The organism is Kribbella sp. WER1 (assembly GCF_054189145.1).
On sequence record NZ_CM135186.1, the window covers coordinates 8,476,849 to 8,587,279 of the forward strand.

The 110,431-nt window shown below is 69.1% G+C and carries 113 protein-coding genes (2 of these 113 running past the window's edge); 53 read left to right on the forward strand and 60 right to left on the reverse strand.

The features are described 5' to 3' along the window. The 3 genes from ACXJJ3_RS41175 to ACXJJ3_RS41185 form a co-directional block, all read left to right on the forward strand. A protein-coding gene (locus ACXJJ3_RS41175) for an RHS repeat-associated core domain-containing protein (RefSeq protein ID WP_458167495.1) crosses the window boundary here: on the forward strand, window positions 1-2,449 show its 3' portion. 3,779 nt of this gene lie to the left of the window's left edge; the window shows 2,449 of its 6,228 coding nt (coding positions 3,780-6,228); its start codon lies off the left edge, out of view; its stop codon occupies window positions 2,447-2,449. Then, window positions 2,442-6,335 (forward strand): RICIN domain-containing protein, encoded by a 3,894-nt coding sequence (locus tag ACXJJ3_RS41180; RefSeq protein ID WP_458167496.1) that lies wholly within the window; start codon window positions 2,442-2,444, stop codon window positions 6,333-6,335. Before ACXJJ3_RS41175 ends, ACXJJ3_RS41180 begins: the two co-directional genes overlap by 8 nt. Before the next feature lie 109 nt (window positions 6,336-6,444). Then, window positions 6,445-7,938 carry a CehA/McbA family metallohydrolase gene (locus tag ACXJJ3_RS41185; RefSeq protein ID WP_458167498.1) on the forward strand — a complete coding sequence of 498 codons (1,494 nt, stop codon included), beginning with the start codon at window positions 6,445-6,447 and terminating at the stop codon, window positions 7,936-7,938. Window positions 7,939-7,940: 2 nt separating this feature from the next. On the opposite strand, the gene ACXJJ3_RS41190 is transcribed toward ACXJJ3_RS41185, so the two are convergent. After that, the gene (locus ACXJJ3_RS41190; protein ID WP_458167499.1) at window positions 7,941-8,756 is read right to left on the reverse strand and encodes a phytanoyl-CoA dioxygenase family protein; all 816 of its coding nucleotides are present in this window, start codon (window positions 8,754-8,756) and stop codon (window positions 7,941-7,943) included. Window positions 8,757-8,841: 85 nt separating this feature from the next. Between ACXJJ3_RS41190 and ACXJJ3_RS41195 the strand changes: the two genes are divergently transcribed. After that, complete coding sequence (locus ACXJJ3_RS41195) at window positions 8,842-9,696, forward strand: AraC family transcriptional regulator (RefSeq protein ID WP_458167500.1); 855 nt, start codon at window positions 8,842-8,844, stop codon at window positions 9,694-9,696. Beyond that, the gene (locus ACXJJ3_RS41200) at window positions 9,693-11,651 is read left to right on the forward strand and encodes a beta-galactosidase (protein WP_458167502.1); all 1,959 of its coding nucleotides are present in this window, start codon (window positions 9,693-9,695) and stop codon (window positions 11,649-11,651) included. Before ACXJJ3_RS41195 ends, ACXJJ3_RS41200 begins: the two co-directional genes overlap by 4 nt. A 222-nt stretch (window positions 11,652-11,873) precedes the next feature. On the opposite strand, the gene ACXJJ3_RS41205 is transcribed toward ACXJJ3_RS41200, so the two are convergent. Continuing rightward, window positions 11,874-13,754, reverse strand: coding sequence for a CASTOR/POLLUX-related putative ion channel (locus ACXJJ3_RS41205; protein ID WP_458167503.1), 1,881 nt, complete (start codon window positions 13,752-13,754; stop codon window positions 11,874-11,876). A gap of 79 nt (window positions 13,755-13,833) precedes the next feature. Then, a complete protein-coding gene (locus tag ACXJJ3_RS41210) occupies window positions 13,834-14,595 on the reverse strand; it encodes a dihydrofolate reductase family protein (protein ID WP_458167505.1) in 762 nt (253 codons plus the stop codon). A 100-nt stretch (window positions 14,596-14,695) separates the two neighbouring features. Between ACXJJ3_RS41210 and ACXJJ3_RS41215 the strand changes: the two genes are divergently transcribed. Next, window positions 14,696-15,421, forward strand: coding sequence for a VIT1/CCC1 transporter family protein (locus ACXJJ3_RS41215; RefSeq protein ID WP_458167506.1), 726 nt, complete (start codon window positions 14,696-14,698; stop codon window positions 15,419-15,421). A 9-nt stretch (window positions 15,422-15,430) separates the two neighbouring features. Here the strand turns inward: ACXJJ3_RS41215 and ppk2 are convergent, their stop codons facing one another. Genes ppk2 through ACXJJ3_RS41235 form a run of 4 tightly spaced genes read right to left on the reverse strand, consistent with a single transcriptional unit; the run spans window position 15,431 to window position 18,235 of the window. Then, window positions 15,431-16,228 (reverse strand): polyphosphate kinase 2, encoded by a 798-nt coding sequence (ppk2, locus tag ACXJJ3_RS41220; protein ID WP_458167507.1) that lies wholly within the window; start codon window positions 16,226-16,228, stop codon window positions 15,431-15,433. A 39-nt stretch (window positions 16,229-16,267) separates the two neighbouring features. Next, window positions 16,268-16,810 carry a flavodoxin domain-containing protein gene (locus tag ACXJJ3_RS41225; protein WP_458167508.1) on the reverse strand — a complete coding sequence of 181 codons (543 nt, stop codon included), beginning with the start codon at window positions 16,808-16,810 and terminating at the stop codon, window positions 16,268-16,270. After that, window positions 16,810-17,775 carry an Acg family FMN-binding oxidoreductase gene (locus ACXJJ3_RS41230; protein ID WP_458167509.1) on the reverse strand — a complete coding sequence of 322 codons (966 nt, stop codon included), beginning with the start codon at window positions 17,773-17,775 and terminating at the stop codon, window positions 16,810-16,812. Before ACXJJ3_RS41230 ends, ACXJJ3_RS41225 begins: the two co-directional genes overlap by 1 nt. A gap of 19 nt (window positions 17,776-17,794) precedes the next feature. After that, window positions 17,795-18,235, reverse strand: a complete 441-nt coding sequence (locus ACXJJ3_RS41235) for a pyridoxamine 5'-phosphate oxidase family protein (RefSeq protein ID WP_458167511.1) — start codon at window positions 18,233-18,235, stop codon at window positions 17,795-17,797. A 299-nt stretch (window positions 18,236-18,534) separates the two neighbouring features. Between ACXJJ3_RS41235 and ACXJJ3_RS41240 the strand changes: the two genes are divergently transcribed. The 6 genes from ACXJJ3_RS41240 to ACXJJ3_RS41265 are packed head-to-tail and all read left to right on the forward strand — an operon-like array spanning window position 18,535 to window position 25,058. Continuing rightward, window positions 18,535-19,692 (forward strand): extracellular solute-binding protein, encoded by a 1,158-nt coding sequence (locus ACXJJ3_RS41240; RefSeq protein WP_458167512.1) that lies wholly within the window; start codon window positions 18,535-18,537, stop codon window positions 19,690-19,692. Further along, window positions 19,689-20,600, forward strand: a complete 912-nt coding sequence (locus tag ACXJJ3_RS41245; RefSeq protein WP_458167513.1) for an ABC transporter permease — start codon at window positions 19,689-19,691, stop codon at window positions 20,598-20,600. The genes ACXJJ3_RS41240 and ACXJJ3_RS41245 overlap by 4 nt, the downstream gene beginning before the upstream one ends. Then, a complete protein-coding gene (locus tag ACXJJ3_RS41250) occupies window positions 20,600-21,427 on the forward strand; it encodes an ABC transporter permease (RefSeq protein WP_458167515.1) in 828 nt (275 codons plus the stop codon). The genes ACXJJ3_RS41245 and ACXJJ3_RS41250 overlap by 1 nt, the downstream gene beginning before the upstream one ends. A gap of 8 nt (window positions 21,428-21,435) precedes the next feature. Continuing rightward, complete coding sequence (locus tag ACXJJ3_RS41255; RefSeq protein ID WP_458167516.1) at window positions 21,436-22,518, forward strand: ABC transporter ATP-binding protein; 1,083 nt, start codon at window positions 21,436-21,438, stop codon at window positions 22,516-22,518. Continuing rightward, entirely contained in the window at window positions 22,515-24,038 is a 1,524-nt protein-coding gene (locus ACXJJ3_RS41260) for an inositol monophosphatase family protein (RefSeq protein WP_458167517.1), read from the forward strand. The genes ACXJJ3_RS41255 and ACXJJ3_RS41260 overlap by 4 nt, the downstream gene beginning before the upstream one ends. A 48-nt stretch (window positions 24,039-24,086) precedes the next feature. Then, on the forward strand, window positions 24,087-25,058 hold the full coding sequence (locus tag ACXJJ3_RS41265) for a cytochrome c oxidase assembly protein (RefSeq protein WP_458167519.1): 972 nt from the start codon (window positions 24,087-24,089) through the stop codon (window positions 25,056-25,058). Here ACXJJ3_RS41265 and ACXJJ3_RS41270 read toward each other — a convergent pair. Continuing rightward, on the reverse strand, window positions 25,055-26,608 hold the full coding sequence (locus tag ACXJJ3_RS41270; RefSeq protein WP_458167520.1) for a N,N-dimethylformamidase beta subunit family domain-containing protein: 1,554 nt from the start codon (window positions 26,606-26,608) through the stop codon (window positions 25,055-25,057). The two genes, ACXJJ3_RS41265 and ACXJJ3_RS41270, sit on opposite strands and share 4 nt — an antisense overlap. Before the next feature lie 130 nt (window positions 26,609-26,738). Between ACXJJ3_RS41270 and ACXJJ3_RS41275 the strand changes: the two genes are divergently transcribed. From ACXJJ3_RS41275 to ACXJJ3_RS41290, 4 genes are read left to right on the forward strand one after another with little or no spacing between them, the layout of a single operon-like run. Further along, on the forward strand, window positions 26,739-27,419 hold the full coding sequence (locus ACXJJ3_RS41275; protein WP_458167521.1) for a DsbA family protein: 681 nt from the start codon (window positions 26,739-26,741) through the stop codon (window positions 27,417-27,419). Then, window positions 27,419-28,225, forward strand: a complete 807-nt coding sequence (locus tag ACXJJ3_RS41280) for a cytochrome c biogenesis CcdA family protein (RefSeq protein ID WP_458167522.1) — start codon at window positions 27,419-27,421, stop codon at window positions 28,223-28,225. Before ACXJJ3_RS41275 ends, ACXJJ3_RS41280 begins: the two co-directional genes overlap by 1 nt. After that, a complete protein-coding gene (locus ACXJJ3_RS41285; RefSeq protein ID WP_458167523.1) occupies window positions 28,222-28,860 on the forward strand; it encodes a GntR family transcriptional regulator in 639 nt (212 codons plus the stop codon). The genes ACXJJ3_RS41280 and ACXJJ3_RS41285 overlap by 4 nt, the downstream gene beginning before the upstream one ends. Window positions 28,861-28,900: 40 nt before the next feature. Further along, window positions 28,901-29,611 (forward strand): aminotransferase class I/II-fold pyridoxal phosphate-dependent enzyme, encoded by a 711-nt coding sequence (locus tag ACXJJ3_RS41290; protein ID WP_458167524.1) that lies wholly within the window; start codon window positions 28,901-28,903, stop codon window positions 29,609-29,611. On the opposite strand, the gene ACXJJ3_RS41295 is transcribed toward ACXJJ3_RS41290, so the two are convergent. After that, window positions 29,595-30,176, reverse strand: a complete 582-nt coding sequence (locus ACXJJ3_RS41295) for a DUF2249 domain-containing protein (RefSeq protein WP_458167526.1) — start codon at window positions 30,174-30,176, stop codon at window positions 29,595-29,597. The genes ACXJJ3_RS41290 and ACXJJ3_RS41295 overlap by 17 nt on opposite strands. A gap of 53 nt (window positions 30,177-30,229) precedes the next feature. Here ACXJJ3_RS41295 and ACXJJ3_RS41300 point away from each other — a divergent pair, with 53 nt between their 5' ends. The 4 genes from ACXJJ3_RS41300 (at window position 30,230) to ACXJJ3_RS41315 (ending at window position 32,398) form a co-directional block, all read left to right on the forward strand. Further along, on the forward strand, window positions 30,230-30,919 hold the full coding sequence (locus ACXJJ3_RS41300; RefSeq protein WP_458167527.1) for a helix-turn-helix transcriptional regulator: 690 nt from the start codon (window positions 30,230-30,232) through the stop codon (window positions 30,917-30,919). Window positions 30,920-30,948: 29 nt separating this feature from the next. Continuing rightward, window positions 30,949-31,422, forward strand: coding sequence for a carboxymuconolactone decarboxylase family protein (locus tag ACXJJ3_RS41305; protein ID WP_458167529.1), 474 nt, complete (start codon window positions 30,949-30,951; stop codon window positions 31,420-31,422). Beyond that, window positions 31,419-31,760 (forward strand): GNAT family N-acetyltransferase, encoded by a 342-nt coding sequence (locus tag ACXJJ3_RS41310; RefSeq protein ID WP_458167531.1) that lies wholly within the window; start codon window positions 31,419-31,421, stop codon window positions 31,758-31,760. Before ACXJJ3_RS41305 ends, ACXJJ3_RS41310 begins: the two co-directional genes overlap by 4 nt. 140 nt (window positions 31,761-31,900) lie before the next feature. Beyond that, window positions 31,901-32,398 carry an SDR family NAD(P)-dependent oxidoreductase gene (locus ACXJJ3_RS41315; protein ID WP_458172003.1) on the forward strand — a complete coding sequence of 166 codons (498 nt, stop codon included), beginning with the start codon at window positions 31,901-31,903 and terminating at the stop codon, window positions 32,396-32,398. 105 nt (window positions 32,399-32,503) lie between these two features. Here ACXJJ3_RS41315 and ACXJJ3_RS41320 read toward each other — a convergent pair whose 3' ends face one another. Together ACXJJ3_RS41320 and ACXJJ3_RS41325 are read right to left on the reverse strand one after the other, a co-directional pair. Then, window positions 32,504-33,637 carry a glycoside hydrolase 5 family protein gene (locus ACXJJ3_RS41320; RefSeq protein ID WP_458167532.1) on the reverse strand — a complete coding sequence of 378 codons (1,134 nt, stop codon included), beginning with the start codon at window positions 33,635-33,637 and terminating at the stop codon, window positions 32,504-32,506. Between the two features lie 21 nt (window positions 33,638-33,658). Beyond that, a complete protein-coding gene (locus ACXJJ3_RS41325) occupies window positions 33,659-35,170 on the reverse strand; it encodes an FAD-dependent oxidoreductase (protein WP_458167533.1) in 1,512 nt (503 codons plus the stop codon). A 72-nt stretch (window positions 35,171-35,242) separates the two neighbouring features. Between ACXJJ3_RS41325 and ACXJJ3_RS41330 the strand changes: the two genes are divergently transcribed. Beyond that, entirely contained in the window at window positions 35,243-35,968 is a 726-nt protein-coding gene (locus ACXJJ3_RS41330; protein WP_458167534.1) for a helix-turn-helix domain-containing protein, read from the forward strand. Here ACXJJ3_RS41330 and ACXJJ3_RS41335 read toward each other — a convergent pair. After that, complete coding sequence (locus ACXJJ3_RS41335; RefSeq protein WP_458167535.1) at window positions 35,958-36,998, reverse strand: phosphotransferase family protein; 1,041 nt, start codon at window positions 36,996-36,998, stop codon at window positions 35,958-35,960. The two genes, ACXJJ3_RS41330 and ACXJJ3_RS41335, sit on opposite strands and share 11 nt — an antisense overlap. A 225-nt stretch (window positions 36,999-37,223) precedes the next feature. On the opposite strand from ACXJJ3_RS41335, the gene ACXJJ3_RS41340 reads away from it, so the two are divergent. Beyond that, complete coding sequence (locus ACXJJ3_RS41340) at window positions 37,224-37,445, forward strand: hypothetical protein (protein WP_458167536.1); 222 nt, start codon at window positions 37,224-37,226, stop codon at window positions 37,443-37,445. Between the two features lie 129 nt (window positions 37,446-37,574). On the opposite strand, the gene ACXJJ3_RS41345 is transcribed toward ACXJJ3_RS41340, so the two are convergent. The 5 genes from ACXJJ3_RS41345 to ACXJJ3_RS41365 all read right to left on the reverse strand — a co-directional run bounded on the left by ACXJJ3_RS41345 (window position 37,575) and on the right by ACXJJ3_RS41365 (window position 42,793). Beyond that, complete coding sequence (locus tag ACXJJ3_RS41345) at window positions 37,575-38,297, reverse strand: GAF and ANTAR domain-containing protein (RefSeq protein WP_458167537.1); 723 nt, start codon at window positions 38,295-38,297, stop codon at window positions 37,575-37,577. Between the two features lie 15 nt (window positions 38,298-38,312). Then, window positions 38,313-39,233 carry a GAF and ANTAR domain-containing protein gene (locus ACXJJ3_RS41350; protein WP_458167538.1) on the reverse strand — a complete coding sequence of 307 codons (921 nt, stop codon included), beginning with the start codon at window positions 39,231-39,233 and terminating at the stop codon, window positions 38,313-38,315. Window positions 39,234-39,242: 9 nt separating this feature from the next. Further along, entirely contained in the window at window positions 39,243-41,114 is a 1,872-nt protein-coding gene (locus tag ACXJJ3_RS41355; RefSeq protein WP_458167539.1) for a CheR family methyltransferase, read from the reverse strand. After that, window positions 41,114-41,734, reverse strand: coding sequence for a chemotaxis protein CheB (locus ACXJJ3_RS41360; RefSeq protein ID WP_458167540.1), 621 nt, complete (start codon window positions 41,732-41,734; stop codon window positions 41,114-41,116). The genes ACXJJ3_RS41355 and ACXJJ3_RS41360 overlap by 1 nt, the downstream gene beginning before the upstream one ends. Before the next feature lie 282 nt (window positions 41,735-42,016). Continuing rightward, entirely contained in the window at window positions 42,017-42,793 is a 777-nt protein-coding gene (locus ACXJJ3_RS41365; RefSeq protein WP_458167542.1) for a universal stress protein, read from the reverse strand. Window positions 42,794-42,945: 152 nt separating this feature from the next. Between ACXJJ3_RS41365 and ACXJJ3_RS41370 the strand changes: the two genes are divergently transcribed. The 4 genes from ACXJJ3_RS41370 to ACXJJ3_RS41385 all read left to right on the forward strand — a co-directional run bounded on the left by ACXJJ3_RS41370 (window position 42,946) and on the right by ACXJJ3_RS41385 (window position 46,152). Further along, the gene (locus ACXJJ3_RS41370; protein WP_458167544.1) at window positions 42,946-43,530 is read left to right on the forward strand and encodes an Rv1733c family protein; all 585 of its coding nucleotides are present in this window, start codon (window positions 42,946-42,948) and stop codon (window positions 43,528-43,530) included. 25 nt (window positions 43,531-43,555) lie between these two features. Beyond that, a complete protein-coding gene (locus tag ACXJJ3_RS41375; RefSeq protein ID WP_458167545.1) occupies window positions 43,556-44,524 on the forward strand; it encodes a PEP/pyruvate-binding domain-containing protein in 969 nt (322 codons plus the stop codon). 120 nt (window positions 44,525-44,644) lie between these two features. After that, window positions 44,645-45,493 carry a universal stress protein gene (locus ACXJJ3_RS41380; RefSeq protein WP_458167546.1) on the forward strand — a complete coding sequence of 283 codons (849 nt, stop codon included), beginning with the start codon at window positions 44,645-44,647 and terminating at the stop codon, window positions 45,491-45,493. Next, window positions 45,490-46,152, forward strand: coding sequence for a CBS domain-containing protein (locus ACXJJ3_RS41385; RefSeq protein ID WP_458167547.1), 663 nt, complete (start codon window positions 45,490-45,492; stop codon window positions 46,150-46,152). Before ACXJJ3_RS41380 ends, ACXJJ3_RS41385 begins: the two co-directional genes overlap by 4 nt. Here ACXJJ3_RS41385 and ACXJJ3_RS41390 read toward each other — a convergent pair. Continuing rightward, complete coding sequence (locus ACXJJ3_RS41390; protein WP_458167548.1) at window positions 46,149-47,012, reverse strand: universal stress protein; 864 nt, start codon at window positions 47,010-47,012, stop codon at window positions 46,149-46,151. The two genes, ACXJJ3_RS41385 and ACXJJ3_RS41390, sit on opposite strands and share 4 nt — an antisense overlap. 209 nt (window positions 47,013-47,221) lie before the next feature. On the opposite strand from ACXJJ3_RS41390, the gene ACXJJ3_RS41395 reads away from it, so the two are divergent. Genes ACXJJ3_RS41395 through ACXJJ3_RS41405 form a run of 3 tightly spaced genes read left to right on the forward strand, consistent with a single transcriptional unit; the run spans window position 47,222 to window position 48,898 of the window. Beyond that, the gene (locus ACXJJ3_RS41395) at window positions 47,222-47,629 is read left to right on the forward strand and encodes a hypothetical protein (RefSeq protein ID WP_458167549.1); all 408 of its coding nucleotides are present in this window, start codon (window positions 47,222-47,224) and stop codon (window positions 47,627-47,629) included. Between the two features lie 51 nt (window positions 47,630-47,680). Next, complete coding sequence (locus ACXJJ3_RS41400; RefSeq protein ID WP_458167550.1) at window positions 47,681-48,331, forward strand: response regulator; 651 nt, start codon at window positions 47,681-47,683, stop codon at window positions 48,329-48,331. 24 nt (window positions 48,332-48,355) lie between these two features. Continuing rightward, window positions 48,356-48,898, forward strand: a complete 543-nt coding sequence (locus ACXJJ3_RS41405; RefSeq protein ID WP_458167551.1) for a hypothetical protein — start codon at window positions 48,356-48,358, stop codon at window positions 48,896-48,898. A 13-nt stretch (window positions 48,899-48,911) separates the two neighbouring features. Here ACXJJ3_RS41405 and ACXJJ3_RS41410 read toward each other — a convergent pair whose 3' ends face one another. Beyond that, entirely contained in the window at window positions 48,912-50,642 is a 1,731-nt protein-coding gene (locus ACXJJ3_RS41410) for a GAF domain-containing protein (protein WP_458167552.1), read from the reverse strand. Window positions 50,643-50,688: 46 nt separating this feature from the next. After that, a complete protein-coding gene (locus tag ACXJJ3_RS41415) occupies window positions 50,689-51,594 on the reverse strand; it encodes an Acg family FMN-binding oxidoreductase (RefSeq protein WP_458167554.1) in 906 nt (301 codons plus the stop codon). A gap of 279 nt (window positions 51,595-51,873) precedes the next feature. On the opposite strand from ACXJJ3_RS41415, the gene ACXJJ3_RS41420 reads away from it, so the two are divergent. Beyond that, window positions 51,874-53,187: an alpha/beta hydrolase gene (locus ACXJJ3_RS41420; RefSeq protein ID WP_458167556.1), complete on the forward strand. Its 1,314-nt coding sequence runs from the start codon at window positions 51,874-51,876 to the stop codon at window positions 53,185-53,187. 161 nt (window positions 53,188-53,348) lie between these two features. On the opposite strand, the gene ACXJJ3_RS41425 is transcribed toward ACXJJ3_RS41420, so the two are convergent. Together ACXJJ3_RS41425 and ACXJJ3_RS41430 are read right to left on the reverse strand one after the other, a co-directional pair. Beyond that, entirely contained in the window at window positions 53,349-54,830 is a 1,482-nt protein-coding gene (locus ACXJJ3_RS41425; RefSeq protein WP_458167557.1) for an alkaline phosphatase family protein, read from the reverse strand. Window positions 54,831-55,019: 189 nt separating this feature from the next. Continuing rightward, the gene (locus ACXJJ3_RS41430; RefSeq protein WP_458167558.1) at window positions 55,020-55,226 is read right to left on the reverse strand and encodes a hypothetical protein; all 207 of its coding nucleotides are present in this window, start codon (window positions 55,224-55,226) and stop codon (window positions 55,020-55,022) included. Between the two features lie 128 nt (window positions 55,227-55,354). On the opposite strand from ACXJJ3_RS41430, the gene ACXJJ3_RS41435 reads away from it, so the two are divergent. Further along, window positions 55,355-56,131: a phytanoyl-CoA dioxygenase family protein gene (locus tag ACXJJ3_RS41435; protein ID WP_458167560.1), complete on the forward strand. Its 777-nt coding sequence runs from the start codon at window positions 55,355-55,357 to the stop codon at window positions 56,129-56,131. Between the two features lie 42 nt (window positions 56,132-56,173). Here the strand turns inward: ACXJJ3_RS41435 and ACXJJ3_RS41440 are convergent, their stop codons facing one another. Together ACXJJ3_RS41440 and ACXJJ3_RS41445 are read right to left on the reverse strand one after the other, a co-directional pair. Then, entirely contained in the window at window positions 56,174-56,962 is a 789-nt protein-coding gene (locus ACXJJ3_RS41440; protein ID WP_458167561.1) for a methyltransferase domain-containing protein, read from the reverse strand. 48 nt (window positions 56,963-57,010) lie between these two features. Further along, the gene (locus tag ACXJJ3_RS41445) at window positions 57,011-57,790 is read right to left on the reverse strand and encodes a helix-turn-helix domain-containing protein (RefSeq protein WP_458167562.1); all 780 of its coding nucleotides are present in this window, start codon (window positions 57,788-57,790) and stop codon (window positions 57,011-57,013) included. A 91-nt stretch (window positions 57,791-57,881) separates the two neighbouring features. Here ACXJJ3_RS41445 and ACXJJ3_RS41450 point away from each other — a divergent pair, with 91 nt between their 5' ends. Then, window positions 57,882-61,010, forward strand: a complete 3,129-nt coding sequence (locus ACXJJ3_RS41450) for a sugar-binding protein (protein WP_458167563.1) — start codon at window positions 57,882-57,884, stop codon at window positions 61,008-61,010. Here the strand turns inward: ACXJJ3_RS41450 and ACXJJ3_RS41455 are convergent. Further along, the gene (locus ACXJJ3_RS41455; protein ID WP_458167564.1) at window positions 61,000-61,887 is read right to left on the reverse strand and encodes an aminoglycoside phosphotransferase family protein; all 888 of its coding nucleotides are present in this window, start codon (window positions 61,885-61,887) and stop codon (window positions 61,000-61,002) included. The two genes, ACXJJ3_RS41450 and ACXJJ3_RS41455, sit on opposite strands and share 11 nt — an antisense overlap. A 74-nt stretch (window positions 61,888-61,961) precedes the next feature. Beyond that, window positions 61,962-62,933: a saccharopine dehydrogenase gene (locus tag ACXJJ3_RS41460; RefSeq protein ID WP_458167565.1), complete on the reverse strand. Its 972-nt coding sequence runs from the start codon at window positions 62,931-62,933 to the stop codon at window positions 61,962-61,964. Window positions 62,934-63,011: 78 nt separating this feature from the next. On the opposite strand from ACXJJ3_RS41460, the gene ACXJJ3_RS41465 reads away from it, so the two are divergent. Then, complete coding sequence (locus tag ACXJJ3_RS41465) at window positions 63,012-63,572, forward strand: TetR/AcrR family transcriptional regulator (protein ID WP_458167566.1); 561 nt, start codon at window positions 63,012-63,014, stop codon at window positions 63,570-63,572. Here ACXJJ3_RS41465 and ACXJJ3_RS41470 read toward each other — a convergent pair. From ACXJJ3_RS41470 to ACXJJ3_RS41485, 4 genes are all read right to left on the reverse strand, one after another. Further along, window positions 63,556-64,446 carry a DMT family transporter gene (locus ACXJJ3_RS41470; RefSeq protein WP_458167567.1) on the reverse strand — a complete coding sequence of 297 codons (891 nt, stop codon included), beginning with the start codon at window positions 64,444-64,446 and terminating at the stop codon, window positions 63,556-63,558. The two genes, ACXJJ3_RS41465 and ACXJJ3_RS41470, sit on opposite strands and share 17 nt — an antisense overlap. Before the next feature lie 73 nt (window positions 64,447-64,519). After that, window positions 64,520-64,930, reverse strand: a complete 411-nt coding sequence (locus ACXJJ3_RS41475) for a hypothetical protein (RefSeq protein WP_458167568.1) — start codon at window positions 64,928-64,930, stop codon at window positions 64,520-64,522. A gap of 126 nt (window positions 64,931-65,056) precedes the next feature. Beyond that, entirely contained in the window at window positions 65,057-65,848 is a 792-nt protein-coding gene (locus ACXJJ3_RS41480; RefSeq protein ID WP_458167569.1) for an alpha/beta hydrolase, read from the reverse strand. A gap of 15 nt (window positions 65,849-65,863) precedes the next feature. Next, window positions 65,864-66,652, reverse strand: coding sequence for an SDR family NAD(P)-dependent oxidoreductase (locus tag ACXJJ3_RS41485; RefSeq protein ID WP_458167571.1), 789 nt, complete (start codon window positions 66,650-66,652; stop codon window positions 65,864-65,866). 108 nt (window positions 66,653-66,760) lie between these two features. Here ACXJJ3_RS41485 and ACXJJ3_RS41490 point away from each other — a divergent pair, with 108 nt between their 5' ends. Beyond that, a complete protein-coding gene (locus tag ACXJJ3_RS41490) occupies window positions 66,761-67,831 on the forward strand; it encodes a LuxR C-terminal-related transcriptional regulator (protein ID WP_458167573.1) in 1,071 nt (356 codons plus the stop codon). On the opposite strand, the gene ACXJJ3_RS41495 is transcribed toward ACXJJ3_RS41490, so the two are convergent. Beyond that, the gene (locus ACXJJ3_RS41495; protein WP_458167574.1) at window positions 67,828-69,159 is read right to left on the reverse strand and encodes an aminotransferase-like domain-containing protein; all 1,332 of its coding nucleotides are present in this window, start codon (window positions 69,157-69,159) and stop codon (window positions 67,828-67,830) included. The genes ACXJJ3_RS41490 and ACXJJ3_RS41495 overlap by 4 nt on opposite strands. Before the next feature lie 63 nt (window positions 69,160-69,222). On the opposite strand from ACXJJ3_RS41495, the gene ACXJJ3_RS41500 reads away from it, so the two are divergent. Further along, the gene (locus ACXJJ3_RS41500; protein WP_458167575.1) at window positions 69,223-69,879 is read left to right on the forward strand and encodes a DJ-1/PfpI family protein; all 657 of its coding nucleotides are present in this window, start codon (window positions 69,223-69,225) and stop codon (window positions 69,877-69,879) included. On the opposite strand, the gene ACXJJ3_RS41505 is transcribed toward ACXJJ3_RS41500, so the two are convergent. Then, entirely contained in the window at window positions 69,876-70,694 is an 819-nt protein-coding gene (locus tag ACXJJ3_RS41505) for an undecaprenyl-diphosphate phosphatase (protein WP_458167576.1), read from the reverse strand. The two genes, ACXJJ3_RS41500 and ACXJJ3_RS41505, sit on opposite strands and share 4 nt — an antisense overlap. 141 nt (window positions 70,695-70,835) lie before the next feature. Between ACXJJ3_RS41505 and ACXJJ3_RS41510 the strand changes: the two genes are divergently transcribed. The 4 genes from ACXJJ3_RS41510 to erm all read left to right on the forward strand — a co-directional run bounded on the left by ACXJJ3_RS41510 (window position 70,836) and on the right by erm (window position 73,562). Further along, complete coding sequence (locus tag ACXJJ3_RS41510) at window positions 70,836-71,075, forward strand: twin-arginine translocase TatA/TatE family subunit (protein ID WP_458167577.1); 240 nt, start codon at window positions 70,836-70,838, stop codon at window positions 71,073-71,075. 142 nt (window positions 71,076-71,217) lie between these two features. Next, entirely contained in the window at window positions 71,218-71,718 is a 501-nt protein-coding gene (locus tag ACXJJ3_RS41515) for a hypothetical protein (protein ID WP_458167578.1), read from the forward strand. Window positions 71,719-71,729: 11 nt separating this feature from the next. Further along, window positions 71,730-72,608, forward strand: a complete 879-nt coding sequence (locus ACXJJ3_RS41520; protein WP_458167579.1) for an LCP family protein — start codon at window positions 71,730-71,732, stop codon at window positions 72,606-72,608. Window positions 72,609-72,794: 186 nt separating this feature from the next. Further along, a complete protein-coding gene (gene erm / locus ACXJJ3_RS41525; protein WP_458167580.1) occupies window positions 72,795-73,562 on the forward strand; it encodes a 23S ribosomal RNA methyltransferase Erm in 768 nt (255 codons plus the stop codon). On the opposite strand, the gene ACXJJ3_RS41530 is transcribed toward erm, so the two are convergent. Continuing rightward, window positions 73,557-73,754, reverse strand: coding sequence for a hypothetical protein (locus tag ACXJJ3_RS41530; protein ID WP_458167581.1), 198 nt, complete (start codon window positions 73,752-73,754; stop codon window positions 73,557-73,559). The genes erm and ACXJJ3_RS41530 overlap by 6 nt on opposite strands. 80 nt (window positions 73,755-73,834) lie before the next feature. Between ACXJJ3_RS41530 and ACXJJ3_RS41535 the strand changes: the two genes are divergently transcribed. Then, window positions 73,835-74,203 (forward strand): FCD domain-containing protein, encoded by a 369-nt coding sequence (locus ACXJJ3_RS41535; protein ID WP_458167582.1) that lies wholly within the window; start codon window positions 73,835-73,837, stop codon window positions 74,201-74,203. On the opposite strand, the gene ACXJJ3_RS41540 is transcribed toward ACXJJ3_RS41535, so the two are convergent. Together ACXJJ3_RS41540 and ACXJJ3_RS41545 are read right to left on the reverse strand one after the other, a co-directional pair. Next, entirely contained in the window at window positions 74,143-74,598 is a 456-nt protein-coding gene (locus ACXJJ3_RS41540) for a cation diffusion facilitator family transporter (RefSeq protein ID WP_458167583.1), read from the reverse strand. The two genes, ACXJJ3_RS41535 and ACXJJ3_RS41540, sit on opposite strands and share 61 nt — an antisense overlap. Window positions 74,599-74,733: 135 nt before the next feature. Next, the gene (locus ACXJJ3_RS41545) at window positions 74,734-74,859 is read right to left on the reverse strand and encodes a hypothetical protein (RefSeq protein WP_458167584.1); all 126 of its coding nucleotides are present in this window, start codon (window positions 74,857-74,859) and stop codon (window positions 74,734-74,736) included. A gap of 64 nt (window positions 74,860-74,923) precedes the next feature. Between ACXJJ3_RS41545 and ACXJJ3_RS41550 the strand changes: the two genes are divergently transcribed. Further along, window positions 74,924-75,274, forward strand: coding sequence for an ArsR/SmtB family transcription factor (locus ACXJJ3_RS41550; RefSeq protein WP_458167585.1), 351 nt, complete (start codon window positions 74,924-74,926; stop codon window positions 75,272-75,274). Window positions 75,275-75,350: 76 nt separating this feature from the next. Here ACXJJ3_RS41550 and ACXJJ3_RS41555 read toward each other — a convergent pair whose 3' ends face one another. The 3 genes from ACXJJ3_RS41555 to ACXJJ3_RS41565 are packed head-to-tail and all read right to left on the reverse strand — an operon-like array spanning window position 75,351 to window position 78,243. After that, the gene (locus tag ACXJJ3_RS41555) at window positions 75,351-76,322 is read right to left on the reverse strand and encodes a hypothetical protein (RefSeq protein ID WP_458167586.1); all 972 of its coding nucleotides are present in this window, start codon (window positions 76,320-76,322) and stop codon (window positions 75,351-75,353) included. A gap of 13 nt (window positions 76,323-76,335) precedes the next feature. Continuing rightward, complete coding sequence (locus ACXJJ3_RS41560) at window positions 76,336-77,586, reverse strand: amidohydrolase (protein WP_458167587.1); 1,251 nt, start codon at window positions 77,584-77,586, stop codon at window positions 76,336-76,338. A gap of 18 nt (window positions 77,587-77,604) precedes the next feature. Next, window positions 77,605-78,243 (reverse strand): trimeric intracellular cation channel family protein, encoded by a 639-nt coding sequence (locus ACXJJ3_RS41565; RefSeq protein WP_458167588.1) that lies wholly within the window; start codon window positions 78,241-78,243, stop codon window positions 77,605-77,607. A gap of 113 nt (window positions 78,244-78,356) precedes the next feature. On the opposite strand from ACXJJ3_RS41565, the gene ACXJJ3_RS41570 reads away from it, so the two are divergent. Then, the gene (locus tag ACXJJ3_RS41570) at window positions 78,357-79,724 is read left to right on the forward strand and encodes an FAD-dependent oxidoreductase (protein WP_458167589.1); all 1,368 of its coding nucleotides are present in this window, start codon (window positions 78,357-78,359) and stop codon (window positions 79,722-79,724) included. Here the strand turns inward: ACXJJ3_RS41570 and ACXJJ3_RS41575 are convergent. From ACXJJ3_RS41575 to ACXJJ3_RS41590, 4 genes are all read right to left on the reverse strand, one after another. Further along, complete coding sequence (locus ACXJJ3_RS41575; protein ID WP_458167590.1) at window positions 79,721-80,092, reverse strand: ASCH domain-containing protein; 372 nt, start codon at window positions 80,090-80,092, stop codon at window positions 79,721-79,723. The genes ACXJJ3_RS41570 and ACXJJ3_RS41575 overlap by 4 nt on opposite strands. Before the next feature lie 92 nt (window positions 80,093-80,184). Further along, window positions 80,185-80,877 (reverse strand): Ltp family lipoprotein, encoded by a 693-nt coding sequence (locus ACXJJ3_RS41580; RefSeq protein ID WP_458167591.1) that lies wholly within the window; start codon window positions 80,875-80,877, stop codon window positions 80,185-80,187. Between the two features lie 134 nt (window positions 80,878-81,011). After that, complete coding sequence (locus ACXJJ3_RS41585) at window positions 81,012-82,205, reverse strand: Dyp-type peroxidase (protein WP_458167592.1); 1,194 nt, start codon at window positions 82,203-82,205, stop codon at window positions 81,012-81,014. Continuing rightward, window positions 82,198-83,316 (reverse strand): EfeM/EfeO family lipoprotein, encoded by a 1,119-nt coding sequence (locus tag ACXJJ3_RS41590; RefSeq protein WP_458167593.1) that lies wholly within the window; start codon window positions 83,314-83,316, stop codon window positions 82,198-82,200. Before ACXJJ3_RS41590 ends, ACXJJ3_RS41585 begins: the two co-directional genes overlap by 8 nt. Window positions 83,317-83,518: 202 nt before the next feature. Here ACXJJ3_RS41590 and ACXJJ3_RS41595 point away from each other — a divergent pair, with 202 nt between their 5' ends. Next, window positions 83,519-85,666 carry an alkaline phosphatase family protein gene (locus tag ACXJJ3_RS41595; protein ID WP_458167594.1) on the forward strand — a complete coding sequence of 716 codons (2,148 nt, stop codon included), beginning with the start codon at window positions 83,519-83,521 and terminating at the stop codon, window positions 85,664-85,666. A 413-nt stretch (window positions 85,667-86,079) separates the two neighbouring features. Here the strand turns inward: ACXJJ3_RS41595 and ACXJJ3_RS41600 are convergent, their stop codons facing one another. The 11 genes from ACXJJ3_RS41600 to ACXJJ3_RS41650 all read right to left on the reverse strand — a co-directional run bounded on the left by ACXJJ3_RS41600 (window position 86,080) and on the right by ACXJJ3_RS41650 (window position 95,439). Further along, window positions 86,080-86,403, reverse strand: coding sequence for a thioredoxin family protein (locus tag ACXJJ3_RS41600; protein WP_458167596.1), 324 nt, complete (start codon window positions 86,401-86,403; stop codon window positions 86,080-86,082). 149 nt (window positions 86,404-86,552) lie between these two features. Next, window positions 86,553-86,951, reverse strand: a complete 399-nt coding sequence (locus ACXJJ3_RS41605) for a hypothetical protein (protein ID WP_458167598.1) — start codon at window positions 86,949-86,951, stop codon at window positions 86,553-86,555. Next, window positions 86,948-88,327, reverse strand: a complete 1,380-nt coding sequence (locus tag ACXJJ3_RS41610) for a DUF4331 domain-containing protein (protein ID WP_458167599.1) — start codon at window positions 88,325-88,327, stop codon at window positions 86,948-86,950. Before ACXJJ3_RS41610 ends, ACXJJ3_RS41605 begins: the two co-directional genes overlap by 4 nt. Window positions 88,328-88,373: 46 nt before the next feature. Further along, entirely contained in the window at window positions 88,374-88,646 is a 273-nt protein-coding gene (locus tag ACXJJ3_RS41615; RefSeq protein ID WP_458167600.1) for a twin-arginine translocation signal domain-containing protein, read from the reverse strand. 137 nt (window positions 88,647-88,783) lie between these two features. After that, window positions 88,784-89,638 (reverse strand): phosphoenolpyruvate hydrolase family protein, encoded by an 855-nt coding sequence (locus ACXJJ3_RS41620; RefSeq protein WP_458167601.1) that lies wholly within the window; start codon window positions 89,636-89,638, stop codon window positions 88,784-88,786. Continuing rightward, window positions 89,635-90,861: a Tm-1-like ATP-binding domain-containing protein gene (locus ACXJJ3_RS41625; protein ID WP_458167602.1), complete on the reverse strand. Its 1,227-nt coding sequence runs from the start codon at window positions 90,859-90,861 to the stop codon at window positions 89,635-89,637. Before ACXJJ3_RS41625 ends, ACXJJ3_RS41620 begins: the two co-directional genes overlap by 4 nt. After that, window positions 90,861-91,946: a Gfo/Idh/MocA family protein gene (locus tag ACXJJ3_RS41630; RefSeq protein ID WP_458167603.1), complete on the reverse strand. Its 1,086-nt coding sequence runs from the start codon at window positions 91,944-91,946 to the stop codon at window positions 90,861-90,863. The genes ACXJJ3_RS41625 and ACXJJ3_RS41630 overlap by 1 nt, the downstream gene beginning before the upstream one ends. After that, window positions 91,943-92,248, reverse strand: a complete 306-nt coding sequence (locus tag ACXJJ3_RS41635; protein ID WP_458167604.1) for an EthD family reductase — start codon at window positions 92,246-92,248, stop codon at window positions 91,943-91,945. Before ACXJJ3_RS41635 ends, ACXJJ3_RS41630 begins: the two co-directional genes overlap by 4 nt. Window positions 92,249-92,258: 10 nt before the next feature. After that, the gene (locus tag ACXJJ3_RS41640) at window positions 92,259-93,152 is read right to left on the reverse strand and encodes a carbohydrate ABC transporter permease (protein WP_458167605.1); all 894 of its coding nucleotides are present in this window, start codon (window positions 93,150-93,152) and stop codon (window positions 92,259-92,261) included. Continuing rightward, window positions 93,149-94,030, reverse strand: coding sequence for a carbohydrate ABC transporter permease (locus ACXJJ3_RS41645; protein ID WP_458167606.1), 882 nt, complete (start codon window positions 94,028-94,030; stop codon window positions 93,149-93,151). Before ACXJJ3_RS41645 ends, ACXJJ3_RS41640 begins: the two co-directional genes overlap by 4 nt. A gap of 14 nt (window positions 94,031-94,044) precedes the next feature. Continuing rightward, a complete protein-coding gene (locus ACXJJ3_RS41650; RefSeq protein ID WP_458167607.1) occupies window positions 94,045-95,439 on the reverse strand; it encodes an ABC transporter substrate-binding protein in 1,395 nt (464 codons plus the stop codon). Between the two features lie 168 nt (window positions 95,440-95,607). Between ACXJJ3_RS41650 and ACXJJ3_RS41655 the strand changes: the two genes are divergently transcribed. Both ACXJJ3_RS41655 and ACXJJ3_RS41660 read left to right on the forward strand, forming a co-directional pair. Continuing rightward, window positions 95,608-96,792, forward strand: coding sequence for an ROK family protein (locus ACXJJ3_RS41655; RefSeq protein WP_458167608.1), 1,185 nt, complete (start codon window positions 95,608-95,610; stop codon window positions 96,790-96,792). A 110-nt stretch (window positions 96,793-96,902) separates the two neighbouring features. Beyond that, window positions 96,903-98,453, forward strand: a complete 1,551-nt coding sequence (locus ACXJJ3_RS41660) for a molybdopterin-dependent oxidoreductase (protein ID WP_458167609.1) — start codon at window positions 96,903-96,905, stop codon at window positions 98,451-98,453. Window positions 98,454-98,493: 40 nt separating this feature from the next. Here the strand turns inward: ACXJJ3_RS41660 and ACXJJ3_RS41665 are convergent, their stop codons facing one another. The 3 genes from ACXJJ3_RS41665 to sigK form a co-directional block, all read right to left on the reverse strand. Next, on the reverse strand, window positions 98,494-98,976 hold the full coding sequence (locus ACXJJ3_RS41665; RefSeq protein WP_458167610.1) for a hypothetical protein: 483 nt from the start codon (window positions 98,974-98,976) through the stop codon (window positions 98,494-98,496). Window positions 98,977-99,079: 103 nt separating this feature from the next. Next, the gene (locus ACXJJ3_RS41670; RefSeq protein ID WP_458167611.1) at window positions 99,080-99,799 is read right to left on the reverse strand and encodes an anti-sigma factor; all 720 of its coding nucleotides are present in this window, start codon (window positions 99,797-99,799) and stop codon (window positions 99,080-99,082) included. Further along, a complete protein-coding gene (sigK, locus tag ACXJJ3_RS41675) occupies window positions 99,796-100,416 on the reverse strand; it encodes an ECF RNA polymerase sigma factor SigK (RefSeq protein ID WP_458167612.1) in 621 nt (206 codons plus the stop codon). Before sigK ends, ACXJJ3_RS41670 begins: the two co-directional genes overlap by 4 nt. 126 nt (window positions 100,417-100,542) lie before the next feature. On the opposite strand from sigK, the gene ACXJJ3_RS41680 reads away from it, so the two are divergent. The 5 genes from ACXJJ3_RS41680 (at window position 100,543) to ACXJJ3_RS41700 (ending at window position 103,458) form a co-directional block, all read left to right on the forward strand. After that, window positions 100,543-100,812, forward strand: a complete 270-nt coding sequence (locus tag ACXJJ3_RS41680; protein ID WP_458167613.1) for a hypothetical protein — start codon at window positions 100,543-100,545, stop codon at window positions 100,810-100,812. A gap of 18 nt (window positions 100,813-100,830) precedes the next feature. After that, a complete protein-coding gene (locus ACXJJ3_RS41685) occupies window positions 100,831-101,151 on the forward strand; it encodes an alpha/beta hydrolase family protein (protein WP_458167614.1) in 321 nt (106 codons plus the stop codon). Between the two features lie 246 nt (window positions 101,152-101,397). Next, the gene (locus tag ACXJJ3_RS41690; protein ID WP_458167615.1) at window positions 101,398-102,105 is read left to right on the forward strand and encodes a class E sortase; all 708 of its coding nucleotides are present in this window, start codon (window positions 101,398-101,400) and stop codon (window positions 102,103-102,105) included. A gap of 51 nt (window positions 102,106-102,156) precedes the next feature. Continuing rightward, window positions 102,157-102,816, forward strand: coding sequence for a ferritin-like domain-containing protein (locus ACXJJ3_RS41695; RefSeq protein WP_458167616.1), 660 nt, complete (start codon window positions 102,157-102,159; stop codon window positions 102,814-102,816). A gap of 12 nt (window positions 102,817-102,828) precedes the next feature. Further along, entirely contained in the window at window positions 102,829-103,458 is a 630-nt protein-coding gene (locus tag ACXJJ3_RS41700; protein WP_458167617.1) for a ferritin-like domain-containing protein, read from the forward strand. Between the two features lie 103 nt (window positions 103,459-103,561). On the opposite strand, the gene ACXJJ3_RS41705 is transcribed toward ACXJJ3_RS41700, so the two are convergent. Then, a complete protein-coding gene (locus tag ACXJJ3_RS41705; protein WP_458167618.1) occupies window positions 103,562-104,548 on the reverse strand; it encodes a ferritin-like domain-containing protein in 987 nt (328 codons plus the stop codon). 800 nt (window positions 104,549-105,348) lie between these two features. Here ACXJJ3_RS41705 and ACXJJ3_RS41710 point away from each other — a divergent pair. Further along, window positions 105,349-105,495: a hypothetical protein gene (locus ACXJJ3_RS41710; protein WP_458167620.1), complete on the forward strand. Its 147-nt coding sequence runs from the start codon at window positions 105,349-105,351 to the stop codon at window positions 105,493-105,495. After that, window positions 105,492-107,066 carry a cytochrome b N-terminal domain-containing protein gene (locus tag ACXJJ3_RS41715; RefSeq protein ID WP_458167621.1) on the forward strand — a complete coding sequence of 525 codons (1,575 nt, stop codon included), beginning with the start codon at window positions 105,492-105,494 and terminating at the stop codon, window positions 107,064-107,066. Before ACXJJ3_RS41710 ends, ACXJJ3_RS41715 begins: the two co-directional genes overlap by 4 nt. A 408-nt stretch (window positions 107,067-107,474) precedes the next feature. Here ACXJJ3_RS41715 and ACXJJ3_RS41720 read toward each other — a convergent pair whose 3' ends face one another. Genes ACXJJ3_RS41720 through ACXJJ3_RS41730 form a run of 3 tightly spaced genes read right to left on the reverse strand, consistent with a single transcriptional unit; the run spans window position 107,475 to window position 110,139 of the window. After that, window positions 107,475-108,131, reverse strand: coding sequence for a response regulator (locus tag ACXJJ3_RS41720; RefSeq protein ID WP_458167622.1), 657 nt, complete (start codon window positions 108,129-108,131; stop codon window positions 107,475-107,477). Then, complete coding sequence (locus ACXJJ3_RS41725) at window positions 108,128-109,279, reverse strand: sensor histidine kinase (protein WP_458167623.1); 1,152 nt, start codon at window positions 109,277-109,279, stop codon at window positions 108,128-108,130. Before ACXJJ3_RS41725 ends, ACXJJ3_RS41720 begins: the two co-directional genes overlap by 4 nt. After that, window positions 109,276-110,139 (reverse strand): CPBP family intramembrane glutamic endopeptidase, encoded by an 864-nt coding sequence (locus ACXJJ3_RS41730; protein WP_458167624.1) that lies wholly within the window; start codon window positions 110,137-110,139, stop codon window positions 109,276-109,278. Before ACXJJ3_RS41730 ends, ACXJJ3_RS41725 begins: the two co-directional genes overlap by 4 nt. A 152-nt stretch (window positions 110,140-110,291) precedes the next feature. Here ACXJJ3_RS41730 and ACXJJ3_RS41735 point away from each other — a divergent pair, with 152 nt between their 5' ends. After that, on the forward strand, window positions 110,292-110,431 hold the start of the coding sequence (locus ACXJJ3_RS41735; RefSeq protein ID WP_458167625.1) for a glycoside hydrolase family 76 protein. It continues 943 nt past the right edge of the window; the window shows 140 of its 1,083 coding nt (coding positions 1-140); the start codon lies at window positions 110,292-110,294; the stop codon falls past the right edge of the window.

The window sequence follows — 110,431 nt, forward strand, 5'->3', positions numbered from 1 at the left end:
GCCGCTCGGGCAGCTGCAGACGATCACCGATGCCAACGGCAACGTCTCGAGCTTCCAGTACGACGTCCGAGGCCGGCGTACCGCGGAGACCTATCCGGATCGCGGGACGACGAAGTACACCTTCAACGCGCTCGACCAGGTGGAGAGCAGTACCGACGCGCGAGGCGTGACGACCGCGTTCACGTACGACGACCTCGGCCGCCGGACCGCGCAGCGCAGCGGGTCGACGACCGGGCCAGTGCAGGTCAGCTGGACGTACGACACGCTCGCGAAGGGCAAGCCGACGTCCACCACCCGCTACGTGAACGGCAACCCGTACACCACGGCGGTCACCGGCTACGACAACGCCGGCCGACCGACCGGGCAGTCGGTGACGCTGCCGGCTGCGGAGGGTCAGCTGGCCGGTACGTACGTGTCGTCGCAGACCTACACCGAGGACGGCAAGCTGGCGACCCGGTCGCTGCCCGCGGCGGGTGATCTGGCGGGCGAGACGTTGTCGGTGAACTACAACGACCAGAGCATGCCGACGTCGATGAGCAGCGAGCTCGGGACGTACGTACGGAGCAGCACCTACACGCCGTTCGAGGAGACCGACACGCTGACGCTCGGCGACACGTCCGGCCGGTGGGTGCAGCAGCGGTTCGAGTACGAGTACGGCACGCGACGGGTCAGCCGGGTGGTGACCGACCGGGAGACGACACCGCGCCGGATCTCGGACACGCAGTACAACTACGATCCGGCCGGGAACGTCACACAGATCACCGACACCCCGTCCGCGTCCAGCGGCGAAGCGACCGACACGCAGTGCTTCAACTACGACTACCTGCGCCGGCTGACCCAGGCGTGGACGCCGTCGTCGGGCGACTGCAGCGCGACCCCGACCGCGTCCGGTCTCGGCGGACCCGCGCCGTACTGGCAGAGCTGGACGTTCGACAAGCTCGGCAACCGGCTCTCCGAGAAGAAGGTTACGCCGACCGGCGACACCACGACCAGCACCTACACATACGGCGTCGGCTCGCTGCCGAACGCGCTGAAGAGCGTCCGCACCACCGGCCCGGCCGGGACGACGACGAAGACGTTCGGCTACGACGCGACCGGGAACCTCGCGTCCCGGACCCAGAACGGCACCACCGAGGCACTGAACTGGACCGATGACGGCAAACTCGCCGGCACCAGCAAGGGGTCGTCGTACGTGTACGACGGCGAAGGCAACCGGATGCTCCGCAAGGACTCCAGCGGGACGACGCTGTACTTCGGCGAGACGCAGGTCCTGCTCGGCACCGACGGCAAACTGCACGGGACCAGGTACTACATGTTCGGCGACGACGTCGTCGCGGTCCGGACGAACGGGAAGCTCAGCTGGTTGCTGACCGACCTGCAGGGCACCCCGACGACCGCCGTCGACGCCGGCAACCAGACGGTGCAGCGCCGCCGCACCACGCCGTACGGCGAGACCCGCGGGACCGCGCCGGCGGACTGGCCGGGGCAACGCGACTTCCACTCCGGTACGGCGGACCCGGATCTCGGGCTGGTGCATCTCGGGGCCCGCGAGTACGACCCGTCCACCGGGCGGTTCATCTCGGTGGACCCGGAGATCGATCCGGAGGAACCGGCGCAGCTGAACGGGTACCAGTACGCGAACAACAACCCGGTCACCTTCGACGACTCCGACGGCCGGGTCGCCGTGGTCCTGGTGCCGGCGGTGATCACGGTGGTGTTCGTCGCGGTGGTCCTGGTGATCGTCCTCGTGCTGCTGATCGAGATCGTGAAGATCCTGGTCCAGGTGATCGAGTGGGTGGTCGAGAAGGTCTGGAGCTTCCTCAAGTGGCTCTGGGAGAAGATCACCCATCAGGTGACCCGCTGGGTCGAACAGCTCCGGACCGTCTACAAGCTGATCGAGCAACGGATCGTGCAGTTCGTGATCAAGGTGGTCCAGAAGATCAAGTGGATCGTCAAGAAGATCGCCGAAAAGGTCCGGAAACCGATCCGCAAACCCGAGGTCAAGAAGCCGCCGAAACCCAAACCGACCAAACCGTCGCCACCGAAACCGCAGACGCCGAAACCGGGCACCGGCCCGAAGGGCGGCCGGCCCGGCAACAAACCCGAGAAGCCGAACCGCGGCGGCGCCTCCGAACGGGTGCGCGAGCAGAGGAAGCTCGAGCAGGACTGGCAGCGGCAGCAGAAGTACGACCAGGACCGCGCGATGAACGAGCAGGCGAGCCGCCAGACCGGCGGCAACCCGCCGCGCGAGCAGTGGGAGGCCAGGGTCGGTGACCCACTGCAGGATCCGCTCCGTTACCCCGATGGGACGATGAAGATGCGCAGTCCTTACGACGCCAACAACTTCGAGTCGTCCGGGTCGGGGCTCGGATGGAAGATGGTCCTGACCGGCGGGCTGATCGGCGGCCTGGTCGCGGTGGCCAAGTGGTTCGGGAGTCTCGGTGGCTAGCCGGGGCGTGGTGGCGGGGAGCCTGGCCGTGCTCCTCGCCGTCGGAACCCTGATCACGCAACCACCCGAGGCGACCCAGGCGGCCCCGGCGCAGCGCGTCGAGCTGACCGGCCTCCGGACCGAGAGCACGGAGGTGTACGTCGAGCCGTCCGGCGCGCACACGTTGGTGGCGCATCCGGCGCCGGTGCGGGTACGGCGAGGCTCGTCGTGGGTGCCGGTCGACACCGCGTTGCACCGGCAGCCGGACGGGACGCTACGCCCCGGCGCGACCGTCACCGGGCTGGTCCTGTCCGGAGGCGGCGACCGCAACCTCGGCACCCTCGCCGAACCCGGCGGCGGTGGGCGGATCGGGTTGACGTGGCCGCGGGTGTTGCCGGCGCCGGTGGTGGACGGCGCGACCGCGACGTACCCGGAGGTCTCGCCGGGGATGGATCTGCGGATCCGGGCCGAGGCGGACGGGTTCGCGCAGGCGCTGGTCGTCAAGGACCGAGCCGCCGCACAACGGCTGACCACGATGGACTTCGGCCTCAAGACCTCGGGTGTCACGGTGCGGGCGAAGCCGGACGGCTCGACGGTTGCCGTCGACAACAAGAACAGGACGGTCTTCGCCGCCGACACCGCCGTGATGTGGGACAGCGCGTCGCATCACACGACGATGCCGACCAAACACACCGGCGCCGGACTCAGCGTCGTACCTTCCCGTGCCTTCCTCGACGCGCCGGACACGCAGTTCCCGGTGTACGTCGACCCGTCGTGGACGATCGGCAACCAGTTGTGGACGCACGTCAACCAGATGTCGCCGGACCAGTCGTACTGGAACTACGACCGCGCCGAAGGAGCGAAGGTCGGGCTGTCCTGGGACAAGGCCGTGCGGTACCGCTCCTTCTTCCAGTTCGATACGTCGGCGCTGGCCGGCTCGCGGATCATCTCGGCGGCGTTCGACATCGTCCTGGACCACTCGCCGTCGGGTTCGCCGACGCCGGCCGCGTTGTGGCAGACCCGGACGATCGACGGCAACCAGCCGCTGACCTGGAACAACTCGGGCGGCCACTGGATCGGCGAGCTCGCGCAGGTCAGCGGGAACGCCTGGACCGGCGGCGGTCAGCCGGACATGGGCATGCGGTTCACAAGCGATCTGGTCCGCCAGATGATGCAGGGAATCGCGGACGCGCGCGGCACGACCGGCACCTTCGGCCTGCGGGCGCCGGACGAGAACAACCAGTACCAGTGGAAGAAGTTCCACCCGGAGTCCGCCGCGCTCGTGGTCAGCTACAACAACGCACCGCGCGCGCCGGTCAAGGTGAACTTCTCGCGGCCGCAACAGTGCGGTACGGCGTCCGCGCCGGTCGCGGTCAGCGGACTGGTGCCGCCGACGTTCGCGGCGGTGGCGACCGATCCGGACAACGACAACCTCACCACCAAGCTGTCGATCCGCCGCGCCGACAACAACGCGGTCGCCACCGAGATGACGTCGAGTACGACGACCTCGGGCGCGGCCTTCGCCTGGCCACAGCTCGCGGCCGGAGCCCTGGCGGCCGGCGTCCCGTACTACTACGTTGCCTCCAGCAACGACGGCCGCGACTGGGGTCCGGAGAGCACGCGCTGCTACTTCGTCCTGGACGCGCAACCGCCCGCCGTACCGCAGGTGGTGTCGACGGACTACCCGCCGGACGGCGAGCCCGGCGTACCGGCACGGACCACGGGCATCGTCACGCTCCGGCCGGCGGCCGGTGACACCGATGTGGCCGAGTACGTGTACGGCTTCCAGCAGGACAAGGTGCTGTCGCGGATCAAGGCCGCGGCGGACGGGACCGCCCAGCTGCCGGTGACGGTCTGGCCGGATCCGGTGACGGGGATCCCGCAGCGCCGGCTGTACGTGCGGGCCGTCGACCGGGCCGGGAACGCGAGCGCGGTGACCAAGGCGTACGACCTCGTTGCCTCCGACAACCCCGCGGCCGTTCCGAAGGTCCGCGGCGACATCAACGGCGACGGTCGCGCGGACGTCAGCGCGGTTCTCGACCTCGGCTGGGGCCGGACGACGGTGTGGAACGTGTTCGCCAAGTCCGGTGGCGTGCAGACCGGGACGCTGGCGTGGGACTCGGGCGAGAACGGCGGCTTCCAGCTGTACCGGACGCGTCCGGTCCAGGGCGACTTCGACGGTGACGGGCGGGCCGATCTGGTTCTGTTCCGTGAGGAGGCCGGCCGCCGGATCGCGGCGTACCTGCTGAAGTCCGACGGGAACCGGTACGACGTGCAGTCCGCGCCGGTCTGGTACTCCGGTGCCGCGGGCTGGCCGTTGAGCCGGGCGCGGATCGTGTCCGGCGACGTGAACGGCGACGGCAAGGACGACGTCGCCGTCCAGCTCGACAACGGCAACGGGACGTGGCGGGTGCTGCTGTTCCCCGGCGGCAACCTCGGGACGCCGGTGGAGTGGGTCACGGCGACGGGGGACTGGTCGCGGAGCGCGCCGCTGCTCGCGGACATCGACGGCGACGGCCGGGCCGACCTCGTCGACATGACCAACCTGGGCAGCTGCCATACCCAGGTCACGGTCCGGAAGTCCGCCGGTACGTCGTTCGCCGCGACACCGGTCACGCTGTACGACGGCACGTCGTACTGCTGGGAGAAGAGTAAGCCGGTCGTTGCCGACGTCAACGGTGACGGCAAGGACGACCTCGTCGCGATGTACGAGTACGGTCCGTCGGACCTCGCGCTGCGGACCTTCGTCTCCAGCGGTACGTCGCTGACCGAGTCGCAGTGGTACCGCGGCGCGCTCGACCCGGCGAAGGAGGCGCTCAGCGCGGGCGACTACACCGGCGACGGGAAGGACGACGTCGCGCTGGTCGCCGCGCTCGACGGCGGCGGCCGGGACGTGTCGACGCTGACGTCGACCGGTACGTCGTTCGCGGCGCCGGTGTCGGGCTGGCGGGAGACGTCAGTCGGCGCGACGGCAGGTCCGCGGTTCGACATCGACAACCGGGCGTACGAGCTGATCGCGCGGCACAGCAGCAAGTGCCTCGACGTACCGGGAGCCAGCCAGACGGACGCGGCGCCGATCCAGCAGTACGACTGCAACGGGAACATCCAGCAACGGTTCCGGCTCGTGCAGATCGCCGGGACCGAGCAGTTCGAGATCCACACGGTGCACGCGAACGGCGCGAAGCTCGACGGCAAGCCGCGCTGCGTCGACGTCGACTCGATGCGGCTGGACGACGACGTACCGCTGCTGCAATGGCCGTGTGCCGGGACGGGCAACCAGCAGATGACGGTCGAGTACCTGGAAGGGAGCAGCTACGACACGGTCGTGCGGTTGCGGTTCGCGCACAGCGGGAAGTGTGCGGGGGTCCGCGGGAGCTCGCTCGACAACGCGGTCGCGGTCGTGCAGCGGACGTGTACGGCGGAGGCCGACCAGCAGTGGATCCTGCGGCCGGTGTTCACCGGGCAGACGCTGAGCGGCCGGTACCAGCTGGCCTCGGCGAACGGCGGGAAGGTGCTGGACATCAAGGACTGTGGCACGGTCCCGACCAGTACCGAGATCCGGATGTGGGACTGGGTCGCGGGCAGCCCGTGCCAGCGCTGGCAGATCGTCCCGAAGGGAGACGACGTCTACCAGATCTACGACCCGAACTCGCAGAAGAACGTCGACGTCCAGGGCTGTCCCGGCAGCAACGGGTCGCCGGTCCTGCCGATCTCACCGACCGACGCCGGCGAGTGCCAGTCCTGGCGGATCGAGCCGGCCGTGGACGGGTCGTGGAGCATCCTGCAGAACACGTCCGGTCGCTCGATGGACGTCGCGGGCTGCAGCAGCGCGGCCGGGGCCGACGTCATCACCTGGCCGTACTGGAACGGCCCGTGCCAGCGCTGGAAACTGACGCCGATGAACTGAGAGCCCGTTCGGGCTGCGGTCATGTTGCCGTTGCCTGGAAGACGCCGTGGAGTGTTTGGTTTCCGACATGACTGACGCCGCAATTACCGCCATCACCAGGAGGGGTCTGTTGACCGCAGCCGGTGCGGGGACGATCGTCGCGTTGGCGCCGATCAGCTTCGCGGCTGCGGCGACCGGCTCGAAGAGCCAGGTGGTCGAGGGCCACATCGCTCCAGGGCCGACGGACTTCGTGTACCTGCCGGTCAACGTGCCGCGAGGTGTGCAGCAGATCTCGGTGAGCTACAGCTACTCCAAGCCGCCGGTGCCGTCGGGTACGCCGGGGAACTCCTGCGACATCGGGATCTTCGACGCCCGCGGCTTCGACTTCAACGGGCACGGGTTCCGCGGCTGGTCCGGTGGCTTCCGGACCGAGTTCAGCATCAGCCGGACCGAGGCGACCCCGGGCTACCTGGCCGGTGACGTGATGCCGGGCACCTGGCACATCGTGCTCGGCCCGTACCAGGTCGCGCCGCAGGGCCTGGACTACCACGTCGAGGTCACGCTGACGTACGGCGATCCCGGTACGGCGTACGTCCCGGCGTACCCGCCGAACCGTGCGAAGGGCCGGGGCCGCGACTGGTACCGCGGCGACTGCCACCTGCACACCGTGTACTCCGACGGCCGCAACCAGCCCGCGGACGTGGCCGCCGGTGCGCGCGCGGCCGGGCTGGACTTCATCGTGTCGACGGACCACAACACGAGCGCCTCGCACGGCGCGTGGGGTCCGCTCGCGGGGGACGACCTGCTGATCGTCACCGGCGAGGAGGTCACGACGCGCAACGGGCACTGGCTGGCGCTCGGGACCAAGCCGGGGCAATGGGTGGACTGGCGGTTCCGGGCCCGCGACGGCGTGTTCGACCGGATCCAGCAGCAGGTCCACAATGCCGGCGGGCTGTGCGTGTCGGCGCACCTGTACTGCCCGTGGATCGCGAGCGAGTGGAAGTTCGGCTTCGAAGGCCTCGACGCCACCGAGGTGTGGACCGGCCCGTGGGGCTGGGACGACGACGCGGCGGTCTCGACGTGGGCGAACCTGCTGGCCGCCGCGGTCCGCGAGAAGAAGCCGTGGCTGCCCGCGATGGGCAACAGTGACGCCCACAACCCGGGCAACGTCATCGGCCTGCCGCACAACGTGGTGCTCGCCGACGACCTGTCGAAGGACGCGGTACTCGCCGGGCTGAAGGCGGGACGGTCGTGGATCGCCGAGTCCTCGAAGGTGTCGCTCGAGTTCACCGCGACCTCGGCGTACGGCCGGAAGGCGGGGATCGGCGAGCGGCTGGCGGCGCAGCCGAGTGAGCAGATCACCGTGACGGCCAAGGTCGGCGGCGTACCGAACGGCACAGTGCGGATCCTGACCGACGAGGGGCAGATGCTGCAGAGCAGCCTCGACGGTACGGGCGCCGGTACGGTCACCTGGCTGACCACGCCGCTCAGCGCCGCGTTCGTCCGCGCCGAGGTCCGGCACCCGCTCGCCGACGGCACGCCCGGTCACACCTCGATGGACCCGGCGCTGACGTTCGGCCCGATGGCCGCGCTCACCAACCCGATCTTCCTCGGGCGCGGCTGAGCTCAGGCGGTCCCGGCGTACAGGACGGGGTTCAGCGGAGTCCGCGGAACCTGCCCGATCTGTGCGCCGGGCATCCAACTGGCGATGTCGTTGCGCTGGAACTCGTTGGTGGGCTCGGTGATCCGGACGTCGGCGTCGATGTAGATCACGGTCATCACCCGGCGCGGCACGGTGCCGCGGTTCGGGCCGGCGTGGTGGAAGGTCCAGCCGCGGTGGAAGCTGGCGTCACCGAGGGCGAACGGCTCGACGACGTCCTCGAAATCCTGCTCGGCGACAGCCTCCTTGAGCCGTTCCTCGGACTCGTCGGAGATCGCGAGGTCGCGGCCGAAGGCGAAGTTGTGGCTGCCGCGCGCGAACGCGAGGGGCCCCATCTCGAGCGGGGTCTCCTGGAGCGGCAGCCAGATCGTCACGCACCGGTCGGACGAGAGCGGCCAGTAGTACTGGTCGGCGTGCCAGGGCGTGAGACCGCCGCTCGGCTCCTTGTAGAGCGCCTGGTCGTGGTACAGCCGGACCGAGTGCACGCCGAGGAGCTGCGCGGCGATGCCGGCGAGGCGCCGCGAGTACACGAGCTCTTTGACCTTCTCGTTCTCCCGCCACAGGTTCATCACCTGCAGGAAGGCCTTGCCGTAGGTGTCGCGTTCGGCCAGCGGCAGGTGTTGGGTGTTCAGCCGGATCACTTCGCTGGTGATCGTCGGCTCGTACTCGGCGATCGTCTCGGCGCTCAGCACGCCGGAGAGGTGGACGAACCCGTCGCGGGTGAAGTCGGCGGTGGCGGTCGGGGGCAGCTTCTCGTACGGCGTATCCAGCTCGGTCGTCATACCTCAACGATTCCAAGTCCTGGCCGTCGGCGCTACGTCGCTGATGACCAGTTCCGGTACTCGGTTGTCCTTCTAGAATGCGTGCATGAAGCCGCGCTACGAACGGCCGGGGGTGACCGACGGGTCGACGTTCGTCAGCTTCGTGCGCTGCGAGGACTCGTACGACTTCGCCTGGCACTTCCATCGCGAGTACGAGCTGACGCTGATCACGGCCGGGTCCGGGACGAGATATGTGGGTACCACCGTCGAGCGCTACGAGCCGGGGGATTTGGTGCTGCTCGGGCCTGACCTGCCGCACACGTACGCGTCGTCGCAGCCGTCCGAGGCGGCGGTCACGCAGTTCCGGCACGACTTCCTCGGGCCGGACTTCTTCGACCTTCCGCAGTTCGGCGCGATCCGGCAGCTGCTGAGCGGCTCGTCGCGCGGGCTGTACTTCGGGACCGTCGCGGCGGAGTTGCAGTCCGACGTGGCCCGCCTCCCGCAGCTCGTACCGGCCGACCAGACGGTACGGCTGCTCGACGTACTGTCCCGCCTGGCCAACGGGCCGACCCCGACACCTGTCACCGGAGCCGGGTACGCCGCCGCGCCGAGCACGGTCGTCCGCGACCGGGTCGACGTCGTCTGCCGGTACCTGCAGGAGACGCACACCGAGCCGGTGCACCTGGACGAGGTCGCGGCGCTGGTCCATCTCACGCCGACCTCGTTCAGCCGGTTCTTCCGCCGCGCGCTCGGCTGTACGCTCACCGACTACGTGAACCAGTTGCGGGTCGAGACCGCCAGCCGACTCCTCACCACGACCGCACTGCCGGTCACGGATGTCGCCGCCCGTAGCGGATTCCGGAACCTCGCGAACTTCAATCGCCGCTTCCGCGAACTCAAGTCGATGCGCCCGACGCAGTACCGGGCGGCGCACCCGTCGGCTACGCTCAGCCGCCGATGAGCATTCATTTCGGTGGTGACTACAACCCGGAGCAGTGGGACGAGGCGACCTGGGTCGAGGACGTCGACCTGATGCGCGCGGCCGGCGTCACGATGGTCACGGTCGGCGTCTTCTCCTGGGCGAAGCTCGAACCGGTCGAGGGACAGTACGAGTTCGGCTGGCTCGACCGCGTCCTCGAGCTGCTCCACGCCGGCGGGATCAAGGTCTGCCTCGCGACACCGAGCGCGGCGCCGCCCGCCTGGATGGCGCGGCGGTACCCGGAGACGCTGTCGGTCGACCGCAACGGGCAGCGGCGGACGTTCGGCTCGCGCGCGCACTTCTGCCCGTCCTCGCCCGTCTACCGCGAGCGCAGCGCGGCGATCGCCGACGCACTCGCCGAGCGGTACGCCGATCATCCGGCGTTGGCGCTGTGGCACGTCAACAACGAGTACAACGCGGAGTGCTACTGCGACGTGTCGGCCGCCGGCTTCCGGGACTGGCTGCGGCAGCGGTACGGGTCGATCGACGCGCTGAACGAGACCTGGGGCACCGCGGTCTGGGGGCAGACGTACGCCGACTGGGCGGAGCTGGAGCCCCCGCGTCCGTCGATCACGCTGCTGAACCCGGCGCGGCTGCTCGACTGGCGCCGGTTCGTGTCCGACGCGACGCTCGCGTGCTTCGCGAACGAGCGGGACGCCCTCCGCCGGCGTACGCCATCGGTCCCGGTGACGACGAACTTCATGACCATGCACAAGACCATCGACCACTGGACCTGGGCGGCCGCCGAGGACGTCGTTGCCCTCGACGCCTATCCGGACCCACACAGTCCGACCGGGTCGGTCGACGTCGCGCTCGACTACGACCGGATGCGTTCCCTTCGTGGCGGGCAGCCGTGGCTGCTGATGGAGTCGGCGACGTCGGCCGTCGGCTGGCGTTCGGTGAACTCCGCGCGCGACCCGGGGCATCTGCGGCTCGCGTCGCTGCAGGCCGTCGCGCGCGGTGCCGACGCAGTGATGTTCTTCCAGTGGCGCGCGTCCCGGCGCGGCGCCGAGCGGTTCCATTCGGCGATGCTCCCGCACAGCGGACCGGACAGCCGGATCTTCCGCGAGGTCAGTGCCCTCGGCAATGAACTCGACCGGCTGGCCGAGCTGGCCGGTACGACGGTGAACGCCGAGGCCGCCGTGGTCTGGGACTGGACGTCCTGGGCGACCCTCGACGAATCCCCGCGGCACTCCGAACACGTCACGTACGCGGACCAGGTACTGCGTTACTACCGGCAGCTCTGGCACCGCAACATCGGCGTCGACCTCGTCCGCCCCACGGACGACCTGTCGGCGTACCGGCTCGTGCTGCTACCGGCCGCCTTCGCCCTGGACGTGAACCCTGCACTGGTGCAGTACGTCGCCGACGGCGGCCACCTGCTCGCGTCGTACGGCACCGGCACGATCGACACCGCCGCCGCCGTCCACGTCGGGGGAGCGCCCGGCCCGCTCCGCGAGGTGCTCGGGCTCCGGGTGGAGGAGGTCAACCCGCTCCCGGCCGGCGTCGAAGTACGAGTCGACGACGGGTCCGCCGTGCTGTGGCAGGACGTCATCGTCCCCGAAGGCGCGACCGTCCTGTCCCGCTACACCGACGGCCCGTGGGCGGGTACGCCCGTGGTGACGGCGAACACGTACGGCGCCGGCACCGCGACGTACGTCGGCTCGACTCTGTCGGACCAACTCGCCGGCCGGGTCCTCGACCAGGTCTGCCGCCAGGCCGGCGTCGAAGGCCACCCGGCACCGCCGATGGTCGAGGTCGTCGAACGCCACGGCGACCGGCACCGCTACCAGATCGTCCTCAACCACCAGCCCACACCGGTCGACCACGTACTGCCGACCGGCGTCGACCTACTCACCAGGACCCCGTGCTCCGGCCCCACCCAGCTACAGCCCTACGATGCGAAGGTGATCCGCCTTCAGCCGCCCAACTCCTGAACCAAGCGCGGGTCCCCCAGAACCAGTAGCCGGAGGCAACTAGCCCGTCAACTCGCGGGAAATGGTCGTAAAAGCGCACTTTCCCCACAACTCGCCCGCCAAACCCGCACCTCCTGTCCAGTTTCACATCCCCCCGGCACCCCCGGCACGCCCGCTACGGGACCGGCGTATTGCGGAACAAAGTTGCTGCTATTCGGCCAAAAGTTTCCGATGAGCGGGACGCTAGTCCTCGGATACCACGATGACGCTGTCGCCGGTCCCGAGTGTCAAAGGCGCCGAGCGGACCGGGTTGAGGACGACGCCGTACCCCGGCGCGCGGTCGCTGTTCCGTTTGAGTCGGTAGCCGATCGCGATCTCGCCCTGCCGGCGGGCCGCTTCGATGACCGTTGCGAAGTTCGCCTCGGCGCCGGGGACGAGGTAGTCCTGCGCGGGCTTCAGGTAGATCTCGGAGCCCTCGGGGTCGAAGAGGTCCGCGAACACCGCGTGCAGGTGCCGGTTCTCGGCGAGCTGGGTGAGCAGCAGGCTGACGAGTTTGCTGCTCACGATGAAGTCGTCGGCCTTCGTCACCTGAGCGACCCGGCGGTTGTTGTCGTCGTACATCTCGGTGACGATCGAGTACGGGTCGCCGAGCTGGACCTCGATGTCACGCAGATGCAGCAACGTGAGCAGCGTGCGGTTGTCGGCGTGGTCGGGATTGACACCGTCGTCGGCGAGCACCACGACGTGCTGGTAGCTGCCGAGGTCGAGGGCTTCCAGCGCGGACCTGGTCGTCGGTTCGCATTGGCGGTAGCGGACCTTGAGGTTCGTCCGCTTGGTCTTGGTCACGCCCGGCGGCTCGACCGGCGCGGCGATGTCGAGCGACGAGCGCGGTTCGACGAAGCGGTCGAGCAGGTCGATGATCTTGGTCGCGCGGTTGTTCCAGCCGATCAGCAGCGTGCGGTTCGGCTGCGGCTCGTGTTCGGACGGCGTCGCGATCGCCGCGTCGACCACGGCCGGCGGCTTGTCGTCCAGCTTGATCAGCAGGTCGTCCTCGGCCAGCACGATCAGCTGGTCGCCGTTGCCGATCACCGTGTCCATGCCCGGGTTCACCATCACCCGCCCGTCGTTCGTACAGACCCCGATCGGTACGCCGAGCGCGTACCGGTTGAGGGTCTCGCCGTAGGTCGAACCGACGAGCGTCGGCTCCGCCTTCAGGTAGAACTCGCTGCCCGCGAAGTCCAGGAGGTCGGTGCACACCGCGGACAGCCCGGCCTGCCGGTGCGACTGCACGACCAGCCGGACCATGATGTCGTCGGCATCGACCAGCAGCGCGTCGTCACCGGCCGCGAGCCGCGCGGCGGCGACGTTGTCGGAGTCGAGGACGGCCGCCACGACATGCGGACGGGTCGCCGGCCAGGAGCGGTTGTTGAGCAGCAGCAACGTCTTGATCACGTCGATGTCGGCGTCCGCGCCGGTCGGCGGCAGCACCAGGATCGACCGCGCGGTGTCCGGGCTGACCAGCTCCAGGTCGGACGGCTTCAGCGGACTGCCGGACCGGCAGATCACCCGGATCCGCCCGGCCAGCGGGACGACCGCGCGGATCTGCTCCTCCATCTCGACCTTGTCCCGGTCCGCGAGTACGACGACGCACGGTTTGCGCTGCCCGAGGTTCGCGGTCGCGAGCTCGCCGATCACCGTGAACACCTGGTCGGACCAGCCGAGCACGATCGTGTGCCCGGACTCGATCAGCCGCGACCGGCCCTTGCGCAGTTCGCTGATCCGGTTCTCCAGGCCGGTGGTCAGCACACCGATCAGCGAGCTGACGATGAAGATGCCGCCGATCGTGACGGTCAGCATCAGCCCGAGGAAGACCGGCTTTCCGGTGTCGCCGCCCATCGTGCCCGGGTCCAGCGTCCGCAGCAGGCTCATCCACGCCACGCCGCCCCAGCCGCCGCTCGCCTCGGTGTCCTCGTTGGTGAGCAGTACCACGAGAATCGTCACCACCGCGATCAACGCGACCGAGGCCAGCCCGAGCCAGCCGATCAGTGCGGAGGTCCCGCGGTCCATCGTGCCGTCGAACCAGTACCGCAGCCGATTGCGCCACTTGAGCCGCCTCGCGGGCACTACCGCACCTCCGTCTTCACCGCGCCCGGCCAGGCCCACCGCCCACCGAATCACCGGCAGAACGCTAACAGCGCTGCAGTCAGCCGCGAGGCACCGCGTAGTGCAGGTGGACGGTGCCGGCCGTGTCCGTGTGGGTCGAGAGGAGCTTCAGCTGGGTGGCAGGTTGCCCGATCGGGAGCGGTGGTCCGTCGGTGACGGACGGGGTCCCGAGGCCGCCGACCAGCGCCGGGTAGACGGTCAGGTAGAGCTCGTCGATCAGGTCCGCGCGGAGCAACGCGCCGTTCAGGCCGCCGCCTGCCGTCGACAGGAGGTACGTGATGCCCAGCTCGGTGCCCATCGCCTCGATCGCCGCGGGCAGGTCGACCCGCTCGTCACCGGTAACGAGATAGCAGATCCGTTCCCGGCGCAGGTACGCGAGATAGTCGGCCGGCGTCGAGCGGGAGACCAGGACGAGCACGTCCCAGTTCTCGTGCTTCTCGGTCCAGCGCACCCGCCCGCGACTGTCCACCGTGGTGAACCACATGTGCGGCGGCGACACCTGCGCGGTGATCTCCGGCGGCAGGAAGTGCTCGTACAACTCGGCGACGTCCCCGTCGTACGCCGGAAGCTCGCCCGGTGTCTCGTCCTCCGGGATCAGGCTCCCGCTCCCTTCGAGGATCGCGCTGCACCCGAACCGCGTCCGGACCATCTCCAGGATGTCGACCTTCTCCGCCGCCGGCGGCCGCAGCGCCGACCACAACTCCGAACTCGGCCGCCGCATCAGCAACGCATCCCGCGCCAACGCGACCTTCCCGTCCACACTCGCCCCGACACTGACCACCACACGCGGCCGCTGAGTCATCATCGCCTCCCTGATCGTGGGCGTCCACGTCTATCAAGTGGTACCGACACAAACCGGGCGTACTGGACGGAGGGTCGTCGTCCAAGGCACGCTGAAGGACGTGACTGGCTTGGACGAGGTGCCCGCACATCCCGGTGAACCGCACCGCGGAGGGCTGGCCGGACGACTGAACTGGCTGCGCGCCGGCGTGCTGGGCGCCAACGACGGCATCGTGTCGACGGCCGGCCTGGTCGTCGGCGTGGCGGGCGCGACCACCTCGGCGACCGCGATTCTGACCGCCGGCATCGCCGGTCTGGTCGCCGGGGCGGTGTCGATGGCGCTCGGGGAGTACGTCTCGGTGAGCAGCCAGCGCGACACCGAGCGGGCGCTGCTCGCGAAGGAACGCGCCGAGCTGGCCGCCTCGCCCGAGGACGAACTGGCCGAGCTGACCGCGATCTACGTCGCCAAGGGGCTCCGCCCGGAGACGGCGAAGCTGGTCGCGGCCGAGCTCACCGAGCAGGATCCGCTGGTCGCGCACGCCGAGGCGGAGCTCGGGATCAGCCCCGACGAGCTCAGCAACCCGTGGCACGCGGCGGGTGCGTCCGCGCTCGCGTTCACGGTCGGCGCGCTGCTGCCGCTGATCGCGATCCTGCTCCCGGGACCGGGCATCCGGGTGCCGATCACGTTCGTCGTCGTCCTGCTGGCGCTGGCCGGGACCGGAGCCGTGAGCGCACACCTGGGCGACGCCCGCCGGCTGCCCGCCGTGAGCCGGCTGGTCATCGGCGGCGCGCTCGCGATGGCGGTCACCTTCGGCGTCGGCCAGCTCGTCGGCTCGACCGGCTTCTGAGCGCGGACCTCAGCCGCGGAGTTTCGCGGCGTGGTCAGGGATCTGGGTCTGCATGTCCCGGGGCGGCCGCTCGTACCCCTTGGACGGCGGCCGCGGCGGCAGGTCGAGCGGCAGCCGCTGCACCTCGTGGTACGGGATCGTCGACAGCAGGTGCGCGATCATGTTGATCCGGGCGGAGCGCTTGTCCTCGCTCTCCACGACGTACCACGGCGCCTCGGGGATGTCGGTGTGGACGAACATCTCGTCCTTCGCCCGTGAGTAGTCCTCCCAGCGGGAGATCGACTCCAGGTCCATCGGGGACAGCTTCCACCGGCGCATCGGATCCTCCAGCCGGCTGCGGAAACGCTTCTCCTGCTCGCTGTCACTGACCGAGAACCAGTACTTGCGCAGCAGTACGCCGTCCTCGATCAGCAGCCGCTCGAAGATCGGGCACTGGTGCAGGAACCGGGCGTACTCCTGGTTGGTGCAGAACCCCATCACGCGTTCGACACCGGCCCGGTTGTACCAGCTGCGGTCGAACAGCACGATCTCACCGGCGGCCGGCAGGTGCTCGACGTAGCGCTGGAAGTACCACTGGGTGCGCTCGCGCTCGGTCGGCGCCGGGAGCGCGGCGATCCGGGCGACGCGCGGGTTCAGGTACTCCGTGACGCGCTTGATCGTGCTGCCCTTCCCGGCCGCGTCGCGGCCCTCGAACACCACCACGACCCGGGCCTTCTCGGCCCGCACCCACTCCTGCAACTTGACCAGCTCGGCCTGCAGGCGGAGCAGCTCCCGCTCGTAGTCCTTCTTCGGCACCCTCTTCGTCATGTCTGCACGATGCCGCATCCGCGACCCGGATCCCAGCATTCACCCGAGGAAGTGCCCGGCGGGTGGCCGGTGCCAGGTGCTCCGTTCGGTGGCGGTGAGCGCGGCACCGATGTCGGCGGCCCAGGCGCGGACGCGGTCCCAGTCGCGGAAGTCGCCCGCCAGGGTGCCGCTGGCCAGCCGCCGGGACAGGAGGCCGGTCGCGGTCGCCGGGTCGAGGCGGCCGGGGAACGTGACGGCGGCCGTCGCGCCGATCTCGTGCGCGAAGTGCCGGACCGCGGGCGGCATCGCCTGCGCCTGCTCCTTGTCCGGCCCGACCGGCCCGCTGTGGAACAGCCAGACCTGCCGCTGCCGGAGCGCGTCGACGTTGTGCCGCAGGAACCGGATCGCCTCCCGGCGCCAGCGCCGGAGGTAGATCGCACTGCCGAGGACGACGGCGTCGTACGGCGCGAGGTCGTGCACGCCCGCGACGTCGAGGACGTCGACCTGGTGCCCGTGCGCGCGCAGCTCGTCGCCGATCGCCTCGGCGATGCCCGCCGTGGACCCGGTCTTGCTGGCGTAGGCGACCAGCACCTTCTTGGACATCACGGCTCCTCGAGGAAGTCGCCGACCGGCCGGCGGCCCGTGGTGCGGTGGGAGCGGTCGTGGCCGAAGCGGATGATCATGTGGGCGTGACCGGGGCGGCCGGTACGGCGTTGCACCGCGCGGCGCAGGTCGTCGTACTCCAGCGGCTGGTTGAGGAAGGACGCGCTGACGCCGGCGCGGGTCGCGGTGAGCAGCACGCGTTCGAGGGCGGCGCCCGCGGTGACGTGGTCGGCGGGTTCGTCGGAGTCGGTCGACAGTACGGCGAGGTCCGGGTGCTGCTCGAACCGGCGTTCGGCGCGCTGCCGATCGGCCGGGCGGGTCCCGAGGTCGCGGACCGCGGCGGGATAGCCGGCCGAGCGCGGACCGAGCGCCGTGCTGGGTACGCCGTCGACGAGTCGCTCGCCGCCGACCCACCGGGACCGCTCGGCCCGCCGCTGCCAGTCGTGGATCTCGCGCAGATCGGTGTCGACAATCAGGTCGAGGACAATCCGGATGTCGTCGGCCCCCAGCCAGGTCAGCTCCGCCCCCTCGGCATGTGCCGCCTGCATCAACGCGACCCGGACCGCTTCGGCGATCGGGAACGCGTCGGACGGCTCCCGGTCGGTGTGCCGGTACGGGATGTACCGCGCGAGGTCGGTCAGCTCGTCGTCCCGCGCCGCGGCCGGTTCGAGCACGATCCGGGCCAGCAGGTCGGGCTCCTCCGGGTACGGCGCCAGCCCGAACCACGCGCCGTACCCGAGGGTCTCGGCCGCACACCGCAGGTTGAAGGTGGCGGCACCGGCTGCGATCCGCATCGCCCGCCCCGTCGGGTCCTCGGCGGGCAGCGTCCGCGATCCGTCCAGGTACACGTCGACCACGTGACCCTCGACCTGGAACCGCCACGGCTGTGTGTTGTGCATACTCGGCGCGGCGACGGCTGCCGAGAGCAGTACGTCGACGTCGTGCGCCGCAAGCTGATCGGCCACAGCGAACACCTCCTGATTCTCAGCCGAGAAGGACCTTGCCCCACGGCACAAGGCGGCGGCCCTGGACGGACTCGATCCCGAGACGGACCAGCTGCGGCTCGTCCATCGGCATCCAGGAGTGCAGCGCGAGCGTACGGCGCAGCTCGGCCGCCTCGTCCTCGGTGACCACCGACAGGTGACCGATCGCCGTCACGGTCCACCCGACCTGCCGTTCCGGGTCCGTGTCGTCGGCCTCGAACGCGACCACGTCACCCCGTTCGGCGGCCCGGAACTTGTCGCCCTGCCCGGTGCTGAAGACGATCGTGTCGTCGTCGAGCACGAAATTGACCAGCCGGACCGCGGGAAGTCCGGCGTACGTGTAGACGAGCCGGCCGAGCGGGACCGACTCGAGGAGCCGCAGGCACTCCGCCGGGGCGAGAATCTCGAGCCGGGAGCGGTCGGACAGTCGGCGTGTGCTCATCACGGGGTCCTTCGAACGACGTGGACCGAGGCGCCCACTCCTCAAGCCTCGGCACGGCGCCGGATCGCAGCCAGGGCCGAAAGTCCCGGACGGCGGGAGGCACAGTGCTCTGTGGCCCGGCGCCCTGCGAAACTCGCCGGTGGAAAGATCTTCCCCAATGCGTTCCGATTTGTTAAAACAAATTGACGCGCCTGGCAACCTGGTCGGAGGCAGCATTGCCCGGGGCGTCGCTGTGAGGATAGCGTTCGCCGAATTGCCGCTGCGCGGGTTGAGCGCGGCGCTCGATCAGGAGGCTTTGTGTGAAGCTCACGTCTGCCGTCGGGGCCACCGCGGCGATCGCCGCCGCGGCCCTCGGGCTCGCCGGCTGTGCTCAGAAGAGCACCGGTTCCACCGACGCCGGTGGGGAGTCCGGGACGAAGACCGTCCGGGTCTTCCTCAGCGGCGACACGAACGTCCAGACGCTCTGGGAGAAGGACCTCAAGCCCGCTTTCGAGAAGGCGAACCCGGGCTACACGGTCGACGTCACGCTCGACCTGCACGGCGAGCACGACGCCCAGACGATGGCCAAGCTGGCCAGCTCGGTCGCGCAGAAGAAGGACCCCGGGTTCGACATCGTCGACGGCGGCTTCGTCGCCAAGGCCTCGGCCGCGAACCTGCTGCAGCCGGTGGACGCGAGCAAGATCCCGGCACTGTCGGACATCCCCGCCGACGTGGTGAAGGCCGGCGGTACCGGCGGCATCCCGTACCGCGGTTCGTCGGTCCTGCTGGCGTACGACACCAAGACCGTGCCGACGCCGCCGAAGACGCTCGACGACCTGCTCGCCTGGATCAAGGCGCACCCGGGCAAGTTCACGTACAACTCGCCGAAGTCCGGCGGCTCGGGCGGGGCGTTCGTCGCCACGGTGCTCGACAAGTACGTGCCGGCCGACGCCCGCGAGAAGATGACGGTCGGGTACGAGAAGGACCTGGAGTCCAACTGGGACAAGGGATTCGCCGAGCTCAAGGGCCTGAACCCGTACGTGTACCAGAAGGGCGTCTACCCGAACGGCAACCAGCAGACGCTGGACCTGCTCGCGCACGGCCAGATCTCGATGGCCCCGGTCTGGTCCGACCAGTTCACCACCGGCGTCGCGAACGGCTCGATCCCGGCGACCGTGAAGGCCGCGCAGATCTCGGACCCGTCGTTCACCGGCGGTGCCGCGTACCTGGGCATCCCGGCGAACACCCCGAACGGTGACGCCGCGCTGAAGCTGGTGAACTTCGTCCTCGAGCCGGCCCAGCAGGCGTCGATCGTGAAGGACATCTCGGGCTACCCGGCGATCTCGTCGGACAAGCTGCCGGCCGAGGTGACGGCGAAGTTCGCGAACGCCGACACCCGGAACCTGCGCAAGGGGTACTTCGACCAGATGGGCAAGGACCTCAACAAGCTGTGGGACGAGAAGGTACCCGGCAAGTGAGCGGGCCGGGGCGGCGGAGCAAGGGGGGACAGACCCGCGGCCTGTTCATGGCGTTGCCGCCGATCGTGCTGATCGCGCTGTTCATCGGCTTCCCGATCGTGCTCGCGTTCGGCTTCAGCTTCGGGTTCACCGGCGGCCTGAACAAGACGATCGCGCTGATCGGCCAGAACGTGCACCACGCGAACGGCGCCGCGCCGACGTTCGGTGCGTACGCCGACCTGTTCTCGGACCAGCGGTTCCTCGGCGACCTGGTGGTGACGGTCGTCGTCACGCTGGTCAGTACCACCGTGGTGATCTTGCTCGCGACAACGATCGGGCTGTACCTGAAGTGCCGCGGCGGGGTGCTGGGCAAGGTGCTGTCGGCGCTCGCGGTGATCCCGCTGTTCATCCCGGTGGTGATCGCGTCCTGGGCGATCCTCGGGTTCTACTCCGCGGACGGGTTCCTGCGCAGCGTGGCCGCGCAGTTCGGGGTCGAGTTCCCGATCTGGTCGTTCACGATGGTCACGGTGATCATCGGGTCGGTCTGGACCTCGCTGCCGTTCGCGACGCTGCTGGTCTCGTCCGGACTGCAGTCGGTGCCGCAGGCAATGATCGACGCGGCCCGGGACGCTGGCGCCTCGTTCTTCCGGGTGGTGACGTCGGTGCTGGTGCCGATGGCCGGCGTGCCGATCGTGATCGCGACGACGTTCACGGCGATCGGAACGCTCGGCTCGTTCACGGTTCCGTACTTCACCGGGCCGAACTCGCCGAACATGCTCGGCGTCGACATGTCGAACTACTTCTCGGCGTTCAACCAGCCGCAGCAGTCCGTCGTGATGGCGTTCGTGGTGTTCGCGATCGCGTCCGGAATCGCCGCTGTCTACGTGTGGGCGAACTTCCGCTCGGCCAAGGAAAGCGGGGCGGTCTGATGGCCACGGCAACCGCCGCGCGGCGGGCGGTCAGCGGCGCGGTCGCGACGATCTTCGCGCTCGCGCTGGCGATCTTCATCATCGGCCCGCTCGCCTGGCTCGCGGTGCACGCGTTCGCGAAGAGCTGGACGTACCCGAACCTGCTGCCGGACGGCTGGACCCTGCACTGGTGGAGCGTCGTCTCGCAGGACCACGCGCTCGGCGTCGCCGTCCAGAACTCGTTGTTCTTCGCACCGATCACGGTGCTCGCGTCCGCGGTGGTCTGCCTGCCGGCGGCGTACGCGTTCGCGCGGTTCTCGTTCCCGGGACGCCGGTTCTTCCTGATCGGGCTGTTCGCCGCGAACGCGTTCCCGAAGATGGGCCTGTTCGTGTCGCTGGCGGCGCTGTTCTACGCGCTGAACCTGATGAACTCGATCCTCGGCATCCTGATCGTGCACGTGCTCGGCACGGTGGTGTTCATGACCTGGATCCCGGCCGCCGCGTTCGCCGCCGTACCTCGCAGTCTCGAGGAGGCCGCGCGGGACGCCGGGGCGTCGAAGCTGCGGACGTTCTTCAGCGTCACGTTGCCGATGGCCCTGCCGGGCATCCTGGTGGCGGCGATCATGAGCTTCCTGGCGTCCTTCGACGAGGCGCAGGGCACGTACCTCGTCGGCGCGCCGGACTACATGACGATGCCGACCGAGATGTACAGCCTGGTGCTCAACTATCCGACCCAGGTGGCGGCGGTCTTCTCGATCCTGCTCGCCATCCCTTCCGTCGCGCTGCTGCTGGCCGCGCAGAAGCACATCATCGGCGGCCAGCTCGCCGAGGGCTTCCAGATCAAGTAGAGGCGACCGTGACCACCAACTCCACCGTGACCACCGCCACCGAGGCGCCCTCCGAGCGGGCCGCCGCCGGGCTCGAGATCAGCGGTCTGCACAAGGCGCTCGGCGGCCGGACCATCATCGACAGCCTCGACCTGAGCGTCACGTCGGGCGAACTGGTGTCGCTGCTCGGCCCGTCCGGCTGCGGCAAGACGACGACGCTGCGGATGATCGCCGGCTTCCTGACCCCGGACGAGGGCTCGATCAAGGTCGGCGGCCGCGAGGTGGTCCGGCTCGGACCGGAGCAGCGGCCGAGCGCGATGGTGTTCCAGAACTACGCGCTCTGGCCGCACATGACCGTCGCGAAGAACGTCGGCTTCCCGCTCAAGCTGCGCAAGCTCGGCAAGAAGGAGATCGGCGAGCGGGTGGACGCGGCGCTCGCGCTGGTCAACCTGATGCACCACAAGGACTCGCGCCCGGCGCGGATCTCCGGCGGCGAGCAGCAGCGGACGGCGCTCGCCCGCGCGCTCGTCCAGGAGCCGGAGCTGCTGCTGCTCGACGAGCCGCTCAGCAACCTGGACGCGAAGCTGCGGGTCAAGGTCCGCGAGGACATCCGCGAGATCCAGCAGCGGCTCGGCATCACCACGATCGTGGTCACCCACGACCAGGAGGAGGCGATGTCGATGTCGGACCGGATCGCGGTCATGAACGACGGCCGGATCGAGCAGTTCAGTACATCGGTCGACCTGTACAGCGCGCCCGCGACCGAGTTCGTCGCGACGTTCATCGGCAGCCTGAACCGGTTCGAGGGCCGGATCGAGGACGGGCGGATCACGTCCGGCGGCGGCGCGACCGGCGTGGTCGGTGTCCGGCCCGAGGACGTCACGTTCTCCACGGAGGTTGCGGACGGCAACGACGGGTGGGTGCCGGCGACGGTCGAGCGCGTCGTACCGCGGGGGCACTTCGCGGAGCTGTACGTGAAGCGCGAGGACGCCGAGCTGCGGGCGTACGTGACCGGTGCGTTGCCGCCGGTCGGGGTGGCCGGGTACGCGCGGGTGCAGAAGTGGCTGGAATTCGAGGACGGCAAGCTCGTACGACAGGGGTCGGCACGGTGACATCTCTACCGACAGCTCTACTGACCGCGCACCGGGGAGACGTCGAGCGGTACCGGGAGAACACGCTCGCCGCGGTCCGTTCCGCGGTCGAGAACGGCGCCGACCTGGTCGAGATCGACGTCCGCGTCACCCGCGACGGCCGGGTCGTTCTGCTGCACGACGCGACGCTCGAACGGCTCTGGGGAGTCGACCGTTCGGTCGCGGACGTCGACTGGGCGGAGGTAGCGGCGCTCGGTGCCGGCGACGACCGGATTCCGCTGCTCGCCGACGCGCTGGACGTGGTCGCGGGTACGCCGGTGACGCTGCTGATCGACGTGTCCGACCCGGCCTGCGCGGCACCCGCTGCCGCTGTCGTCCGGGAGACGCCGAGCGCGAACGTCGCCTGGTGCGGGGACCTCGACGCGATGCGCACGATCCGCGCGCTCGACGCGGACGCGCGGATCTGGTTGCCGTGGGACCGGCGCGATCTCCCGTCGGCCGAGCTGGTAGCGGAGTTGCGGCCCGACGTCGTGAACTCGGCGTACATCTTCCTCAGCCCGGCGCTGGTCGAGGCGGCGCACGCGGTCGGCGCGCGGATGGCCTGCTGGACCGTCGACGACGAGGACGCGATGCGCTGGGTACTTGCCCAGGGCGCCGATGCCGTGACGACGAACCGGTTGCGGGTCCTGCAGCAGGTCGTTGCCGAAGGCCCGGAATTCTGGAAGGCCGCGCCGGGACCTGTGCTGCTGACGAGCGAGGAGCTCGACGAGGCCGCGGCCGTCGCGCAGGAGCTGGCCCGCTGGGCGGTCGACTACACGAGCAGCGCCGAGCTGGGCGTGATCCGTACCAAGGCCCACGCTGCCGACCACGTCACTGCGGTGGACGTCGCGGTCGAGCAGCACGTCCGCGAGGTCATCGCCGAGCGCCTGCCCGGCCACCTGGTCGTCGGCGAGGAACTCGGCGGCGTGGCCCAGGCCGGTACGCCGTGCTGGTACGTCGACCCGGTCGACGGTACGGCGAACCTCGCGAACGGGATGCCGTGGACGTCGTTCTCGCTCGCGCTGGCGATCGACCGGGAGCCGCTCGTGGCCGTGGTCGGCGACACGTGGCACGGGCAGGTGTTCTCGGCGGTCGCTGGCCGGGGTGCGGCGCGCGACGGCGTACCGCTCGCGCTGCCGGCGGCCGACAGCGCGAGCCTCACCGGGATGATGGTCAGCACCGAGTTGCTCGGGCATCAGGCGTGGCCGGGGATGTACGCGTTCTTCGACGCGTTGCGGGACCGCTTCTGTACGGCGCGGATCATGGGTTCGGGGACGCTGTCGCTGACCGGACCAGCCGCGGGGCGCGGGGCCGGGGCGGTCATCGACCGGTTCAGCCCGATCGATCATCTGGCGGCGGCGCTGATCGTGCACGAGGCCGGCGGCGTACTCCTCGACGATGCCGGGAACGAGACCGTCTGGCCGGTGTCGGGTGGGATCCTCGCGGCGCGTCCGGAGTACGCGGCCGAGTTGTACGCCGTCTGGAGCACCGCCCGCGGGTGACCGATCGCCGTGTGCGATGCTGGCACGAGACGATCTGCGGAGGCTGAGATGGGTGGGATGGAGCCGCTGACCTGGGGCTCGTTCCTCAGCAGCTGGCGGGTCGCGCCGGGCTGGCTCGCGGTGGCCGTGGTGCTGGCCGGCGGGTACTGCTTCCTGCGGGTCCGCGGGCGCGGCCGGTCGACGGTGCATCCGTGGCGCGCGGCGTCGTTCGTCCTCGGCTGCGTGATCCTGTGGGTCTGCATCGCGTCCGGGATCGGCGCGTACTCGATGTCGGTGTTCTGGATGCACATGGTGCTGCACCTGACGCTGATCATGATGGTCCCGATCCTGCTCGTCCTCGGGCATCCGATCACGGTCGCTCTGGAGTCGGCTCCACCCGACCGGCAGTCGCGGGCACGGCGGGTGGTGTCGTCGCGCGCGGTCGGCCTGCTCACGCATCCCGCGGCCGGGCTGGCCGTCTACACGCTGGTCATCGTCGCGACGCACCTCACCGGGTTCATGGACCAGATGGCGATGCACCCGTGGCTGATGACGGCCGAGCAGATCCTGTACGTCGTCGCCGGGTACCTGTTCTTCCTGCCGTTGCTGGGGGAGGAGCCGCTGCACTCGGACCCGGGGTACCTGTTGCGGCTGGTGCTGTTCCTGATCGCGATGCTGCCGGACACTGTCGTCGGCATCGTGCTGCTGCAGACCACCCGGAACCCGTTCCCGATGATGATGGGGATGCATCCGTCGTGGGCGCCGCCGGCGTTGACCGACATCCACGCTGCCGGTGGGTTGATGTGGGCGGCGGGGGACGGGCTGATGATGTTCGCCGCCGTCGGGCTGATGATCGGCGTTGTCACGTCACCGGTGAAGCGCGAGCGGATGACGGGCAGCTGGCTGGATTCGGTACGTCGTACCGTCATCACGAGCGAGGTCGGCGCCGACCAGGAACTGGATCCGGACAGCGACGAGGCGCACGCGGCGTACAACCGGATGCTGCAGCGCCTCGCCGGCGACCAGGACAAGCGCTCCTAGGGTTTCGGCATCGCGACCAGCACTCCGATGCGGCCGCCGGTGCCGGTCGCGGTGGAGGCCGGGTTGTGCAGCGACGCCAGGTTGCCGACGGCCGGGTGCGTCAGCCCGAGCGGCCCGGCGGCGAGGGCCTTGAGCAGGTTGAGCGTCACCTTCCGGGCGAAGTCGACCGACGGCTGGTTCACGTTGTAATCCGGGTCCGGGCCTTCGAGCGCACGGACCCACTCGATCGTCCCGCTCCCGAAGACGCCGGCACCGGACGGTGTCGTGTAGTACGTCGAGTCCGCGACCGTGTGCTTGACGCCGCACGTCGTCGGCGAATGGGCGACGACCTGCAGGTTCGCGGGCGTCCCGGCGATCGGGTACGCGCGGTCCGCCTCGTCGCCGATCAGCCCCTGGTACGCCGTTCCGAGCGTGGCGCCGGCGCCCGCGAACAGGAAGAAGTTCGGATCCAGGATCGTGTACGCGCCCTTGGCCGGCGCGCATTCGTAGAGCGTGCCGGTGAGCGAGTTCTCCGGATCCGGGTGCGGGGCCGCGCGCCAGTGCACGGTGGTGTCCGGGGCGTTGTGCTGCGGATCCAGCGAGGCGTCCTTGTACCCGATCATGATCCGGTTCGACCCGTGCGGGTCCGCGCCGTACCGGACGCGCCAGAACACCGAGTTCGCGCCGAGGAACGCCAGGTTGGTCCCGTGGTCGCGGGCGCGGGTGACGGCCGCCCGCGCCGGCAGCGTCCAGTACTCGTCGTGCCCGCTGAACACGATCGCCCGCGCGCCGGTGAGCAGCCCCGGGTCCGCGAGCAGGTCGACGCTGGTCGCATACGCCAGCCGTACGCCGCTCTGCTCCGCGACCTGGACAAGCGGGTCGAACTCGTTGAGGATCCCGCGGGCGCCGTCGAAGTCGTACGGGCGGTCGAACGTGACCATCAGCGAGCGGACGCCCGCGCGGCGGTGCGGACCGTGGTACAGCGAGTAGCCGCCCCAGGCGTTGTATGCCTCCTCGGTGTTGACCGCGTCGACGAGCAGTACCGCGTCGCGCGCCGTGTCCGACCGGACGATGAACGGGATGTACTTCTCCTTGCCGTTCGCGCCGCGCAGCAGCAGGAGATAACTGCCCGCGGGCCATCCCTTGGTCTGGACGGTCAGCGATGGTGTCCAGTTGATCGCGGTGATCATCCGGGCCGCGGTGTGTTCCGGCTGCGGCTGGTTCTTGCCGGGAAGGCTGGGCGAACTCCAGATCAGCTTCGCGCCGGCACCGCCGTACCAGCCGATGCGGTAGGCGCGGATCGTGTACGCGCCGGCGGACGAGGTGACGAACAGCCGGAACGGTTCGCCGCTCCGGACGCTGGTGTGATCGGCGTACCCCGCGAGCTCCATCGGCCCGGCGACCAGCCGGTTCGGGATCTGCCAGGGCTCGCGCCCCCACCCGATGGCGGCCTCGCTCTGCTCCGGCCCGATGTCGACCTGCCCCTGCCCGGCGCCGCTCGTCTGTCCCTGGCAGCCGCTCACGACGAGCAGCGCAGCGACCACGACAGCGAGCAGTCTCGCACCCCTCAACCAGCACCTCCCGAGTCCGGGAAGCATCGTAGACAGCCCTTGATGAGCAAATGCTGAGAGCTTGTATCCTAGTTGTACTTCAGTTGATCGAGAGCGGGAGGCCATGGAGCGGCGGGCGTTGTATCTACGGGTGGCGCCATTGGCGGCGATTGCGATCGCCGGCGCGGTGCTGATCGGGGTGTCGGTGCAGGGCGGTGGTGACGACAAACCCGCGGCGGCCGCGTCCTCGACCCCAACCGATCCGGCGAAGGCCGACGATCCAGGGCTCGCGCATCGGAAGGCCGGGGACCCGCTGGCGCTGGGCGATCCGGAGGCGCCGGTGGCGATCGTGGAGTACGCCGACTTCCGGTGCCCGTTCTGCGCGCAGTTCACCCGGGAGACGCTGCCGACGCTGGTCAAGCAGTACATCGACAAGGGGCTGGTGCGGTACGAGTTCCGCGACCTGCCGCTGTTCGGCGAGGAGTCGTTGCAGGGCGCGATCGCGGGGCGCGCCGCCGGGCGGCAGGGGAAGTTCTGGGAGTACCTCGAGGCCGTGCACAAGGCCGCGCCGGCGAAGGGCCATCCGCCGCTGCCGCGCGCGAAGCTGATCGCGTTCGCGAAGCAGGCCGGCGTCCCGGACCAGGCTCGCTTCGAGCGGGACCTGGCCGACAAGAGCCTGCGTACGGCGGTCGAGTCGGACGCGTCGCTGGCGCAGCAGTTCGGTCTGAACACGGTGCCGTTCTTTGCCATCGACAACGTTGCGGTCTCGGGCGCGCAGCCCGTGTCGGTCTTCCAGCAGGTCATCGAGCAACGGCTGAAGGCGCATAGCTGATGGACCTCCAGGCAGGGGTGCAGATCGGGCTCGCGGCGGCGCTTCTCGCCGGGCTGTTGAGTCTGCTGAGCCCGTGCTCGGTGATGCTGCTGCCGGCGTTCTTCGCGTACACGTTCGACGATCCGCGCAAGCTGATCGGCCGGACGGCGGTGTTCTACGCCGGTCTGCTCACGACGCTCGTGCCGCTCGGTGTTCTGGCGGGCGGGCTCGGGTCCTTCCTGGTCGAGCATCGCGGGACCTTCAGCCGGGTTGTGGCGTGCGCGCTGATCGCCTTGGGTTGCTATCAGGCGCTCGGGCTGCGGCTGCCCGGTCGGACCAGTGCGCCGGCTCGCAGTACGTCGGCCTTCTCGGTGTATCTGCTCGGGACGGTCTACGGCCTGACCGGTGCGTGCTCGGGTCCGCTGCTCGGGTCGGTGCTGACGTACGCCGCGTTCGGTGCGAGTGCGGCGTACGGCGGGGTCATGATGGCGGTGTTCGCGCTCGGGATGGCGGCTCCGCTGGTGGTGCTCGCACTAGTGTGGCCGCGGGCGCGGGTCGTCGTACGGCCGCGGATGGTGGACGTGGGGCCGGTGCGGACGACGTGGACGCAGATCGTGTCGGGCGTGATCACGGCGGCGGTCGGCGTACTGCTGCTGGTCACCGACGGGTTCTCCGGGCTGACGTCCGTGGATTCGCAGTCCGCGTTGGAGCAGCGGGCCGCGAGTTTCGCGGCGCACATACCCGACACCGCGCTGATCGGGGTCGCGTTGCTGGTTGTCGCCGCGGTCGGCGTACTGCGGCTGCGGCGTTCGAAGGTGTCCGAGTGAGCGCGGCGGATCGGGCGCATGCCTTCGTCCGCGGCGGGATCATGGACGGGACGTATCCGCCCGGGTCGATGCTCAGCGAGAACGAGGTGGCCGCGTCCCTGTCGATGAGCCGTACGCCGGTGCGCGCGGCCCTCGCCCGCCTGCAGGACGAGGGATGGGTACGGATCTACGCGCAACGCGGGGCTCTCGTCCGGGAGTTGACGCCGGCCGAGGTCCGCGAGTCCGCCGAGGTGCGGCACGCGCTGGAGTCGGCCGGGGTACGCCGGGCCGGTGCGCGGGAGCGGGGACGCCTGCGCGAGGCGCTGACCGGGAACCTGGACGAGCAGGAGCGGGCGCTCGACGCGGGCGACTTCCCGGCGTTCACGCAGCTCGCGATGCGGTTCCACCGCGCCTTCGTCGAGCTCGGCGGGAACGGCACGATGCTGGCGATGTACGACCGGCTCCAGGACCGCCAGCAACTGTCGATCATCAACAGCGCGGGCCGGATCACCGACGAGCCGGAGCAGGTGATCGAGGAACACCGCGGGCTGCTCGACGATGCGGAGGCGGGGGACTGGGCCGCGTTCGCGACGCATCTGGACGAGCACCAGGCCCGCAGCCACGCACTGGAAGGCAATCCAGGGAAGGTGACATGAGGGGGTCCTCGACGCGCTCCACGACGCCGTCGACTACGGCGTGTTCGGGTACCCGGACGGCCCGTCCGTGAGCTACCTGGACGCGGTCGTCGGCTGGCAGGCGCGCCGGTTCGGGTGGGAGGTGCCGCGCGAGTGGGTGCTGGTGACGGCGGGGATCATCACCACGCTCAAGACCGTCGTACAGGCGTTCTCGGCGCCAGGTGACTCGGTGCTGATCCAGCCACCGGTGTACGCGCACTTCCTTCATCCTCAGCCATCCGCACAACCCGACCGGGAACGTCTGGTCCGAGGACGAACTGCGCACGATGGGGGAGATCTGCGCGCGGCACGGGGTGCTGGTCGTCGCGGACGAGATCCACCAGGACCTGATCATCAACTCGTCGAAGAAGCACGTCCCGTTCGCCTCGCTGGGGCCGGAGTTCGCACGTACACGCACGGCGAGCCGTGGCTGGAGGAATTGCTGACGTACCTGCGCGGCAACCATCGCCGGTTCGCCGACACGGTGAACTCCGCCACGGACAAGCTACGGGTGCTCTCTGCCGACTCGCTGTACCTGACCTGGATGGACTGTCGCGGTCTCGGACTCGACGCCGAGGCGCTCGACAAGTTCATGCTCACGAAGGCCCGGCTCTGGCTCGACGAGGGCCAGAAGTTCGGGGTGGAAGGGCACGGCTACATGCGCGTGAACCTCGGCTGCCCTCGCAGTACCGTCGACGAAGCCATCACCCGCCTGGTCACTGCGGTGGGCTGAGCAGGAGTGCCTGCCGGCGCTGGTGGACTGTCAGATAGCGGAGGCCGTCCGGTCCGGCGGTGAACTGGCGCTGTGAGCGGCGCGGTAGCCAGACGAGAGCGCCGGGCTCCAGGTCGACGGTCGTGAGTTCGGTGGTCAATTTGCCGCTGCCGGCGAGGATGTGGATGAGTACGTCGAGGTCCGGGCCGTTGTGGGCGTCGATGTGCTGCCCTGGTGCCAGCGCGATGACGTTCGAGTCGAGGTCGCGTTGACGGGCCTCGAGCTTCCAGATCGCGCCGGTCCCGTCGTCGGGGACCGTGCTGGTGTCGACCAGTACGCGGGGGAGCGGCGTAGTGGCGAGCTTGGTGATGCGGATCCGCCAGTCGCGGGGCTCCTGGCTGAGGTACTCCCAGCCGTAGCTGCCGGCGTGATCCGCCTCGAACTCGTCGCGCAGATGCCGCGGGTCGTGGTCGTTGACCAGCACGAACGCCGCACCCACGGGCAGCTCGCCGTACCGCGCGAAGATCGCCGGATGCTTGTCAGGCTTCCGCATCTCCCGCACGTCGAGCTCCGGTACCGCTGTCATCTCGAATCCCTCCCTAGAATTTCTACAAGTCCCGGTTGTGTAAACTCTAGAGCATGACGATGCGAGTCGATCCGGGGCGTCGTGCCGACGTGCTGCGGGTGCTGCGGGACGCGGACCGGCCGATGGACCTCCCGGAAATCGCCGCGCGGCTCGGGATCCACGTCAACACCGCGCGCTTCCACCTGGAGACCCTGGTCGGCAACGGGCAGGTCGAGCGGACGACGGGCGGCCGGGGGCGGCCGGGACGTCCGCCGCTGATGTTCCAGGCAGTACGCCGGATGGACCCGACCGGGCCGCGGCACTACCGCGTCCTCGCCGACATCCTCACCGCAAGCCTCGCCACCGACCCCAACCCCACCACCCGAGCAACCGAAGCCGGCCGCCACTGGTCCCGCACCCAGACCCCACCTCGGGCCGACCCGGCCCCGATGCGGGCCCCGACGCCGACCTCGGCTGCGTCGGAGGCGGCTGACGTGGTTGGGGGGCTGACCGGTCTGCTTGAGGAACTGGGATTCGCTCCGGAGCAGCTTCCGGCCGGCGGGCATCCTCGCATCGGCCTGCGGCACTGCCCGTTTCTCGAGCTCGCCGAGGAACGCTCCGACGTCGTCTGCGCGATCCACCTCGGCCTGATGCAGGGCGCCATCGAATCCTGGAATTCCCCCATCTCCGTCGACAGGTTGCAACCTTTCGCCCAGCCGGACCTCTGCATCGTCCACCTGGCGGACACCTCCTCCGGACAGTGACTACCATTCCAGGACGCGAGAGGAGAGCGATGCGACCGTTCCTGGACAAGGCGATGCCGGAGGCGTGGCAGGCGGCGAAGGTCTACGTGGAGGAGATCCGGACGGCGGCGGTCGCGCGGGGACTTACCGTGCCGGAGATCGAGCTGATCAACGTCCGCTGCTCGCAGCTGAACGGGTGCGCGTCGTGTCTCGACCTGCATTCGCGGAAGGCCCGGCAGGCCGGCGTCCCGGCGCAGAAGCTGGACGTGCTCCCGGCCTGGCGCGAGACCGGTCTCTACACGAGCCGGGAGACCGCCGTACTGGCGATCGCCGAGGCGGGCACGGTGCTCCCGCTGAACGACGACCGGCGCGCCGACCTCGAGGCCGCGCAGGTGGTCCTCGGCGTCGACGGGTTCGTCGCGGCCGAGTGGGTGGTGGTGACGATCAACGCGTTCAACCGCATCTCGATCCTGAGCGAGTACCCGGTCCGGGCTCGCGACGCCGACGGAAAGGTGATCCAGTGAGTGCCGATCAGCGTTTCGTAGTACGGAACCGGCCCGAGGAATCCAGGTATGTCCTGATCGACAACGAGTCCGGTGCGGTGATCGGCGAGGAGGACTACGTCGACGTCGACGAGCAGCGGGTGCTCTTCCACACCGGTGTGTCCGACGACTACAGCGGGCAGGGCCTCGCGTCGCAGCTGGTCCGGGCGGTGGTCGATGACATCATCGCCCAGGGGTACTCGATCGTCCCGGTCTGCCCGTACGTCGCTGCCTGGCTCCCGAAGCATCCGGAGTACGGCGAACACGTCGTCAAACCACGCCCGGAACACCTGCGCGCGGTCGCAGCCCGCGAGAAGTAGGCTCGCCGCCATGGGCGGATGGGCCGACGACGACATCGGCGACCAGACCGGGCGGACGGTCGTGGTGACCGGGGCGAACTCGGGGCTGGGGTTGCGGGCGGCGACGGTGCTAGCGGCGTACGCCGGAGGGGTACGAGTCGATCCTGGCGACCAACTATCTGGGCCATGCCGCGTTGACGTGGCTGTTGATGCCCGCCTTGCGCGCGGCCGAGGACGCGCGGGTCGTGACTGTGTCGAGCATCGCGCATCGTGGCAAGGGGTTCGATGTCGAGGATCTGAACTTCGAGCGCCGGCGGTTCCGGATGGCGTATGCGTACTCGCAGTCCAAGCTGGCCGTGCTGATGTTCGCCCTGGAACTGCAGGAACGGCTCGAGGCGGCGGGCTCTCCGGTGATCAGCGTCGCCGCGCACCCCGGCTTCACCGGCACGGAAATGGGCGGCGCGGGCGCCCGCAACCAAGGCCTCGGTGCGGTAGCGCGACCGCTCAACGCGCTGACGAAAGCCCTCTCCCAACCGGTCCCCGAAGGCACGCTCCCGATCCTGTACGCCGCGACCGCGCCCGCCGTCCAGGGCGGCGACTATTACGGCCCCCGGAAGTACGGCGAGTTCTTCATCGGCGTCACCCCGGACCCCGGATGACGGCCGTCCGGCCGTACGAACGGTTCGGCTTCGTGGTGGATCGGGCGAACGACGACAACAGGATCCGCGGCCAGAACCTGCCCAACTGCGACATGCGCCTCGACATCAGCGGCTGATCCGCGGCGGCCGTCCGTCGGACCAGGCGTTGGCCCACGTGGTCGTGAAGTCGAGGCCGGCGATGTGGTCGTCCGGCAGTACGACGGTTGCCGGGGCGAGCTCGGGCTGCGGGGGAGTCTTGCGAAGGTCGGCGACGACCTCGGCGAACCGCTGGCCGGCGGGCTTGGTGTGGTTGTCGATGTCGAGCAGGCCGAGGCCGTACTCGAGCGGAGCGAACCCGCCGTACTCGGGGCGGATGTCGTGCGAGGCCCACCAGGTCACCGCGGTGACGCCGGGGACCGCGAGCGAGTGGCGGAGGAGCCGCTCGGTGGCGTGCTCGACGGTGACGTCGCTGACCCATTCGGGCGCGACGCCGATCTCCTGGATCCAGATGGGCTTCGGCGTCGTCTGGTGCGCGGCCGCGACCTGCGCGAGGTACGCGCCGATCGACCAGGCCAGGTCGTTCTCCTCGCCGAAGTGGCCGATGAAGCCGCTGAAGAACGGCCAGGCGTGGACCGTGGTGAGATCGGGCTCGTTCGCGAGCAGCGCGGGTGTGAAGCCGGTGTGCGACGTGGTCCACGGCTGGTGGTCCGCCCCGAGGACGACCGGCAGTTCGGGCGCCGCGGTGTGCGCGGCGCCGATCAGCGTGCGCGCCCAGTCGTCCAGGTGCTGCGTGGTGACCTGCTCGTGCTCGAAGCCGACCAGCATGTTCGGCTCGTTGCCGAGGTCGATGCCGGCGCCGGCCGGGTGGGCGGCGACCAGTTCGGCGACCGCGCTGATCAGGGTCTTGGCGCCCGATACCGCGAGCGTGTCGGTGAACAGGTTCGCCTTCGGAACCCACGGCGGCCGGAACACCCAGCCGGACAGGAACCCGTTCAGTACGGTCACCCAGACGTCGAGGCCGACATCGTGCGCGCGATCGAGCAGCACCGACAGCCGGTTCATCGCGGTACCCGAGACGGTCGTCGGGAACGGCTGGAACACGGGCCACAGGCACTGGATCCGGACGTGGTCGCACCCGAGCGCGGCGATCGCGGCCAGGTCGTCGGCGATCGAGCGTTCGTCGAAGTCTTGCCAGGCGTTCCACCACTGCTGCCGCGGCACGTAGTTCACGCCGAAGGCCGGGCGGTTCGAGTTGATCATGGGGCTCAGTCTCTCCGATGTTCAGGGACGCCAGGCGAGGACCTGCCCCCGCTGGACAAGCCGGGTCTGCAGGGCGGGGATGTCGACGGCCTGTACGTCGGTCCGCGCGCGAACGGCCTGCACCGCCGCGACGGCCGCGGACTCGGCCAGTACGCAGAAGACCGGCTCCATCCGGGTCGCCGCGTAGCCGATGTGGGTGGCGGACAGGCAGACCGGGACGAGCAGGTTGCCGCAGTCGGCGGGGATGATCGCGCGGTAGGGGACCGGGTACGGCCGGCCGGTGCCGAGGTGGCCGCCGATGAACATGTCGCCCTCGGTGGCCACGCCGAGCTGCCCGGTGGACGGGTCGCGGTGCGGGATCCGGCGTACCGGATAGACGTCGACGCCGAAGAGCGCCAGGCCGACGCTGTCGTCGGGGTCGGTCAGGTTCGCGACGTCGTCGTGGGTGATCGTGTAGACGCCGTCGAGGCGGCGCGACACCCGGATGTACAGCTGCGGCGGCCAGCCGTCGGTCTCGGGGAACATTCCGGCATCCAGCCCGTACGCCGCGGTCTCGGCCCGGAACTCGGCCGGTACGGCGGGATCCGTCGACAGGAAGTGGTGCAGCCCGCGGAGGTAGTCGATGTGCTGCCGCCAGACCCGCGCCCGGCTGTCCCAGTCGCCGTCCTGGTATTCGCGGCTGAGTCCGAGCGGGGCGTTCGTGATCAGGGACGCGCGCTGGTAGTTGTACTCGCCGGAGTTCAGCCAGCCCGGGAAGATCCCGCGCAGCGCGTCGAGGTCGGCGCTGAGGTGCTGCACGTACCGGCGTACCAACTCGTAGTCGGCGGGGGAGTAGCCGTCGGGCGGCGTGATCGGCGTACGGGCGGCGGGGTCGGTGGTCACGTAGAAGCGGAAGTTGTACGCCTGCGCGTAGTCGTCGGCGTCCCCGAGAGCGCGGCCGTGATCGGCGTCGAGGAGGGGGAGCAGTTCGCCGGGCGTGACGTACGGGTCGATCGGCGTCCAGTTGGTGACCGGTTGGACGCCGGCCAGGTCCTCGCCGTACTCGTCCCGCGACTCGCGGCCGGTGCGGTACGGGACTCCGGCGAGCGCCATCAGGTCGCCCTCGTACGACGCGTCGATGAGGACCTCCGCCCGTACGTCGACGTCCGGGACCGCCGCGCCGGCCGGCAGCGGGACGCCCCAGCGGTCGGGCGTCGACGTCTCGAGGTGGACGGCGGTGATCCGATTCCCGTCGCGGGTGACCGAGCGGACGCGGCGCTCGTAGTACACCTCGATCCCGGCGTCCTCGACCCACCGGCGGAAGTTTCGCTGCACGTCCTGCGGGTGCTCGCCGAAACCGAACACGGCGTCCTTCGTCAGACCGCCGACCGCGGCGGGAAGCGGGCAGTCCTGCCGCGGTTTGATTCCCGCGCCGAGCATCCCGCCCAGCCAGCGGCTCGGCTCGATCAGGACGACCGACGCGCCTTCCTGCCGCGCGGCGATCGCGGCGACACAGCCGGCGGCGTTGCCGCCGTACACACAGACATCGACCATGGCATGCACTCTGCCGCTGCACTGATCTTCCATGACATAGCGGATCTGAGCATCCGCATGTACTTTTTTGTCATGCTCACGCTCGACGGGTACCTGCTCGCCGCGCGCCGGGAGCAGTTCAGCCTGGCCGTCGACACGTACGAGACGTGGTGCCTGCTGCTGCCCAGGAGCGGCGCGTTCGCCTTCGAGGTCAGCGGTGTACCGCGGGGGACGGCGACGTTCGGCGACATCGTGATCTGCCCGCCGGGCGGTGACCTGTGGCGCCGGATGCAGACGCCGGCCGCCTTCTTCCATGCACGGTTCAGCACCGAGCTCGAGCCGCCGATCGGCCGGACCCGGCTCCGCGACCTCGACCGCCTCCGCGCGGACCTGACGATGCTCGAAGCCCGCGACGCCCACACAGATCTGATCGCGACCCATGTCGTCACGGACCTCGTCCTGATGGCGGTGCGTGCACACCGCGACGCTCCCGGCGACGAGCTGGTCCGCGCGGCAACGGCGTACCTCCACGACCACTTCACGTCCCCGGACCTCTCGCTGGGCGACCTCGCCGATCTACTCGGTATCAGTCCCGCCCAGCTGTCCCGTCGCTTCAAGGCGGCCCACGGCCTGACCCCTGCCCACTACCTCCGCCGCCTCCGCCTGGGTACGGCCCGCGACCTCCTCGCCGAAACCGACGAAACCCTGCAAACAATCGCCGAGCGCTGCGGCTTCCGAAGCGCGTTCTACCTGAGCCGCGTCTTCAGCAACCACAACGCCCAGTCGCCCTCCCAGTACCGCCCAACGGTCAGGGTGTGAGCAGTCGGCCGCAGTCCCAGTCCTGGAACGCGCCGGCGAGGCATCGCATCTTCGGCCACCAATAGTCACGCGGCGCGCCGCTGTACGCGTCCTGCACGGGCATGAGCAGCCAGTAGACGAGCCCGAACCGGTAGTCGTCGAGCAGTTCGTCGAAGGAGTATCCGCTGACGCCGTACCCGACCAGCCGGGTATGGAACTCGCTCAGCAGGACCTGTTCGCGGTCGCGGCGTTGATCCGGGCTCCAGAAAGTTGCGATCAGGTTCGCCAGGTCGATCGCCCCGATGTCGAAGGACGCGCTCTGCCAGTCGATCAGGTACGCCGGTCCTGACCGTCCCGGGCGCGGGCAGAGGTAGTTGCAGAAGTACGCGTCGCCGTGGACGAGTGTGATCCGATCGGTCACCCGCGGTCGGAGCCAGTTGCTCCAGTGTGTCGCGAGGCGGTCCAAGGTGTTCTCGTACAGCTCGACCGTGTCGCGCGGGAGCCACGAGCGGTTCTCCGCGAGTACGGCGTCCCATGCGGCGCGGCGTCGCCGGGCGTACTGGTCGAAGCCCTCGGTGGACCAGTAGCCCGGAAACGCCTCCGCCTGCGTTGGTCGCCCCCACCAATAGGCCTGCAACCGGGCCAGCGTGTCGACGACGGCGAGCTGGTCCTCGATCGCGGGCATGGTGCTCGGCCGCTGGATGATCTGGGCCCGCGTGACCGGCTCGCGGTGCGTCGTGGAGAGATCTTCCAGCAGCACGTACGGCGCATCACCGTCCGCCGCCGCCGCGATGCAGTGCGGGACGACCGGCGGATGGTCCGGCAAGGTCGCAACCAGGGTGTAGAACCGTGCCTCGTCGACGGCCGCCGCCCTGCTCCAATCGTTGTCAGCGGGCCGCTTCGCGACGAACTGCGCGTCCGGACTGCTCCGGAACGACACCCGGAGCCGGGCCGTCGACGAGTTGAATGCGCCGGTGTCGCGCACCGCCACCGTCCGGACGTCCCGTACGCCGGCGCGATCCAGCAGCTCGTAAACCCAGTCGGCGTCCATCCGCCCAGCGTCGCGCTGCTGCGGCGGCTCCGCAACAGACTTTCCGGCAAGGAGGATGCCGTCGGAAGCTGCTGTCCGTGGTGGTGGTTGCTGGCAGCAAATAACGGGGCTGCTGTGACAGCAGATCTGTTGTGGTACTGCGCCGAGTGGTAGCGTGAAAGCACTGAATGAGGTCGCCCCGGACCCGGCGCCTGTGAACACCGCGCTGGGGGGTCTGATGACCACATGACGACGTCCGCCTACCTGGATCGTCTGGGCCGCTCGGCCACGTTCGACTCGTGGCTGACGACCGAGCTGTCGGAAGCACTCGCCTCGCTCGACACCGAGCTGACGGAACGCTCGCGGTCGCCCGACGGCGGGCCCCGGGTGATCAATATCCGGCTGCAGATCTATCGGCAGCGGCTGCAGCGCGAGCTGGACCAGCGCGCGGCGCGTCACGGCGAGTGACTGAGCCGCTGATGGACGCCGGGGGACTCGGACGAGTCTCCTCTCGTCGTCCGGGTGTGGAGGGCGCCCGGCGGTGAGCCTCCGCCGGCCGCACGAAAATGGCGTAGGTGCGGCCGGCGGAAGCTCGGCCTACCGCTGCGGCTTCGCGGGAAGCGCGAGACTACCGTTCAGTACCTCGGTGGCGACGTCGACGAGACGCCGCCCGTTCCGCCGGGCGTGCTGCCGCAGGACAGTGAACGACTCCTCGAGGCTGACGCCGAGCCGCTCGGCGAGCAGCCCTTTCGCCTGCTCGATCAGCACTCGACTGTCCAGCGCGATCTGCAGCTGGTCGGCGAGCGTGTGGTACTGCGTGGCGTGGTGCCCCTCGACGCCCAGCGCGGCCGTGTTCGCGAGGGCCTGGCCGGCTTCGAGTACGTCGATCCCCAGCGCGCCCGTGGTACTGCGGAACATCGTCAACGTCCCGACGGCCCGTCCGAGGATCAGCAGCGGGAAGGCGTGGACGGCGCGGAGCTCCCGCTGTGACGCGGCGACGGCGTACTGCGGCCACGTATCGCCGGCACCGGCCAGGTCGAGGCAGTCGATCCGGGTAGCGCTGTCGTAGCTGTCGTGCGCGGGTCCTTCCACGATCTGCTGCTCGAGCTGCTGCAGCCGGTCCGTCGGCTCGGAGGACGCCGCGATGTTGTCGAGGGCGCCGTCGCGGTCGGCCAGCATCAGGCCGGACGCGCTGACGCCGGGCAGTTCGGCGCACCGATCCGTGAGCCATCCCAGCGTGCTGCCGAGGTCCGCCTCGGCGACGAATCTGGCGACCAGACCGGACAGCGTGTCGAACGCCTGGTGCTCACCTACCCCCATCGAACCTTCGCCTCCCTATGCGATGTCCAGCCGTAGACGCTTGTCGACGATCCGCCGCGCCACTTCGGTCATGTGGACGTCCTCCGCGAACGCGCGCGCCCTGACCAGCGTGAACGCGTCCTCGACACTGCAGTCGCACTGGGCGGCGACCATCCCGGCGGCCTGATGGACGACAAGCCACTGCTGGGAGGACTCCAGAAGATCCCCGGGCGCGGCCACAATGCCCTCGTCGCCCTCGTCGTGGAACTGGGCGAGACAGACCTCGGTCAGCAGCATCGTGTGCGTGAGCGCGTCGGCCAGCTCTTCGAGATCCGCGGTCCGCGGCTGCGGCGGCTCCGGCCGCGGCGGGTCGAACACCGCGAGCGCACCGACGCACCGCTCCGCCGATCCCAGCGGAACCACGGCGAGTGACCGTACGCCGAGGGCCCTGACGGCGGGCGAGTAATGCGGCCAGCGCCGGCGCAGTGAGTCCTCGGTCGCGACCACCGGCCGCCGGGTCGCGGCCGACTCGTGGATCGGGCCCTCACCCAGTGTGACCTCGAGGTCCTGGGCAGCCGCGGCGAGTGGATCAGAGGCGATCACCGACGCTTCGAGCTGCCGGGAGCTGAGCAGCGTGATCCCGGCGCTGCGGGCGCCGAGCAGTTCGGCGACGGCCGAGATCAGCCGTGGCCGGTCGCCGCTCAGGTCCGCGGCCGAAAACCAGCGGGTGAGTCGCCGGATGTGGGTGTCGTGCAGCCTGGCGGAGATCCGATGCCGCTCTTCGCTGCGGCGGTGGACGATCCCCAGCCGCTCGTGCACGGCGCGCAACCCGTCCGGACCGGTGAGCGCGAGCTGTTCGTGCCGCCGGGCGATCGCGGCAGCACGCTCCGCCCGGGCGCGCTCAAGGTCGGCATGCTCCCGAGCGGGTCCGATCCAGCCGGACAGCCCACTCACCACGTGGCGATTCTAACCCTCTTCCTCGGGTTCCTGGGTGTCCTCCATCAGCAGCACGACGCCCTCGGACTGGCTGTCCAGCGGCGAGCAGATCACCGAGCACTTGATCGTCCGGCCCTTGCGGTTGACCGCGACCAGGTCGACGGGCTCGGTGCGGGCGCCGGAGGTCAGACACCGCTGTACGACCTCGACCAGACCGTCGGTCGGCAGGCCGAAGTCGAGCTGGAAGAACGGCTGCCACTGGACCTCGTCGCCGCGCAGCCCCCAGAGCTCCTCGGCACCGCGGTTCCAGCTGCGGACCCGGAGTTCGCCGTCGAGCACCACGACCCCGGCCGCGACGCTGGCCAGCACGCCCTCGAGGAACGTGCGCGCCTCGTCGAGCTCGGTACTGCGGATCCGGATCTCCTCGTTCATCGTCTCGAGCTCTTCGTTGCCCGACTGGAGTTCCTCGTTGGTGGTTTCGAGTTCCTCGTTGGTCGACTGGAGCTCTTCGTTCGTGGTCTCCAGTTCCTCGATGCTGGACTGGAGTTCCTCGTTGGTGGTCTCGAGTTCCTCGTTGGTCGACTGGAGTTCCTCGTACGCCGTCTCCAGGTCCTCGCGGTTCCGCTTCACCTCGAGCTGCAACCGGGTGAGCGTGGTGGTGTCGACGAACACCACCGACGAGCCGACCACGACGCCGTCGTCGGCGGTCAGCGGCTGCACGATGATGTCGAGGTACTGCACGTCCTCGGCGGACAGCCGGCGCTCGACGCCGTTCACCCGGACCGCGCGACGCTCGGAATGCGCCTGCTCGATCAGCGAGCGGAGTTCGGTGGGCCGGTAGGAGACCTCGAGGTCCCGGAACGGCCGGCCGACGTCCTGGGAGGTGAGTCCGAACTGGGCGCGGGCCTGGCTGTTCAGCTGGAGGATGACGCCGTCCAGGTCGACCGAGATCATCGCGTTCGGCGCTGTCTCGATCACCAGGTCGCGCACCTGCCGCTTGCGGGCGACGTCGCGCAGCTCCACCACGGACGTCGGGTCGAGCCGTAGCGGGACAGTCTGGTGCTGCGGGGCGGCCTTGCCGAGGCGCCGGCGGAAGATCCGCTGGCGCATGCTGACGACGTCGAACCGCTCGCCGTCGGACAGCAGCATCTCCGCCTTGCCGAGGAACAGGTAGCTCTCCTCGCGCAGCGCGAAGTGGAACCGGTCGATGATCTGCTGCTGCGCCTCGACGTTGAAGTACATCAACGTGTTCCGGCAGACCAGTAGGTGCAGGCGCGAGATCGGGGCGTCCCGGGTGATGTCGTGCCGGCCGAAGATCACCCGGCGCCGCAGGTCGGACCGGAAGACGAACCGCGGGCCGCTCTGCTCGAAGTACACCGAGCGGAGCTCCTCCGGGAGCGCCTCGAGCGACTTGGCCGAGTACGCGCCGGTGCGGGCCTCGCGCAGCGCCTCCTCGTCCACGTCGGTGCCGTAGATCTTCACCCGTCGGGCGCACTCCTCGATCCCGAGGGCCTGCGCGAAGATGATCGCCAGCGAGTACGCCTCCTCGCCGCTGGAGCAGCCCGCGCTCCAGACCCGGACGTCCTCCTCCGAGCCGATCGTGCTGAGCAGGTCCGGCAGGATCTCCCGCTGCAGGTACGTCCAGCTCTCGGCGTCACGGAAGAAGCTCGTGACGTTGATCAGGATCGTGTTGAACAGGAAGTCGAACTCGTCGGCGCTGGTCTCCAGCAGATCCCGGTAGTCGAGGAACTCCGCGACGCCGACGTCGTTCATCCGTTTGCGGATCCGGCGGGCCAGCGACGAGCGCTTGTAGCCGGTGAAGTCGAAGCCGCGGGCGTCGCGGATGAACGCCAGCAGCAGCTCCAGGTCGGGATTCAGGCCGTCGTCCTCGGCGCTTGCCATCACGTGCTCCTCGCGTCGGCCAGGGCGACGATCACGTCCGCGATCTCGTCCAGCGGCAGCACGAAGTCCACCGACCCGGTACCGACCGCCGCCTCCGGCATCCCCCTGAACTCCGCCGACTCCGGGTCTTCGGCGATCACTGTGCCACCTCGTGACTTGACCGCACTCACTCCCATCGCCCCGTCGCTCCCCGAACCTGTCAGCACGCAGGCTATCGCGCGCGCACCGTAGGCACCGGCCACCGACTCGAACAGAAGATCCGCCGACGGACGGACGAAGTGCACCAGCTCGCTGTTCGACAACGTCAGCTCGCCGTCCGCCCCGACCAGCAGGTGCCGGTTCGGCGGGGCGACGTAGATGGTGCCGGGTACGGCGCGCTCGCCGGCCCGCGCGAGTTTCACCCGCAGCGGACTGCGGCGGCCGAGCACGTCGGCGATCACGGTCTCGTGGCGCGGGTCGAGGTGCTGCACGACCACGACCGGCACCGGGAACCCGGACGGGATCGCGCCGAGCACCTGGCTGAGCGCGCGGATGCCACCGGCCGACGAGGCGATCGCAACGATGTCGAACCGATCGCCCTGCTGGCCGGACGCGGTACGGCCCAGATCAGGCTGACTCATGATCCGGGCGACTTCTGGTGTACACCCCCTGAGCCTATCGGCCCGGGCGGCGGCCCGACAGCGTCCAAGGAGGCCCTGCGGGAGGGGGACGGAGCGGCACAGCCACTCCGCAGGCGGCAGGGCCTCCGATTTCACGATGAGCCCAGCCGGGCGGAGTGTCAACAGCCGACCTCCGGAGCCGGGGCGCACCGGTATGCGGACGGCGCGGAAGGGAACGCCCGCGGGCCTGATCGGGTCCACCGCGGACGGCGATTTGGTTGCCGGAGGCCCGCACCTGGGCCCTCAGTCGGCAGTCATCGCGGTCGGGATGACGGCGACCGGGCAGTCGGCGTGGTGGAGGACCGTCTGGCTGACGGAACCCAGCAGCATGCCGGCGAAGCCCCCGCGGCCGCGGGAGCCGAGGACGAGCAGGACGGCGTCGGCGGCGAGCCGGAGGAGGTGTTCGGCGGGGTGGCCGGTGATGTGGATGAGTTCGGCGTCGGGCGCGCCTTGGGCGGCGGTGCGGAGTTCGGCTTCGGTGATGCGGTGCAGGTCGGTGCCGGTGGGCTGCGCGGCGACGACCCGGACGAGCAGGTCGTGCCGGCGGGCGTAACCGAGGCCGTACTCCAGGGCGGCCTGGCTGGCGGGCGAACCGTCGTACCCGATCACGACCCGGATGCCGGCCATGCTGCCGAGATCCGGCCGTACGACGACGACCGGGCAGCGGGCGTTCGCCGCGAGGTCGAGGCCGGTGGATCCGACGAGGGCGCCGAGCATCAGGCCGAGTCCGCGGCTGCCGATCACCACGACCGACGCCGTACCGGAGGCTTTCACGAGCGCCGCCGAGGGGGAGCCGTTCTCGATGTGCGACTCGATGGTGATCCTGGGGTCGATGCCGCGGGCCTGGGCGACGGCTTTGGCGATGACGTCGCCGGCGCGGGCGGGGGAGTCGCCCGGGGCCAGGGCGTAGGTCAGGTGGAGTCGGGTGCGTAAGGCGGCGGCCTCGATCGCGCCCCAGCGGACGGCGATCTCGGCCGCCGGCGATCCGTCGACGCCGACGATCACGGGCTTGTGCTTCATCAAAGCTCCTCGGGAGTCGATTCGAGTATCTGCCGGGCAGGCGGGTGGTCGCACCGGTCGATCGGGCCTTGGGGGACGGGACCTTCGGCCCTGACCGCGGGCGGGCGGTGCGAGCAAGTCTGGAATTCCAGGGAAATCCAGGGGGCGACGTCATGAGCATCAGAAGAATGCGGCTGTGGGTGCTCATGCCGCTGCGTCGGCTGGGCTTCGGCAGGAGTCCGCTGCGTCGCCGTTCGGACCGCATCGAGATCGCACTGCTCTGGTGCGCGCTGATCGCGGCGCTGGTGATGCTGCCGGTCTCCGGCGCGGCCGGGACGGGCATCTCGCATTCGCTCGAGTCCTCGTCCGCCCACCGCCGCGCCGTCCTGCACGACGTACCGGCACTGACCCTGCAGGCCACCGAGAGCGCGCTCCCGGACACACCGGGGAGCCCGCTGACGCTCACGCAAGTGTCGTACGTCGACCCGCAGGGCGTCGCCCGGACCGGAATGGCGAGCGTGGTGATCGGTACTCCGGCCGGTGCCGCCCTGACGGTCTGGCTCGACAGCGCCGGGAACATCGTGTCCACGCCGCGATCGCCGTCCGACAACGAGGCGTTCGGCACGCTGGCCGGGTTCCTCGTCGCCGGCGGCTCGTGGCTGCTGCTGTGGGGCCTGTTCCGGCTGGCCCGCGTCCCGCTGGACCGCGGCCGGGTCCGGGCGTGGGACGCCGACTGGTACGCCGTCGCTCCCCGCTGACGGCAGGAACGACTACGGAGGAGCCATGGACAACGAGTACGTCGTACCGGCTGACGCGGCGCTGGATCCGGCCGCGGTCGGGGTGAAGGTCGCGCGGCTCGCGGAGTTGGCGCAGGCCGGGATCCGGGTGCCGGAGGGGTTCGCGGTGACGGCGGCGGCGTACCGCGAGTTCGTCGAGGCGGGCCGGCTGGAGCCGGCGATCGCGCGGGCGATCCGCAGGTACCGGAACGGACGCGACCTGGTCGTGGCCGCGGCCGAGGTACGGTCGGCGTTCGTCGAGGAGTCGTTGCCGCCGGACGTGGTGGACGCCGTCGTTGCGGCCTATCGGCGACTCGGCGGCGACGGGACCGAGGTCGCCGTCCGGTGCAGCCCGCGGACCGCGGCCGACGGCGTACAGGACGAGGTGTTCCTGCATCTGATCACCGTGCAGGACGTCCTCGCGGCCTGCCGGCGGTGCTTCGCGTCGCTGTTCAACACTGTTGCTGTCGGCAACCGTGAGGCGATGGCGGTCGACCATCACCAGGTCGCGATGCCGGTCCTCGTCCAGCGCATGGTGCACTCCGATCTCGGCGGCTCCGGGACCGCCCGTGGCGAGAACACGTTCGTCCGGATCCGCGCATCCTGGGGCCTCGGCGAGCCGCCGCCGCCCGGTGCCGACCAGTACTCCGTGCACCCGGGAGCGCGCCCGATGATCGTCAAGCACCACGGCGACAAGCCGACCAAGAACGTGTACGCCGAGCCTCGGGGGACGCAGGCCGTACCCACGACACCGGCCGAGCGGGCAGGCCTCGTACTGACCGACGCCGAACTGGAGGAGCTTGCCCGCTGGTCGGTCACGGCCGACCAGCACTTCCGCCGCCCGATGACGCTCGAATGGGCGAAGGACGGGCTGTCCGGAAAGCTCTACCTGCTGGAGGTCCGGCTGGGCGTCGCCCCGGAGGTGGCGGTCCCGGTGCCCGGCAGTACGGGACGTTTGGCCCTGCCGGGAGCGTGACGAACGGCGGACTGTAGAGGGTGAGGGGGCAGACTCATGGAGAAGCCTGCGGCAGGCGATCGACGGACGGCCTGAAGGAAATCCTCGTCCAGCAGCCGAGCGACTGAAAGGAACCCTGGCATGAACGACTACATCCTCGTCGGCGTGGACGGCAGCCCCGAGGCGCAGCTCGCGTTGCGCTGGGCCCTGGACGCGGCCGAGCGCCGCGGCCTCCCGGTCCGGGTGCTCCGGGCGTACCAGAACGACCTGGACCGGTGGCCGGTGATCGGGATGGCCGGGTACGTGCCGCCGCCGCTGCAGGTGGAGCCGTTCCAGGAGGAGCTGGACGAGGCGGTCCGGATCGCGCGGAACCGGCTCGGGCGGGATCGCGTGAGCGGCGTACTCATGGACCTGGATCCGGCGCACGCGCTCCTCGGGGAGGCCGGCGGGGCCGCGCTGGTCGTGGTCGGGACGACATCGCCGAACAAGATGTCGGCGGTGCTCCTCGGTTCGGTCGCGACCGCGGTCACCGCCAAGGCGCCTTGCCCGGTGGTCGTGGTGCGCGGCGACCGGCGGACCGGGCCGATCGTGGTCGGGACCGACGGTTCGGTCGACTCCGAGCAGGCGCTGGCGTTCGCGTTCGAGGAGGCGGCCCACACCGGGGCCGCGCTCGAGGTCGTGTACTGCTGGCCGGCGCGGACGGACTTCGCGGAGTCGGCCACCGACACCGAGAAGCTGCTGCAGGACTGGCTGGCCGAGAGCGTCGCGCCGTACCGGGAGAAGTACCCGGCGGTGAAGGTGCACGTGGCGGTCCTCGACGGTCGTCCGCGAACCCGTCTGATCGCGCTGTCCGAGACCGCGTCACTGACGGTGGTCGGGTCGCGCGGCCGCGGCGGCGTGAAGGGTCTGCTGCTCGGCTCGGTCAGTCAGAGCCTGCTCCACCACGCGAACTCGCCGGTGGCGATCGCCGGTCGGCACGAGGAGTCATGATGCGTCATTTCCTGGTGGTCGCCGACGTGATGACGAAGAGCGTCGTCACGGTCACCTCGGACTCGCCGTACAAGGCGGTCGCCGCGGTCCTCGCCGAGCATCACATCAGCGCCGTACCGGTACGGCGTCCGGACGGCCGGATCGCCGGGGTGGTGTCCGAGACCGACCTGCTGCTCAAGGAGGAGAAGCACCGGCCGGGTCTGCTGCACCGGCACGCGCGGGCCAAGGCCGACGCGCTGACGGCGGGGGAGCTGATGACGAGCCCGGCGGTCACGATTGAGGGCGGCTGCACGCTGGACGAGGCCGCCCGGTTGATGGTCGCCCGCGACATCGACCGCCTGGTCGTGATGGACGGCGACGAGCTGGCCGGCATCGTCAGCCGCTCCGACCTGCTCAGCGCGTACCTCGCCTCCGACGGGGAACTGCTCACCCGGATCCACCGCGACGTCCTCGACCGGCACCTGTGGGAGGACCCGCGGGCGGTGGAGGTCGCCGTCCAGGAAGGCGTGGTGACGCTGACGGGACAGGTCGAACGGCGGAGTACGGCGGTGACGGCCGATCACCTGGTCGCGGCGGTGGACGGCGTCGTCGCCGTACTCAACAAGCTGACGTGGAAGCTCGACGACACGACGCGCGCCCCGGGAGGGATCTTCTACTAGGTCTCCGGGTGGTGGATCACCGCGACCGGGCAGTGCGAGTGGTGCAGCAGGCCGCGGGCGACCGAACCCATCCGGAGCTCGGAGAACGCCGTCCGGCCGAGGCCACCGACCACCACCAGATCCGCGTCCTGGGACTCGCGGGCCAGGACGAGGACGGGATGGTCGATGACCCCGTGACTGTCGACGCTGACGTCCGGGTGCTTCTCGGCCCAGCCCTCGAGGGTCTGGGCGAGCAGCTCGTCAGCGGTCTCGATCCAGGGGCGGGCCGGGTCGAACCAGCTGTTCGGGTCCGGATACGTCTCGCGGACCTCGATCGCGTGGACGCCGATCAGCTGCGCACCGGTCGCCTCGGCGAGTTCGAACCCGTACCGCAGCGCGTCCTGCCCCTCGACGGACCCGTCGATGCCGACCACGAGCCGGTGGTGCGCCGGCGCCAGCGGGTCCCAGGTGTCCGGTACGACGATCAGCGGCACCTTGGTGGCGAGCGCCGTACACACCTGCGACGTGGACCCGAGGACCAGCTCGGCGAACCCGCCCATGCCGCGCCGGCCGATCACCAGCGCCTGCGCGTCCTCGGACAGCTGGAGCAGCACCTGCGCCGGGTGGCCCTGCCGGACCTCGAGTGACGCGGTCGTGAACCCGAGCCGGTCGAGCTCGTCGAGTGCGTCATCCAGTACCTCGGAGCCGTCGTCGACGCCGTCGATCGGCGTACCGGCCGGTAGCTGGTGCTGGTCGTCCACGACGTACACCGCGTGCAGCGGTGCCTTGAGGAGCGTGGCGTACGACGCTGCCCAGGTGAGTGCGATCAGACCGTCACGGGATCCGTCGATCCCGACCAGTACCGGCAGTTGGTTCGTCATGACGCCTCCTTGGTGCACCTCCAGTCAACGCGCGCGGCGCCGCTCCCGGGCAGGGGCGAAAGGTCCCTGCCGACCGCGCTGAAGGTCCCGGTGTTCCCTACGTCCCGGCCGGACGGGGCCGTTCTGCTCGGCCGGATGGGGTCGGAACGGCTCTGACCGGCGGCGCCCGCAGCACAACACCGCACCGGCGGCAGGATCTCCCGGCCCCGGTGATGGAGCCGGGCGGTGATCGGCGGCCGATCATCACCACGGCGGCCGGGCGAGCGCTGGCGGTACTGCGGATTGCCTACGGGCTGACGTTCTTGTGGGCGTTCTTCGACAAGCTGTTCGGTCTCGGCTACTCGACGAAGTCGGGGCAGGCCTGGATCAACGGCACGGATGTGACGGCGGGGTTCTTGAAGGGTTCGACCGGGCCGATGAGTGGCTTCTATCATTCGCTGGCCGGTGACTGGTGGGACACTCCGCTGTTCATGGTCGGGCTGGCGGGTATCGGGCTGGCGTTGACGCTCGGTGTCGGGATGCGGATCGCGGCGGCCGGCGGTGTACTGCTGTACCTGCTGATGTGGTCGTCGAACCTGCCGCCGACGACGAACCCGGTGCTGGACGACCACTGGTAGCGGATGCTGGAGGCGACGGTCGGGGTGGTGCCGGCGTAGAAGGGGATGGTCATGCCGATCAAGGTGTTTCTGCTCGACGATCATGAGGTGGTGCGGTTGGGGCTGCATCAGTTGCTGGATGCGGAGCCGGACATCGAGGTGGTGGGGGATGCGGGGACGGCTGCGGAGGCGATCGCGCGGGTTCCTGCTGTGCGTCCGGACGTGGCGGTGCTGGATGTGCGGCTTCCGGATGGGGACGGGGTGTCGGTGTGCCGGGAGATTCGGTCGGGGATGGTGGATCCGCCGGCGTGTTTGATGTTGACGTCGTACTCGGATGATGAGGCTCTGTTTACCGCGATCATGGCTGGTGCGGCGGGGTACCTGCTGAAGCAGATCAACGGCCAGGCGCTGCTCGATGCGGTGCGTCGTCTCGCGGCGGGGGAGTCGTTGATCGATCCGAGTATGACCGCGAAGGTGTTGGAGCGGTTGCGGCATCCGGCGGAGGTGGAGGATCCGCGGTTTGCGTCGCTGACCGAGCAGGAGCGGCGGATTTTGGCGGAGATTGCGGCGGGTAAGACGAATCGGCAGATTGCGCAGTCGTTGTATCTGGCCGAGAAGACGGTGAAGAACTATGTCTCCTCGCTGCTGCGCAAGCTCGATGTCGAACGTCGTACCGAAGCGGCCGTCTACGCCATCGAACACGAGAAACGTCAGCGTCGGTAACCCTGTGGTGGATAGCATTCGGGGATGGTCATCCCGCCGTTCGACACCGTGCTGATCAACGGAAGCGTCGGGACCGGGAAGACAACTACCGCCGAGGGACTCGGTGACGAGTTGGAGCGGCGGGGGATCCCTGGCGCGGTCATCGACGTCGACTGGCTGAGTCGAGCGTGGCCGGCGCCTGCCGGCGATCCGTTCCAGGCGGGGCTGGCATGGGAGAACATGCAGGCGATCGCGTCGAACTTCCGGCGCGGGGGTGCACGTGTGATCGTTGTGGCCGGCGTCGTAGAAACCGTCGACGACCTGCGGCGTACTGCGGCTGCTCTTGGCTCCGACCGTTTGCTGCATGTTCGACTGATGGCCGGGTCCGAGGTGGTCCTGTCGCGACTGACGCGCCGGCACGACGACGATGAGGCGGCCCTGGAGTGGCACGCCCAACGTCATCCCGTGCTGGCAGGCATTCTCGATCAAGCCGGCTTCACCGACGACCTCCTCATCGACACCACAGCCAAGAGCACCGCCGAGGTCGTGCAGGAGATCTTCACGACATTCGTCGCCGCGAGCCGCTGAGCAAGCTGGACCGTCAGTCTGTGGGGGCTCGGAGTTCTACTACGGTGCCTCGCGGGGTGTTGACAGTCACCTGGACGGTGCCGCCCAGGGACTTGGCGCGTTCGGTGAGGTTGCGGAGGCCGCTGCGGCGGGTGGTGTCGCCGATGCCGACGCCGTCGTCGGCGATCCGGGTGATCACGTGCCCGTCGGCGACGGTGACTTCGACGGTGGCTTCGGTTGCTTGGGCGTGGCGGACGACGTTCGACAAGGACTCGCGGATGGTGGCGAGGACCTGTGGGCGGACGAGGGCCGGTACGACGGTGTCGACGGGGCCGGAGCAGATGAGCCGGGCGCGGAAGCCGAGCGGTTCGGTGTACTCGTCGACGAGCTGCTGGATGTCGGAGCGCAACGAGGTGGTGTCGGCGGGGCGTTGGAGTTCGAAGATGGCGGCGCGGAGGTCGTGAATGGTGGCGTCGATGTCGGCGACGGCTTGCGCGAGCCGGGGCTGGTGTTCGGGGCGGAGCAGGCGGTGCATGCCCTGCAGTTGCAGGCCGGTCGCGAACAGGCGCTGGATGACGAGGTCGTGCAGGTCCCGGGCGATCCGGTCGCGATCGCCGAGGACGGCCAGCAGGTCGCGGTCGCGTTGCGCCTGAGCGCGTTCGAGTACGAGTGTCACCTGGCCGGCGAACATCCGGACCAGGTCCGTGCCGTCGGTCAGGCTGTTCGACCCGCGCTGTGACGCCACCACGAGAAGCCCGCCGGTCCCGGTGCGCCCGGCCGGGAGCGGCGCCATCGTCGTACGCCCGAGCTGCTCGCCCTCAGGAACACCCGCAGAGTCCTTGAGCAGATCGGCAAGGTCCTCGATCACGACCTGCTGATCCTCGTCGAGCACCCGCCGGAGGACCGGCAGATCGGCCGGAACACGGCTGCCGAGGAAGCGCTGGAATTCCGGCGGTCCGTCGAGTGCTCGTACGACGAGCTCGGGCCCCTCGGTGAGCAGTACGGCGGCGACGTCGGTGCCGGACACCTCGCGGGCGCGCCGGGCGATTAGTTGCAGTACTTCGTCGGGGTCGAATTCGCCGAGCATGAGCTGGGTGATCTCGGCGGTGACTTCGTGCCAGCGGCGGCGTTGTTCGGTGTCGGCGTAGAGCCGGGCGTTGTCGATCACGATGCCGGCGGCGGCGGCCAGTGCGGTGACTGTTCGTTCGTCGTCCTCGGTGAAGTCGGCGCCGCCGGTTTTTTCGGTGAGGTACAGGTTTCCGAAGACCTGGTCGCGGGTGCGGACGGGGACGCCGAGGAAGCTTTTCATTGGTGGGTGGTTTGCCGGGAAGCCGTATGAGCCGGGGTGTTCGGCGAGGTCGTGGAGCCGGATCGGTTCGGGGTGTTCGATCAGGAGGCCGAGGATGCCGTGGCCTTCGGGGTAGGGGCCGATCGCGGCGATCTGCTCGTCGGTCACGCCGCGGGTGAGGAACCGGACGAGCCGGCGCCCGTCGGGTGCGAGGACGCCGAGGGCGCCGTACCGTGCGTCGGCCAGCTCGCAGGCGGCGGCGATGATCCGGTCCAGGGTGCTGTTGAGGTCGAGGTCGGCGCCGATCCCGACGACGGCGTCGAGGAGCGCGCGTAGTCGTTCCTGTGAGGTCATGATGTCGTCGATGCGTTCGAGCAGTTCCCGCAACAGGGCGTCCAGACGTACCCGGGAGAGGCCGCCGAACTCCAGCGCGCCCTCGTCCCAGCCCCCAGCGCCTGACCGTGTGCCATCAGCCACGCCCCAAACGATACGGAACGCCACAGTCGGTGGGAACCGAGCCGCCTCAGTGCGTGTACGCCGGATACCCGCAGCGGATGATCAGCTGCGGCCAGGCATGGCGCCCGAGCGCGGTCCGGAGCCGAACGCGGAGGTCGGGGTATTCGAGCGCTTGGTTGAGGAACGACGCGACCAGCTCGTGAGACGTTGCCGTGAGCAACATCCGCTGCAGAGCCAGGCCGGCCCGGAGCCAGGCGTGGCTGTCCTCCACCGGTGTGGTCAGGACCGCGATCGACGCCCTGGCCTCGAAGGACGCGTGCCCACGATCCGGTACGTCGAACAGGTCGCGGACCAGCGCGCCGCCGCCGGCATCCGGAAGCACGGCCTCGGGGACGCCGTCTCGGCGGGCGATCCACTGCTGGCGTTCGTGCAGCCGGTCCTGGTCGTGGAGTTCGCGTTCGTCGGCCAGGTGCAGGAGGCGGGCGAGCTGGGGACGCCGCTCGTCGTCGAGCCAGTCGAGGTCGGCGCGTTCGGCGCGGGCCGCGGCGGTGAGTTCGTGGCGCAGTTCAGGCGGGATCGGTACGGCGCGGAGCGGCCCGCGGTCCGTGGGCCGCCGGGTGATTTCGCAGTACAGCGCGCTGAGGCCGGGGACCGGGGCGCGGCGGCCGCCGAGGAAGATCCGCAGCGCGACGGCCGGGCGGGCCGGATCGGGTTCGAGCGCGAGCGTGGTCTGGTGGCCGAGCAGGGCGGCGGCCACCCGCAGGTTGAACGCCGCGGCACCGAGCCCGATCCGGCTCATCCGCCCGCCCGGGTCGGCGGCGGGGAAGGCACGCTCGGAATCCCGCAGTACGTCGATCACCGGGCCGTGGATCTCGAACCGCCAGGGCCGGCTGTTGTGCATCGACGGCGCGTGCGAGGCGGCGGCGAGCAGGATGCCGACCTCGTCCTGCGTCAGGTACTGCGTGGTGCTCATGGCCGAAGGGTCCCGCCCGGGGCCGCGGGCCCGATACCGCCGAACGGTCCCGTGCGGATGGGTCTTTCGGCCCTTGAACCGGTTCGCGCCGATACCGGACAGTAGAGGAATCCGGCGAGCTGGTCGGATGGCGGCGGGGGGGGCATGCCGAGGGGTGTGTTTCCACCAGCCACGGGTGCCGTGCGGCCAACCTCGCATCCCGCACGGCACACCGGCCCCTGTCCGGTGGGCCTTCGGAGACTTCTCAGGCACGCCCTGGTGTCGCTGCGTACACTTTCGGTGGCGGTCGCGACGGGGAGGTTGCCGATGCTCGGGGTTTCGTTGTTGGCAGGGTGGCTGCCGCTCGTTGCCTCGATTCTGACTGTCGTGATCCTCCTGCTGGCCATCGGCTGGCGTGACCAGCGGTGGCGGTTCCGCTGGCTTCCGGCCGCCGCCGCGTTCGCGGTGGTGGCGACGCTGATTCTGAAGAGTCAGAGCGCGACCCTGTTCGGGATCACGGACCCGCTGCCGGCGAGCGTGTGGATCTGGCTGGGCGTCGGGATCGGGGCCGTGCTGGTGCTGATCGTGGGCTGGCGCTCAGCCGGCTGGTGGCGCCGCGGTGCCGCGGTGCTCGCGATCGTGCTCGCCGCGTTCGTCTGCGCGAACGGCGTGAACCAGTTCGTCGGCTACTACCCGACGATCGGCGCCGTTTGGAACGATTGGACCCACACCCCGCTCCCGGGCGTCACCTCGATCGGTACCGTCCGCACCCACCCGCCGACCGGCGCACACGTCCTGCCCGAGGGCAAGCTGGTCGCCGTCACGATCCCGGCGACGTACTCCGGGTTCCAGCACCGCGAGGAGTACGTCTACCTCCCGCCGGCCTGGTTCCGTGGGCCCGCGTACCGCCGTACCGTCCCCGTCGTCGAGCTGGTCGGCGGGGAGCGCGGCGGTCCGGCCGACTGGGTACGGCTCGGCAACGCCGTCCAGATCGCGAACTCGTACGCCGCCCAGCACCAAGGCAACGCCCCGATCCTGGTCTTCGTCGACGCGACCGGCGGGTTCTCGAACGACACCGAGTGCGTGAACGGCCCGCGCGGCCAGGCCGAGGACCACCTGGTCCGCGACGTGCCGCAGTACATCGAGAAGACCTTTGGCGCCTCCAACGACCCGAACCGCTGGGGCGTCGCCGGCTTCTCGATGGGCGGTACCTGCGCGCTCGGCCTGGTCGTCGAGCATCCGAACGTGTTCCGGCACTTCGTCGACATCTCCGGCGACCTGACCCCGAACAGCGGCCCCCCGCAGCAGACCCTGGCGGACCTGTTCGGCGGCTCGACGAAGGACCGCGCGCTGCACGACCCGATGACCGTGATGCGGACGCACGGGCCGTACACCGGGGTGACGGGCCTGTTCCTGGTCAGCAACACCGAGACGATCCACCGCCGCGAGGCGGGCGACCTGTTGCGGGCGGCCGCCCGCGTCGGCATCGAGACTCAGCTCATCGTGTCACCCGGCAGCCACGTCTGGCAGTTCGCGGCACCGGCGTTCACCCAGGCGTTCCCCTGGTTCGTCAACCAGCTGACACCGAACGTGCCGCACAACGTCCCGGCCTAGGTGGTGTCTGGCAATTCCCCGCCTACTGCGGGGCACCCGGCACGGCACCTCGCCGCACGGGTGCAAAGGCCACGATGCTCCGCATCGAGACCTTCGCCCCCGCGCGCCGAGCTACCGCACCGGGCACCTCCTCGCTACGGCGCGGAATCACCAGACACCACCTAACGCGTGTGCGGCCGGTGCCCCGGCTCCTGACGCGGCATCTTCTGCACCGTCGGGATCACCGGTGCCGGCAGGGTCGCGACCTCCTGCTGCTCCAGCTCGAACTGCGCGACCGTGTCCTCGAACGTCGGGATTCCCTTCGGGTACGGGCGTTTGCCGGTGAAACGCAGCGCTGATGTCAGGTCGCCGACCGTGGCTCGCCGCCATGCGCTGATGTTCGGCTCCCGCACGCCGAAACGCCGTTCGAGGAACTTCAGCGTCGACGTGTGGTCGAAGACCTCGCTGCACACCCAGCCGCCCTGGCTGAACGGCGAGACGACGATCGTCGGGACGCGGAAGCCTAGCCCGATCGGCCCGGCGATACCACCCGCGGACGCGGGCAGCGGCGACACGGTGACGTACTCGTCGGGCGTGCCCGGTGGCGGGACCGGCGGGGCGACGTGGTCGAACCGGCCGTCGTTCTCGTCGTACGTGATCACGAACATCGTCTTCTGCCACACCTCGGGCGTGGACGCGAGCGCGTCGAGGATCGTCGCGATGTACTCCGCGCCGCCGGCGACCAGGTTGTTCGGGCCCTCGGCGCCCTCGGGCAGGCCGTACACGTTCGGCAGGTACTGCGCGTCGAGCCAGGTGACCGACGGCAGCTCGTCGCGCCGGATGACGTCCGCGACCATCGACGGGGAGTACCTGACCATGCCGTTGTCGTACAGCGGGTCGCCGGGCTTGGCCTCGGCGAAGTTCTTGAACCAGCCGTGGCCGGTGTCGTACGGGTTCGCCGTGAAGTACTTCCAGCTGACCCCGGCACGCTGCAGGCGTTCCGGGTACGTCGTCCACGTGTAGAGCTGCTTCGGCGCCGAGCTGTCCAGCACCGGGCCGTTGCCGAGACCGTGCGGGTCGAGGGTGCCGCTCATCGCCATCACCCGGTTCGGGTGGGTCGGGCCCATGACCGAGCAGTGGTAGTTGTCGCAGACCGTGAACGCGTCGGCGAGCGCGTAGTGGAACGGCAGGTCCTCACGGGTCAGGTACCCCATCGTGAACGGCCCGTGCGCGCCGTCGCTCGCGGTGTGCTCGACGACCCAGTTGTCCATCGCGCCGTTGTTCCACGACTTGTGCTGGACGTCCCACGCGTGGCCGGTGCCGTACGCTTTCGCGGAGTTCGTGGTCTTGGTGTTCTGCCGGAACGGCAGCAGGTACCCGTCCGGGTGGTTCGGGTCCGGCTGGCGGAACACCGACTCGCCGGACGGCAGCCGCATCGCGGTCGGGTCGTCGAACCCGCGGACCCCGCGCAGCGAGCCGAAGTAGTGGTCGAACGACCGGTTCTCCTGCATCAGGAAGATGACGTGCTCGATCTGCCGGATCGACCGGAGTTCCTGGGCGGGCGCGGCGAGCGCCTTCTGCATCGACGACGGCAACGCGGCCAGCGACGCGGCCCCGGCGGCCGCGCCGAGCAGCCGCCTGCGGGTGATTCCGTGTGACTCCACTGTGGTCCTCTCCTCACCGCGGCCGGGCGGCCGCCGACCGCCTCAGCAAAGCCCGCGCGCGGCGCCCTGCGATGGAAGAGGACCTGCAGTCCGGGTGAACACTCCCGAGCCCCCGGGTAGCCTCCGCTCAGCCGGATCTCAGCAAAGGACCAGGGCCGGCGCCGGCCGGCCCTGGGGTGGTGGCGTGTCCTACTCGGCGAGTTTGGCTATCGCCTGGGCCCAGAGGAAGTACTTGTTGGTGCCGAGGTCGCGGACGGTGACGATGTTGAACGCGGCCTTGAGGTGCTCGGCGTCGCCGTCGCTCACGCCCTGCAGCGCCGCGACCGGCGCATCGGCGAGGTCCTCGAACGATTTCCCTTCGTACGCCTTGTCCAGCTTTGCGTCGATAGCGGACATGCCGGCGTCCTTTCTCTCGGTACGGAATGTGGTTTCACGGTAGCGGCATCCGGCCGACCGAGGTCAAGCTTGACGCGGTTGTTGATTCCGAGAAGGCATACCGACAGCATGAAGAAGAGGACAGAGTGATGCTTGATCCTGTCGTGGGTAAAGGTCCGCTGACCGACACCGATCGCTTCATCTTCGAGTCGTGGGGCTACTTCGTGATTCCCGGCGTCCTGAGCAAGGACGAGGCCGCCGAGGCGTACGACGTGTCGCAGCGGCTGCACGAGAGCCGGGACCGCGAGTTCGGCCAGCTCGGCCGGACGTACGAGAGCGAGCCGGTGCTCGAGCGGCTGATCGACCACCCCGACGTACTCCCGAAGGTGCAGGGGCTGCTCGGCGACCGCTTCGTTCTCCAGGCCGGCTGGAACACCATGCAGCCGGCGCACGCGGGCAACGGCGGCTGGCATCAGGACGGTTCGTCCGCGTTCGACTTCAAGGACCTGGGCTATCCCGTCCCGTTGCTCCAGCTCCGCGTCTCGTACCTGCTCACCGACCAGACCGTCCCGGGGATGGGCAACATGGAGCTGATCCCCGGCAGCCACCGCTCACGCGTCGAACTGCCCGAGTCGATCCGCGCGAACAAGGAGGACATCGCGATCGGCCACGTCATCTGCGCCGAGGCCGGCGCCGCGCTGGTGTTCCACAACGGTGTGTGGCACCGGACCTTCCGGCACGACGGCGACCGTGACCGGTTCACCACCCACTACGTCTACAGCCCGCCGTGGGTCCGTGCGGCCGACCGGTTCGGCAACGACCCCGAGTTCCTCGAGCGCACCACCCCGTTGCGGCGCGCGCTGATGGGCGAGTTCAGCCGGCCCGACGCGCCGTTCGGCGCGAACTACGAACCGCTCCCGATCTGACCTTTGCGCACCGGCCTCTCGGGCTCCCGAGAGGCCGGTGTGTCACTCCGGCTTGCGGCCCCAGGCGGTGATCATCGGCGCGAGCATCAGATCCAGGTCCCCGCGGGCGAGGTTCGCCAGATGCGTCTCGATCTCCTCGGCTGTCGCGAGTTCGGCGGCGAGGAGCTGGTCGCGGACGTGCTGCAGCGTCGACGCCTCCAGATCCGCGCACGCGCGCGCCGCGATCGGGAAGTACGCCTCGGCGCCGACCTCCGCCAACCCGGCTTCCCGCAGTACCCGGGGGAGCGTCCGGCCGTACGCCAGGTCCGCGCCGCGCTCGGCCATCAGCGACCGCATCCGGGCCCGCAGCCGATTCGCCAGTACTTCGTCAGGTCCGCGCTCGTCCGGGCAGGCGAGCGGCTGCAACGCCGGATCGCCGTCCTCGATCACCAGCAACCCGCCGGGCCTCAGCGCATCGACCATCGTCCGCAGCGCGGTCGCCCGATCCTTCAGGTGAACCAGCACCAGCCGGGCATGAATCAGGTCGAACGTCTCCGTCGGCGGCGGATCCTGCAGTACGTCGTGCCGCCGTACCTCGAGCACGCCACCGGCCGCGGCTTCGGCCCACGACACGTCGATGTCCGTCGCGAGGACCCGCCCGCTCGCCCCGACCCGCTCGGCCAGCCCGCGCGGTACCGACACCCCGCCGGCGCCGACCTCCCAGCACCGCCAGCCTTCGCCGACCCCGAGGTCGTCGAAGTGCCGGAACGTCCACGGGTCGAACAGCTGCGCGAGTGCCACGAACCGGTCGCCGGCCTCGGGCCGACGGTTGTCGAGCAGATAACGGTTCACCTCTCCAGCATGGCAGCCCTTCGCGGCCCAGTCCCCGTGACGAACACCTCAGACGGTGCCGGTGCGGAACGCCCGCGGCGACATCCCGACCCGGGAGGTGAACAGCCGGGTGAAGTACGCCGGGTCGTCGTACCCGACCCGCTTGGCGACCGCCGCGACCGGCAGGTCCTCCTCCGCGAGCAGGACCTTCGCACTGCTGAGCCGAGTCGCGAGGACCAGCTCGTGCGGCGTCGACCCGGTGGTACGGCGTACCGCCTCGCGCAGCTGGTCGACCGTGAGACCGAGCGCGCCGGCGTACCCCTTGATGCTCATCGGTGTGCAGGCGATCGCGGCGAGCTGGGCGGCCACGCCGTCGCTGGGTGGCACCGACGCCTGCGCGATCAGGTCGAACAGAGCAGCAGCGGTCTGTACGGCGTTGTGCTCCGTACTGACCCGCAGCAGCCGGGTGAAGGCCCGGCCGACCGGGCGCGGATCGCGGTAGTGGCAGATCGGCTGGTCCGCGTCGAGGTGCCCGAGGGCGGTCAGCGCTTCCGCGGCCGGACCGCCGAACAGGGTCCAGGCCTGCCGCCAACGGGTCGCCGGCAGGTAGCTGTGCAGGACTCCGGCGTGCAGCCTGAGCATCACCGGCGCGCGGACCTCGTGAAGCCTCCGGTCCGGGCCGTAGAGCAACTGGCCGGTCCCTTCGGTGAGCCACACCAGTGCGTGTGCGCCGAGCGCGCGCTCGTACGTCTGCCCGGGACCGTTCTCCTTCTCGCCGGCGCCCAGACAGTTGAGTCCAAGTTTCCGCTCGGTCGCGCTGGGGGTCAGGTAGATCGACCAGGTCCGCATGCCGACAAGAGTCCAACAAGTCGCCGACAGGTGTCCATTCCGGGGCTCGCGGCCGGCCGCTGAAATTGGCTCACCCGTCGAGAGGCTCGTCATGGTCAATCCGCTCCGGAAAGCGCTCCTGGTCGTCGCAGCAGGACTGCTCGCCGCCACCCAACTCGTCGTACCCGCGCAGGCCGCGGGCGACCCGGGAATCGTCTTCAGCAGTCCGGTCGCCGCGGACGGGATCACCGCCTGGCCGGGTGATGCGGACAAGACGCCGGAGCATGCGGCGTCGAGCCTGCTCGGTGTCCCGTGCTGGCAGACCAGCAACGACCTCAAGGACCAGTACGTCTACCTGAACATCGACGCGGCCCGCATCCCGGCCGGCGCCACCGACGCCGTACTGACGGTCAACTACTTCGACACGCCGGGCCAGCAGTTGACGGCGCAGTACGACAGTGTGAGCGCTGCGTTCACGCCGCTGCCGTGGTTCACCTTCCCGGGGACCGGGGCGTGGGCGAGTACGCAGTTCCGGATGTCCAACATCAACTTCCAGAACCGGGCGAACGGCGCGGACATCCGGCTGATGGCGAATGCGCCTGGTGCTGTCATCAGCTCGGTCTGCATCAGCTCGGTGAGCATCTCGTTCGCGGACACCACCGGCATCACGGTCACCAATCAGAGCCTGGTGTTCCAGCAGGGCTCCGGCAACGTCACGCTCACCTCGACAGCGTCCTCGGTCGCCTGGAGCATCACCGACGACCAGTACCTCCCGGTTGCCTCGGGCAACACCACGAACGGCTCGATCAGCGCGGCCGGGCTCGGCCCGGGCTTCTACAACCTGCGGCTCACCGCGGGCCAGACAGTCGTGGGTACGACGTTCGCCGTCATCCCACCGCTGCCCGCGGGAATCCAGTCACCGCAGGGCAAATGGGGCATCAACACCCACATGGCCCACTACTACGACCTCAGCGGCGCTCTGATCCGGACGCTGGCGCTGGCCGGTTTCTCACACATCCGGGAGAGCCTGGAGTGGCCCAGCATCGAGTCCGGATCGCCGGGCAACTACACGGTCCCGGCGCAGTACGACGCGATGATGGCCGACGCCAAGGCGAACGGTCTGACTCCGCTGCTCGGGACCGGCTACCGGAACCCGCTCTACGACGGCGGCCGGACGCCGAGCACGCCGGACGGTCTGGCGGCGTACGGCCGGTATCAAGGATGGTGGTCGAAGCATTTCGCAGGCATCACCAACGACATCGGGACCTACAACGAGTACTACATGCCGGGCTTCAACGACAGCGCCTGCGGTGTCACCGGTGCGTGCTTCGTGCCGCTGATGAAGGCGGCGTACGAGCAGACGCACGCCGACAACCCGAGCGCGAACGTCCTCGCCGACGTCGGACCCGGCAAGGGTGACACCTCGTTCCGCGACCAGGTGCTGGCCAACGGCGGTCTGAACTACGTGGACACGATCGACGCGCACATCTACACCTTCGCCGGCCCGGAGGGCGATCTGGACACGCAGCTCCAGAGTCTGCGGACCGCGGCCGACGCGCACGGGGGTGCCGGCAAGCAGATCTGGGTCAGCGAGGAGGGCTACCCGACCGCTCCGAGTTTCGGCGGCTCGATGCTGGACCAGGCGCGCAAGTCGGTCCGCAACGACGCGATCATGATCGCGAGCGGCGTCGGCCAGTTCTACTGGTACGACGCGCTGAACGACGGCACCAACCTCGACGACAAGGAGTCGACGTTCGGCCTGCTGCAGGCGCCCGCGGGACCGATCGCCGGGATGGCCCCGAAGCCCGCGCTGGTCGCGAAGGCGACGACGATCCGCGCCCTGAGCGGCCTGGCGTTCAGCGGCCGCGACAACCTGACGGCGCCGTTGTACTCGTATCGCTACGGTTCGGGCGCATCGACCACCCGCGTCCTGTGGTCGACCGCAAGCGGTACCTCGACGGTCGACCTGAGCACCACCGGCCCCCTGCAGGTGACCGACCTGTACGGCCACCAGACCACGCTGACGCCGACGAACGGCGTGGTCACGATGACCGTCGACCAGGACCCGGTGTTCGTGAAGGGCGCGGCCACCGCCGTCACCGCGACGGCCGCTCCGCAGGTCAGCGTGGCCGCGGCGGACCCGTCGAACTCGCAGGAGCCGACCGCCGTCACGGTCACCCTGAAGGGCGCCCCGCACAACCTCGGCCCGCGCGAGGTGACGATCGCCGGCCAGACACGGCAGGTCCTCGTCCAACCGGGGAAGGACACCACGGTCACAATCCCGGTGCCGGCCAGCGACACCCTCGGCTCCCGCCACGTCGTGGCCACGGTGTCCCGGAACAACCGGCCGACCGCCCGCCTCGTCGCGTGGACGAGCGTCGAACCGGCCACCAAGGTCCGCGTCCTGCCGCAGCTCACCGAGGACCTGCAGACGTCGCTCGGCGTCGAGCTCACCAACACCCGATCGAGCACGGCCGCGACCATCCAGGACCTGACCTGGACCCTCGCCGGGCAGCAGGGCACCGCCGCCACCGGGCAGTCGATCGAACCGGGGCAGAAGGCAACGATCACCATCCCGGTGACCGGCCTGCGGCCGTGGAAGGCGTACGCGTACACCGTCGACCTGACCACGACGGACGGCAACAAGATCTCCGCCCAGGGCACCACAGCGTTCGACCCGATCGTGCCCTCGGCAACGATCCCGCAGAGCTCGATCGACCTCGCGACTGATGCCTCCTGGCTCGCGTTCACCCGCCCGTGGGGCGGCGCCGCGGACCTGTCCGGTACGGCGAACTTCCAGTACGACGCGACCGGACTGACCATCAACGCCGACGTCACCGACGACGTGTTCTCGCAGACCGAGACCGCGCCGAACCTGTGGCGCGGCGACAGCCTGCAGTTCGCGATCAGCAACGGACTGCCCGGCGAGAGCCCGACCTCCACCGAGATCGGCGCCGCGCTGCTGCCGACCGGCCCGGCCGTCTACACCTTCGCGCCGACGGCGGGTGCCACGCCCGGCGCGGTTGCCGGCATCACCCGCGCCGGCAGCGTCACGACGTACCGGATCAAGGTGCCGTGGACGGCGCTCGGGTTCGCGACCCAGCCGGCCGGGCCGGTGGCGATTTCGCTGGCGCTGAACGAGAACGACGGTGCCGGCCGCGCGGGCGCACTGCAGTGGGCGAGCGGCATCGTGACCGGCAAGACCACGGCCCTGTATCTGCCCGGAACGTTCATGCCGTAAGGCGATCTGCTTCCGCCAGCAGCAGGTCGCCGAACGGCTGAAAGCCGATGCTGCAGGCGTAGACGCCGCTGAAGACCCGGTGGATGGTTCCCCATTCCCAGATCGCGGTGGCATCGACGCCCGTCCGGACCGCGAGCTTCTCGGTCCGGACACGCAGGTCGTCGCCGAGGTCCGGATTGCACCGCACGATCGTCCCGAGATCGCACGCCGGCTCGGCTCGCAGCCCGGCCGGATCGATGAACTTGTAGCTGCCGTCACTCGCCTGCAGAGCGTTCAGCTCATGGATGTCGCCGTGCACCAGTACCGCGGACCGATCGTCGTGGGCCGCGCGACGACGCTCCATACAGTCCAGCGCATCCGCCACAGTTGCTCGCGAACACGGCCGCCCTGTCTGCTCCCAGAGCGTCGGCAGCCGCTGCGCGTACTCCGCAGCCAGTTGCGCGCCGGTCGGCAGCTCAACCTCACCACCGACCGGCCGCCACAGCCGAACCGCGACCTCACACAGCAACTCGTGCCGGGTCGCCGGGTCGGCCACCAGGTCGTCCATCGGAGCCCCGAGCCGCTCCATCAGAATGGCCTGCCGACCGAGGTCCTCCCGCAACAACCTGGCGCACCCCACGCCGTCGGCCACCCGCAACACCGTGGCTTCCCGCGCGACCCCGCGCCCCGGCACCCCGATCTTCAGAACCGCCGGCGTCCCGTCGCCGAGCAGCACGCCGAGAACCAGCCCAACATGCCCACCCACCAAGCTGGCCCCGACCTCGAGCCCCCACTCCCGCGCCAGCTCGTCGACGACCCCCGGCACCTCGTCCAGCCACGATTCATTGCCATCAGCAAGCACCGTCCGCCGAACCTGCTCCGGAATCTCGGGCCTCATCCCGCCACCCTAACCGCGGCCCTCCACCACCACGATCAGTTTTCGCGCCCATCCGGTTGATCCGGCGACCGTCATCAGGCAGACGTGGGCTCCAGTTCCAGGAGGGTAGCGCCGACCTCGGTGAGGCGCTGGGCGGCGTACGCCGGATCGATGAGTGACTCGGGGGTGTACAGCCCCGGGCGGACGGGTTCGCCGAGGAGGTGTTCGACGGTGAGGGCGATGCCGAGCGCGGTCAGTGGGCGTTGGCCGGTCTGGCTGATCAGGGCGTGGGTCGTGCGGAGTGGTTGGCCGGTGGGGTCGGTGCCTTCGAGGGTGATGCGGACCTCGGTGAAGGGCTGACCTGGTTCGGTGCTGACGGCGAGGTCGAGCTGTACGTCGGCGGCGCCGGTTGCGAACGCCAGTCCGGGGACGTCGAGGCCGGAGACGGTCTGGCCGGTGATGCTGGTGCCGTCGACGCGGCGGATCTCGGCGGGTTGGTCGCCGGTCAGCCAGGTGAAGGTCCGGTTGCGGCGTACGAGGCCGGCTGAGCTGACGGTTGCCCAGCGTTCGAGATCCTTGAGTGCGGCGGGGCCGCCGATGTCCTGCTCGTCCTGGATCGCGCCGATGTGGACGCTGTCGACGCGGCCGAACGCCTTGGCCAGGTGCAGGGTCGCGAGGGCGACCGTGCCGGCGAAGAAGTGGCTGGCGACGACGACGGGCGATGCCGTGGGGCGGTGGGCGACCGCGACGACTTCCGGGGCGAGCTCCATCGGGCCGCTGGAGATGCTGAAGTACGGCACGCCGTGATCCTGGGCGTAGGCCAGGCCGTTGAGGTGCTCGTCGCGCAGCAGGGCGACGACCGCGGCGTACTCGATGTCAGTGGGGAACGGGCGGTGCAGGTCGATCGCCATCGCGGTCGCGGTGCCGAGTTCGTCGGCGACCCGTTGCGCGCGGCCGAGGTCGCGGCCGGCGATGGTCAGCGGTAGGCCGGGATGCCATTTCCGGAGCAGGGTCGCCGTACCGGAGCCTGCTTGTCCGGAGCCGCCGAGGATGAGGACGGGTTTCATAAGATGCGCCTCTCGTGTAGCTACATTTTGTAACCTACACTTTGTAGCCTAAAGTGGATGCCGGACGCAAGGAGGACGATGCCCCGCTTGACCAAGGACGCCAGACGCCGGCAGTTGCTGGATGTTGCGCTCGGCATCGTCCGGGAGCGCGGCGCCGACAGCCTCACGCTGGTCACGCTCGCCGAGGCCGCCGGGGTGAGCCGGCCGATCGTCTACGGCCACTTCGGGACTCGCGGCGGGCTGCTGCTGTCGCTCTACCGCGAGCTGGACACCCGCCATCGCCTCGCCTTGGAGGAGGCGGTCCGCGATGCCCTGCCGACGATCGAGGCGGTCGCCGGGCTGATCAGCGCGTCGTACTTCGCCTGCACGCTGACCATCCCCGAATTCGCCACCCTGTCAGCGGCACTCAAGGGCAACCCGGAGCTGGAGCCGACCCAGCACGCATTGCTCACCGACTACACCGCAACGATGGCGAAGGCGCTGAGTCCGTACTCCGCCCTGAAGCCGGCGGCCCTTCAGCTGCACTGCACCGCCTTGCTGGGCGCAGCCGAGGCGCTGGCCGCCGAACTGACGCACGAACGCATTACCGAGGTCGAGGCAACCAATGCCCTGACCGCTCTGATCACCGGCAAGCTCTAGCCGGGGTCGAGGCCGGCCGGCGGGACGGGGCGAGGCCGATCAGGAGGCCGGTGATGACGACGGTGGCGCCGAGGAGTTCGGCGGGGGACGGTTCGGCCAGGCCGAGGGCAGCGGAGGCGGCGATGCTGCCGATGGGGACCAGCCCGGCGAACAGCCCGGCGCGGTCGGCTCCGAGGCGCGGCATCGCGCCGTACCAGAGAAGGAACGCGACGCCGCCGACGATCAACGCGAGGTACAGGAATCCGGCGAGCTCGGTCAGGGTCGGCATGCGGAGGATCTGGTCGCGGTCGGTCAGCAGGGCGGTCACGAGCAACATCGGTACGGCGGTTGCCGACGTATAGCCCGACACGCGCACCGGGCCGAGCCGTACCAGCAGCGGGATCGCCAGCAGCGTGAAGCACGCCTCGCAGACCAGTGCGCCTGCGGAGAGCAGGATCCCCGCGGTGTCGGCCGTGCCGAACCCGGAGGTGATCGCGGTACCGATGACGACGACGACCGCCGCGCCGACGACCCGGCGCGAGGGCCGCGTCCGGCTGAATGTTGGTCCGGCCAACGCCAGCAGGATCGGTACTGCGCCGATGATCGTGCCGACGGTCGCCGGATGCGCGTGCCGGGTCGCGGTGATCACGCAGATGTTGAAGAACACCAGGCCGGTCGCGGTGAGCGCGAGCAGCAGCACGACCTCACGCGGGCGCGGCCGGATCAGCGAGAGCCCTTTGGCCCGGGCGACGATCAGGAACAGCACGGCGGACAGCGCATAACGCAACGCCTGTCCGCCGTAGATCGGGTAGTCGTTCACCATCCCCGACACACCGGCGAGTGTGCCGACCAGAAACATCGCACTGCCCGCGGCCACGTACGCCATCCATCGCATGCGCCAAAGCTAGGGTCCGGAACGGTCTTTTCTACAGATCCAAACCAGGACTGATCCAGTGGTCCAAAAGAAGTCAGCGGGTGTCGCGGATGAGCCAGACGTACGCGAACGGCGTACCGAGGACCAGTAGCGCCGCGACGACAAGGCACAGGATGTCCACTGCGCGCTCCTGGCTGACGGACGAGGTGATGAAGTTCGCCGGGTCGGTCGAGGCGTAGCGGATCGTGACCGTGTCGCCGACGTTGCGGATGCGGCTCCACAGCTGGACCTGCTGCGTGGTCGTGTGCCATGACCCGTCGGAGGCCGTGAACCCGATGACCACGTCGTGCTTGTCGCCGCCCTGCGGACCGTCGCGATAGGTGGTTTTGGCAATCACCCGCCCGACGGCCTCCTCGTGATGGCTGAGCAGCGCGTCGAGGTGTTGCAGCCGATGGACCGTGGAGATCGCCAGCGCGACACCACCGAAGATCAGGCCGGCCGCCATCGCCGTCAGCAGAACGAAGCCAATGGAGTTCCGGACAAGCTCCCCGCGACTGCTCCGTCCCCCAGGCCTCATCCTTCTCAGCCAACCCGACTCGGCCCGTTCTGTCCATCTGAATGCGTGCGGCGGTCAGGTGAGATTGTGGGCTTTCAGCCAGTCGAGGACGGCGTCGGCTACCTCCTGCCAGCCGCTGTCGATCGTGAGCGAGTGTCCGCGGCCCTCGAACTGCTTCAACTCGGTGACGGCAGTCGAGTCGCGGTACTGCTTGAAGGTCGACCGGGTGACGACGTCGGGGACGGTGTGGTCGGCCGTGCCGGAGATGAGCAGCAGCGGGCCACGTTCGCTGTTGGCGGTGTCCACCGCGGCCTGGGCGTGCATGACGAAGTTCGCCGCGGCGGCCTGGAAGAGCGGCCGCGCGGGGGAGGGGATGGTCCAGCGGCGGAACAGCTCGGCGGACTCTTCTTCGGACAGCGCATTGCCGAAGCCGTACCGGAACTCCTTGTCGGTGAGCGTGACCGACCGATGCAGGTTCGCCGGATTGCCTAGCGCCGGCAGCCCGGACCGGAGCTGGGCGAGGGGGAGCGGCAGGACACCTTTGATCTGGGCCGGGTCGATCGCGACGGCGGCCGCGCCGTGTCCCTGGCCGAGCAGCTTCTCGGCGAACAGTCCGCCGAACGAGTGCCCGATCAGGATCGGGTCGTCGAGGTCGGCGATGACAGCGGCGAAGTGGTCGACCACGTCGTCGATGCTGAGGTCGGCGACCGCGTCCGGGTTCGCCCGGGCTTCCTCGACTGTTGCCGCCTCGTGCGGCCAGCCGGGAGCGATCGGCTGGTAGCCGGCCGCGGTGAAGTGATCGATCCACGGTTGCCAGCTCGACGCGTGCAACCACAGTCCATGAATGAAGACGACCGGCCTGGACATCGCAGTACTCCTTGCTCAGATGGTGGTGACGAGTCCGCCGTCGATGACGAAGTCGGCACCGGTGATGTTGGCGGAACGCTCGCTGGCCAGCAGCAGGACGAGGTCCGCGACCTCGTCCGGCCGGGTGAATCGCCCGGTGACGCTCTGCGCGGCCGCGCCGGCCTGGATGTCGGCGGCCTGGGTGCCCTGCACCGCGGCAAGGGTGGCGGCCATCCCTTCTTTGCCGAGCCAGAGGTCGGTCGCGACCGGCCCTGGACTGACGGTGTTGACGCGGACACCTTGCGGCCCGAACTCCTTCGACAACGACTTGCAGAGGTTGGTGAGCGCGCCCTTCGCGGCGCTGTAGTCGATGACGAGCGGATCGGGAAGGAACGCGTTGACCGAGCTGACCGTGACGATCGACGACCGGGTACGCCGGATCAGCTGCGGCAGCGCCGCCCGCATCGTCCGGACCGCCGCGAAGAAGTTGATCGCGAAGATGTCCGTCCAGTCCTGATCGGTCACGGACAGGTACCCGTCGGGCCGCGGCCGGACGGCGCCGACGTTGTTGACCACGATGTCGAGCTGTTCGTACTGCGCGATCGTCTCGGCGACGAGCGCTGCCGGACCGGTCTCGGTGGTGAGGTCGACCCGTACCGGCTGCAGACGCCAGCGTTCCGCGAGCAGGTCCAGCTCCGGGCTGCCTTTGAGCGACCCGGCGACGACGAAGGCGCCCTCCTCCGCGAGCGCCCGGGCGATCGCCAGCCCGATGCCCTTGCTCGCCCCGGTGACCAGTGCGACCTTCCCGGTCAGGTTCAGGTCCATGGCGCCAAGCTAGGGTCCGTGGCGGCCGCGGCGCCCCACGTAAACGCGTAGTTCTTGCCGTTCGGTGAGCAGACCTGCGACTCTCGGGGTGGGGAGAGGGGGGCGCGGGTGGAACGTGGTCTGGCGCATGTCCTCGCGCGGGTCGGCAGCAGCCCGTTCCGTGACGAGGACGTCACACCGTCGGTGCTGGCTTCGTGGCGCCGTTCGGCGGCGGCAGGGCTGCAGCCCGACCTGATCCATCCGCCGTACGACGCGGATGTCGACGACGACAGCCGACTGCACTGGGCGGCCGCGCCCGCGATGACCGCGGTGAGCGCCGACCTGCCCGACCTCCGCTGCGCGCTGCTGCTGACCGACCGCCGGGTCCACGTCATCGAACGGTGGACGCGGACCGCCCGTACGGCGCTGCAGATGGACGCTGTCGGCGCGGCGCCGGGGTTCTTCTGCGACGAGGCCGTCATCGGGACGAACTCGATCGGCCTGGCGGCGAACACGCGCGGCGCGACCGTCGTCCGCGGCTTCGAGCACTACGCCGACGCGTTCACGCACATCACCTGCGCGTCGCGCGCGGTCCTCGACCCGTTCACCGGGCAGGTAGCCGGCGTGGTGAACCTGACCGTCGCCGATCCGGCCCCGTGGGAGCTGATGGGGGCGCTGGTCGGGCGGATCGTCCACGAGACCCAGCAGCGCCTTCTCGACGAGGCCGGCTCTCGGTCACTCGCGCTGTACGCGACTTTCCTGCAGGCCCGCCGTCGCACGCGAGCCCCGATCGCCGCAGTCGACGGCAGCGTCCTGTACGCCAACGCCGCCGGCAGCCGGATCGTCGCCTCCACCGACCGCGAGACGCTCTGGCGGTGGGCTCAGCAGCACGGCGCCGTACTGCAGCTCCCTGCGGGGCCGGTCGCTGCGTCGTGCGAGACGATCTACGACGGACCTGCCGTCGTTGGAGCAATCGTTCGCTTCTCACCACATGAAGCTGCCGACACGCGCAGTTCGTTGGCGCGCCTGACGGATACCGAACGCAGCGTCGCGGAGCTGGTCGCGGCCGGCCTCACCAACCGCGAGACGGCGGCGAGACTCTTCATCTCACCCCACACGGTCGACTACCACCTCCGGCACATCTTCCGGAAGCTCGACATCGCCTCCCGCGTCCAGCTCGCCCGCCTCACTTCGGGCTAGATGTACGGGTCGTCGGCGATTGTTTGTTTGATGATGTGGAGGGTGTCGCGGAGGGCGGTGTGGCTGATCGAGCCGAGGGCGAGGCGGAGGGCTTGGGGGATGTGGGTCGTGGTGGCGTAGGGCTCGGCGGTGGAGACCGCGATGCCCTGGTGGTGCAGGGTTGTGGTGATGCGGTCGGCTCGGGCGTCCTCGGTGAGGGGTAGCCAGAGGAGGTACGAGGACGGGTGGCTCGTGGTTGCGGTGAGGACTTCGTGGGCGATGGTCTGCCGGAGGGTTGCGTCGTTCCGCTTTTCGGTTTCGAGGCGGTCGACGGTGCCGTTGTCGAGCCAGCGGCGGGCGATCTCGGTCATCACGGCGGGGGTGTTCCAGGTGGTGACCCGGATCGCTCGCTCGATGGGGGTGACCAGATGGTCGGGGGCGGCGACGAAGCCGACGCGGAGTCCGGTGCCCACGCTCTTCGAGAGGCTGGAGACGTAGACCGTGGTCTCCGGTGCCAGCGCGGCGAGCGGGGGAGGGCTGCCGGTGGCGAGGTACGCGTAGGCGGCGTCCTCGATGATGAGCAGGCCGTGGCGGCGCGCGAGGCCGACGAGCCGCCGGCGTTCGGAGGTTCGCAGTACCCAGCTCAGCGGGTTGTGCATCGTCGGCATCGCGTAGATCGCGCGGACCGGCCGCCGCTCGCAGAGGTGCTGGAGGGCGTCGAGATCGGGGCCGTACGGCGTGACCGGTACGGGGGCCAGCTCCAGGCCGAGTGAGTCCGCGAGTGCGGTGAAGCCTGGATAGGTCAGCGCGTCCACGGCGACGACGTCACCGCGTTGCAGGGTGGCCATTGCCGTTGCCGCAAGGCCGTGCTGGGTGCCGCTGACGACGAGGATCTGCTCGGCGCCGACGCTCAGGCCGCGGTGTTCGAGGTGGCGGGCGAACGCAGCCCGGTCGTCGGCACGTCCGCGGTGCGGTTGATAGTGCAGGAGCGAGTCGATGTCGCCGGCGCCCGCGAGTTCGCGGAGCGCCTGCCGGAGGAGGTCGGCCTGGCCCGGTACGGACGGGTAGTTGAAGCGGAGGTCGATGCTGCCGGCGGCGACCAGTTGCTCGTCGGCGCCGTGACCGGACAGCGCCGCGGTGTCGCGGACGAACGTACCCCTGCCTTGTTCGCCGATGACCAGTCCCATGGCTTCGAGTTCGGCGTACACCCGGGACGCGGTGATCAGGGCGATGCCCTCGCGGGCGGCGAGTTCGCGATGGGTGGGCAGCCGGGTCCCGACCGGCCAGTGGCCGGCCCGCAGGTCGGCGGCGAGGGCGTCGACGACCTGCTTGTAGCGCGGGATCCGCATGGCCCCGATTGTAGGCATGACAATTCTTCGACTGTCATGCATTTCCGGTTCTAGCCTGGCCGCATGCACATCGCGATCCTGACCTTCGACGGCTACAACGAACTCGACTCACTGATCGCCCTCGGCATCCTGAACCGGGTGAAGCGCCCCGGCTGGCGGGTGTCGATCGCGAGCCCGACGCCGACGGTCCGCTCGATGAACGGTGTGACGATCGAGGCGATGACCGACCTGGAGGAGGCCTGCGACGCCGACGCCGTGATCGTCGGCAGCGGCGTACGCACCCGCGAGGTCGTCGAGGATCCGGCCCTGATGAACGTACTGCGGAACCTCGACGCCGACCGTCAGCTCCTGGCCGCGCAGTGCTCCGGCACGCTGGTGCTGGCCAAGCTCGGGCTGCTCCGCGACGTACCTGCGTGCACCGACCTGACGACCAAGCCGTGGGTCGTGGCGGCCGGAGTCGAGGTGCTGAACCAGCCGTTCTACGCGAAGGGCAACGTCGCGACGGCCGGCGGCTGCCTCGCCTCGCAGTACCTCGCCGGCTGGACGATCGCCCGCCTGACCGGCCTCGACGCCGCGATCGACGCCCTGCACTACGTCGCCCCGGTCGGCGAGAAGGAGGAGTACGTCGAACGCGCCCTGCACAACGTGAAGCCGTACCTTCAGACGATCGGTGGAACGTCGTCGGGAACGAGTGACCTGACCATGCAGCCGATCGGCTAGGGATTCAGCGCGCCGACTCCCACCAGGCCGAGGAGGATCAGGCCGAGGAAGATGCGGTAGATGACGAAGCCGGTGAAGTTGTGGGTGGTGATGTAGCGGAGCAGCCAGGAGATGACGAGGTAGCCGACGGCGAACGCGATCGCGGTGGCCAGCAGGGTCGGGCCCCAGGACGGTGCCGGGCCCTCGCCGATCTTGGTCAGCTCGAGACCGCCTGAGGCGAGTACTGCGGGGATCGCGAGCAGGAACGAGTAGCGGGCCGCGTCCTCGCGGCGGTAGCCGAGCAGGAGGCCGGCGGTGATGGTGCCGCCGGAGCGCGAGACTCCGGGGATCAGCGCGAGCGCCTGGGCGAAGCCGTACGCGACGGCGTGGCCGGTGGTGAGGTCTGCCAGCCGATTGCGGTTGGCGGCGATCCGGTCCGCGATGCCGAGCACGATGCCGAATCCGATCAGCGTGCACGCGAGGATGCGCAGGTCGCGGAACGCGGTCTCGATCGGGGTCTGCAGCAGCAACCCGAGGACGGCGATCGGGACTGTGCCGAGGATCACGAACCAGCCGAGCCGGGCGTCCGGGTCCGACCGTCGCTCCCGGTTGACGAGCGACACCGACCAGGCGGTGACGATCCGGGCGATGTCGCGGCGGAAGTACAGCAGTACGGCGGCCTCCGTACCGAGTTGCGTGACCGCCGTGAACGCCGCGCCGGGATCGGGCCAGCCGGCGAGGGCGGCGGTGATGCGGATGTGCGCCGACGAGGAGATCGGTAGGAACTCGGACAGCCCCTGGACGAGACCGAGCACGACTGCGGTGAACCAGCTCAACGAACTTCCCTTGACTCCCGGCGACGGACGCCGCGCATCATGCCATGCGTAGCGCAGACCTAGGTAAACCGTTCACCGGGCGAAGGCGTCGTAGTCCTGGTGCACCACGTCGTCCCCCCACCAGACAGAGAGATGGCCCTCATGATCAGTCTCTTCGGTATGCCGCGCGGCGAGGAATGGATCGTCCTGCTCGTCGTCGTGCTGCTGATTTTCGGACCCACGAAACTGCCGGGCCTGATCCGCCAGCTCGCCCGGTCCAAGAAGGTCTGGGACGAAGAGATCAAGCCCGGACGTCGGCCGGCCCTCGACAGCGACGAGACGGTGCCGGCGCCGCAGTCCGCCGGCAGTACGGCGCCGACGGACAGCAGCACCGGGCAGTGACCTGCCGGCCGTGATCGCCCGACGGTTGCCGGAAGCATCCATCCGAAGACCGTCGCGATGCCCTCGGCCTGCCTGACAACCAATCGCGGTGGCTGAGCGTCGGATCTTGGTACGGGGCCGGCCGAGCATGGATGAGAGGTCAATGACGGCGAAACGTGCGTACCGCGGAGGCGTCCGCGCTCGGGGGCGGACGCACCGGGCACGGACGGTGTCGCGGGCCTGCCTGATCACGCTCGCCGGTGCCCTGCTGCCGGGATTCGGCCTGTTCGTCGGCGGCCGGCGGAAGCTGGGTGCCTGGGTGATGACGGTGAGTGCCGGCCTGCTCGCGCTGGCGGCGTACTACGGTCTGGCGCAGCGTGACCAGTTGCTCGAACTGGCGGTCGATCCGCAGAAGTTGCTGATCGCAACGGGTGTGGTCGTGCTGCTCGGCCTGCTGTGGATCTGGGTCGTGGTCGCCTCGCACAAGCTGACCCGCCCGGTGAGCATGACCTACTCCGGGCGGCTGACGGGGTCCCTGCTCGTCGGGTTGCTGTGCTTCGGGATCGCCGTACCGACGACGCTGGCGGCGCAGACCGTGATGGCGCAGCGGGACCTGGTGGGGAGTGTGTTCCAGTCGGAGGGGAACTCGAAGAGCGCGACCTGAGCCGGAACTGGATGCGGATGCCGTTCCCGGCCGACTCGCCGTTGCACAAGGTGTATCCGGACGGGTGGTGGGATCCGAGCCAGGGCAATGTCGAGCAGCCTGCGTACTACCTGGACGCGATGTACGACACGATCCCGAAGAAGTATCCCGGGATCCTTGGCGCGACCGACAACGAGGGCGCGGACGTGCTGAAGCTGGCCGCGAGCGCGGCGCTCGGGCTGGATATCGACTACTACATGCAGGTGAACCTGGCCGGGTTCCAGCAGATCGTCGACGCGGTCGGCGGGATCACGGTGAACGTGAACTACCGGGTGCCGATCGGCGGTGAGTACGGCATCGGGCCGGGAGCGAACAAGCCGAAGCTCCCGTCGGCGTACATCGAACCCGGCCCGGATCAGAAGCTCGACGGTTTCCATGCGCTGTGGTTCGCCCGCGGGCGGTACGGGCTGAGCGATCCGTCGCGGCAGGAGCGGCAGCGGTGCACGATCCACGCGCTGGTCAGCAGCGCGAACCCGGCGACGCTGGTCTCGAAGTACCAGGAGATCGCGGCGGCGAGTCAGCAGATGCTCCGGACCGATATCCCGCAGGAACTGCTGCCGGCATTCATCCAGCTCGGCCTCAAGGTCAAGCAGGCCGGCGTGTCCAACATCGATCTGGACAAGAACAAGAACTTCCCGACCGGGAAGAACCCCGACTACGAGGCGATGCGGGCCATCATCCAGAAGGCCATCCATCCCGGTACGACGGCCGCGGTCGCCTCCACGACCCCTGCCAAGCGCTCGACGCCGCCCGCGACCAGGAAGCCTGTTACCACGGCGAAGACCCCGACGCCCGGTGCAACTCAGAGCCTTGCAGACGCTTGCGCCTACCACCCGACAACGGGCGGCTGACCCATCAGAGCTGCCTCGAGGCCGGGACGCTATAGTTCCCCGTATGGGTTGCTTTTCGATGACGCGGATTCGTCGCTTCTAGCGGCGGATCCCTTTTTCTGAGGACGTTTCCGCCGCTCCGTGGTCCAGCCGGGCGGCGTTTTGGCGCGCCCGGGCGTCATTCGTACCCAGGAGCGTCCGCTTCCCATGCCCACGTATCGGGCTGGCCGTCACGAGAACGGCCAGAATTACCTCACTGATCACAGCACCATTGGTAAGTTCACTCAGCTCGTCGCGCAGACTCGTGGGCCGATCGTCGAGATCGGGCCTGGTCGTGGCGCGCTCACAAGGCGACTTCACGCGCTTGGGCGGCCGTTGACCGCGGTCGAGATCGATCCGCGGTCGGTTGCGTTCCTTCGGCGCTCGTTGGGAGTTGAAGTCGTGAACGCAGACTTCCTCAGTTGGCGGCTGCCGGCCGCCGAGCATGTTGTGGTGGGCAACGTTCCGTTTCATCTCACGACGGCGATCCTGCGGAAGCTCCTGCATCAGGAGTCGTGGAGTGCGGCTGTGCTGCTGGTGCAGTGGGAGGTTGCTCGGCGGCGCGCCGGTGTCGGCGGTGCGACCATGATGACTGCTCAGTGGTGGCCGTGGTTCGACTTCGGCTTGGGAGGGCGTGTTTCGCGGCATGCGCTGCGCCCTGCACCGAGCGTCGACGGCGGGCTGCTCGTCATGACCCGACGGCCCGAGCCTTTGATCGCGCCAGGTGATCGCGACGCCTACCGGGACTTCGTCCACAAGGTCTTCACCGGCAAGGGCTACGGCGTCCCGGAGATCCTCGCCAACGTCGCGCGGCCGGCAGACCGTCGGGCCGCGCGACGCTGGGCGAGTCAGGCCGGCGTACAACCCAACGCATTGCCGAAGGACCTCGCTGCCAAGCAATGGGTCCAGCTCTTCAACCTGTCCGGACGGTCATGACGACTCCAACGTACGGCGGTAGCCGGCGATGCGGCGGGCGAGTGCGGCCAGGTCGCCGCCCGCGGGTGCGTCGCGCAGGAGCGGGGTGGCGATCCCGCGCCGGGCCGCCGCCGCGAGGTTCACGTTGACGCCGATGCCGAGGGCACCGGCATCGACGTACTCGTGGGCTGTCGCAACGTCGATGCCGTCCACCGGGGCGAAGGGGTCCTGCGGCAGGGGGAGTTCGCAGGGCCCGCAGATGGGGTGGTCCGCCCGTCGCGGCGGGGAACAGTTTGACGACGGCCGCCCCGGCTGCCAGTGCGCTGAGGACCTCGGTCGGTGTCCACACTCCGGCGACGACGGGCAGACCGAGGGCCGCGCTGCGGTCGAAGCCGGCCGACCTCGCGCAGCTGACCGGCGCGATCGACACCATGTACGCCGCCCTGGATCAGCGCGACCTGCACACCTTCGTGTCCGCCGACGTCAGCTTCCACATCGCGCTGCTCGACCTGTCCGGCAGCAAGATATTCGAGTGCCTGAGCAGCGTCATCGCGACCGCGGTACGTACCCGGGAGACCCTCGTGTTCCCGGTCGTCGATGCTCACAAGGAAGCGAATCGAGCCCTGGGGGTCTGGGGTTCGGGCGAGCCCAGCCGGCTCTGACGTCGATCAGTTGTGATGGGCAACCAGTTCGTGGCTGCGGTTGCCTCCGGGGCGAGGGGCTCCGTGTGGATGGTGGCCGAGGTCAGGCGGCGTACGCCCTGCACCAGGGCGTGCTCGACCTGGTGGCTGAGGTGGTGGGCGTCGACGAGTGACGTGTTCGTGTCGACGCTGATCCGGGCCTCGGCGCGCCGGTTGTGCCCGAGCCAGCGGAGTTGGACGTCACGTACGTCGACGACGCCGGGCGTGGAGCGGATGACCTGTTCGGCCCGGTCGACCAGGGCGGGGTCGACGGCGAGGCTGGTGAAGCCGTCGGTGCTGGCGTGCAGGCCGTCGGTGACCAGTGCGGCCGAGCCGATCCGTTTGCCGGTGCCGTCGGACGGGTGGATGAAGCGCATGACGGCTTCGTAGCCGGCGTACGCGGATGAGAGCGCGATGAGTACGACGACGATGATGCCGGCGAGGTCCTCGACGTGGCCGAAGCAGTAGGTGTAGCTGCGGGGTGAGCGCGGTGACGATCAGGTGCCCGAGCTTCAGGCAGTGCAGCCGTCCTTGCTCGCCTCGAGTGCGGAGTCGACCTTGTCGGCGCTGTCATGCGAGTGCGGGACGAGGGTCCCCTTGAGCTTACCGAGCGGCCCGTGGTGATGGTCGTGCGTCATGTGCACGAACGTAAAATATGAACACGTATTCATGCAAGACTGCATTGCGGGTATGCTTCCGGCCATGGGCCACGGACCGGAGGGGCATGCGATCACGCCCGCGCGCCTGGACCCGGCCTCGGCCAAGGCCGTCGCGGCAACCCTCCAGGCGCTCGCCACCCCCAGCCGTCTCCTCATCCTCGGCCGCCTCCGCGAAGGCCCCGCCACCGTCGGCGAACTGACCGAGTCCGTCCAGATGGAGCAGTCCGCGGTCTCCCAGCAACTCCGCCTACTCCGAAACCTCGGCCTCGTCGAAGGCACCCGCCAAGGCCGCAGCGTCGTCTACTCCCTGTACGACCACCACGTCGCCCAACTCCTCGACGAGGCGGTCTACCACGCAGAACACCTCCGCCTCGGCACCCCCGACACGCTCTGACCGCCGGTCGCACGACGTGCTCTGAGGGCTGATCGCGCAGCTCCGGTAGGCGGCTTCTTCTCGTCGACCCGGCAGTTCAAGCCGGCGGCGCGTCAAGGGGACGGCGTTCGGAGCGAAAGTTCGCGCGCAGGACGTCGACCTCCACCTCGGGCAGCTCGGCCTCCACCAGGTCGTACGTTTCTTCGACGAGGGTCCGCAGTACCTCGGCTCCTTCAGCGGTCGGCAACTGAAAGACAGACCGGAGCCGGGCAGCCAGGTGCGGGGGAGCGATCGTCAACTGACGCTCCATCGAGTCAAGACGCTTGAAGGCAGAGGCATGCCCGCAATACCGGCCGTTGAGCGCCTGCAGGACCGACAGGAACTGGCTACAGATCCGCATGAACTCCCTTGCCAGCAGCAACGGATTGTCACGCTCGACAAGCATCCGCCACCGCCAGAACTGCTCGATCGCTCCCTGGTGCCGCACGACAGCAATCGCCAAGGCCCGCGGATAGGCCTGAACCCGCCGCTGCCACTCAGCAACGAGCTCAACTCGCCGACCCACGATCTCTCGCCCCTCGACAATGCCGCTGACCAGATCAAGCGTCGCCCCATCAGCACTCCCGGCCATCAGCCCTTCAAGAAGATCCTCAAGCGTGGCACTCAGGTTATGCATCACCTCAACCAGCAACCCGTCCGGCCGAGGCGCCCCCAGATACACGTGATCCGACCACGGCCCGACCATCCGAACCTCAGCAGCACCCGCAATCGCCGTACGCGCATCAACCCCCGGCGGCCGACCCCAGAACACCGCCACCTCGACATCCGACCACCGATCGGCATCCCCACGCGCCGTCGACCCGCACATCATGACCGCATCGACCCCCGCAACCCCGGCGTACGCCTCCAGCACCGGCCGAACCATCCCCCGCCGCCACGCAGTCGCCTCGCTCATTGTGAAAATACACACCCTTGCTGTTAGTCGAAGTAGAGAGTTCCGGCGGTTCATCTGGAGGTTGCTGGTGTAGAGGATGACGACGTTGACCGACGGCACCATGCCGTTGGCCATCAGGTGTCCGTGATTAGGAGCGGTTTAGCCAGGCGAGGGTGGCGACTACTAGGGCTTGGGTGCCGGTGTTGAGGGTGGGTTGGAGGACGGGGGCGAAGTTGGCGGCGTGGTTGACCGGGATGTCTTGGGCGATGCGGCCGGCGGTCTGCGCGGCGTGGTAGAGGTTGGGGTCGATGCCGCCGATTCCCCAGTAGGTGTACGGCGTGCCGAGGGCGTTCGGGATGTCGCTGAAGTCCTCGCTTGCGCTCTGCTGGGGTAGTACGACGGCGCGGTCGCCGAAGTAGTCCGCGAACGCCGCCGTCACCCGGGAGGTCACCGCGGTGTCGTTGTTCGTCAGCGGGTAGCGGTCGAAGAGCTCGAACTCTGGTTCCTTCGGTGCGGCCGACGCCTCGCACTCGGCGCGGACGATGCGTTCGATCGCGGCGAGCACCGTGGCGCGCGTCTGTTCGTCGTACGTCCGGACGTTGAGTTGCAGTACCGCATGATCGGGGATCACGTTGCTCTTGGTGCCGGCCTGCAAGCTGCCGACGGTCAGTACGGCGGTGTCGCCGGGTGCGACCTCGCGCGCCACGACGGTCTGCAGGCGTACGACGATCATCGCGGCGAGGACGACCGGATCGACCGCGGCCTGCGGCATCGAGCCGTGGGCGCCGCGGCCGTGGACGACGATGCGCACGCTGTCGGCGGCCGAGAGGGCGGGGCCGGGGCGGGTTCCGACCTGGCCGGCCGGGAGCGGCAGGACGTGTTGCGCGAGGGCGACGTCAACCTTGCCGACGAGCGCGGCCAGATGGTCGTCGAGCATCGACTTGGCGCCATCGGCCGTCTCTTCCGCGGGCTGGAACACGGCGATCAGGGCGCCGGACCACTGCTCGGGCGCCTGCGCCAAGAGGTCGACGGCGCCGAGCAGGCAGGTGACGTGGACGTCGTGGCCGCACGCGTGCATCACCGGCGTACCGTCGGAGGACGTCCACGTACTGGCGTACGGCAGCCCGGTGTCCTCGCGGACCGGCAGCGCGTCCATGTCGGCGCGCAGCAGTACGGCGGGACCGTCGCCGTTCCGGAGAATCCCGACAACACCGGTGCCGCCGACGTTCTCGTGGACGTCACAGCCCGTAGCGCGGAGCCGAGCGGCCACGTTCGTCGCCGTACGGCGTTCCTGGTGTGACAGTTCGGGGTGTGCGTGCAGGTCCCGGTAGAAGTCTTCCTGCCAGGGGCGGACGAGGTCGAGACGGTCGAGGATCGCAGTCACCGCTGTGCTGTCCATCCCAACATCATGCTCTGCTCAGGGCGTGATGCCGTTCTTTCGCGGTGGACCGGGGGCGTGGAGATCGAACCGTACGCCGAGCATCCGTACGGCGAAGCACACGACCGCCGCCACGATCGCGGACGGCAGGCGTGCGAGGTGCAACTGGTTCGCGCCGACGGCGACGAGTGCGCCGAGGAGGGCGGGGATCGCGTACAGACCGCTGGTCAGGACCGAGGGGATCTCCCGGATGAGGACGTCGCGGAGGGTGCCGCCGCCGACCGCGGTGATGGTGCCCAGGATGACCGCCTGGCCGAAGCCGACGCCGAGGCTGAGTCCTTTGAGCGCGCCGCTGACCGCGAAGAGGCTGAGCCCGGCCGCGTCGAGCAGCAGGATCGGCGTGGCGAGGCGGTCGAGCCGGCGTCCGAAGAGGAACGCCACCAAGGCGCCACCGGCCGCGACCGTGAGGTATCGCCAGTCGTTGAACGTGGTCGGCGGCAGCGCGTCCAGCAGGATGTCACGGACCATTCCGCCGCCCAGCGCGGTGAACATCCCGAGCGTGATCACGCCGACGATGTCGACCCGAGCCACCCGGAGCGCGGTCAGCGCCCCGTTGAGCGCGAACGCGAACGTACCGGTCAGGTCCAGTACCACGAAGGTCGTCGACGCGGTGCTCACCGCACTTGTCTACCGGTCCGGAGCGTGCCAGGCCAGCACCCCGGCCGATGCGCGGCGATCAGGCCGCCGGCAGGGGGCGCCGTCGTAGCCTGGAACGATGGGAAGGAGCGGGCATGGCGTCGTCGCTTTCGGTGGATCTGCTGGTGGTCGGGTGGGGTAAGGCGGGGAAGACGCTCGCCCGGCGCTGTGCTCTGAGCGGCAGGTCCGTGGCGTTGGTCGAGCAGGACCCGGCGATGTACGGCGGTACCTGTATCAACGTCGCCTGTGTACCGACGAAGGACCTGGTGGTGTCCGCCGAGGCCCGGCGGCCGAGTGACGATCCGGCGGAGTACTTCGCCGCCGCGGTGGCCGACCGCGACGTACTGATCGGCACGCTGAACGCTGCGAACCACGCCATGCTCGACGGTCTCGCCACGCTGATCGACGGGCGCGCGCGGTTCACCGGCCCGAAGGAGGTGACGGTCGACACCGCGGACGGCGAGGTCGTCGTCACCGCGCCGACCATCGTGATCGGTACCGGCGCGACGCCGACGCGGCCGGATCTGCCGGGCATCGATCTGCCCGGGGTGTACGACTCGACCACGATCCAGCACGCCGACCCGTTCCCGCGCCGTCTGGTGATGGTCGGCGGCGGGTACGTCGGACTCGAGTTCGCGAACATGTTTCAGCATTTCGGGTCGGACGTGACCGTGCTCGACACCCAGAACACGTTCCTCCCGAGGGCCGAGCCAGTGGTCGCGGAGGCGGTCCGGGACGTCCTCACCCGCCGCGGCATCACGCTGCGCGGCGGCGTCCACGTCCGTGGGATCCAGCGGACTTTTGACGGACTGACCATCCAACTCGACGACGGCGCCCTGCCCGCGGACGCCGTCCTTCTCGCGGTCGGGCGTACGCCGGCCACCGCCGACCTCGGCCTCGACGTCGCCGGAATCGCGACGGACCGCCACGGATTCGTCCAGGTCGACGAGCGGTTGCGTACGTCGGCCGACGGGGTGTTCGCGGTCGGCGACATCAACGGAGGACCGCAGTTCACCTACATCTCGCTCGACGACTACCGCATCGTCTGGGACCAACTCGCCGGCGACGGCGCCCGCACGACGACGGACCGAATCGCCGTACCGAACACCACCTTCATCACCCCGCCGCTGTCGCAGGTCGGGCTCACACCGGAGCAGGCGCAACAGGCCGGGTACGACGTCCTCTACGCCTCGCAACCCGTCGCGCAGATCGCGACCATGCCCCGCCCGAAGATCGTCGGCGACGTGGAAGGCGTCATCACCTTCACCGTCGACGCGGCCACCCGGACGATCCTCGGCTCGACACTGTTCTGCATCGACTCCCAGGAACTCGTCAACCTCGTCGCCCTCGCCATCCGCACCGGAACCACCGCCGACGAGCTCCTCAACGGAATCTGGACCCACCCCTCCAGTACCGAAGCCCTCAACGAAGTCCTGGCCGCCCTCAAACCGTACGACGGCTAGCGGCCGCGCAGATCTCCAACAAGCCGGAACCTCTCCAACACAGCGAGAGTGTCATCGGTAACCTTGAAGCCCGGATCACCAAGCGCCTCACGCATCTCACCGCTGTGCCAGAACATCTCATGATTCGCCCGCACCCCGGTCACCTCAATCACCCCGACCGGCCGACCATCAGAGTCCACAACCACCGACCGCTCACCGACCACAGGCAGGGCTTCACCCTCATGCTCATAGTCGACGACCAGCCCAGTGGTCGAGGTCTTCGTACCATCAAGAATCGCGGCAACAAGCCTGTCGCGAAGCGCCCCAGGAAACGCAAACTCAGCCTTCGGCAAGGCCGCCAGCTCAGCCGCGGAAAAGGAGTCGGTCACCGGCCGACAGTAGCAAGCGTGCCTGCTTGACCCTGATCTGAAGTGCACGGTCAAGCAGGCGAAGCCGCTCTATACCGCCCGCACGAGCTCCGTCACAAGCCCGCCTTGTTCACGCCGTACACCGCCTGCGCGTGGGTGAACTGCTCGCCGTAGCTGGACTCGAGTTGGTGGATCAGTCCCTTGCGCGAGAAGTGCTGCATCTGCAAGTACTCCTTCGCCTTCTTCGCGGCCTGATCGTTCCAGTCCACCGTCAGATGGTCGACGGCGAACGTCGCGTCCTTCACTGAGAAGCCCTCACCGGCGTCGGACGACAACTGATGGATCAGGCCCTTGCGACTGAACGCCTGATACGCCAGGTAGGACTCGGCCGAGCCGATTGCCTGTTCTTGGCCGGCGGTGAGCTTCGGCGTGGTCTTCGTCGGTTGCGGCGCCACGGTGGGCTTTGCCTCGGTCGGCTTGTTTGTCGGCGTCACCACCGCGTCCGGCGTGCGACCGTTGTCTACCGGCGACGCGTTCGAGGCCGCGCCGGCGCTCTTCTTGGCGGGATCGTTGGTGCCGGCCATGCTGGCGACTATCGCCGTGCAGCCACCGACCAGAAGGACGAAGCCGGCGGTGATGCCGATCAGGACGTTGCGAACGACGTGCCGCTTCTTCGGTGGTGGTGGCACCTGGCTCCCTTGCCGCTGCCGATCGCCGACGAGATTCGGATCGCCGCCGATGCCATAGCTGTGGTTGGGCGCCTGCGGATAGTTCTGGCCATGCGGGTACTGCTGGTCGTTCGACATGATGGTTCCTCCCCGGTCCCCGAGCCCCCCTCGGGATCCGAGGAAACGGTAACGGAGCGTGGTGGTAGTTGACTAGACCTCTCTGGTCAGAACCCACCCACGGCAGCCCCGGCCCGAGCCGGGCTTCTCGGGTTTCAGTCGAGCAGGGTGCGGGCGAGCCAGTCGTCGGGGTTTTGGGCGCCGGGGAGGGCGAAGAAGTAGCCGCCGCCGAAGGGGGAGATGTAGTCGACGAGGGGCTCGTCGATCAGGAGGGTTTGGACGGCGGTGAACTGGCGGTCGAGGTCGGCGTTGAAGCAGATGAAGATCATGCCCAGGTCGAGCTGGCCGTTGGGCTCGATTCCGGCGCTGTAGTTGAAGCCGCGGCGCAGCATCCGGCGGTCGTCGGCGGTGCCGTCGTGGGGGTTGGCGAGGCGGGTGTGCGCGGTCAGCGGCACGGTGTTGCCGTGCGCGTCGCGGTAGTAGCTCGGGAGCTGGAACTCCTCCTGGCCGGGTACTCGTTCGCCGGGGCGGCCGGACAGCGGTGCGCCGGTGTCGCGGTCGCGGCCGAAGATGCGTTGCTGCTCGTTGATCGAGATCCGGTCCCAGAACTCGACGAACATCCGGATCAGCCGGACCACGTGGTACGAACCGCCCTCCACCCAGTCCGGTTCGTCGCCGCCTGCCTTCGTCCACACCAGTTGATCGACGAGATCGGGCCGGTCGAGGAACTCCTGGTTCGCCGTACCGTCTTTGAAGCCGAACAGGTTGCGGGGCGTCCCGGTCGGCCGCGGGGGACTGGTGAAGCCTTCCAGCTGCCACAGCACCTGCAGGTCGGCGCGGGTCGCGCGCATCAGGATGCGGAGCGCGTGCAGCACGGTGTCGCGGTGATCGGCGCAGATCTGCAGCAGCAGGTCGCCGTCGCAGCGTGCGGGGTCGAGCGCGTCGTTCGGGAACTCGTCCATCGCGCGCAGCCGCGCCGGTTTGAGGCCGGCGAGGCCGAACCTGTCGTCGAACAGGCTCGCGCCGACGCTGACCGTGACGGTGAGACCGTCGGGGACCGTGCCCGGGCCGAGTACGCCGTTCTCGTACGGCGTCGACACGAGACCGTCGGTACTGCCGCGCCCGGCCGGCGCGTCGCCGCCGGAGACGAGGTACCGGATGGTCGCCGTGAGCGTCTGGAACATCCGCCGCAGCGCCGGCCGGTCGGCCGCGGTCACGAGGAACGCCACGACGATCGCCGCGGGCTGCGCGGGATCGAGGATGCCGGCCTGGTGCTCGCCCTCGAACGACCGCGGGACGACGGCGTCCCGTCCAGCGATGTCCGGTACGGCGGTGTCGTGGTCAGTCATGGGTGATCGGGCCTCGGTCGCGGGTGGCGTTGCGCGGGTCGACGATTGCCGCGGTGTGGGCGAGCAGCTCGACGCTGTGCTGCACGGCCGCGTTGACGGCGGCCCGCTGCCGGACGGTCAGTGCCGCCAGGCCGACCCAGCCGTCCTCGTGATGATGGTTGCGGACGAGCTGCTGCGTAAGCCGGAGCTGCTCGTCGGTCTCGCGCAGGTACGGGTTCTGCCGACGCAGGATCGGCCGCAGCGGGTCGAGCGCCTGCCAGACCCCGGTGATGTTGGCGTCGACGGTCGCGAGCTCGGTCCGGCTGCCGGCGTCCCCGATCCCGTTCAGGTCCCACTGCAGGGCGTCCTCGAGGATCTCGTGCGCCCGCCGTCCCATGTCGATCGGCGTGATCGCGTTCGGGAGCGCCAGCTCGTCGGTGAGTTGGTCGATCGACTCGAGCAGCGCGTCGACGTACGGCAGGATCGTCCCGGCCGGCCGGCCGTGCCAGAGCAGCGCCTCGATCTTGCGGAAGCCCGCGAAGTCCGCGTCCGCGAGACGGTCAGGCGCGACGCCCCGCGGCGGGTCGGCGTTGATGTCGTCCCCGGTCTCGTCGTACGCGCGGTACGCGCCGCCGAGCGTCTCGTACGTGAGGTGGGCGGCGAGCCAGTGGCGTCGGGCGGCCGTCACGTCGCCGATCGCGACCGCGGCCCGCAGCTGTTCGACCTGCGAGGTCAGCGCGGGCAGCTGTCCGGTGATCCAGCCGACGTACTCGTTGATCGGGATCCGCAGGTCGAGCCCGGTCACGGGGATGATCCCGTGGACCTCGTACGGCAACGGGTCGCCGGTGACGACGACCGGCAGGCTGTACTTGATCGTGTAGTCGGTGATGCAGACCCAGCGGTACGTCCCGGGCGGCACCGAGACCGTGACCGCGCGGCTGACGCCGCGGCCGAAGTGCTCGACCTCGAGGTAGATCCGCTCGGTCGCGGGATCCTCCAGGTAGACCTCCGCGCCGGAGCCCTCGTTGTTCACGAACACGAAGTCGTAGCGACCGGCCGGTCCGCCGAGCCAGTCGTCGATGCCGTAGGGCGAGCCAACGACCAGGACGATGGGCGCCGTCGTACTGATCACCGGGCACACGCTGGGTGGCGATGGTGAATGGATCCGATGCTGCTCACCACGCGCCGGTGAACAGCGGATGACCGGCAGGCCAGGGCGAGATCACCGAGCCCTGAGTCTTCAGGGATTGTTCATGACGCGATCCTCGCGAGGTCCGGACCTTTGGCAGTTGACTTCAGGGGACTTCCGCCACGAGAGATTAGGTAGCAAACCCATGTCTGACAACGATTCGGAGCGCAATCGGATCAGCCGGCGCCGGCTGATGCAGGCCGCGGGTGCCGCGGGCGCCGTTGCCGCCGCCGGAGGGCTGTCGACCGCCCCGGCCGACGCCGCACCAGACTCGGCCGCGACGGCCGCGACGACGGATTCGGCCGACAGCATGACCGGCTCGACCACGGCGCAGTACTCGCGTCGTACCGGCACGATCAAGGACCTGAAGCACGTCGTGATCGTGATGCAGGAGAACCGGTCGTTCGACCACTACTTCGGCACCCTCGACCTGGCCGGCGCCCGCGGCTTCGGCGACAAGCAGGTGCTGACCTGGCAGAACGGCCAGACGATCTACTACGACCCGAACAGCCGCGCCGAGGGCTACCTGCTGCCGTACCACGCCGACAGCCTGAAGTACAACGCGCAGAACACCAGCGCGCGCAACCGGTACTTCATGGAAGCCGACGTACCGTGGCACCACGCGATCGCCAAGGCGTACACGGTCGGCGACCACTACTTCTGCTCGCTCGACACCAGCACCAGCCCGAACCGCATCATGATGTGGGCCGGTACGAACGACGCCGCCGGCACGCAGGGTGGTCCGGTCATCAACAACAACGGCGACTACGGCTACGCCTACAAGTTCAAGACGTACCCGGAGACGCTGCAGGATGCCGGTGTCAGCTGGCAGATCTACGTCAACAACGACACCGACGACAACTTCCTCGGCGACTACACCGACAACACGGTGCGGTCGTTCGCGGCGTTCGACCCGAAGAACGCTACGCCGGAGAACACCATGCCCCGCGAGGGTCTACTTGCCCGCGGCAACGTCGTGTACGCCCACACCCCGCAGCCCGCCGGCATCAAGAACGACACCTCCAACATCGACTACGTACTGCGGGACTTCATCGCCGACTGCGCGTCGGGCGACATCCCCGAGGTGTCCTGGGTCGTCGCGCCGGCCGCGTGGACCGAGCACCCGACGTACGCCCCGAACAACGGCGCGGTCTACACCGACCGGGTGATCCAGGCGGTGCACGACAACCCCGAGCTGTGGGAGTCGACGCTGATCATCCTGAACTACGACGAGCCCGACCACGCGAACCGGATCGGCGAAGGCGGCTTCTTCGATCACGTCGTACCGCCGATCCCGGAGACCGGCACCGTCGGCGAGCGCGCGCCCGGCATCAAGCCCGGCATGGGCGGTCGCGTGCCGTTCGTGCTGATCTCGCCGTGGACCCGCGGCGGTTTCGTCAACTCCGAGGTCTTCGACCACACCTCGACGATCCAGCTGATCGAGGAGTGGACCAAGAGCCTCGGCCGGCCGGCCATCTGTACGAACATCAACGACTGGCGGCGCAGTATCGCGGGCAACCTGCTCTCGGCGATCGACTTCGGCCGCTTCGACGCGTCGTACCCGAAACTGCCGAAGCCGGCGGACCTGCTCAAGTCGGTCGTGACCGACGCCGGCCTGCCGCCCGTACCCCAGCCGGCCGTCGGAGCGCAGGTCATGCCGACCCAGCCGATCACGGGCAAGGCGAAGCGCAGCCCGCTGTCGTTCCAGGCGAACGGCGTCCTCGTCGAGAACCCCGTGACGGGGGCCGTGACCGCCACGTTCACCGTCGAGGGCGGCCCGAGCGGCAAGGCAGTCAACCTGGTCGGGCTGGCCGACAAGTACGTGCCTGCGCTTGCTGGTGCCGAGGCGCTCGGGATCGGTCAGGACGCGCTGCCGCTGACGGCCGCCAACCGGAGGTCGAAGTCGTACACCTGGGACACCAAGGCGACCGACGGCAAGTACGCGTTCACCTTCTACGGCCCCGACCACTTCATCCGCTCCTTCGCCGGCACCGTAGTGCCGACCGGCGACAAGACGTCGGCCCAGCCGCGCGTCGACGTCCGCCCGGTCAAGGGCCACAAGCGGGTCACCCCGACGGTCGAGTTCACCCTGTCTGCCGCCGGCGGCCGCTCGGTGACCTACACGCTGACTGCCAACGACTTCGTCGGCGGGACAAAGACCGTCCAGGTCCCTGCCGGCAAGCACACCGTCATCACCTGGCCAACCGACGACGGCTACTACGACGTGATCATCACCGCGAAGGAGTCGGCGGACTTCAAGCAGCGCTACGCCGGTCGAGCAGCACAGAAGTGATCCTGCGTTGAGCTACACGCGATGTGCCCGCCTTCCTGCCGGATCGCGGGCACATCGTGTTGTTGGAAACGCAGCGACGCCCGGCTCGGCGCGGCTGCGCGTAACGTGCGGCGCGATGATCCGATGTAGCTGACAGCGGATGATCACAGTGGGGGGACCACATGGCACAGGAAGACGAGAGTGCCGAGCGGCCCCCGGGTGTTCATCCTGCTGGACTCGGGAAGAGTTCACGCACTCGGAAGGCGGCTGGATGCCGCGCGAGACAAGTACGCCGGAATCGCCGTGAAGTGGACTGGCACCACGACGCACTAGCCGCCACAGCTGCTGACCGTACGGCGCTCACGTCGATCGAGGTCGTTGGTGATGGCATCGATCGGGCCTCGTCGGTACGACGGGTCGCGGTACTGGAGTGGTCAGGCCGGGATGTCGGTGAAGGGCTGGAGTTCTCTGCGCAGGGCGGGCTCGGGGAGCGGGCCTGTGATGGATTTGGCGAGTTCGCCGTTGATGTAGACGTTGACGGTTGGGAGGTTGACCACGCCGTAGAACGCCGGCGCAGCCGGGTTGTCGTCGACGTTCAGCCTCACGAAGATCAGACCGGTGTTTTCTGCTGCCAGGACCTCGAGGGCAGCGGCGACCTGCTCGCAGTGGTCGCACCAGTCGGCCCAGAAGTCGACGACGACAGGGCCGCCGCTCTCCAGGATGACGGCGCCGAACTCACGGTCGGTGACATTCTTCATGGCAAGATCACTCCACGGCGGGACGGCTGACGGGACACCCGTCGTTCGTTCCACCGCCCGGCACGGATGGGCCGGGAAAGTTGCCGTCACCTGCGGATCGGTCCGATCGGAGCCGTCCCTGAGGACGGCCCCGATGTCGGAGAGTTGGTTCAGTGTGGGTCGGGCCAGGTTGCCTCGGTGATTTGGCCGCTGTGTACGTCGATCGTGAGGCGGGCCGGTCCGTCCGGCATGAGGTGCAGGTTGTAGCGGCCCTCGGGGACGTCGGGGAAGACTGCCGAGTGGACGATCCGTCCGTCCGGGGACGGTCGTGGGACGACCGCGACGTGTGGGTATGCCCCGCGCCCATGCCCATGCCCATGTTCATGCCCATGACCAGCGACGGGGGCTTCGTGGTGCTCGCCGGCCGGGTGGCGTTCGATCTCGGCGTCCTCCAGTTCGGCGGGCATCGTGAGGACGATGGCGCCGATGCCGTCGCCGATGTCGAGGAGGACCGACGAGCCCTTGCCTGCGTGCGGGTTCTCCTCGGCGTTCGTGAGCGGCCTGGTCATGAGACCGCGGGTGTTCCGGGCTTGGACGAGTACCCGCCGGCCGGTGTGCCGAGGTATGGGAAGGTGTCCAGGTACGGCGAGTTCGTGTTCGACGTACCGTCCTTGATCGCGCTCGTGGCGCCGTCCGGCGTGAAGGTGGGATCGACCAACGGAATCGTCAGGCCGGCGACGGCGCGCAGTTCGACGGTGACCACGTCGTCGAGGACCCGGCGTCCGTTGGGGAATCCGGCGGCGTCGCCCGCCACCAGGCCGAGCGGGTTCGGTGACTTGGCCGGCGGTACGGCGACGTTCAGCCGCAGCATGTCCGCCTGGACCGGCCCGGTGTAGTTCTGGAATCCGGGGACGACGCCCTTCGGAATACCTGTCAGCAGGATCGCCGCAAGGTCCGCGCGGGGCTTCTGGTACGCCGCGAGGTGCGGGAACACGCCGGGGTACAGGACCGGAAGGAGACCCGCGAGCTCGGGCTTCGTCACGTACTCGGCGAACCGCTTGTCGTCGTACGGCGGCAGGCTGTTCCACTTGTCCTTCTCGGCCATCGGCACGATGACCTCGTTGAACAACGGGTTCCCGAGCCGGGAGACCTGCTTGTACGGCCCGTGCCAGACCGGGAGGCCGAGCAGGTCGTCGAGGATCTTCGACTGCTGGCGGCTCGCGCTCGCGTAGACACCGATCACAGATCCGGGATCCAGTACGTCCTTGGGCACCTTGCCGCCGCGGGTGAGGTCGCTGATCGGGACCTGGATCGCGATCGTGTGGACGTTCGAGCCCTGCAGCCCGTTGACACCCATCGCGGCGGCGGACGGGATCAGGTGGGCCATCTGGAACGGGCGCAGTGTGCCGAGGTCGAAGATGCTGCCGAGGTCGGCGAAGAACCCGTCGGCCCGCTGGCCGGCGAATACCCGGCGGTGAGTGCCGATGGTGTGGATGCCTTCGGCGGCCAGTTTCGCGTAGTTCGGCGTACTGCGGATGCCGACGTTGACCGGCGGCGCCGCCAGGTCGCGGGCCAGGATGCGGGCGTTGCCGTGCTCGACGCGGGTGACCGAGTAGAACTGGGGCCGGTTCCAGTTCGGGTCCTTGATCGAGGCGATCGGGCCGGTGTTGTACAGGAATGTCTTCTTGTTCCGGATCTCGGCGTGGAAGCGGAACTGGTAGCTGATGTCGGCCCGGCCGGTGCCGCTGTTGGAGATGTGGATCTGGTACAGGACGTCGTCGCCGAACTCGTAGAAGTTCGGCCCGCCGTACGGGTTCTGGAACGGGATGAAGTTGGCGATGATCGTCACGGTGTCCGGCTGGTCGGGCGACACGAACGCGTAGACGTCGGTGTTGTCGGCGACCGGGTCCTTCGAGATTTCCGGCGCTTCGCGGTGCGAAGACATGAGGATTCCTCCAGTGTGAAAGACGAGCGAGAGATGGAACCAGGCGTCAGGCGGTCGTCACGCCGGCCAGGCGTGCCGCGAGTTCACGGTCGGTGACGGGGACCTCCCGCTCGCCGACCATGATGGCCATCTCGCCCTTCCGTACGTCTTTCACGTGCACCACGAACGACTCTGCGTCGGCCAGGTCGGCGGGACCCAGGCGTGCTGCCGCGCCGGCCTGCTGGTCCTCGACGATCTTCGGTACCGCAACCGCACCCACCGCGGCAGCGGTCCCCGCGCCCGCGAACACCAGGAATCCCCGGCGTGTGGCGTCAGTCATGTCGCATCCTTCCCTGGTTCTGCTTCGGCCGCCGGATCGTCCGGCGGCCGGCAGACAGGTGCGATTGCGTCGCATTTGTGGCGTAGGTCACACCCGTCCGATGTGTCGGGTTCGGAGCAGCGGGCGCCGCGGATGGGTCATTCCGGAACTTCCGTCGCCGACGACGGGCGGATGGCCCGGAAGCTGCGCATGTGGTCGACCATGGCGACCTCGGTGGGCAGCCGTTCCATGCTGGAGGCGCCGAGGAAGCCGACGATCCCGTCGACCTTCTCGAGGACGTGACCGGCGTCCGCGGGGGTGGCGATCGGGCCGCCGTGGCAGATCACCAGTGCGTCGGGGTCGACGGCGAACACGGCGTCGCGCAGCCGGGTGACCAGGGCGACGGAGTCGTCCAGGGTGAGGGAGGTCTGGGCGCCGATCATGCCCGACGTGGTCAGGCCCAGATGCGGGACGAGGATGTCCGCGCCGGCCTCGGTCATCGCCGTCGCCTCCTCCTCGCTGTGTACGTACGCGAGCGTGACCAGATCCCGTGCGCGGGCGGCGGCGACCATCTCGACCTCGCGGTAGAAGCCGAGGCCGGTCTCCTCCAGGTTGGCCCGGATCATCCCGTCGAACAGGCAGACGGTCGGGTAGTTCTGGACTCCGGCGAATCCGGCCGCCTTCACCTGGTCGAGGAACCGTGGGATGTCCCGGAACGGGTCGGTGCCGCAGACCCCGGCCATCACTGGCAGGTGGTCGGTGACCGGCAGGACTTCGGTACCCATCTCCATCACGATCGCGTTGGCGTCGCCGTACGGCATCAGGCCGGCCATCGAGGACCGGCCGGCCATCCGGTAGCGGCCGGAGTTGTAGATCACGACGAAGTCCAGGCCGGCCGCCTCCGCGCACTTGGCGGACAGCCCGGTGCCGGCGCCGCCGCCGATGATCGGCTGACCCTCGGCGACCTTCCGGCGGAAGCCGGCGAGCAGTTCGGTGCGGGACTTGGTGTTCACGGTGTCTCCTTCTCCAGCCAGGTGGCCAGCAGATCCACGGCAGTGCCGGACACGGCCGGGTCGTTGATGTCGGTGTCGAAGTCGTACAGGTCGATGCCGGACCGGAGCCCGTCGCTCAGCGATCGGTACAGCGCCTGGTCGGCCTCCGGATCGTGGAATGGTCCACCTGGTACCGACAGTTGGGACAGTCCGCGGTGCGGGAACAGGACGGCGACCGGGGCGCTCGACGGGTTGAGCCGGGCCGCGATACGTCGGCCGAGCTCGGCGCATTCGGCGGGTGTCGTCCGCATCAGCGTCACGGCCGGGTTGTGCGGGTACAGCTTCCGGGCGGCGAACTTCGCCGGGACGGTGTCGGAGAAGTTGACCATGTCGACTGCTCCCACGCTCACCACCTGCGGTACGCCGGTACTCGCTGCCGCGGTCAACCGGCCCGCGCCGGCCGAGCACACCCCGCCGATCAGTTCGTCGGCCAGTTCGGTGGTCGTCAGATCGGCGACAGCCTCGATGGTGCCGTTGCGGATCAGCGCCTCCATCGTGCGGCCGCCGACGCCGGTGCAGTGGAACGTCAACGCCTCGACGCCGTACGCCGACAGCCCGTCGACGACGGCGGATCCAGCAGTTGTGGTGACGCCGAACATGCTGACGCCGACGGTCGGTACGCTGCTGGGCCCCTCGGTCTGGCGGCCTCGTGCCATCCCGGCCACGGCTCGGGCGGCGTTGCCGAGGACCGGTCGGCTGAGGCGGTTGAGTCCGTTGATATCGACGACGGGATACATCAGCGTCAGGTCGGTCTCCCGGACGTACGGCCTGGTGTCACCGGCTGCGATCGTCGACACCAGCACCTTCGGGAAGCCGAAGGGCAGCTGTTCGCAGACCTCGGCCATCACGTACGCCGCGTTCGAACCGCCGACCGCCAGCACGGCATCCACCTGCTGAGCCGCTACGAGGTCCGCGAGGAGCGCACCTGCTCCGCGGGCCATCACTCGCATCGCGGCGTTCCGGTCGTGCTCGTCTCGCAGCGTGTCCAGAGCATCCGATCGGCCGTCCCCGAAGCCGGCCCGCGCGATGCGCTCGCGGGGGACGTCGGCCAGGATCGTGGGCTCGTCGAGCACACCGATGTCGAGGAGGAGCGGAGTGCAGCCCAGCGCCGTGACCTGTTCGGCCAGAAAGGCGTACTCCGCCCCCTTCGTGTCCAGCGATCCGACGAGCGCGACGGTCGGCATCAGCGGGCTCCGTAGTCGGGCACCTCGATCTCGGCGCCGTCCTTCAACGCCGACAGATGGGCGCAGATGCCGGGCGCGGTCCAGGTGGCGGCGGTGCGGGCGTCGATCCGGGGTGGGCGGTTCTCGATGATGCTGGAGACGAATTCGTGGACCAGGTGCGGGTGGGAGCCGCCGTGTCCGCCGTTGGTGAAGTGCTGGATGGGCGGTGGCAGGAGGTCGGGTGCGCCGGTGGGTTCGACGTCGGCGACGTGCACCTCGCGGCCCCGGCGTTCCCCGGTCAGCGGCGGCATCCGGAACTCCTTCATCGGGCCGCCCTCGAGTTGGGGCCATTCGAGTGCGCCGGCGTCGCCGTACACGGAAAATCCTTCGAGGTAGCTGCGTCCGAGTTGGAAGAAGGACATGGTTACGTTGGCGACCAGTGCGTCGTGGTTGAGTTTGAAGAGGGCGGCTTCGGTTCCGAAGCCGTTGCCGGCTACTCCGATGTGGTCGGGTGTGAGGCGGCTCGATCCGAGGCAGCGCACTGATTCCACGCGGGTGTCGGCGAGGGCGAGTGCGGGGGAGAGGGCGTGGGTGACGTAGTGCATGGGTGGGTAGCCGCGCCAGTAGTCGGGGAAGCCGTCGAGGTTCTGCAGGTGGTCGCCTCTGAAGTAGCTGAGGCGGCCGAGTGTGCCGTCGTCGAGGAGTTGTTTGGCGTGGAAGTACTCGCGGGAGTAGACCGCGGTTTCCATCATCATGTAGTTGCGGCCGGATGCGTCCTGTGCGGCGATCAGTGCGTCCAGGTCGTCGAGGGTCGTTGCCATCGGCACCGCGGAGGCGCAGTGCCGGCCGGAACGCAGTACCTGCTGGACCTGCTCGGCGTGGAACCGGACCGGCGTCAGCAGATGTACGGCGTCCCAGCCGTCGGCGGCGAGCGCGTCCGCCAGCGTGGCGAACCGGTCCGTGATGCCGAGGCGGTCCGCGACGGTCGCTGTCCGGGCCGGGTCCGCGTCGACCACGGCGACCCGGCCGACGTCGGGGTGTGCCTGGTAGATCGGCGCGAAGTCGGCCCCGAACCCCAGCCCGACCACGATCACGTCGATGCTCATACGGCCACCTCTCGTTCCTCGCCGAACAGGAAGACCGCACCACCGGTGGCGAAGTTGTCCAGGTCCTGATTGGCCGCGACGCCGGCCTCCGAGTTCAGGACGAGTTCCAGATCGGCGCGGTTGTCGGTGTAGAGCTCCGCCTGGTAGTGGTACTGCGGCGGTGTCCCGTCCGGCGCGGGGTCGAAGCGGCACACCGTCCATCGCCGCAGCCCGGTCATCTGCTGTGCGATCGGGATATGTGTCTCGTCGTAGTACCGGTCGAACTCGGCGGCCGAGTCCGGCGGTCCGTAGAGAACCGTCACCTTGTACATGTCAGCCTTTCAGTCCGGTCAGCGCGATACCTTCGACGAAGTACTTCTGCGCGAAGGCGAACAACAGCACGATCGGCAGCAGCACCACGGCCGCTGCGGCCATCAGGTATCCCCACTGTGCCGTGTAGGTGCCCTGGAACGACGCCAGCCCCATTGCCAGCGTGTACTTGTCGGAGTCGTTCAGGTAGATCAGGGGCCCGAGGTAGTCGTTCCAGACGCCGAGGAACGTGAATACCCCGACCACGGCCAGCGCGGGTTTCGACAGCGGCAGGATGATCCGCCAGTAGACCTGGAGCGGCGTCGCGCCGTCGATGTAGGCCGACTCGTCCAGCTCGTACGGGATCGACAGGAAGAACTGGCGGAGCAGGAAGATGTTGAACACGCCGGTGCCGAACCAGTGCGGCAGGATCAGCGGTACGTACGTGTTCACCAGCCCGAGGTGCTGCCAGAACAGGAACGTCGGGATCAGCGTCACGGCGTACGGCAGCATCACGCCGGACATCAGGATGCCGAACACCAGGTTCTTGTGCTTCCACCGCAGCCGCGCGAACGAGAAGGCAGCCAGTGAACAGGAGAGCATCGTCCCGATCAGCACGCCCGCCTCGATGATCAGCGTGTTCAGGAAGTACCTCGCGAACGGGACCTGGGTGAGGGCGCCGGTGAAGTTGTCCCAGGCAAACGGCTTCGGAATCCACTCCGGTGGTGAGACGAAGATCTGACCGGATTCCATCAGCGCGCTGCGGACGAGCCAGATCAGCGGCAGCAGCGTCGGCACAGCTCCGGCGATCAGCAGCACGTACACGACGATCTTCTTGCCCAGACCTCTCGGTGCGAGTGGTCTCGATCTCGGAGCCGGCTCGGCTGCGACGGAGGGCTTGTCCAGTACGGCGGTCATCGTGCACTCCCGGCCTCGTAGTACACCCAACGGCTGGAGTTCCGGAACAGCACCACGGTGACAGCCATGATGACCAGGAACAGTACCCAGGCGAGTGCACTGGCGTAGCCCATCTCGTTGTTGGTGAAGGCAGTCCGGTAGAGGTAGTAGATGTAGAACAGCGTCGAGTCGTTGGGCCCGCCCTCGGTCATCACGGCGGCCTGGACGAACACCTGGAGCGCGCCGATCACGCTGGTCACCAGGCTGTAGAAGATCGTCGGCGTCATCATCGGCAGCGTGATGTGCCGGAACTTCCGCCAGGCGCCGCCGCCGTCCACCGCGATCGCCTCGTAGAGCTGTCGTGGCACGCCCTGCAGTCCCGCCAGGAAGATCACAGCGACGTTCCCGAAACCCCACACGGACATCAGGATCAGCGACGGGATCGCCGTACTCTCGTCGAAGATCCACTGCGACCGGGGCAGCCCGGCCTTTCCGGTCAGTGTGTTCAACAACCCGAAGTCCGGGTTGAACAGCCAGATCCACAGCATCGAGTTCGCCACGATCGGGACGATCGCGGGCAGGTAGTAGATCACCCGGAAGATCGCCTGCCCGCGGACCGGCTGGTTCAGCAGCAGCGCCGCCAAGAAGGCCACGATCAGCAGCAGCGGTACGGCGCCGAGCGTGTAGTAGAGCGTCGCCCACAACGACTTGTAGAAGCTGTCGTCGGCGGTGAACATCCGCTGGTAGTTGGCGAATCCGACGAACTTCGGAGCCGCGCCGATGGTCCAGTCGGTCAGGCTGATCACTGCGGACGCGATCATCGGGAGGAAGGTGAAGGCGACGAAGCCGATGATCGCCGGCAGTGCGAGCAGAACGCCCCAACGGGCTTCCTGTCTCATCGGGGACGAGGCCATCACAGCTCCTGGGTGGGCCACTTGCCCTGCAACAGCGCCTGCATCTTCGGCTTCAGCGCTTTGACGATGTCGACCGGTGCGCCCTTGTTCAGGCTGATCTGCTCGATCGCAGGGTCGAGCACCTGGTGGATCTGCTCGGCGTTCTTGATCTGCTGTCCCCAGTCGGTGACGCCGTGCTCGGCCGTGGTGTCGACCACCGCGGTCCGGAAGTTCGGCGGGTACTTGTCCTTCAGCACCCACTTGTCGATTTCCGACTGCTCCGTGTAGTACTTCTTCTGCAACGGCGCCCACAGCCCGTCCTTGAACAGGTCCACGTGCTCAGGGTCGTTGTAGTACAGGTACAGCTCGATCGCCTGCTCGGGATGCTTGGTCTTCGCGAAGATCGCGCCGGCCGCGCCGCCGGTCATCGTCAACGACTCCTTGAACTTCGGCAGGACGGCGACCCCGAACGGCACCTTGCCCTCCATCAGGTCGAGCATCTGCCAGTTGCCGTCGATCACCATCCCGACGCGCTTGGTCTGCAGCTGGACGGCGGTGGTCGGCGCGTTCTTGCCGAGCTGCGCCGGCGTCGGCGCGACCCGATGGACGTAGATCAGGTCCTGCAGCTTCTTGAGTACGTCGAGCGCCGCGGCCGAGTCGAGTGCGAACTTGGTGCCGTCCGCGTTGACCATGTCCGCGCCGTTCGAGCGCAGCAGGCTGTACAGGCCACCGCCGCCGAACGGCGCGATGGTTCCGAACTGCTTGACCCGCCCGCCGTCGAACCCGTCCTCGGACGGGTGCTTGCCGTTCTGGTCGACAGTCAGTTTGTCGGCGGCCTGGACGAAGTCGTCCCAGCTCCACGCGGTTTCGGCGGTGAACGGCGCCGGGTCGACTCCGGCCGCCTTGAAGGCGTCGGTGTTGTAGTAGAGGATCTGCACGCCCATCGCCAGCTGGTTCGCGGCGAGCTTGTCCTTGCCGTACCAGAAGTAGCTGCTGGGCAGCCGGTCCTTGAGTGCCGGGTACTTGTCCAGGTACGGGTACAGGTTGAGGATCAGGTCCTTCTGGGCCAGGTCGTACAGCTGCGACGTGCCGAGATACCCGAGGTCCGGCGGCGTGTTCGCGGCGATCAGGCTGGACACCTTGGTCGGGTAGTTCGCCACCGGCACGAACATCGGGTCGACCTTGGCGCCTTTGTGCTCGCCGGCGTACTTCTTCAGCATGTCGTCGATCGCCTTCTTCTCGAAGGCCGATCCCCAGTACATGAAGGTCAGTCGCCCGGTGTCGCTGCCGGTATCCCCGGAGCCGCCGCAGGCGGTCAGCGCGGCCGGTCCCAGCCCGGCGGCGAGCGCGGTCGCGCCACCGGCACGCAAGATCTGACGCCTGCTCGGGCGGGTGCTCCCGATCTGCTCGGTCATGGGGTTGCTCCTCGCTCGGTCGCGGTCCGTCCGTCGTCCCCCGGGCGGCGGGCCGGCTGTGTTTCGGCGAGCGTAGGACTGTTTATGTCGATGGTCAACAGAAAGATGTCGAATCTGGCATAATTGGCTCGTCGTAGGCTGGCACATCGCCATCGCAGAGGAGAGCCGATGAGCAGTACCGAGTCCGCGCGGCGGCGGATCCCGCCGTCCCGCATCGTGCGCGCGGGCGAGATCCTCGAACTGGTACGGCATGGTGACGCGAACACGACCGGACAGCTGGCGGACCAGCTCGGGATCGCCCGCTCGACTGTGAACGACCGGCTCGAGCTGTTGCTCGCGTCCGGGATGCTGACGCTGGACGGGCCGACCGCCGTCGGGTCCCGCGGCCGGCCGGCGTCGACCTTGAGCTTCAACCCACGCTCCGGCGTGACGCTCGCGGCCCAGCTCGGCATCTCCGGTGTGCGCACCGCGGTCACCGATCTGTCCGGCGAGATCCTCGCGAGCCGGATGACGGACATCGACGTGACGAGTGGCGCCGTACCGGTGCTGGGGGTGGTGATCGGGGACTTCGGCCTGCTCCTCGATCAGCTCGGCACCGAGACCGCGCAGGTCCACGGGATCGGGATCGGGATGCCGGCCCGGATCGAACTCGCCACGAACGCGCCGGGTGCAGACTGGTCCGGCGAGGCGGTCCGGGAGGTGCTCGCGGACTGGCTGCCCGTGCCGGTGTTCGTGGACCACGACGTGAACCTGCTGGCGTTCGGCGAGCACTGCGCGCGGACGGACGAGCCGGAGACGTTGATCAGCGTCAAGGTCGGTACGGTGATCGGCTGCGGGATCGTTGTCAACGGCAAGGTGATCCAAGGCGTCTCGGGCCTGGCCGGGGAGATCGGCCATACCCGCGTCGGTGGGTCGGAGGAGCCCTGCAGCTGCGGCAACGTGGGATGCCTGAACGCCGTCGCGAGCGGCGGCGCGCTCGCCCGGCAGCTTCGCGCGGAGGGGATCGACGCGTCCAATGCGCGGGCCGTCGCGACGTTGGCGAAGACCGGGCACGTCCGGGCAGGGCAGGCCGTGCGCGAGGCCGGCCGGGACATCGGGCAGGCGCTCGCCGGCGTCGTCAACCTCCTCAATCCGGCGATCATCAGCCTGTGGGGCTATCTCGCCGAGGAGCAGCTGATCGCCGGGATCCGCGAGAGCATCGCCCGCTCGGCGCAGTCCGGACCGGCCGGCGACGTACGGATCGAACCGGCCGTCATGGGCGTCGACGCCGGTCTCTACGGCGCCGCGATGATGGTCGCAGAGCACACTCTCCAACCGGCAGCCGTGGACGCGTACCTCCAGAACCTGCCGTGAATGGCTCCGCTGTCGTCCGCCAAACCCTCGGCAGACGACGGCGGAGACCGATGTGTTCGATCAGGCGGAGCTGGACCTATCCGGGCGCGGCCGGGCATCGAACCCGTCACATGAGTGAGACAGCGAAGCGCCGTACTGCAGGAGCCCTCGGCGGACTGGTCGCGGCCGGTGCCGCGCTCGGGCTGGGCTACCTCGCCGCCGATCTCTCGGGCGGCCCCTGGCCGGTCGACGCCGTCGGGGTGCAGGTGATCGACTGGTCACCGGGGCCTGTGAAGGACTGGGCTGTCCGCGAGCTGGGTACCGCCGACCGGACGCTGTTGCGCGTCGGCATCTGCGTCACGCTCGCGGTCATCGCTGCTCTCGCAGGGTTGTTGGGTGCCGGCCGATCACGGCGTACGGCGGTGGGTGTCGCGGGCCTGTTAGGCGCCGTCGGCATCGTTTTCGCGATCACCAGCCGCTCCGCGACCTCGAGTGTCCTGGTCCGGCTGATTCCGGCGGCCGTGACCTTGGTGGTCGCGGTGGCCGGCATGTATCTGGTGGTGGCTGCGCTGCACCGCAGGGACAGGGGAGCCGAGGTCGAGCAGGAGCAGCCGAGCGGGTTCGATCGACGCCGGTTCCTGTTGACGGTCTCGGCCCTGGCGGTTGTAGGCGCGGGCGGCGTGGGGGTGTCGAAGCTGGTGACGACCGGGACCGGTGAGGCGGCCCGGGCGAAGTTCCGGGTGCCGCGGCCTACCGACCCTGCCCCGGCGATCCCCGCGGGGGCTCAGGCCGACGTACCGGGAGTGGCCCGCTTCGTCACGCCCAACCAGAACTTCTACCGGGTCGACACGCTGCTGGAGGTTCCGCGGATCGACCCGGGCAGCTGGGAACTGCGCGTACACGGAATGGTGGACCACGAACTGCGCCTGTCGCTGGGCGACCTGGTGAACCGTCGGCTGATCGAGCGCGACATCACGTTGACCTGCGTGTCGAACGAGGTCGGCGGTCCGTACGTCGGCAACGCCCGCTGGATCGGTGTCCCGATCGCGGACGTCCTGAAGGAGGCGGGGGTGCGGGCGGGCGCCGACGCGGTGCGGTCGACCAGCGTCGACGGGCTCACGATCGGTACGCCGCTGGATGCGCTCACCGACGGCCGGGACGCCATGTTCGCGGTCGCGATGAACGGCGAGCCCTTGCCGTTCACGCACGGCTTCCCGGTGCGGATGGTCGTACCGGGGCTGTACGGGTACGTGTCGGCGACCAAATGGATCGTGGACTTCGAGGTCACCCGCTTCCAGGACTTCAGCGCGTACTGGACCGACCGCGGCTGGGCCGTGGAGGCGCCGATCAAGACCGCGTCACGGATCGACGTACCGAAGGGGTTCGCGACGATCAAGGCCGGTCCGGCCGTTGCGGCCGGTGTCGCGTGGGCGCAGCGACGAGGGGTTCAGAAGGTCGAGGTGCAGGTCGACGACGGACCCTGGCAGCCGGCGGAACTCGCTGCCCAGGACACCGTCGACACCTGGCGGCAGTGGATCTTCCGCTGGAATGCCACGCCGGGCACCCACAAGCTGACCGTCCGCGCGACGGACGGCACCGGCCAACTGCAGACCGCCGATCAGGCGCCCCCGCGCCCGAACGGGTCGAGTGGCTTGCACAACACCGTCTTCATGGTCGAGTGATGGCGACGAAGCGCGAGCACCGGGGTGCGGAACGGGAAGGTCAGCGGATGGCCTCGGTGGTCGGCCGGTCCAGACGCAGGGCGTCGCGCAGGGACGCCGCGATCTGGGCGGGCTCGGCTCCTCGCCGGTGGGCGATCTCGCGGTAGGTGAGACCGCCCAGGTACGCGTCGACCAGATCCTCGCGTTGCGGTCCCGTCAGCCGCACCTCAGCGAGGCTGTCCCGGGCGCGGCGGCGGGTCGTCTCGGCGTCAACGGCCGCCAGGGCGGCGAACCGGTGCGTCAGCTGGCTGGTCCATTGGGCGATCGTCATCCGGCCGGGATCGTACTCACCGTAGTTCCGGCACATGTAGCCGAAGACGTCCGCGCACACCGCGCCGGCAGTGCTCGGATCGCCGCACAAGCGCAGTGCGAGACCGTAGACGTGCCCGGCAAGCGCATCGTAGAGCTCGGATGCGCCGCCAGAGTCGAGGCGGGCGAGGGCAGCCGCGCAGGCGGCTTCGTCGGCCGACGGTGATTGCTGCATAGAGCCACTCCGATGTGGAGGCGTTGGTGGCGAGTCCCACGTCCGGTACCCCGGAGGCGATTCTGCCACGCCGAACCGCACCGAGATCTCAAGCCGGTTGCGGTCAGGTCATCGAGATCATCGCGGCGGCCGGCAGCGTCGGAGCCGTGGAGCCACCGTCGGGCTCGATCGTCAGTCCGAACGCGACCCGGCCGGTCACACCTCCGTCGATGACCTGGGTTCCGTTGCCGGTGGCCAGCCCGATCGAGTGCGCCGTCCTGGACCGGTCGATCATCCACAGTTGCCAGGTCCGGTGGTCCGGGAGCTTCGGCAGATCACGCAGTACGACGACCGCCGCGTCTGCCTGTCCGGAGGCCACCACGATCGCCTGGCCGCCGCCGGAGACGCTCCCGCGCACCGTCCGGGCGTCGGGCTCGGTGAGGACCGCGGTGATCCGCTGGTTGGCCTGGAGTTGCGCGTTCTTGGCCCGGTACTGCACGACCGCGACGCCGTTCGCGGTCGCGATCGCGAGCGCCGCGGCGGCCAGGGCGAGGATCGATCGCCGGGTGAGGCGCCGCGCCCTGGCGACCGGACCGCTCGCCGGGACCTGGGGCGGCAGTTGGCGGACCTGTTCGATCGCGGCCAGCACCGTGGGCTTGAGCGCCGGCGGTGGCGGTGTCTGCACTGGTGTTGCCAGCCGCACGGCGGCCTCGCGGAGTTCCTCGACCTCGGCGGAGCAGAAGTCGCACTCGGCCAGGTGCGACTCGAACAGGTTCCGTTCGTCCTCGGGCAGTGCATCGAGGACGTACGGGCCGGCGAGGGTGTGTACGTCGGGCTCGTTCATGAGCTCAGGCCCCCTTGGGCGGTGCCGAGGCAGTCGCGCAGCCGGATGAGTCCGTCGCGCATTCTCGCCTTGACGGTGGGTAGTTTGGCGCCGAGGTGCTGGGCGACCTCGGGGTAGGTGTAGCCGTTGTAGTAGGCAAGTTCTATCGATTCTCGCTGCAGGTCGGTCAGGCTGCCGAGACAGCGGCGTACCTGTTCGACCTCCAGCCGGGTGGTGACGGCGTCGGCGACCTCGTCGAACTCGACGTCGACGGTGCGGGCCCCGATCAGCTCCGTCCGGTCGGCCGAAGCCTGCTCGGAACGGACCCGGTCGACCGCGCGGCGGTGCGCGATGGTCAAGATCCAGGAGCGCGCGGAGCCGCGGGCGGCGTCATACCGGGTGGCAGTGCGCCAGATGTCGATCATGACCTCTTGTGTCACCTCCTCGGACTGGGCGGGGTTGCGGAGGATACGCCGTACCAAGCCGAAGACGAGCGGCGTCACGCGATCGTAGAGAGCGGTGAACGCCTCGGTGTCGCCGTTGGCGATCCGCGTCAGCAGATCGCCGTCCGAGACCTCGCCGGGCCGCAGGTGTGACCCCGCGGGCCAGGGGAGGGGAGTCGGTTCTCTCACGGTCATGTCCAGCCGTCGCTCGTGGATGTCAGAGATCGGTTCGCAGCCGACAGGTCTCCGGACGGGTCCGATTTTCCTGGCCATCCGACGGATCGCCGGCTCCGAAAGGACTGTGTGATCACCCGACGGCGCATGTTGCTGACCGCGGGCGCTGTGGCCGGCGCGGCTGGGTGCTCGGGCCGGCAGCCAGGATCCGGTCCGGTCGAGGTCCGCTACGGGCCGGACGACGCGCAGACGGCAGCGCTCTACCTTCCGTCGGGTGGGGCCAGGGTTGCGGTGGCGGTGGTGATTCACGGTGGGTTCTGGATGCGCGAGTACGGCGTGGACCTGGCGGTTCCGCTCGCGCAGGATCTCGCCGGAGGCAGCGCGCCACGGGTTTCGATCACGGGCGCGGTTTCGTAGGCAGGTGTCCTGGATCTGGTGGACGCGAATCGCGCCGGTGTCGGCGGGGACGCCGTACGAGCGTTCCTGGGCGGGACGCCCGCTGAGGTGGCGGACCGGTATGCGACAGCGTCGCCGTACGAACGGCTGCCGCTGAAGGTACCGGTGCAGTTGGTGCACGGCACCCATGACGACGTCGTACCGATCGAGCAGAGCAGGCGCTATCGGGACGCTGCCTCGAAGGCCGGAGACCAGGTCGAGCTGAGCGAGCTGCCGGGGGTCGGCCATTTCGAGCTGATCGATCCGCAGTCGAAAGCCTGGGGGATCTGCCGGTCCGCGGTGCACCGGCTCATCTCCTGAGATCGTGACCTATCCGCCGCGCGGCGGGCTCCGAATACTCGCCCTGCCGGCCCTGCCCATGTACGGTCGGCGACCCGTGGGCGCGGCGTCGGCGGCTTCCCGGAGCCGACGACTGACGAATCCGGCCTGCCGGAGGTCGCCCACGCGCTGGCCACGGCATTGCGCCGAACCTGACGGACTTTTCGCACCCATCCGGAGCCACGCGGCCTCCGAAGGCCTCACCAGTCGTCCAGGTGAGGAGGGCCGATGAAGGCTTTGAAACCGCTGTGGCGGTGGCTGGCGGCCAGTACCGGACTCGTCGTGCTGGTCGCGATCGCGATCGTCGTCCTGGGTCCCGGAACGTACGAAGTTTCCAGCAGCGCACCGTCACCAACATCGTCGCCAACGCCGTCGGGGAAGACGCCGGCCGCGGCGCCCGCCGAGAAGGCGCTGGTCGATCGGATGCTCGACGAGCTCCGGGCCGGCCAACCGGTCGAGCCGCAGTTCGCGGCGGGTGACAATCCCGCGGCGGGTGTCCCGATCCAGGCGATCACGGCGAAGCCGGGCGAGGAGTTGCAGCTCGGTCGGCTGTCGATCCCGCGGCTGAAGGTGAACGAGCCGCTGAACAACGGCGTCGACGAGGCCGCGCTCGTGCATGGCGTGGGTCATTGGCCGGGTACGCCGCTCCCGGGTACGCCGGGGAACAGCGTCGTCAGCGGGCATCGCAGTACGCACGACAAGCCGTTCCTGTACCTGGACAGGCTCCGGCCCGGCGATCCGATCGTCACCAGGTTCGGGTCGACGCGGACGACGTACAAGGTCGTCAGAACGACGATCGTGCCGCAGGCGCAGTACGTGAAGTTCGTCCTGCGGCAGCCCGCGGATGCAGGTGCGAAGGTACTCACCTTGTTCGCCTGCAATCCGATCACCGCCCACTACCAGCGCATTGTCGTGGAGGCGATAGCAGCCCCTTAGCTGCCAAGGAGCAGAGCACGGAAACCTGAACCGATCCTTTGAAGGAGAGTCATGGGTATCCGCACGATTTTCGGGGGCCGTCCGGTCCTCGAGTTCCGCGACGAGCAGAGCCGGCGCAGCTTCCTGCGCAACGCGGCACTGGTCGGCGTCGGACTGACGTACGCCGCATCCCGGATCGGCGATCCGGTTGCCTTCGGCAACGCTGATCGCGGGTTCGGGAACGAGGCCGCGAAGAGCGATCTCGACATCCTGAACTATGCGCTGACGCTGGAGTACCTGGAGTCGGCGTTCTACACGACGGGGCTGAAGGCCAAGCTGCTGAAAGGCCGCGAGCTGGAGCTGATCGATCCGATCCAGCAGCACGAGGCCAACCACGTGACGGCGGTGAAGACCACCATCCAGGATCTCGGCGGTACGCCGGTCGCGGCGCCGAAGGTGAAGTTCCCGGCCGGGACGTTCTCCAGCCGAGCGGCGTTCCTGAAGACGGCCGGTACGTTCGAGGAACTCGGCGTGAAGGCGTATCACGGGCAGGTGCCGCTGGTGAAGGACGGGCACATCCTGGCCGCTGCCGCGTCGATCGCGGGCGTCGAGTCCCGGCACGCGGCCATCATCGCCCAGGTGTCGGGCGGGAATCCGTTCCCGGCGCCGATCGAGGCCCATCTCGGAATGGGGCCGGTACTCAAGGCCGCCATGCCGTTCATCGCGAAGTGAGGAGGAGAGCTGATGACCGACACCGCACGTGATCTGATCCACGGCAATGCGTCCGCGGTCTCGTCCGGACTGGCGCTGGGCGCGCTCAGCCACGGCTTCGAGCTGGCGAGCGCGAAGGACTTCTCCAGCGACGTCGAGGTGCTCAACTACGCGCTGACGCTGGAGTACCTGGAGGCCGAGTTCTACCGCCAGGGCAACTCGGCGGGGCTGCTGAAGGGCAAGGAGAAGCACTACCTGATGCAGATCGGCGCCGACGAGGCGTCGCACGTCGCCACTGTCATGGCGACGATCCAGAAGATCGGAGGTACGCCGGTCGGCGCGCCAGCAGTCGACTTCGGCGGTGCGTTCGACAGCCGGAAGTCGTATCTGACGACCTCGCACATCTTCGAGAACAAGGGCGTCGGGGCGTACCTGGGCGCGGCCGGCTTCGTGAAGGACAAGATGATCCTGCAGGCCGCCGCCGGGATCTTTGGCGTCGAGGCACGCCACGCCGCGGTCGTGGGCAACCTGCTCGGTCTGAAGGCCGAGGGTGGCGTCTACATGGGTTCCACCGAGACCCCGATCCCGAAGGCCGACGTCCTGAAGGCAGTCGCCCCCTTCCTCAAGGACCCCGCCAAGGTCGTTGCCGCAATCACCTACTAGCGCTCGTCGGGGCAGCAGGAGGCTCCGAAGAAGAACCCGAGCAACGGAATCCCGGCGAATCGCCCGGGATGCCGTTGCTCGGGCCAACGGTTTCTCCCAGTTGTCAGGCGTTCGCGCGACTGGTGTTGATCTCGCCGTTCACGCCGGCCGGGAAGAAGCCGCCCTTTGTGGCCTTCTTCGGGGTCAGGTAGACGACGTTCAGTACCTGGTCCGCGGCTCGGCTGAACGCGATGCCGTTCTGATCGGCCGGAACGATGTTGATCTTGCCGTGATAGATCGTCCCCTGGTCGAGATCGGTCTTGCCGTCGAGGCTGTCCCGTGCGTTCGAGATCGCGACCGAAGGCACCCCCAGCCCGCGTGCGACGAGCGTCGTGCGGATGTTCGCCGCGTGGTAGGCCTCGACCGCGAGGATCCCGGCGGCGGCTTCCAGGTACGTCTTGTTCGTCACCAGCGGTGCCGCGCCCTTGTAGGCGGTAACGCCGACGTCTTCGAACACGTACGCCGCAAGCAGGAAGTTGTTCTCGTTGGCGTACGCGTCGAACTTCTGACCCGGCTTGATGAGGCCAGCAGCCTGCGCTGCCGCGGTGAATGCCGCGTCGATATCGATCGCCGGCCGGGCCACCGCAGCCGCGCCGAGGGCCTTGCGGAGGAACTTCACGTGTGCAAGCTCGTCGGCCGCGATCTCCTCGGCGTAGGCCTTCACGACCTTCGACTGGAATCGCACCTTGCGGCCGCCGTGCACCGCACCGGGCCGGCCCTTGCCGAGCACCTCGGTGGCCGGGAGCCCGTACCCGCGCACTGCACGCAGATAGAACTCCGCCTCCAGGTACTCCAGGTTCAGCGCGAAGTTGAGCACCGCGCCGTCGCTCAGCTTGGCGCCCGACTCATGACCGCCGATCCCGAGACCGAGATCGACGCCGACCCCGGTGTCGGCCGACGCGGGACTCAGGGCACCGCCGGCCAGCAGGCCACCACCTGCGAGCCCGGCGCCGGCGCCGACCACGCCTGCCGCGCGCAGGAACCTGCGCCGGTCCACGTTGTTCTCGGCACTGCGGCGGATCGCGCTGCGGATGAACAGTTTGTCGAACATGTTCCCTCTCCAGAAGAGACTCCGGTGCGACCGTCCGGACGCCCGGCAAGGCGATGCCCCGACCTGGGAACGGCAGGCCAGGACATCACCAGCGGGACAGCGCGACAGCCACCCGTGGCCGCGGCGCCGAACAGGCTTTCCCCGGGCCTGTGCCGGCCGCACCGGCTGCGCATCACCATGCGGCACCGGCTGTCCCAGGACCGATGCCGGTAGGTGCGCTCGGGCGGCGAGGCCCGGGGAAAGCGACATCACCGGCCGAATCGGCGCGCTGTCACGTCACTTGCTCACGACAACACCGCCCGGCCGGCCGGTCAGTGAAGCAGCCCGAGCAGGCTGTGACACCAGTGGCCGGAGCCGCTGCACCGCGAGCTGATCTCGACGTACAGACCGATGACGATGTTCAGGCCCGAGTGGTAATCCATGAGAAATCTTCTCCTTCTGTCGGACACGGGGAACGAGGCGCCGTTCGGATCCGGAGTGGCGGGACCCGGACCCGGATGTCGGAGTCGACGACTCGCAGCAAAGGTTGCTCCCGCGGCTGATTCGGCGACACCAGCGGATCAGATAGGTGCTACCGGCAAGTAATCTGAAAGCGGCTGGACAGCAGCGGTGACGGCGACGGAGTGATCAGCGGGCGCTCGACGATGCGGCAGGCCGTCGACCGCGACCGCTGGCGGTGACCCCGCGAGGTCTATCAAGAACCGGTGAGAGGGGCCGTTGGGGGTGTGCGGTTCGGGACCATCGGCCCTACGTGCGGCTCTGGGCGCGTTCGAAGCTGGTCTGGAATTGAGGTGATCAGGATGGAAGTTCTGACGGCTGGGCACTATGTGCATTGGGCGTTCATCAATGTGAGCGTGACCAACATCGTGATCGTCGCGGTGATGATCGTGGTCTTCGTGCTCGCGATGGTGGTGCCGTTCCCGCACGGTGGCGGTGACGAGAAATGACCGGCCTGACCGTCTGGCGGACCAGGCACGGTGACGCGGAGGTGCCGGCCGGGAACTGGACGCGGTGGTTGCGTGGCAAGGCCGCGGCGGTGGTCCCGCCGGGGCAGTTGCTGCCGGATCGGCAACCGGTGTACGTCGCGTCGTGGGTGTACGTGTTCGGCGTGCTGACGCTGACGTCGCTGCTGGTCGTGATCCTGTCCGGCGCGGTGCTCGCGATCGGCGGCGCCGCGTGGTGGCACGTGTCCAGCCTCGGGCATTTCGTGAACTCGGTGCACCTGTGGAGTGTCGAGTTGTTCTTCGTGTTCATGGTGGTGCATCTGTGGGCGAAGTTCTGGATGGCCGCCTGGCGCGGTCGCCGGATCGCGACCTGGGTGACCGGTGTGCTGGCGTTCGTGGTGTCGATCGCGACCGCGTTCACCGGCTATCTGTCGCAGTCGAACTTCGACGCGCAGTGGATCAGCACGCAGGCGAAGGACGGCCTGAACGCGGTCGGGTTCGGTGCCTGGTTCAACGTTCTCAACCCGGGCCAGATGCTGCTGTGGCACGTGCTGTTGCTCCCGGTCGCCGTCGGCCTGATCGTCGGCGCGCACGTGATCCTGGTCCGCCGCCACGGCGTCGTACCGCCGATCGACGACTCGCCGCGCGGCAAGACACCGGACGCGCACTCGTATCCGACCCGCCCGTACGACCTGGTCAAGGAGTTCACGATCGCGCTGGTCGTGGTCGCCGTACTGTCGACCGGTCTCGCGGCGGTGTTCTCCTCGCCGGACGAGAAGGCGATCACGCTGCAGAGCTGGGCGGCGGCCGATCCTGGCGACGTGGTTGCCACGGCGTCGGGCGAGCTGGCCGGTACGACGACGAGCGCGACGTACGGTGCGCCGTACAACCACAACGGCGACGGCCAGACCGTGCTCGGCGTTCCGCTGCAGAACTGGGGCGGTGTCCGGCTGCCCGTCGACTCCACGGCCCTCGTGCTCGGGCCGCTCGAGTCCGCGCGGACCGGCGACGCGCGGCTCACGGTCGCGCTGGGCCGGTGGAACGGTGCCTCCGACACTGCCCGTACGGCGTGGGCCTCGGCGTACTCCGATGCCCTCGCGAAGGCCGGCGACCCGGCCAAGGTACCGCCGGGCGCCTACGGGCCGGTGCCGGACCTGACCGGCGCTTTCCTGACGCTGGCGCGTTCCGGCGGCCTGGAGGGCATGCTGACGTCGTCGGGCAACTTCTACGGCGGTGACCAGACCCGCGCCCTGCTCCTGCTGGCCGACGGCGCCTACCTGGAGAACACCGCCCGGGCCCAGCAGCTCGGCGGCGACCAGTGGGGCATGATGAACGAGACCGGCAACTACCCGGGTCAGCCGTGGATGTGGCTGTACACGTTCTGGTACCAGATCAAGCCCTTCTCGACCTCGGCCAACGCCGACGCCCAGGTCTGGGCCGTCATGATGGTCCTCACGCTGCTGCTGATCTTCCTGCCGCTGATCCCCGGCGTGCGCTCGATCCCGCGCTGGATCCCGGTCCACCGCCTGATCTGGCGCCGCCGAACCCCACGCTCGCCGAGCCCCGCACGATGACGACGCTCCCCTCGGGGCACATCCTCAGCAGATCTACCAGGACGTCGACCTGTTGGCCGACCGTGTGGTGAAGTCGAGTGACGGAGGCCGAACACGCACCTTAACCACACGCCTCGAGCTTCAGCCCAATCACAGGAAGGCCGACCGAACCCCATAGCCGCTGATTCCAGCGGACCAGGTGGCCCGTACCACCAGCTGGTTGGGGTCGATTCGCCGTACGGCGTCCGCCGCAGGATGCATCCTCGCCGTCCTGGGATCGGTGGATGCGTCGCCATCGTCGCCATCGTCGGCGCCGTCGGCAACGAGGACGGCAAGTCCATCGACGCGGACAAGGACAAGAACGCGCCCATCCAGGTGACGGCCGGACAGGTGTTCACGCGCCACCTGTCTGCGTCGGCGATGTGGCCGTCAGTTCACGAGGCCGTTGCGGTAGGCGTAGACGACTGCTTGGACGCGGTCGCGGAGGTCGAGTTTGGTGAGGATTCGGGAGACGAAGGTCTTGACCGTCTCCTGGCTGATGGACAGCGCGCCGGCGATCTCGGTGTTCGATCGGCCGTCGGCGATGAGTCGCAGTACTTCGAGCTCTCGCGGCGTCAGCGCCGGGGCGCCGGGGGTCTCGGTGGGACGGATCCGCGCGGCGTAGCGGCCGATCAGTTGCCGCGTCACCTCCGGGTCCAGCAACGCTGCTCCGGATGCGACCGTGCGAATCCCGTGCAGGAGTTGGGCCGGCGGGGCGTCCTTGAGGAGGAAGCCGCCGGCACCCGCCCGGAGCGCTTCGTAGACGTACTCGTCGAGGTTGAAGGTGGTCAGGACCAGCACCTTCACCGGCCGCGCAACACCCGCCCCGGCGAGCAGCCGGGTGGCGCCGATGCCGTCCAGAACAGGCATCCGAACGTCCATCACCACCACGTCCGGCTGTACCCGCTCCGCGATTTCGACGGCCGCTCGCCCGTCTCCGCACTCACCGACCACCTCGAGATCCGGTTGGGCGTCGATGATGGTGACCAGGCCGGTGCGGATGAGCATCTGGTCGTCGCAGACCAGGACGCGGATCGGGGCGCTCATCCGCGGCTGCCGGTCGGGATCCGGACGCGGACCACGAACCCGCCGTCCTTGGCAAGTCCGGCGTCGAAGTCGCCACCCAGTACGTCGACGCGCTCCCGCAACCCGGCCAATCCCCTCCCACCGCCGTCCGGCGTCGCCGAACGCCGACCCGAAGCATCGGTACTGACGTGCACGGTGATCTCCCTCTCGCTGTGCTGGACCTCCACCGACGTACGTCCCCCGTGAGCGTGCTTCAGCGCGTTGGTCAGCGACTCCTGAACCACCCGGTAAGCAACCAGATCGGCACTGCCACTGGCGTCTGCCGGCGTGCCGGTCTCGACGAACTCGACCGGCTGGCCGGCCTGCCGGGCTTGTTCCACGAGGGTCAGCAGCCCGCCGGGCGACCCGGACGGTACGTCGGTGCCGTGGTTTGGATTAAGTAGGTCCAGTAGATGTCGCAGGTCCGCGATGGCCCGCCGGCCGGTGTGCGTGATCGTGGTCAACGTCTGGTCGAGTCGTTCCGGCGAGGCGGCGAGGTACTTGGCCGCCTCGGCCTGGACGACCATCGCCGTCACGTGGTGCGTGACCACGTCGTGCAGTTCGCGGGCGATCCGGGTGCGCTCCGCCGTACGGGTGTCCTCGGCGATCCGACGCCGCTGCTCGGCCTCGACGGACCGTGTGGATCGCAGCCACGACCCGATCGCCCAAGGGACAACGGCTACCAGATAGAAGGTCACGAACTCGGTGATCGGCTCGGTGCCGTCGCCGAGACGGTAGAGAACTGTTGCCAGAGGCACGTATGCGGCTGTCAGCAGGACGGCGACCAGCCTGCGGCGCCGCTGCAGATGAGCCCCGGCGCTCAGCAGCGCGATGACCACCGCGCTGGCGGCCACTGTGTGGTAGCCGCGCAGTTGATCGACGGCGAATCCGGCCGAAACCAGGACCAGGCAGACCAGGGGCGACCGACGCCGCAGCGCCAGGGACAGGCACTGAACGGCGACGACCACGACGGCCAGCGCGTCGAACGGGCGATCGGGGAGCCCGCCGAGCTGCGTTCCGTGATTGCCGAGCGACGGTACGAACGTGGCGATCAGGAGGACCAGTCCGATGGAGAGGTCCCTGACCGTGACGTCGAGCTGCTGCCACAACCGCGGCACCTGAAAGTTCACCGGCCGAGCGTAGCCGTGTCGAGGGCTGCCACGGTCGTACGCCGACGCGGGACCGGACGGATGGTGCCGCGTCCGCGGGCGACCCAGAGGAAACCGAGCGCCGCCAGCACGCAGAACCCCACCGCGAACAGGCTGCCTTCCGGCCCGAAGGTACCGCCGGTCAGGAGGTGCGGTCCGGACGTGCCGGCGTCGAGCAGTCCTGGCGGCGTGCCGTTGCCCGAGACCTCCGTGCTGAAGATGCCGCCGGCGGCGAAGTTCCAGCCGAAGTGGAGACCGATCGGCAGCCAGAGTTTGCGCGTGGCCACGTACGCCGCGGTCAGCATGCCGCCGGCCTCGATCGCGATGGCGACAGCTCCCCACAGCGTCGCGTCGGGGTTGATCAGATGTACCGCGCCGAACACAAGACCGGTCAGGACCAGGGCGATCCAGGTACCGGTGCGTTCCTCGACGATGCGGAACAGGACGCCGCGGAACAGCAGCTCCTCGCTGGTTGCCGCGGCGGCCATGAAGCCGAACAGCCCGACCGCGCCCGCGACGGTGCCCAGGCCGTGCACCTCGTAGCCGCCAAGGAGCCCGATCGCGAGGATGACGGTGCCGAAGATCGCCACGCCGCCCAGCGTGCCTGCGATCAGCCCCTTCCTGGCGCCCTGGGCGGACAGCTCGTCGACCGGACGGCGTTCCATCCAGCCGACCAGCAGGCGGTACGCGACGACGCTCAGCGCCGCGGTGCCGACGCCGGCGAGGACCATCAGAGCGGGGCGCCCGTCCGCGACGGCGAGCGCCTGCGCACCGACGAGCTGGACCAGCGTCAGCGCTGCGAACTGCGCGACCAGCCGGCCGATCAGCTTCAGAATCTTCATCATCTCTCCCTTGGCGGATTCGAGTGCCTCTGGTCGAAAACCTAGGGATCGCACAGCCCGGAATCGTCACCGTCGGGCGGACACTTCCACGTAGCTCTCACGGGGGACAAGCGCCGTTTGACCGCCAATTGGCTTCGGGATAGAAGTAGTTCATGACGTTCACCCAGGCGGATCTGGTGCGGAGCATGAACGCGTTTCTGGCGACGTACGGGATCGAGGGTGATTTCCGGACCGACCTCGGGAACGCCACGCCCCTGCACTTCTGGGAGGCGGCGTTCATCCGCGAGACGCT

Bases quoted from the DNA above. Each gene is read 5' to 3' on its own strand.
- ACXJJ3_RS41190 (WP_458167499.1), bottom strand. From the start codon at position 8,756: ATGACGACCGAGCTGGATACGCCGTACGAGAAGCTGCCCCCGACCGCC.
- ACXJJ3_RS41195 (WP_458167500.1), top strand. From the start codon at position 8,842: ATGAAGCCGCGCTACGAACGGCCGGGGGTGACCGACGGGTCGACGTTC.
- ACXJJ3_RS41200 (WP_458167502.1), top strand. From the start codon at position 9,693: ATGAGCATTCATTTCGGTGGTGACTACAACCCGGAGCAGTGGGACGAG.
- ACXJJ3_RS41210 (WP_458167505.1), bottom strand. From the start codon at position 14,595: ATGACTCAGCGGCCGCGTGTGGTGGTCAGTGTCGGGGCGAGTGTGGAC.
- ppk2 (WP_458167507.1), bottom strand. From the start codon at position 16,228: ATGACGAAGAGGGTGCCGAAGAAGGACTACGAGCGGGAGCTGCTCCGC.
- ACXJJ3_RS41225 (WP_458167508.1), bottom strand. From the start codon at position 16,810: ATGTCCAAGAAGGTGCTGGTCGCCTACGCCAGCAAGACCGGGTCCACG.
- ACXJJ3_RS41235 (WP_458167511.1), bottom strand. From the start codon at position 18,235: ATGAGCACACGCCGACTGTCCGACCGCTCCCGGCTCGAGATTCTCGCC.
- ACXJJ3_RS41250 (WP_458167515.1), top strand. From the start codon at position 20,600: ATGGCCACGGCAACCGCCGCGCGGCGGGCGGTCAGCGGCGCGGTCGCG.
- ACXJJ3_RS41265 (WP_458167519.1), top strand. From the start codon at position 24,087: ATGGGTGGGATGGAGCCGCTGACCTGGGGCTCGTTCCTCAGCAGCTGG.
- ACXJJ3_RS41280 (WP_458167522.1), top strand. From the start codon at position 27,419: ATGGACCTCCAGGCAGGGGTGCAGATCGGGCTCGCGGCGGCGCTTCTC.
- ACXJJ3_RS41295 (WP_458167526.1), bottom strand. From the start codon at position 30,176: ATGACAGCGGTACCGGAGCTCGACGTGCGGGAGATGCGGAAGCCTGAC.
- ACXJJ3_RS41300 (WP_458167527.1), top strand. From the start codon at position 30,230: ATGACGATGCGAGTCGATCCGGGGCGTCGTGCCGACGTGCTGCGGGTG.
- ACXJJ3_RS41305 (WP_458167529.1), top strand. From the start codon at position 30,949: ATGCGACCGTTCCTGGACAAGGCGATGCCGGAGGCGTGGCAGGCGGCG.
- ACXJJ3_RS41320 (WP_458167532.1), bottom strand. From the start codon at position 33,637: ATGATCAACTCGAACCGCCCGGCCTTCGGCGTGAACTACGTGCCGCGG.
- ACXJJ3_RS41325 (WP_458167533.1), bottom strand. From the start codon at position 35,170: ATGGTCGATGTCTGTGTGTACGGCGGCAACGCCGCCGGCTGTGTCGCC.
- ACXJJ3_RS41330 (WP_458167534.1), top strand. From the start codon at position 35,243: ATGCTCACGCTCGACGGGTACCTGCTCGCCGCGCGCCGGGAGCAGTTC.
- ACXJJ3_RS41335 (WP_458167535.1), bottom strand. From the start codon at position 36,998: ATGGACGCCGACTGGGTTTACGAGCTGCTGGATCGCGCCGGCGTACGG.
- ACXJJ3_RS41340 (WP_458167536.1), top strand. From the start codon at position 37,224: ATGACGACGTCCGCCTACCTGGATCGTCTGGGCCGCTCGGCCACGTTC.
- ACXJJ3_RS41345 (WP_458167537.1), bottom strand. From the start codon at position 38,297: ATGGGGGTAGGTGAGCACCAGGCGTTCGACACGCTGTCCGGTCTGGTC.
- ACXJJ3_RS41355 (WP_458167539.1), bottom strand. From the start codon at position 41,114: ATGGCAAGCGCCGAGGACGACGGCCTGAATCCCGACCTGGAGCTGCTG.
- ACXJJ3_RS41360 (WP_458167540.1), bottom strand. From the start codon at position 41,734: ATGAGTCAGCCTGATCTGGGCCGTACCGCGTCCGGCCAGCAGGGCGAT.
- ACXJJ3_RS41365 (WP_458167542.1), bottom strand. From the start codon at position 42,793: ATGAAGCACAAGCCCGTGATCGTCGGCGTCGACGGATCGCCGGCGGCC.
- ACXJJ3_RS41370 (WP_458167544.1), top strand. From the start codon at position 42,946: ATGAGCATCAGAAGAATGCGGCTGTGGGTGCTCATGCCGCTGCGTCGG.
- ACXJJ3_RS41375 (WP_458167545.1), top strand. From the start codon at position 43,556: ATGGACAACGAGTACGTCGTACCGGCTGACGCGGCGCTGGATCCGGCC.
- ACXJJ3_RS41380 (WP_458167546.1), top strand. From the start codon at position 44,645: ATGAACGACTACATCCTCGTCGGCGTGGACGGCAGCCCCGAGGCGCAG.
- ACXJJ3_RS41385 (WP_458167547.1), top strand. From the start codon at position 45,490: ATGATGCGTCATTTCCTGGTGGTCGCCGACGTGATGACGAAGAGCGTC.
- ACXJJ3_RS41390 (WP_458167548.1), bottom strand. From the start codon at position 47,012: ATGACGAACCAACTGCCGGTACTGGTCGGGATCGACGGATCCCGTGAC.
- ACXJJ3_RS41400 (WP_458167550.1), top strand. From the start codon at position 47,681: ATGCCGATCAAGGTGTTTCTGCTCGACGATCATGAGGTGGTGCGGTTG.
- ACXJJ3_RS41405 (WP_458167551.1), top strand. From the start codon at position 48,356: ATGGTCATCCCGCCGTTCGACACCGTGCTGATCAACGGAAGCGTCGGG.
- ACXJJ3_RS41415 (WP_458167554.1), bottom strand. From the start codon at position 51,594: ATGAGCACCACGCAGTACCTGACGCAGGACGAGGTCGGCATCCTGCTC.
- ACXJJ3_RS41430 (WP_458167558.1), bottom strand. From the start codon at position 55,226: ATGTCCGCTATCGACGCAAAGCTGGACAAGGCGTACGAAGGGAAATCG.
- ACXJJ3_RS41435 (WP_458167560.1), top strand. From the start codon at position 55,355: ATGCTTGATCCTGTCGTGGGTAAAGGTCCGCTGACCGACACCGATCGC.
- ACXJJ3_RS41445 (WP_458167562.1), bottom strand. From the start codon at position 57,790: ATGCGGACCTGGTCGATCTACCTGACCCCCAGCGCGACCGAGCGGAAA.
- ACXJJ3_RS41450 (WP_458167563.1), top strand. From the start codon at position 57,882: ATGGTCAATCCGCTCCGGAAAGCGCTCCTGGTCGTCGCAGCAGGACTG.
- ACXJJ3_RS41455 (WP_458167564.1), bottom strand. From the start codon at position 61,887: ATGAGGCCCGAGATTCCGGAGCAGGTTCGGCGGACGGTGCTTGCTGAT.
- ACXJJ3_RS41460 (WP_458167565.1), bottom strand. From the start codon at position 62,933: ATGAAACCCGTCCTCATCCTCGGCGGCTCCGGACAAGCAGGCTCCGGT.
- ACXJJ3_RS41465 (WP_458167566.1), top strand. From the start codon at position 63,012: ATGCCCCGCTTGACCAAGGACGCCAGACGCCGGCAGTTGCTGGATGTT.
- ACXJJ3_RS41470 (WP_458167567.1), bottom strand. From the start codon at position 64,446: ATGCGATGGATGGCGTACGTGGCCGCGGGCAGTGCGATGTTTCTGGTC.
- ACXJJ3_RS41475 (WP_458167568.1), bottom strand. From the start codon at position 64,930: ATGGCGGCCGGCCTGATCTTCGGTGGTGTCGCGCTGGCGATCTCCACG.
- ACXJJ3_RS41480 (WP_458167569.1), bottom strand. From the start codon at position 65,848: ATGTCCAGGCCGGTCGTCTTCATTCATGGACTGTGGTTGCACGCGTCG.
- ACXJJ3_RS41485 (WP_458167571.1), bottom strand. From the start codon at position 66,652: ATGGACCTGAACCTGACCGGGAAGGTCGCACTGGTCACCGGGGCGAGC.
- ACXJJ3_RS41495 (WP_458167574.1), bottom strand. From the start codon at position 69,159: ATGCGGATCCCGCGCTACAAGCAGGTCGTCGACGCCCTCGCCGCCGAC.
- ACXJJ3_RS41500 (WP_458167575.1), top strand. From the start codon at position 69,223: ATGCACATCGCGATCCTGACCTTCGACGGCTACAACGAACTCGACTCA.
- ACXJJ3_RS41510 (WP_458167577.1), top strand. From the start codon at position 70,836: ATGATCAGTCTCTTCGGTATGCCGCGCGGCGAGGAATGGATCGTCCTG.
- ACXJJ3_RS41515 (WP_458167578.1), top strand. From the start codon at position 71,218: ATGACGGCGAAACGTGCGTACCGCGGAGGCGTCCGCGCTCGGGGGCGG.
- ACXJJ3_RS41520 (WP_458167579.1), top strand. From the start codon at position 71,730: ATGCGGATGCCGTTCCCGGCCGACTCGCCGTTGCACAAGGTGTATCCG.
- erm (WP_458167580.1), top strand. From the start codon at position 72,795: ATGCCCACGTATCGGGCTGGCCGTCACGAGAACGGCCAGAATTACCTC.
- ACXJJ3_RS41540 (WP_458167583.1), bottom strand. From the start codon at position 74,598: ATGCGCTTCATCCACCCGTCCGACGGCACCGGCAAACGGATCGGCTCG.
- ACXJJ3_RS41545 (WP_458167584.1), bottom strand. From the start codon at position 74,859: ATGACGCACGACCATCACCACGGGCCGCTCGGTAAGCTCAAGGGGACC.
- ACXJJ3_RS41550 (WP_458167585.1), top strand. From the start codon at position 74,924: ATGGGCCACGGACCGGAGGGGCATGCGATCACGCCCGCGCGCCTGGAC.
- ACXJJ3_RS41555 (WP_458167586.1), bottom strand. From the start codon at position 76,322: ATGGCCAACGGCATGGTGCCGTCGGTCAACGTCGTCATCCTCTACACC.
- ACXJJ3_RS41560 (WP_458167587.1), bottom strand. From the start codon at position 77,586: ATGGACAGCACAGCGGTGACTGCGATCCTCGACCGTCTCGACCTCGTC.
- ACXJJ3_RS41570 (WP_458167589.1), top strand. From the start codon at position 78,357: ATGGCGTCGTCGCTTTCGGTGGATCTGCTGGTGGTCGGGTGGGGTAAG.
- ACXJJ3_RS41580 (WP_458167591.1), bottom strand. From the start codon at position 80,877: ATGTCGAACGACCAGCAGTACCCGCATGGCCAGAACTATCCGCAGGCG.
- ACXJJ3_RS41585 (WP_458167592.1), bottom strand. From the start codon at position 82,205: ATGACTGACCACGACACCGCCGTACCGGACATCGCTGGACGGGACGCC.
- ACXJJ3_RS41595 (WP_458167594.1), top strand. From the start codon at position 83,519: ATGTCTGACAACGATTCGGAGCGCAATCGGATCAGCCGGCGCCGGCTG.
- ACXJJ3_RS41600 (WP_458167596.1), bottom strand. From the start codon at position 86,403: ATGAAGAATGTCACCGACCGTGAGTTCGGCGCCGTCATCCTGGAGAGC.
- ACXJJ3_RS41605 (WP_458167598.1), bottom strand. From the start codon at position 86,951: ATGACCAGGCCGCTCACGAACGCCGAGGAGAACCCGCACGCAGGCAAG.
- ACXJJ3_RS41610 (WP_458167599.1), bottom strand. From the start codon at position 88,327: ATGTCTTCGCACCGCGAAGCGCCGGAAATCTCGAAGGACCCGGTCGCC.
- ACXJJ3_RS41615 (WP_458167600.1), bottom strand. From the start codon at position 88,646: ATGACTGACGCCACACGCCGGGGATTCCTGGTGTTCGCGGGCGCGGGG.
- ACXJJ3_RS41625 (WP_458167602.1), bottom strand. From the start codon at position 90,861: ATGCCGACCGTCGCGCTCGTCGGATCGCTGGACACGAAGGGGGCGGAG.
- ACXJJ3_RS41630 (WP_458167603.1), bottom strand. From the start codon at position 91,946: ATGAGCATCGACGTGATCGTGGTCGGGCTGGGGTTCGGGGCCGACTTC.
- ACXJJ3_RS41640 (WP_458167605.1), bottom strand. From the start codon at position 93,152: ATGACCGCCGTACTGGACAAGCCCTCCGTCGCAGCCGAGCCGGCTCCG.
- ACXJJ3_RS41645 (WP_458167606.1), bottom strand. From the start codon at position 94,030: ATGAGACAGGAAGCCCGTTGGGGCGTTCTGCTCGCACTGCCGGCGATC.
- ACXJJ3_RS41650 (WP_458167607.1), bottom strand. From the start codon at position 95,439: ATGACCGAGCAGATCGGGAGCACCCGCCCGAGCAGGCGTCAGATCTTG.
- ACXJJ3_RS41655 (WP_458167608.1), top strand. From the start codon at position 95,608: ATGAGCAGTACCGAGTCCGCGCGGCGGCGGATCCCGCCGTCCCGCATC.
- ACXJJ3_RS41660 (WP_458167609.1), top strand. From the start codon at position 96,903: ATGAGTGAGACAGCGAAGCGCCGTACTGCAGGAGCCCTCGGCGGACTG.
- ACXJJ3_RS41665 (WP_458167610.1), bottom strand. From the start codon at position 98,976: ATGCAGCAATCACCGTCGGCCGACGAAGCCGCCTGCGCGGCTGCCCTC.
- ACXJJ3_RS41670 (WP_458167611.1), bottom strand. From the start codon at position 99,799: ATGAACGAGCCCGACGTACACACCCTCGCCGGCCCGTACGTCCTCGAT.
- sigK (WP_458167612.1), bottom strand. From the start codon at position 100,416: ATGACCGTGAGAGAACCGACTCCCCTCCCCTGGCCCGCGGGGTCACAC.
- ACXJJ3_RS41680 (WP_458167613.1), top strand. From the start codon at position 100,543: ATGTTGCTGACCGCGGGCGCTGTGGCCGGCGCGGCTGGGTGCTCGGGC.
- ACXJJ3_RS41690 (WP_458167615.1), top strand. From the start codon at position 101,398: ATGAAGGCTTTGAAACCGCTGTGGCGGTGGCTGGCGGCCAGTACCGGA.
- ACXJJ3_RS41695 (WP_458167616.1), top strand. From the start codon at position 102,157: ATGGGTATCCGCACGATTTTCGGGGGCCGTCCGGTCCTCGAGTTCCGC.
- ACXJJ3_RS41700 (WP_458167617.1), top strand. From the start codon at position 102,829: ATGACCGACACCGCACGTGATCTGATCCACGGCAATGCGTCCGCGGTC.
- ACXJJ3_RS41705 (WP_458167618.1), bottom strand. From the start codon at position 104,548: ATGTTCGACAAACTGTTCATCCGCAGCGCGATCCGCCGCAGTGCCGAG.
- ACXJJ3_RS41710 (WP_458167620.1), top strand. From the start codon at position 105,349: ATGGAAGTTCTGACGGCTGGGCACTATGTGCATTGGGCGTTCATCAAT.
- ACXJJ3_RS41715 (WP_458167621.1), top strand. From the start codon at position 105,492: ATGACCGGCCTGACCGTCTGGCGGACCAGGCACGGTGACGCGGAGGTG.
- ACXJJ3_RS41720 (WP_458167622.1), bottom strand. From the start codon at position 108,131: ATGAGCGCCCCGATCCGCGTCCTGGTCTGCGACGACCAGATGCTCATC.
- ACXJJ3_RS41730 (WP_458167624.1), bottom strand. From the start codon at position 110,139: ATGAAGATTCTGAAGCTGATCGGCCGGCTGGTCGCGCAGTTCGCAGCG.